The organism is Cupriavidus sp. HY129, assembly GCF_059492215.1.
This window is the reverse complement of sequence record NZ_CP083254.1, coordinates 1196390-1311732: the sequence shown is the minus strand read 5'-3', so window position 1 is coordinate 1311732 and position 115343 is coordinate 1196390. Positions and strand designations below refer to the sequence as shown.

General features: G+C 63.6%; 98 protein-coding genes and 3 tRNA genes (2 of these 101 running past the window's edge). 35 read left to right on the top strand and 66 right to left on the bottom strand.

The annotated features are described in order from the left end of the window. The 3 genes from K6G35_RS06065 to K6G35_RS06055 all read right to left on the bottom strand — a co-directional run. Positions 1-373, bottom strand: partial view of a hypothetical protein gene (locus K6G35_RS06065; RefSeq protein ID WP_008650454.1) — the 5' portion only. It extends 23 nt beyond the left edge of the window; 373 of the gene's 396 nt are visible here — the first part of the coding sequence; the start codon lies at positions 371-373; the stop codon falls past the left edge of the window. A 69-nt stretch (positions 374-442) separates the two neighbouring features. Further along, the gene (locus K6G35_RS06060; RefSeq protein WP_186425289.1) at positions 443-685 is read right to left on the bottom strand and encodes a hypothetical protein; all 243 of its coding nucleotides are present in this window, start codon (positions 683-685) and stop codon (positions 443-445) included. 57 nt (positions 686-742) lie between these two features. Beyond that, positions 743-1246 carry a hypothetical protein gene (locus tag K6G35_RS06055; protein ID WP_495676208.1) on the bottom strand — a complete coding sequence of 168 codons (504 nt, stop codon included), beginning with the start codon at positions 1244-1246 and terminating at the stop codon, positions 743-745. Positions 1247-1393: 147 nt separating this feature from the next. Here K6G35_RS06055 and K6G35_RS06050 point away from each other — a divergent pair, with 147 nt between their 5' ends. Continuing rightward, the gene (locus K6G35_RS06050) at positions 1394-1654 is read left to right on the top strand and encodes a hypothetical protein (protein ID WP_008650459.1); all 261 of its coding nucleotides are present in this window, start codon (positions 1394-1396) and stop codon (positions 1652-1654) included. 28 nt (positions 1655-1682) lie between these two features. Here K6G35_RS06050 and eno read toward each other — a convergent pair whose 3' ends face one another. Continuing rightward, positions 1683-2960: a phosphopyruvate hydratase gene (gene eno, locus K6G35_RS06045; protein WP_495676207.1), complete on the bottom strand. Its 1278-nt coding sequence runs from the start codon at positions 2958-2960 to the stop codon at positions 1683-1685. A gap of 119 nt (positions 2961-3079) precedes the next feature. Between eno and K6G35_RS06040 the strand changes: the two genes are divergently transcribed. Then, entirely contained in the window at positions 3080-3979 is a 900-nt protein-coding gene (locus K6G35_RS06040; RefSeq protein ID WP_186425288.1) for a LysR substrate-binding domain-containing protein, read from the top strand. Here the strand turns inward: K6G35_RS06040 and K6G35_RS06035 are convergent. Continuing rightward, positions 3900-5414 (bottom strand): sensor histidine kinase, encoded by a 1515-nt coding sequence (locus tag K6G35_RS06035; RefSeq protein ID WP_495676206.1) that lies wholly within the window; start codon positions 5412-5414, stop codon positions 3900-3902. The genes K6G35_RS06040 and K6G35_RS06035 overlap by 80 nt on opposite strands. Then, on the bottom strand, positions 5411-6154 hold the full coding sequence (locus K6G35_RS06030) for a response regulator transcription factor (protein WP_008650465.1): 744 nt from the start codon (positions 6152-6154) through the stop codon (positions 5411-5413). The genes K6G35_RS06035 and K6G35_RS06030 overlap by 4 nt, the downstream gene beginning before the upstream one ends. Before the next feature lie 151 nt (positions 6155-6305). Here K6G35_RS06030 and msrB point away from each other — a divergent pair, with 151 nt between their 5' ends. Genes msrB through msrA form a run of 3 tightly spaced genes read left to right on the top strand, consistent with a single transcriptional unit; the run spans position 6306 to position 9407 of the window. Next, positions 6306-6821 (top strand): peptide-methionine (R)-S-oxide reductase MsrB, encoded by a 516-nt coding sequence (gene msrB / locus K6G35_RS06025; protein WP_008650467.1) that lies wholly within the window; start codon positions 6306-6308, stop codon positions 6819-6821. 36 nt (positions 6822-6857) lie between these two features. Then, on the top strand, positions 6858-8648 hold the full coding sequence (locus tag K6G35_RS06020; protein WP_008650468.1) for a cytochrome c biogenesis protein DipZ: 1791 nt from the start codon (positions 6858-6860) through the stop codon (positions 8646-8648). A gap of 27 nt (positions 8649-8675) precedes the next feature. After that, positions 8676-9407, top strand: coding sequence for a peptide-methionine (S)-S-oxide reductase MsrA (gene msrA, locus K6G35_RS06015; protein ID WP_186425284.1), 732 nt, complete (start codon positions 8676-8678; stop codon positions 9405-9407). A 416-nt stretch (positions 9408-9823) separates the two neighbouring features. Here the strand turns inward: msrA and K6G35_RS06010 are convergent. The 13 genes from K6G35_RS06010 to phaZc form a co-directional block, all read right to left on the bottom strand. Next, positions 9824-9900: transfer RNA gene (locus K6G35_RS06010), tRNA-Pro, on the bottom strand. A gap of 56 nt (positions 9901-9956) precedes the next feature. Beyond that, on the bottom strand, positions 9957-10391 hold the full coding sequence (locus K6G35_RS06005; RefSeq protein WP_495676205.1) for a MerR family transcriptional regulator: 435 nt from the start codon (positions 10389-10391) through the stop codon (positions 9957-9959). 179 nt (positions 10392-10570) lie between these two features. Continuing rightward, complete coding sequence (locus K6G35_RS06000) at positions 10571-10981, bottom strand: integration host factor subunit alpha (RefSeq protein WP_008650476.1); 411 nt, start codon at positions 10979-10981, stop codon at positions 10571-10573. 84 nt (positions 10982-11065) lie between these two features. Beyond that, the gene (gene pheT, locus K6G35_RS05995; protein WP_495676204.1) at positions 11066-13513 is read right to left on the bottom strand and encodes a phenylalanine--tRNA ligase subunit beta; all 2448 of its coding nucleotides are present in this window, start codon (positions 13511-13513) and stop codon (positions 11066-11068) included. Between the two features lie 77 nt (positions 13514-13590). Continuing rightward, on the bottom strand, positions 13591-14622 hold the full coding sequence (pheS, locus tag K6G35_RS05990) for a phenylalanine--tRNA ligase subunit alpha (RefSeq protein WP_008650479.1): 1032 nt from the start codon (positions 14620-14622) through the stop codon (positions 13591-13593). Between the two features lie 208 nt (positions 14623-14830). After that, positions 14831-15187, bottom strand: a complete 357-nt coding sequence (gene rplT / locus K6G35_RS05985) for a 50S ribosomal protein L20 (RefSeq protein ID WP_008650487.1) — start codon at positions 15185-15187, stop codon at positions 14831-14833. A gap of 28 nt (positions 15188-15215) precedes the next feature. Then, positions 15216-15413 (bottom strand): 50S ribosomal protein L35, encoded by a 198-nt coding sequence (gene rpmI / locus K6G35_RS05980; protein ID WP_006575466.1) that lies wholly within the window; start codon positions 15411-15413, stop codon positions 15216-15218. A 167-nt stretch (positions 15414-15580) separates the two neighbouring features. Further along, positions 15581-16102, bottom strand: a complete 522-nt coding sequence (gene infC / locus K6G35_RS05975) for a translation initiation factor IF-3 (RefSeq protein WP_080672715.1) — start codon at positions 16100-16102, stop codon at positions 15581-15583. 47 nt (positions 16103-16149) lie between these two features. Beyond that, the gene (gene thrS, locus K6G35_RS05970; RefSeq protein WP_035881872.1) at positions 16150-18057 is read right to left on the bottom strand and encodes a threonine--tRNA ligase; all 1908 of its coding nucleotides are present in this window, start codon (positions 18055-18057) and stop codon (positions 16150-16152) included. Positions 18058-18454: 397 nt separating this feature from the next. After that, positions 18455-18531: transfer RNA gene (locus K6G35_RS05965), tRNA-Val, on the bottom strand. Between the two features lie 21 nt (positions 18532-18552). Beyond that, a complete protein-coding gene (locus K6G35_RS05960; RefSeq protein WP_008650499.1) occupies positions 18553-20781 on the bottom strand; it encodes a RelA/SpoT family protein in 2229 nt (742 codons plus the stop codon). 16 nt (positions 20782-20797) lie between these two features. Further along, the gene (locus K6G35_RS05955; protein WP_008650501.1) at positions 20798-21160 is read right to left on the bottom strand and encodes a RidA family protein; all 363 of its coding nucleotides are present in this window, start codon (positions 21158-21160) and stop codon (positions 20798-20800) included. A 25-nt stretch (positions 21161-21185) separates the two neighbouring features. Then, a complete protein-coding gene (gene phaZc, locus K6G35_RS05950; RefSeq protein ID WP_035881871.1) occupies positions 21186-22067 on the bottom strand; it encodes a 3-hydroxybutyrate-oligomer hydrolase PhaZc in 882 nt (293 codons plus the stop codon). Between the two features lie 187 nt (positions 22068-22254). On the opposite strand from phaZc, the gene K6G35_RS05945 reads away from it, so the two are divergent. Continuing rightward, positions 22255-23031, top strand: coding sequence for a 3-hydroxybutyrate dehydrogenase (locus K6G35_RS05945; RefSeq protein ID WP_011515941.1), 777 nt, complete (start codon positions 22255-22257; stop codon positions 23029-23031). Positions 23032-23051: 20 nt separating this feature from the next. Then, positions 23052-23525 (top strand): DUF411 domain-containing protein, encoded by a 474-nt coding sequence (locus K6G35_RS05940; RefSeq protein WP_008650506.1) that lies wholly within the window; start codon positions 23052-23054, stop codon positions 23523-23525. Positions 23526-23659: 134 nt separating this feature from the next. Here the strand turns inward: K6G35_RS05940 and K6G35_RS05935 are convergent, their stop codons facing one another. Both K6G35_RS05935 and K6G35_RS05930 read right to left on the bottom strand, forming a co-directional pair. Next, positions 23660-24298, bottom strand: coding sequence for a CoA transferase subunit B (locus K6G35_RS05935; protein WP_008650507.1), 639 nt, complete (start codon positions 24296-24298; stop codon positions 23660-23662). Positions 24299-24309: 11 nt separating this feature from the next. Next, a complete protein-coding gene (locus tag K6G35_RS05930; RefSeq protein WP_008650509.1) occupies positions 24310-25008 on the bottom strand; it encodes a CoA transferase subunit A in 699 nt (232 codons plus the stop codon). 195 nt (positions 25009-25203) lie between these two features. On the opposite strand from K6G35_RS05930, the gene K6G35_RS05925 reads away from it, so the two are divergent. Continuing rightward, on the top strand, positions 25204-25749 hold the full coding sequence (locus K6G35_RS05925; protein WP_008650510.1) for a PAS and helix-turn-helix domain-containing protein: 546 nt from the start codon (positions 25204-25206) through the stop codon (positions 25747-25749). A gap of 59 nt (positions 25750-25808) precedes the next feature. Here the strand turns inward: K6G35_RS05925 and K6G35_RS05920 are convergent, their stop codons facing one another. From K6G35_RS05920 to K6G35_RS05900, 5 genes are all read right to left on the bottom strand, one after another. Then, entirely contained in the window at positions 25809-26210 is a 402-nt protein-coding gene (locus tag K6G35_RS05920) for an acyl-CoA thioesterase (RefSeq protein ID WP_035881870.1), read from the bottom strand. Next, on the bottom strand, positions 26207-27238 hold the full coding sequence (locus tag K6G35_RS05915) for a DctP family TRAP transporter solute-binding subunit (RefSeq protein WP_008650515.1): 1032 nt from the start codon (positions 27236-27238) through the stop codon (positions 26207-26209). Before K6G35_RS05915 ends, K6G35_RS05920 begins: the two co-directional genes overlap by 4 nt. A 34-nt stretch (positions 27239-27272) precedes the next feature. Beyond that, positions 27273-28577, bottom strand: a complete 1305-nt coding sequence (locus K6G35_RS05910) for a TRAP transporter large permease (RefSeq protein ID WP_008650516.1) — start codon at positions 28575-28577, stop codon at positions 27273-27275. Then, complete coding sequence (locus K6G35_RS05905; RefSeq protein ID WP_008650517.1) at positions 28574-29164, bottom strand: TRAP transporter small permease; 591 nt, start codon at positions 29162-29164, stop codon at positions 28574-28576. The genes K6G35_RS05910 and K6G35_RS05905 overlap by 4 nt, the downstream gene beginning before the upstream one ends. 178 nt (positions 29165-29342) lie before the next feature. Continuing rightward, positions 29343-30128, bottom strand: coding sequence for an SDR family oxidoreductase (locus K6G35_RS05900; RefSeq protein WP_008650518.1), 786 nt, complete (start codon positions 30126-30128; stop codon positions 29343-29345). Between the two features lie 331 nt (positions 30129-30459). On the opposite strand from K6G35_RS05900, the gene K6G35_RS05895 reads away from it, so the two are divergent. Continuing rightward, positions 30460-32145, top strand: coding sequence for an electron transfer flavoprotein-ubiquinone oxidoreductase (locus K6G35_RS05895; protein ID WP_008650519.1), 1686 nt, complete (start codon positions 30460-30462; stop codon positions 32143-32145). 108 nt (positions 32146-32253) lie between these two features. Here K6G35_RS05895 and torA read toward each other — a convergent pair whose 3' ends face one another. From torA to K6G35_RS05875, 4 genes are all read right to left on the bottom strand, one after another. Next, a complete protein-coding gene (torA, locus tag K6G35_RS05890) occupies positions 32254-34731 on the bottom strand; it encodes a trimethylamine-N-oxide reductase TorA (protein ID WP_495676203.1) in 2478 nt (825 codons plus the stop codon). Continuing rightward, a complete protein-coding gene (locus K6G35_RS05885) occupies positions 34721-35413 on the bottom strand; it encodes a TorD/DmsD family molecular chaperone (protein WP_008650521.1) in 693 nt (230 codons plus the stop codon). The genes torA and K6G35_RS05885 overlap by 11 nt, the downstream gene beginning before the upstream one ends. Continuing rightward, positions 35410-37008 carry a c-type cytochrome gene (locus tag K6G35_RS05880; RefSeq protein ID WP_040011227.1) on the bottom strand — a complete coding sequence of 533 codons (1599 nt, stop codon included), beginning with the start codon at positions 37006-37008 and terminating at the stop codon, positions 35410-35412. The genes K6G35_RS05885 and K6G35_RS05880 overlap by 4 nt, the downstream gene beginning before the upstream one ends. Positions 37009-37562: 554 nt before the next feature. Next, positions 37563-38465: a flagellar brake protein gene (locus K6G35_RS05875; protein ID WP_008650523.1), complete on the bottom strand. Its 903-nt coding sequence runs from the start codon at positions 38463-38465 to the stop codon at positions 37563-37565. Between the two features lie 304 nt (positions 38466-38769). Here K6G35_RS05875 and K6G35_RS05870 point away from each other — a divergent pair, with 304 nt between their 5' ends. Both K6G35_RS05870 and K6G35_RS05865 read left to right on the top strand, forming a co-directional pair. Then, entirely contained in the window at positions 38770-39471 is a 702-nt protein-coding gene (locus K6G35_RS05870; protein ID WP_017514319.1) for a FadR/GntR family transcriptional regulator, read from the top strand. A gap of 33 nt (positions 39472-39504) precedes the next feature. After that, on the top strand, positions 39505-40611 hold the full coding sequence (locus K6G35_RS05865) for an NAD(P)/FAD-dependent oxidoreductase (RefSeq protein WP_186425282.1): 1107 nt from the start codon (positions 39505-39507) through the stop codon (positions 40609-40611). Positions 40612-40693: 82 nt separating this feature from the next. Here K6G35_RS05865 and K6G35_RS05860 read toward each other — a convergent pair whose 3' ends face one another. The 5 genes from K6G35_RS05860 to K6G35_RS05840 form a co-directional block, all read right to left on the bottom strand. Then, positions 40694-41791, bottom strand: coding sequence for an MFS transporter (locus tag K6G35_RS05860; RefSeq protein ID WP_035881861.1), 1098 nt, complete (start codon positions 41789-41791; stop codon positions 40694-40696). 83 nt (positions 41792-41874) lie between these two features. Further along, positions 41875-42984 carry a chorismate synthase gene (aroC, locus tag K6G35_RS05855; RefSeq protein WP_008650527.1) on the bottom strand — a complete coding sequence of 370 codons (1110 nt, stop codon included), beginning with the start codon at positions 42982-42984 and terminating at the stop codon, positions 41875-41877. Between the two features lie 56 nt (positions 42985-43040). Continuing rightward, positions 43041-43814: a glutathione S-transferase family protein gene (locus tag K6G35_RS05850; RefSeq protein ID WP_008650528.1), complete on the bottom strand. Its 774-nt coding sequence runs from the start codon at positions 43812-43814 to the stop codon at positions 43041-43043. A 2-nt stretch (positions 43815-43816) separates the two neighbouring features. Continuing rightward, complete coding sequence (locus tag K6G35_RS05845; RefSeq protein WP_495676202.1) at positions 43817-45721, bottom strand: MFS transporter; 1905 nt, start codon at positions 45719-45721, stop codon at positions 43817-43819. 90 nt (positions 45722-45811) lie between these two features. Then, entirely contained in the window at positions 45812-46267 is a 456-nt protein-coding gene (locus K6G35_RS05840) for a CBS domain-containing protein (protein ID WP_008650530.1), read from the bottom strand. A 230-nt stretch (positions 46268-46497) separates the two neighbouring features. Between K6G35_RS05840 and K6G35_RS05835 the strand changes: the two genes are divergently transcribed. From K6G35_RS05835 to K6G35_RS05825, 3 genes are read left to right on the top strand one after another with little or no spacing between them, the layout of a single operon-like run. Next, positions 46498-47799 carry an O-acetylhomoserine aminocarboxypropyltransferase gene (locus K6G35_RS05835; RefSeq protein ID WP_008650532.1) on the top strand — a complete coding sequence of 434 codons (1302 nt, stop codon included), beginning with the start codon at positions 46498-46500 and terminating at the stop codon, positions 47797-47799. Further along, complete coding sequence (locus tag K6G35_RS05830) at positions 47799-48614, top strand: alpha/beta fold hydrolase (RefSeq protein WP_035881858.1); 816 nt, start codon at positions 47799-47801, stop codon at positions 48612-48614. The genes K6G35_RS05835 and K6G35_RS05830 overlap by 1 nt, the downstream gene beginning before the upstream one ends. A 33-nt stretch (positions 48615-48647) precedes the next feature. Then, positions 48648-48965, top strand: coding sequence for an Mpo1-like protein (locus K6G35_RS05825; RefSeq protein ID WP_008650535.1), 318 nt, complete (start codon positions 48648-48650; stop codon positions 48963-48965). 136 nt (positions 48966-49101) lie between these two features. Here the strand turns inward: K6G35_RS05825 and K6G35_RS05820 are convergent, their stop codons facing one another. Further along, the gene (locus tag K6G35_RS05820; RefSeq protein WP_008650536.1) at positions 49102-50445 is read right to left on the bottom strand and encodes a YihY family inner membrane protein; all 1344 of its coding nucleotides are present in this window, start codon (positions 50443-50445) and stop codon (positions 49102-49104) included. Positions 50446-50553: 108 nt separating this feature from the next. Here K6G35_RS05820 and wrbA point away from each other — a divergent pair, with 108 nt between their 5' ends. The 3 genes from wrbA to K6G35_RS05805 are packed head-to-tail and all read left to right on the top strand — an operon-like array spanning position 50554 to position 53038. Beyond that, complete coding sequence (gene wrbA, locus K6G35_RS05815) at positions 50554-51147, top strand: NAD(P)H:quinone oxidoreductase (protein WP_008650538.1); 594 nt, start codon at positions 50554-50556, stop codon at positions 51145-51147. After that, on the top strand, positions 51144-51608 hold the full coding sequence (locus K6G35_RS05810) for a DUF2069 domain-containing protein (RefSeq protein ID WP_495676201.1): 465 nt from the start codon (positions 51144-51146) through the stop codon (positions 51606-51608). Before wrbA ends, K6G35_RS05810 begins: the two co-directional genes overlap by 4 nt. A 5-nt stretch (positions 51609-51613) precedes the next feature. Further along, complete coding sequence (locus K6G35_RS05805) at positions 51614-53038, top strand: FAD-binding oxidoreductase (protein ID WP_008650544.1); 1425 nt, start codon at positions 51614-51616, stop codon at positions 53036-53038. 43 nt (positions 53039-53081) lie between these two features. Here K6G35_RS05805 and K6G35_RS05800 read toward each other — a convergent pair whose 3' ends face one another. From K6G35_RS05800 to K6G35_RS05775, 6 genes are all read right to left on the bottom strand, one after another. Then, positions 53082-53375, bottom strand: coding sequence for an ArsR family transcriptional regulator (locus K6G35_RS05800; protein WP_495676200.1), 294 nt, complete (start codon positions 53373-53375; stop codon positions 53082-53084). After that, positions 53372-54799, bottom strand: coding sequence for an aminotransferase-like domain-containing protein (locus tag K6G35_RS05795; protein ID WP_035881854.1), 1428 nt, complete (start codon positions 54797-54799; stop codon positions 53372-53374). Before K6G35_RS05795 ends, K6G35_RS05800 begins: the two co-directional genes overlap by 4 nt. A 55-nt stretch (positions 54800-54854) precedes the next feature. Continuing rightward, positions 54855-55715, bottom strand: a complete 861-nt coding sequence (gene fdhD, locus K6G35_RS05790; RefSeq protein ID WP_495676199.1) for a formate dehydrogenase accessory sulfurtransferase FdhD — start codon at positions 55713-55715, stop codon at positions 54855-54857. A gap of 14 nt (positions 55716-55729) precedes the next feature. Further along, positions 55730-58036: an FdhF/YdeP family oxidoreductase gene (locus K6G35_RS05785; RefSeq protein ID WP_495676198.1), complete on the bottom strand. Its 2307-nt coding sequence runs from the start codon at positions 58034-58036 to the stop codon at positions 55730-55732. Positions 58037-58198: 162 nt separating this feature from the next. After that, entirely contained in the window at positions 58199-59110 is a 912-nt protein-coding gene (locus tag K6G35_RS05780) for an amino acid ABC transporter substrate-binding protein (RefSeq protein ID WP_008650556.1), read from the bottom strand. A gap of 4 nt (positions 59111-59114) precedes the next feature. After that, on the bottom strand, positions 59115-60407 hold the full coding sequence (locus K6G35_RS05775) for a dicarboxylate/amino acid:cation symporter (RefSeq protein ID WP_008650557.1): 1293 nt from the start codon (positions 60405-60407) through the stop codon (positions 59115-59117). 459 nt (positions 60408-60866) lie between these two features. Here K6G35_RS05775 and K6G35_RS05770 point away from each other — a divergent pair, with 459 nt between their 5' ends. The 13 genes from K6G35_RS05770 (at position 60867) to K6G35_RS05710 (ending at position 79665) form a co-directional block, all read left to right on the top strand. Then, entirely contained in the window at positions 60867-64001 is a 3135-nt protein-coding gene (locus K6G35_RS05770) for a multidrug efflux RND transporter permease subunit (protein WP_495676197.1), read from the top strand. Positions 64002-64140: 139 nt separating this feature from the next. Beyond that, a complete protein-coding gene (locus K6G35_RS05765; protein WP_011515907.1) occupies positions 64141-64641 on the top strand; it encodes a sigma-70 family RNA polymerase sigma factor in 501 nt (166 codons plus the stop codon). A 96-nt stretch (positions 64642-64737) separates the two neighbouring features. After that, complete coding sequence (locus K6G35_RS05760) at positions 64738-65754, top strand: FecR family protein (RefSeq protein WP_495676196.1); 1017 nt, start codon at positions 64738-64740, stop codon at positions 65752-65754. Between the two features lie 164 nt (positions 65755-65918). Continuing rightward, the gene (locus K6G35_RS05755) at positions 65919-68366 is read left to right on the top strand and encodes a TonB-dependent receptor (RefSeq protein ID WP_495676195.1); all 2448 of its coding nucleotides are present in this window, start codon (positions 65919-65921) and stop codon (positions 68364-68366) included. Positions 68367-68464: 98 nt separating this feature from the next. Beyond that, positions 68465-69490: a 2,3-diaminopropionate biosynthesis protein SbnA gene (gene sbnA / locus K6G35_RS05750; protein WP_495676194.1), complete on the top strand. Its 1026-nt coding sequence runs from the start codon at positions 68465-68467 to the stop codon at positions 69488-69490. After that, on the top strand, positions 69487-70554 hold the full coding sequence (sbnB, locus tag K6G35_RS05745) for a 2,3-diaminopropionate biosynthesis protein SbnB (protein ID WP_035881844.1): 1068 nt from the start codon (positions 69487-69489) through the stop codon (positions 70552-70554). The genes sbnA and sbnB overlap by 4 nt, the downstream gene beginning before the upstream one ends. After that, positions 70551-72320 (top strand): IucA/IucC family protein, encoded by a 1770-nt coding sequence (locus tag K6G35_RS05740; protein ID WP_495676193.1) that lies wholly within the window; start codon positions 70551-70553, stop codon positions 72318-72320. Before sbnB ends, K6G35_RS05740 begins: the two co-directional genes overlap by 4 nt. Positions 72321-72322: 2 nt before the next feature. After that, positions 72323-73510 carry an MFS transporter gene (locus K6G35_RS05735; protein WP_495676192.1) on the top strand — a complete coding sequence of 396 codons (1188 nt, stop codon included), beginning with the start codon at positions 72323-72325 and terminating at the stop codon, positions 73508-73510. Next, positions 73497-75323, top strand: a complete 1827-nt coding sequence (locus K6G35_RS05730) for an IucA/IucC family protein (RefSeq protein WP_495676191.1) — start codon at positions 73497-73499, stop codon at positions 75321-75323. The genes K6G35_RS05735 and K6G35_RS05730 overlap by 14 nt, the downstream gene beginning before the upstream one ends. A 5-nt stretch (positions 75324-75328) precedes the next feature. After that, positions 75329-77158: an IucA/IucC family protein gene (locus tag K6G35_RS05725; protein WP_495676190.1), complete on the top strand. Its 1830-nt coding sequence runs from the start codon at positions 75329-75331 to the stop codon at positions 77156-77158. Then, positions 77146-77910: an HpcH/HpaI aldolase family protein gene (locus K6G35_RS05720; protein WP_495676189.1), complete on the top strand. Its 765-nt coding sequence runs from the start codon at positions 77146-77148 to the stop codon at positions 77908-77910. The genes K6G35_RS05725 and K6G35_RS05720 overlap by 13 nt, the downstream gene beginning before the upstream one ends. 38 nt (positions 77911-77948) lie before the next feature. Next, positions 77949-79142: a type III PLP-dependent enzyme gene (locus K6G35_RS05715; RefSeq protein WP_495676188.1), complete on the top strand. Its 1194-nt coding sequence runs from the start codon at positions 77949-77951 to the stop codon at positions 79140-79142. A gap of 154 nt (positions 79143-79296) precedes the next feature. Then, the gene (locus tag K6G35_RS05710) at positions 79297-79665 is read left to right on the top strand and encodes a SpoIIAA family protein (protein ID WP_017514851.1); all 369 of its coding nucleotides are present in this window, start codon (positions 79297-79299) and stop codon (positions 79663-79665) included. 58 nt (positions 79666-79723) lie between these two features. Here K6G35_RS05710 and K6G35_RS05705 read toward each other — a convergent pair whose 3' ends face one another. From K6G35_RS05705 to K6G35_RS05690, 4 genes are all read right to left on the bottom strand, one after another. After that, positions 79724-81940: a TonB-dependent receptor gene (locus tag K6G35_RS05705; protein WP_495676187.1), complete on the bottom strand. Its 2217-nt coding sequence runs from the start codon at positions 81938-81940 to the stop codon at positions 79724-79726. 105 nt (positions 81941-82045) lie between these two features. Then, positions 82046-82408: a DUF3325 domain-containing protein gene (locus K6G35_RS05700; RefSeq protein WP_495676186.1), complete on the bottom strand. Its 363-nt coding sequence runs from the start codon at positions 82406-82408 to the stop codon at positions 82046-82048. Next, positions 82405-84033 carry a PepSY-associated TM helix domain-containing protein gene (locus K6G35_RS05695; RefSeq protein ID WP_495676185.1) on the bottom strand — a complete coding sequence of 543 codons (1629 nt, stop codon included), beginning with the start codon at positions 84031-84033 and terminating at the stop codon, positions 82405-82407. The genes K6G35_RS05700 and K6G35_RS05695 overlap by 4 nt, the downstream gene beginning before the upstream one ends. Beyond that, complete coding sequence (locus K6G35_RS05690; protein ID WP_008650580.1) at positions 84033-84332, bottom strand: DUF3649 domain-containing protein; 300 nt, start codon at positions 84330-84332, stop codon at positions 84033-84035. Before K6G35_RS05690 ends, K6G35_RS05695 begins: the two co-directional genes overlap by 1 nt. A gap of 359 nt (positions 84333-84691) precedes the next feature. Between K6G35_RS05690 and K6G35_RS05685 the strand changes: the two genes are divergently transcribed. Further along, positions 84692-86878, top strand: coding sequence for a TonB-dependent siderophore receptor (locus K6G35_RS05685; RefSeq protein WP_495676184.1), 2187 nt, complete (start codon positions 84692-84694; stop codon positions 86876-86878). 65 nt (positions 86879-86943) lie between these two features. Here the strand turns inward: K6G35_RS05685 and K6G35_RS05680 are convergent, their stop codons facing one another. The 6 genes from K6G35_RS05680 to zigA are packed head-to-tail and all read right to left on the bottom strand — an operon-like array spanning position 86944 to position 93158. Continuing rightward, positions 86944-88341, bottom strand: coding sequence for a dihydroorotase (locus K6G35_RS05680; protein WP_495676183.1), 1398 nt, complete (start codon positions 88339-88341; stop codon positions 86944-86946). A 50-nt stretch (positions 88342-88391) separates the two neighbouring features. After that, on the bottom strand, positions 88392-88952 hold the full coding sequence (locus K6G35_RS05675; RefSeq protein ID WP_008650594.1) for a gamma carbonic anhydrase family protein: 561 nt from the start codon (positions 88950-88952) through the stop codon (positions 88392-88394). After that, positions 88949-89533 (bottom strand): 6-pyruvoyl trahydropterin synthase family protein, encoded by a 585-nt coding sequence (locus K6G35_RS05670; protein ID WP_495676182.1) that lies wholly within the window; start codon positions 89531-89533, stop codon positions 88949-88951. Before K6G35_RS05670 ends, K6G35_RS05675 begins: the two co-directional genes overlap by 4 nt. Before the next feature lie 26 nt (positions 89534-89559). Then, on the bottom strand, positions 89560-90978 hold the full coding sequence (gene cysS, locus K6G35_RS05665; protein WP_495676181.1) for a cysteine--tRNA ligase: 1419 nt from the start codon (positions 90976-90978) through the stop codon (positions 89560-89562). Next, on the bottom strand, positions 90975-91904 hold the full coding sequence (folE2, locus tag K6G35_RS05660; protein ID WP_495676180.1) for a GTP cyclohydrolase FolE2: 930 nt from the start codon (positions 91902-91904) through the stop codon (positions 90975-90977). The genes cysS and folE2 overlap by 4 nt, the downstream gene beginning before the upstream one ends. Before the next feature lie 60 nt (positions 91905-91964). Further along, positions 91965-93158 carry a zinc metallochaperone GTPase ZigA gene (gene zigA, locus K6G35_RS05655; protein WP_035881818.1) on the bottom strand — a complete coding sequence of 398 codons (1194 nt, stop codon included), beginning with the start codon at positions 93156-93158 and terminating at the stop codon, positions 91965-91967. 357 nt (positions 93159-93515) lie between these two features. Between zigA and K6G35_RS05650 the strand changes: the two genes are divergently transcribed. Next, the gene (locus tag K6G35_RS05650) at positions 93516-93812 is read left to right on the top strand and encodes a hypothetical protein (protein WP_040011230.1); all 297 of its coding nucleotides are present in this window, start codon (positions 93516-93518) and stop codon (positions 93810-93812) included. A 168-nt stretch (positions 93813-93980) separates the two neighbouring features. Here K6G35_RS05650 and K6G35_RS05645 read toward each other — a convergent pair whose 3' ends face one another. From K6G35_RS05645 to K6G35_RS05620, 6 genes are all read right to left on the bottom strand, one after another. After that, positions 93981-95135, bottom strand: a complete 1155-nt coding sequence (locus K6G35_RS05645; RefSeq protein WP_035881817.1) for a porin — start codon at positions 95133-95135, stop codon at positions 93981-93983. Positions 95136-95297: 162 nt separating this feature from the next. Continuing rightward, entirely contained in the window at positions 95298-96272 is a 975-nt protein-coding gene (locus tag K6G35_RS05640) for a Bug family tripartite tricarboxylate transporter substrate binding protein (protein WP_234818977.1), read from the bottom strand. Positions 96273-96320: 48 nt separating this feature from the next. After that, positions 96321-98636 (bottom strand): arylsulfatase, encoded by a 2316-nt coding sequence (locus tag K6G35_RS05635; protein ID WP_008644572.1) that lies wholly within the window; start codon positions 98634-98636, stop codon positions 96321-96323. A 26-nt stretch (positions 98637-98662) separates the two neighbouring features. After that, positions 98663-100276, bottom strand: coding sequence for a GMC family oxidoreductase (locus K6G35_RS05630; RefSeq protein ID WP_286880998.1), 1614 nt, complete (start codon positions 100274-100276; stop codon positions 98663-98665). 3 nt (positions 100277-100279) lie between these two features. Then, the gene (locus tag K6G35_RS05625; RefSeq protein WP_008644568.1) at positions 100280-100873 is read right to left on the bottom strand and encodes a thiamine pyrophosphate-dependent enzyme; all 594 of its coding nucleotides are present in this window, start codon (positions 100871-100873) and stop codon (positions 100280-100282) included. An 8-nt stretch (positions 100874-100881) separates the two neighbouring features. After that, a complete protein-coding gene (locus tag K6G35_RS05620; RefSeq protein WP_008644566.1) occupies positions 100882-101412 on the bottom strand; it encodes a thiamine pyrophosphate-binding protein in 531 nt (176 codons plus the stop codon). Positions 101413-101620: 208 nt separating this feature from the next. Here K6G35_RS05620 and K6G35_RS05615 point away from each other — a divergent pair, with 208 nt between their 5' ends. Then, entirely contained in the window at positions 101621-102199 is a 579-nt protein-coding gene (locus K6G35_RS05615) for a Crp/Fnr family transcriptional regulator (protein WP_008644564.1), read from the top strand. Between the two features lie 192 nt (positions 102200-102391). Here K6G35_RS05615 and K6G35_RS05610 read toward each other — a convergent pair whose 3' ends face one another. The 5 genes from K6G35_RS05610 to K6G35_RS05590 form a co-directional block, all read right to left on the bottom strand. After that, positions 102392-103498 carry a BamA/TamA family outer membrane protein gene (locus K6G35_RS05610; RefSeq protein ID WP_008644562.1) on the bottom strand — a complete coding sequence of 369 codons (1107 nt, stop codon included), beginning with the start codon at positions 103496-103498 and terminating at the stop codon, positions 102392-102394. Between the two features lie 334 nt (positions 103499-103832). Beyond that, complete coding sequence (locus tag K6G35_RS05605; RefSeq protein WP_008644561.1) at positions 103833-104993, bottom strand: BamA/TamA family outer membrane protein; 1161 nt, start codon at positions 104991-104993, stop codon at positions 103833-103835. A 9-nt stretch (positions 104994-105002) separates the two neighbouring features. Next, positions 105003-106052 (bottom strand): hypothetical protein, encoded by a 1050-nt coding sequence (locus K6G35_RS05600; RefSeq protein ID WP_495676179.1) that lies wholly within the window; start codon positions 106050-106052, stop codon positions 105003-105005. A 227-nt stretch (positions 106053-106279) separates the two neighbouring features. Then, on the bottom strand, positions 106280-107308 hold the full coding sequence (adhP, locus tag K6G35_RS05595) for an alcohol dehydrogenase AdhP (RefSeq protein WP_008644559.1): 1029 nt from the start codon (positions 107306-107308) through the stop codon (positions 106280-106282). A 146-nt stretch (positions 107309-107454) separates the two neighbouring features. Next, a complete protein-coding gene (locus tag K6G35_RS05590) occupies positions 107455-108960 on the bottom strand; it encodes a DASS family sodium-coupled anion symporter (protein WP_035881811.1) in 1506 nt (501 codons plus the stop codon). Positions 108961-109345: 385 nt separating this feature from the next. Between K6G35_RS05590 and K6G35_RS05585 the strand changes: the two genes are divergently transcribed. Together K6G35_RS05585 and K6G35_RS05580 are read left to right on the top strand one after the other, a co-directional pair. After that, entirely contained in the window at positions 109346-111334 is a 1989-nt protein-coding gene (locus K6G35_RS05585) for a sensor domain-containing diguanylate cyclase (protein WP_495676178.1), read from the top strand. Positions 111335-111569: 235 nt separating this feature from the next. Further along, on the top strand, positions 111570-113162 hold the full coding sequence (locus K6G35_RS05580; protein WP_495676177.1) for an EAL domain-containing protein: 1593 nt from the start codon (positions 111570-111572) through the stop codon (positions 113160-113162). A 431-nt stretch (positions 113163-113593) separates the two neighbouring features. On the opposite strand, the gene K6G35_RS05575 is transcribed toward K6G35_RS05580, so the two are convergent. The 3 genes from K6G35_RS05575 to tilS form a co-directional block, all read right to left on the bottom strand. After that, positions 113594-113687: transfer RNA gene (locus K6G35_RS05575), tRNA-Ser, on the bottom strand. Between the two features lie 132 nt (positions 113688-113819). Further along, positions 113820-115070 (bottom strand): aspartate kinase, encoded by a 1251-nt coding sequence (locus K6G35_RS05570; protein WP_008644554.1) that lies wholly within the window; start codon positions 115068-115070, stop codon positions 113820-113822. 178 nt (positions 115071-115248) lie between these two features. Further along, positions 115249-115343 carry the final stretch of a tRNA lysidine(34) synthetase TilS gene (tilS, locus tag K6G35_RS05565; RefSeq protein ID WP_495676176.1) on the bottom strand. 1405 nt of this gene lie beyond the right edge of the window, so only the last 95 of its 1500 coding nucleotides appear in the window; the start codon falls outside the window, past its right edge — the gene reads right to left on this strand; it ends in the stop codon at positions 115249-115251.

Here is a 115343-nt window from a genome sequence, read left to right as displayed (position 1 = left end):
CGATGACGTCGTCATCGTCCATGTCGCGCAGCGGCGCCAGGTCGTCGTCATCGGAAAGGTCATCCGGTTCGCCGCCCCGCGCGCGAAACTCCAGGCCGAGTCGCAGGAACAGGTCGAACGCGTCCGCCAGCAGATGCTTCTGCCGTGGCAGCAGGCTGGCGTAGGGCATGTCGTAGATCGACTGGTGCGTGCCGCGCGCACCCTTGAGCCCGCGATCGCGCGCAATGTCGGACAGCAGAGCTGCAAAGCCCGACAGGTCCTGCGCCGCGAGCGCGGTATTGAGCACACGCGCGATGACTTGCGGCGATGCGGCCGCCCAGCCGATGACCTCGGCGTTGGATGCGGAATCGTGGGATAGGTCGCTGATTTCCATGGCTGTCTTAACGGCCCCGTGCACGCTGGCTTGAGCCGCAACCGCCACGTTCCCCCTTAGGAGGGGAAGTCAGCTTCGCCGGCGCGGCTGCGTGGCGCGCTTCGCCTCGACGCTGGACGACGGCGTCTTCGCGACATGCTCGCGCGGAATCTGCTTGTAGGTGACGGCGCCATCGCGCCCTTGATTGGCCTTCAGGTGGTTACGCGCGCCGCAGAGCGGGCAGCGAAAAAGCGGGCCCTGCCCCTCGTTGTGGATCTCCACCTCGTCGGGCGCCCAGCGCGCACCGCAAGACTGGTTGTGGCAAAAAAACATTGTCGACTCCGGAAATTGCGGCGAATCGTAACATGCGGCCCCGCCAGCGGCGGCGGCCTAGCCGTTGTTCTGGACCCAGTGCCTCGCCCATGCGCCTGCCGCCATGCGAGCTTCGGCGGCCGTGGGGTACGTGGCAGGCGGCCCTCCCGCCTCCTGTACCACCGCGCCGGCTTCCCAGATATCGCACCACGCCTTGTATCGCTCCCTGCCCAGCGCCTGCCAGAACAGGTGCACGACAAACCCGCGGTATTCGAACATGTCTGAGCCGCTATCCGGCGAGATGGACGCCCGCGCCATCGCGCGGGGGTCCTGCGCCGTGGCTGCGTCATCGTCATCGGCAACCTGCCGCGCGCGGCGCATCCCTAGCGCGGCGCACAGGCTGGCAGCCAGCGCGCCAGCCAGAAGTCCCGCCGCGAACCAGCAGATCCTGCTCGTGAACTGCGCATCGCGCTGCAACATCGGCACCTCCGTCTGCGGACGGAGGTCCGGAGCTTCGTTGCGTTTCAGGTTACACCAATGCAACGTCGAAGCCAGCCCCGTGTCGCGCACGCGGTCCGCCATGAAAATCAGAATCCGGCACGTGCAATGGGCGGACAAGGTGGATATACTGTACATCCATACAGTATCGGAAATCTCCGAAACGTCTCCGAAACGTCTCCGAAACGTCTCCGAAACATCCCCGAACCATCACCTCTCCGCCGCCCTGCCATGCCCGCCTATCAGCCTGCCTCGATCCTGCTGGAAGCCCACTACTTCGGCGACGATGCCGAGATGCTGCGCCTGCCTTGCGCGAGCGTCACGGTGCAGAGCGGCGCAATTCTCGTCGATGGCGTTGAGATCCGGCATCTGCACGCGCTGCGCTGGACGCCGGACTACCTGTCGTTCAGCGATGGCGGCGACCACCATCGCTACCCGGTCAGCCGTCCCGCCGTGATCGGGCCACAGGCCGCACGCTTCGCGCTGCTCTAGTGCTCTAGTGCTCTAGTGCTCTAGTGCTCTAGCGGCGCCGCAGCAACGCGCCCGCGTACTCGGCACGCGACCCAAGCTCGCGCTCGATGCGCAGCAGGCGATTGTACTTGGCGGTGCGATCCGCGCGCGACATCGACCCCGTCTTGATCTGCCCGCATCGCAGCGCCACGGCAAGGTCGGCGATCGTCACATCCTCGGTTTCACCCGAGCGATGCGACATCACGGCCGAATACCCGTAACCATGGGCCACGCGAACCGTCTCGCGCATCTCGCTCAGCGTACCAATCTGGTTGGCCTTGACCAGAATGGCGTTGGCCATGCCCTGCTCCACCCCCTGCCTCAGCAAGGTCGGATGCGTGCAGAACACGTCGTCGCCAACAAGCTGGCACCGCTTGCCGAGCTGCCGCGTCAGCAATTTCCAGCCCATCGCATCGTCTTCCGCCATGCCATCCTCGATCGAAACAATCGGATAGCGGTCCGCGAGGCGTACCAGATAGGCCACCTGCTCCTCGCGCGAGCGCTCGACGCCCTCGCCCTGATAGACATAGCTGCCGTTGACATATAGCTCGCTGGCGGCGGGGTCGATGGCCAGCGCGATGTCGTCGCCGGGGCGATAGCCTGCCTTGGCGATGGCTGCGACCAGAATGTCCAACGCCTCCTCGGCAGCGTGAAATTCCGGCGCGAAGCCACCCTCATCGCCCACGTTGGTGGTGTAGCCGGCAGCCTTCAGCATGCCGCGTAGCGTATGGAAAACTTCCGAGCCGGCACGTACCGCCTCAGTAAAGGTTGGTGCCCCGGCAGGCACGATCATGAATTCCTGAAAATCGAGCGCATTGTCGGCATGGGCTCCGCCATTGATCACGTTGATCAGCGGCACGGGCAGCAACGAAGCACGCTCTCCGCCAAGATAGGCGAACAGCGGCAGACCGTTCGACACCGCAGCCGCGTGAGCCACGGCCAGGGACACGCCGAGCAACGCGTTGGCGCCGAGCCGACGCTTATCCGGGGTGCCGTCGAGGTCGATCATGATCGTGTCGATCTCGGGTTGGTCACCGGCATCGCGCCCGAGTAGTGCCTCACGCAACTCGGTGTTGACGGCCTGAACCGCCCGCGACACGCCACGCCCCAGATAGCGTCGCCGATCGGCATCGCGCAACTCCACAGCCTCGCGCGCGCCGGTCGATGCCCCCGACGGCACAATGGCTCGGCCGACCGCGCCGTCGTCGAGCACGACCTCCACCTCCACCGTCGGATTACCCCGACTATCGAGCACTTCCAGTCCCCGGATCTCAGCCACCTGGCTCATTCGCGCACTCCTTTTGTGAGAAAAATGAAGATGCGTCGATCCTAAAAGGCTTTCACCAAGCTGAATATCGCGTTATTTTCCTCAATTCGTCATTTTTTCTCACACAGCAGGAGCATACGGTGCGAACCCTGCCCCCAATGTCAACCTTGCGCGCGTTCGAGGCCACGGCCCGTACGGGCTCCGTGACCCGCGCCGCCGAAGAGCTATTTCGCACGCACGGCGCAGTCAGTCGGCAGTTGCGCCAATTGCAGGAGCACGCGGGCGTGGAGCTATTCGAGCGCGAGGGGACCGGTCTGCGCCTGAACGAGCACGGCCAGGCGCTCTATGAGGTGGTACGCACGGCGCTGGACCAGCTCGAACAAGGTTACGGTCGTCTGCTCGATCAGGCGCGCGGGCCTACGCTGCACGTGGCATGTAGCGCAACCTTCGCGATGCGCTGGCTGGTACCCGAACTGGTCGACTTCTATCGGCTGCGACCCGATATCCGTATTCGGCTCTCGATGACATCGGCGCGCGAGATCCGCACCGAAGGCGCAGATGTGGTGATTGCCTGGGACCTGTCGTCATACCCCGCCGCCGAACGACAACGCGCGATCCAGCTGGCGCCGGTCGCCTTCGGCCCGGTCTGCGCACCCGCCTATGCGCCGGAAGTGGCCACCGGCGCGCGCATCACGCACGATTTCACATCGAGCGCGTGGGACCAGTGGGAAGCGCTGACTGGTCACCACATCGCACCCGGCGCCGGGCTGACGTTTCCGCACACGCATCTGTGCATCCAGGCCGCCCTGTCGGGGCTGGGCGTGGCGCTGATCGAGCAACGGCTGATCCAGGCGGAACTGGCGGCAGGCACCCTCGTGGCGCCCTATGGATTCACCGCATTTGGCGGCGGCCTGATGGCGGTCCCGGCCACCCGCGACGTGCCGGCCGATGCCGATGTGTTTATCGCGTGGCTGCAGCGTCGGCTATTGCCGCCGGTCGACTCTCGCGCCCCGCGACGGGCAGGACAAACCGGAGCGTAGTGCCCACAGGCCCTTCCACCAGCCGCGCCTGACTGCCGTTCAACTGGAGCATTCGCTGCACGATCAGCAGGCCGAGCCCGCCGCCCCGGTGCGCGCCGCCCGACGGAAACGGCCGCTGGAACAACGACTCGCGCAAGGCCGGCGGAATCCCCGGCCCCGTATCGCTAACCGTCACCGCCACGCTGCCATTCTGGCTGGTCAGGTCGACTTCGACAGTGCCGCCCGCCGGTGTATGGCGAATCGCGTTGTCGAGCAGGTTCGTCAGCACGCGCTCGATCATGCCTAGATCGGCGGTGACGGCAGGCAGCACAGGCGGCACGCCGGCGCGCAATTGCAGATGTTTGGCCTCGGCCGGCAGGGCGAATTTTTCGAGCACGTCCTGTGTCAGGTCGACGATCGAGAATGTCTCGGGCATCGCCTGGACCATGCCGTGTTCGAGCCGCGCCAGTTCGAACAGCGACTGCGCCAGCCCGCCCACCTTGGCGCTCTGCGCCAGCGCGATGGCAAGGTAGCGCTGGCGTTCCTCGGCACTGAGCTTGTCCGCCTTCAGCGAGAGCGTTTCCAGATACCCGTGCAGCGACGTCAGCGGTGTGCGCAGGTCGTGCGAGATATTGGCCACCATCTCGCGCCGCTCCTGATCCTGCTGCTTGAGCGCGCGCCATTGCGTCTCGATCCGGTCGGCCATCTGACGGAACGCCGTGCGTAGCGCGGCGATCTCGTCGCGCTGCATCGGTTCTTGTATCCGGTCGGCAGCTCCGGCACCCGGGATGCCTGAACCCCGCGAATCGCCGGCATCGCCCGAATCAAATTGCCGGATCTCGATCGTCAGGCGTCGCAGCGGGCGCGTGATCAGGCCGAAAGCCACCAGACCCGCCACGAGCCCGAGCGCGGCCACCAACGCCATCGACCAGAGCGTGGCCCGCATGACCGCGTCGCGCGATGCCAGCGCGGCCAGCTTGTCATGCGCCTCGCCCTGCAGCACCACGTAGATGTAGCCGCCCTGCCGTAGCGGCGCCGCGCTGAACACTTTCCGGCCGCTGTCGCTGCGTGGGTCATCGCCAAAGATCGGCAGCGCCCCACCGTCGATCAGCTTCTTCACCGGCGCCAGGTTCACGTGATCGCGCACCAGGTGCCCGGCCGGCGCATCGTGCCCGCGAATGCGCCCCTGATCGTCGAGCAGATAGACCTCAACGCTCGGATTCACGACCATCAACTGCCCGAAGAGCTGGCGCAATGCCTGCGGCGCGATGGCGCTCTGATCCTCCAGCAGCGCATTGCGCGCGATGTATGCGGCGAGCCCGCGCGATATGTCCTGGACCACCTCTTTCTCATGCATCGCGTTGGCCCGCACCTGCAGCCAGGCGGAGGCCCCGCAGCAGGCCAGCAACAACGCGGCGAAGACGGCGGACAGCCGTTGTGTCAGGGACAGGTTCACGATGCTTCCCCTTTGTCCTGCGTGGCGTCGGCTTGCGGATCGGCCACGAACCGATAGCCGCGCCGCCACACCGTCAGGATGCGCTTCGGCTGCGCCGGATCGACCTCGATCTTGGTGCGCAGCCGGTTGATATGCGTGTTCACCGTGTGCTCGTAGCCCTCGTGCTGGTAGCCCCACACCGCGTTGAGCAAATCCATGCGTGAGAACACCTTGTCCGGATGGCGCGCGAAGTAGTACAGCAGGTCGAACTCGCGCGGGGTCAGGTCGAGACGCTTGCCGTCGACAGCGGCCTCTCGCGCGAGAGGATCAATGGCCAGTCCGGCCAGCTCCAGACTTCCGGCATCGGCCCGCACGTCGCGCGCCATTGCCTCCACCCGGCGCAGCAGCGCCTTGACGCGCGCCACCAGTTCCAGCACCGAGAACGGCTTGGCCAGATAGTCATCGGCACCGAGTTCGAGCCCCAGGATGCGATGCACCTCGCTGGAACGCGCGCTGGTGATGATGATCGGCGTGTAGCGCGTCATCGCCCGGGCCCGGCGGCAGATCTCGAGACCATCCACGCCGGGCAGCATCAGGTCCAGCACCAGCGCATCCCAACCGCCCTGCTCCAGCAGGCGCAGCCCCTCGGCGCCATCGGCGCTATGCACGACTTCGTAGCGCTCGTCGCGCAGGTGCATGGCCAGCACGTTGGCGATACCGACATCGTCTTCGACCAGCAGGATGCGTTTGGCGTGTTCCATGGTGCGGCGGCTTGGCCCTCGGTTCTGAACTGGCTCTATTGTGCAGAAATCCGCCATTCCAGTTATCACGAATTGTTTAAGGTTTGGCGAGGACTCCGCCATGGATGGTTGCCTACCATGCGTTCAACCCATCCCGAACACGGAGACCACCATGCGCATCACCAGACGCTTTCTGCTTTCGGGCGGCTCGCTGACCGCTACGCTTGCCGTCGTCGGCGGCTGGCGGCTGCTGGCCACCGGCAATGCCAACGCCGCCGGAGCCGGCGCCCAATCCTTCGAAGTCACATTGAGCGACGAGGCGTGGCGCCAGAAGCTGACGCCGGCCCAGTACACGGTACTGCGCCACGAAGGCACCGAGCGCCCGTTCAGCAGCCCGCTCAATGATGAGCATCGCAAGGGCGTTTTCTCGTGCGCGGGCTGCCAGCTCGACCTGTTCTCGTCGTCGACCAAGTTCGACAGCGGCACTGGCTGGCCGAGCTTCTGGGCGCCGCTGGCCAACGCGGTGGGCACCACCGAGGACCGCACGTTCGGCATGGCGCGCACGGCAGTGCATTGCCGCCGTTGCGGCGGCCACCTTGGCCACGTGTTCGACGACGGCCCCAAGCCTACGGGACTGCGCTACTGCATGAATGGCGTAGCCATGACGTTCCGCCCCGTATCCGCCTGACCAGGCCCATCGCAGACCCATCGCGGACCCATTGCCATGCTGCTACTGATCCTCTCCTACCTGGGCGGCGCGCTCACGATCCTGAGCCCCTGCATCCTGCCCGTACTACCGTTCGTGTTCGCGCGCGCCGATCAACCATTCGTGCGCAGCGGCTTGCCTCTGCTGGCCGGCATGGGCCTCACCTTCGCCGGCGTGGCCACGCTCGCCGCGGTCGGTGGCGGCTGGGTCGCTCAAGCCAACCAGTATGGCCGCTGGCTCGCCATCGCCCTACTGGCCGTGTTCGGACTGACGCTGCTGCTGCCCCGGCTTGCCGAACGCCTGATGCGGCCGCTGGTGAATGCGGGCAGCCGGCTGTCGAACTTCGCGCAGGCCGACGGCAAACCCGCCAGCCCCGCATCGTCGTTCCTGCTCGGCATTGCCACCGGCCTGCTGTGGGCGCCATGCGCGGGCCCGATCCTCGGTCTCGTGCTGACCGGCGCCGCCCTTCAGGGGGCAAGCCTGGGCACCACGCTGCTGCTGTTGGCCTACGCCGCAGGCGCGGCCACATCGCTGGCGGTGGCCCTGTTGATCGGCGGACGCGTATTCGCAGCGATGAAGCGTTCGCTCGACGCTGGCGAATGGGTTCGTCGCGGGATCGGCGTGGCGATGCTGGCCGGCGTCGCGGCAATCGCGCTTGGACTCGACACAGGCATCCTGACACGCGTCTCGACCGTGGCCACCGGCGGCCTGGAGCAGCGCCTGGTCGACGCACTGGGACACAAGGACCGTAGCGGCGGCGCGATGATGGCCGCCACCAGCGTGCCAGCAGAAGGCGGAGCCATGATGATGCGAGCCGTCGACCGTCCCGCCACACTGCCAGTGGAAGGCCAGTTCCCCGGCCTCAATGGCGCGGTGGAATGGCTCAACTCGCCGCCGCTGACTGCGGAAGCGCTACGCGGCAAGGTCGTGCTGGTCGATTTCTGGACGTACTCGTGCATCAACTGCCTGCGCACGCTGCCCTACGTAAAGGCCTGGGCGGAGAAATACCGGGATCAGGGCCTGGTCGTCATCGGCGTCCATGCCCCCGAGTTCGCGTTCGAACGCAATATCGACAACGTCCGCAAGGCCACGAAGGATCTCGGCGTGACCTACCCGGTGGCCATCGACAACAACTACGCGATCTGGCGCGCGTTCAACAACAACTACTGGCCGGCGCATTACTTCATCGACGCCCAGGGGCGCGTGCGCTTCCATCATTTCGGCGAAGGCGAATACGAGAAATCGGAAGCCGTGATCCGGCAACTGCTGGCTGAAGCGGGCCACGCGGACGTGACGAAGGTGGCAATGACCGCGGACAACGCCATGCACGGCGTGGAGATGCCCGCCGATGCCAGCGCGCTGCGTTCGCAGGAGACCTATGTGGGCTACGCCCGTGCCGAGAACTTCGCGTCTCCGGGTGGCGCCCGGCCGGATCAATCCAAGGAATACGCCGCGCCGGCCCGCCCCACGCTCAATGAGTGGGGCCTGGCGGGCAACTGGAAGGTTGGCGAGGAACAGGCAACGCTGGAACAGGCCAGCGGGAAGATCGTTTATCGCTTCCACGCCCGCGACCTGCACCTGGTGCTCGGCCCAGCCCCGGACGGCAAGCCAGTGCGCTTCCGCGTGACGATCGACGGCAAGGCGCCAGGCGCATCGCACGGCACCGATGTCGCCGCGGATGGCAGCGGGACCGTCACCGGACAGCGCCTGTATCAACTCGTACGCCAGCAAGGCGACGTCGCCGATCGCACGTTCGCCATCGAGTTCCTCGACCCCGGCGTGCAGGCCTATGCGTTCACGTTCGGCTGATCTACGCTACTTTCAAGGAGTCTGACCATGGATGCCATGACGACACTGCAACGCTGGACCCGCCCCACCACGCTGAAGCTCGCAAGCTTGGCCATGCTGATGGTGGCGGCCGCAATGTGGGAGCTACCCGCGATCTCGGCCGAGGCCGCCGTGAAGATCCCCGCGCCGGCCGTCGACGAAAGAGCCGGCACGAGCCATACCGAGACCGCCGTGTTCGCCGGTGGATGTTTCTGGGGCGTGCAAGGCGTGTTCCAACATGTCCGCGGCGTTACACGGGTAACGTCCGGTTACTCCGGCGGCTCGGCCAGCAACGCGCAATACGAGATGGTGGGCAGCGGCACGACCGGACACGCGGAGTCGGTCGAAATCCGCTACGACCCCAGCCAGATCAGCTACGGCAAGCTGCTGCAGATCTTCTTCTCGGTCGCGCACAATCCCACGCAACTGAACTATCAGGGGCCCGATCACGGCACGCAGTACCGCTCGGCGATCTTCCCGCGCTCGCCTGTGCAACGCTCGATTGCCGAGGCGTATATCGCCCAGCTCGACACGTCGAAAGCGTACCGCGCGCCGATCGTCACGCGCGTCGAGGATTACAAGGGGTTCTTTCCGGCCGAGAACTATCACCAGGATTTTCTCGTCAAGAATCCGAGCTATCCGTATATCGTCATCAATGACCTGCCGAAGATCGGCAATCTGAAAACGATGTTCCCGGACGTGTATCGGAATGATGCGGTGCTGGTATCGAAGGGAGGTTGAAGCGATCGGTGAGAGATGGCGCCAGGGTCAACCCAGCACCTTGACCGCCATCGTCAGAAACCAGCCCGCAGCCAGGCAGGCCCCCACCCATCCAAAACCAATCAGAAATATGTCTCGCCAGTTCATCCGTTCCTACTCCGGCAGCGCAAGCTGCCGTGTCGATGCAATGGGGAAAGGCTAGTCGATGACCGGGTCAGAACCTATGTCCGAAATGTAAGGAAGGATTGCAACGTGCTGTGCTTTATTTCGGACAGCGCTACAAAAGGAAAGAGGAGTTCCTACCCGCATTCTTGCCGCTCGAACTCACAACGCGAGTGCCGGCTACGGAGCCTCAGATTCCAAACCTGCCATTTGTGCGACCGGCGGGACCAAAAGACAAAAGGCCTGACAGGAAACCTGTCAGGCCTTTTATTTTCTGGTCGGGGCGAGAGGATTTGAACCTCCGACCACCTGCACCCCATGCAGGTACGCTACCAGGCTGCGCTACGCCCCGAAGAAGCGAGAGTATATCACCGTCAATTCGACGATGGCTAGTAGTTCAAAGCCAATTTATTGGTGCCGTGCGATCTCTTTCAATTGCGCCAGCAGGTGCTGCACTTCGACCAGGTCGTTGCGCAGCGAATTCAGGTCGACAGAAAGCACTGGTGCCTCCTCGACGGCAACCTGAAACTCACTGGGCTCGGCGCCCACCGCGACGCCAGCGCCGTGATGGCGCCCTTCGTCGAGCCGGTTGCGCGCGCCGTTGATCGTGAAACCTTGCTCGTACAGCAGATCGCGAATCCGGCGAATCAGCAGGACTTCGTGATGCTGGTAGTAACGGCGATTGCCGCGTCGCTTCACGGGCTTGAGCTGGGTGAATTCTTGTTCCCAGTAGCGCAGCACATGCGGCTTGACGGCGCAGAGCTCGCTGACCTCACCGATGGTGAAGTAGCGTTTTGCGGGAATCGGCGGCAGCGCGACGCGCTCGCTGGATTTTTCCGTCATGCGTTGGGTAGTCTGATGTCAGGCCGTGAACCAGAGCCGGTTGGCTCGGTTGGACGCGAACTGCGCGCGGCATTGCAGGATACAGACTGCAATCGCCGCGGGCAATCACCCGGTTGCGCGTCGTTACAGATGTGTGGCTGCCGCGACGATACTGCCCGTGCGGCATGTGCCCTCGCGCGTCAGGCCTCCAGACCTGCGCGCTCCTCCACCTGTGCCTTGAGCTTTTGGCTGGCGTGGAACGTCACCACACGGCGCGCCGTGATCGGGATGATCTCTCCCGTCTTGGGGTTGCGGCCGGGACGTTGCGCCTTGTCGCGCAACTGGAAGTTGCCGAAGCCTGACAGCTTGACGCTGTCACCGCGCTCCAACGCTTCTCGAATCACGTCGAAGAACGCTTCGACCATGTCTTTCGATTCGCGCTTGTTCAGGCCAACCTGATCGAACAGCATCTCTGCAAGTTCGGCTTTGGTCAGGGTTGGCACCTCGGCGGCACGGGCTTCCGGCGATGCATCGTCGAGGGAGGCAGCGTGCCGGTCGCTTGCATCGCCCAGGTCTGCAGCATTCATGGAAATCGTGTCTCGATCGTTCATCCTAGATCGCTCTGTAAAATCTGCCGCGATCCGCCCGGGGGCTGTGCCCGGGCGCTCCAATTGAAGGTGGACTGCCTGATTCGCTTAAGCGCGCAGGCGGGCTTCGAAGCCTGCCGTCAGCGCGTCGATCATGCAGCGCACCGCACTGTCGACTGTCTCGTCCTGGAGGGTCGACCCAGTATCTTGCAACGTTACGCGGAACGCAAGGCTTTTCTCGTCAGCGCCAATGGCCGTCGACGCGGCCTTCGGCCGGAACTCGTCGAACAGTACAAGGCTCTGGACGAAATGGCCGAAGCCACCCTTGTCCAGCGCCGCGCGCATGGCGTCCAGCATGTCTTGCGCACGCAGCGACTGCTTCACGACCACAGCCAGATCGCGCACTGCGGCCGGGAACTTCGAGATCTCCGTGTACACCGGCAGACCTACATTGCGCAGCGCGTCGAGTTCGAGTTCGAACAGCACCGGCGCCTGCGTCAGCTCGTACTTCTGCAGCCAGCGAGGATGGAGTTCACCTACCACGCCGACAGCCTTGCCGTCGACGATCACGCGCGCGGCGCGACCCGGGTGCAGCGCGGGATGCGCCACTGGTTCGAAGCGCGGCACGCGCGGGTGGAACAGCGCTTCCACATCGCCCTTGATGTCGAAGAAATCGACCGGACGCGTGGCCACGCCCCACTGCTCCTCGAATGCCGGGCCGTAGGCGATACCGGCGGCCATCATCGGCTGATGGTAGCCGGCAACGGTCAGGCCGCCGTCGGCTACCTTCGGATCGCGGTGGAACACGCGGCCCACCTCGAACAGCCGCACGCGCGAGGCCTTGCGGTTAAGGTTGTAGCGAACCTTGTCGAGCAAACCACCGATCATCGTGGAGCGCATCACGGCCAGTTGGCTCGCAATCGGATTCAGCAGCCGGATCGGGTTGTTGTTGTCCGCGAAGTCCTGCTCCCACTGCTCTTCCACGAAGGCGAAATTGATCACCTCGTTGAAGTCGCGCGCGGCCAGCGCGTGGCGCACCACGTGTTGCGAGCGGCGGCCTTCGTTGGTCGGACGCATTTCGCTTTCGGCCACAGGCGGGCGGGCCGGGATACGCTCGAAACCATAGATACGCGCGACTTCCTCGATCAGGTCTTCCTCGATCTCGATGTCGAAGCGATAGCTCGGCGGCGTGACTTCGAACACTTCGCCTTCGTCGCCTTGCGAGCGCGTGAACGACAGGTTCAGGCGCTGGAAGACGTCAGCAATCTCCGCCGACGACAGTTCGATACCCAGCACGCGTTCGGCACGCGCCACGCGCAGCTTCACGGGCTGGCGCTGCGGCACATTGACGGTCTGGTCGTCCACCGGGCCGGCCTGACCACCGCAGATGTCGAGAATCAGCGCGGTGATGCGTTCGATATGCTCGACCGTGGTGGCGTAGTCCACGCCACGCTCGAAACGATGCGCGGCATCGGTCGAGAAGTTGTAGCGGCGCGCGCGGCCCTGGATGGCATTGGGCCACCAGAACGCGGCTTCCAGGTAGATATTGGTCGTGTCGAGCGAAACGGCAGTGCTGTCGCCGCCCATGATGCCGGCCAGGCTCTCGATCTCCTTGTCGTCGGCAATCACGCCCACCTGCTCGTCCACCTCGACGGTATTGCCGTTGAGCAGCTTGAGCTGTTCGCCCTTGCGGCCCCAGCGCACATCCAGGCCGCCGTGGATCTTGTCCAGATCGAACACATGCGACGGACGGCCTAGCTCGAGCATCACGTAGTTCGAGATGTCGACCAGCGCCGAGATACTGCGCTGCCCCGAGCGCTCCAGACGCTGCACCATCCATGCTGGCGTGGCCGCGCGTGCGTTTACGCCACGGATGACCCGGCCCGAGAAACGGCCGCACAGGTCCGGCGAGGAGATCTTGACCGGCAGCTTGTCCTGGATCGTCACGGCTACTGGCGACATGTCCGGCAGCGTCAGCGCGGCGCCGGTCAGCGCCGACACTTCGCGCGCAACACCATGGATCGACAGGCAGTCGGCCTTGTTCGGCGTCAGCTTGATCGTGAAGACCTGATCATCGAGATCAAGGTACTGGCGAATGTCCTGACCCACCGGCGCGTCGTCCGGCAGGACCAGCAGACCACCGTGATCTTCGGACAGCTTCAGTTCGCGTGCGGAGCACAACATGCCGAAGCTATCCACGCCGCGCAGCTTGCCGACCTTGATCTCGAACGGCTTGCCGCCCTCTTCACCCGGCGGCAGCACGGCGCCGACCAGCGCGCACGGCACGACGATGCCGGGCTTGACGTTAGGCGCGCCGCAAACGATCTGCAGCGTTTCGCCGGTGCCGGCATCCACCTGGCACACGTTCAGGCGGTCGGCGTTGGGATGGCGTTCAGTGGCCAGCACGCGGGCCACCACGATCTTCGTGAACGGCGGCGCAACGGGGCCCACTTCTTCCACTTCGAGCCCGGCCATGGTCAGGCTGTGCGACAGCGCGTCGGTGGAGATCTTTTCAGGGTTGGCGAACGTGCGAAGCCAGGATTCCGAGAATTGCATGGCGCTTCTGATCCGGTAGGTATTCTGAGTTGTCTGGGACGTTGGAGCTGCGTTATTGCTTCGGGCGGTACGCCATATCAGGCGAACTGGCGCAGGAAGCGCACATCGCCTTCGAAGAACAGTCGCAGGTCATTGATGCCATAGCGCAGCATCGTCAGGCGCTCGAGGCCGGAGCCGAACGCAAAGCCGATGTAGCGCTCGGGATCGAGGCCCATATTGCGCAGCACGTTGGGGTGCACCTGGCCCGAGCCGGAGATTTCCAGCCACTTGCCGTTGCCGAACGCCATGTCGATTTCAGCCGACGGCTCGGTGAACGGGAAGTACGACGGACGGAAGCGCACCTGGATATCGTCGCGCTCGAAGAACTTACGCAGGAAATCGGTGTAGACGCCCTTCAGGTCGGCGAAGCTCACGTTGTCGCCAATCCACAGGCCTTCCACCTGATTGAACATCGGCGAGTGCGTGGCATCACTATCCACGCGGTACGTGCGACCCGGGCAGATCACCTTGATCGGCGGCATGGCGCGACCGGCGTACTTCTCGACGTGCATGCGCGCGTAACGCACCTGCATCGGGCTGGTGTGGGTACGCAGCAGCAGGAGCTTGTCGTCGCTGTCGCGGCCGTCCACATAGAACGTGTCCTGCATCGAGCGCGCCGGATGGTTGTCCGGGTTGTTCAGCGCGGTGAAGTTCATCCAGTCGGTTTCGATTTCAGGGCCGTCGGCCACGTCGAAACCGATCGAGCCGAAGATCTGCTCGACACGCTCCCAGGTACGCATCACCGGATGCACGCTGCCACGCGCAACAGAGCGGCCGGGCAGCGTCACATCGATAGCTTCCGCGGCCAGACGCGCGTTCATCAGCGCATCGGCCAGTGCCTGACGGCGGGCCTGCAGCGCGGCTTCCACCTGCTGCTTGACCTGGTTGATACGCGCACCTTCGGTCTTGCGTGTTTCCGGGTCCAGCTTGCCGAGGCCCTTGAGCAGCTCGGTCAGCGCACCGGTCTTACCCAGGAAGCGGGCCTTTTCGTTTTCCAGCGTGGCGTTGTCGTTGGCGGCGGCGAAAGCAGCCTGGGCGTCGGCGACGACTTGATCCAGATCCAGGGACATGGCAGCAATACGTAGACAAATACGTGGAAAGGTTGACACTGCACGCGGCAATGCGCGTGCGGCGCATCTATTTCGAATGCCGTCTCGGATCGCTCCGATCGACACGACATTCGAAATAAAAACGGGGCTCGGTGAGGAGCCCCGTTTCAGCAGACCTTGCGGTCGGTGCTTGCCCGAAAGCGCGGTCTAGGCGCTTCCGCAGCCGGCATCAGGCAACGGTGGCTTTCACCTGGTTGACGATGGCGGCAAAGGCAGGCTTGTCGTGGATAGCCATGTCCGACAGCACCTTGCGGTCCAGTTCAATCGAAGCCTTCTTCAGGCCGTTCATGAACACGCTGTAGGTCATGCCATGCTCACGCGTAGCAGCGTTGATACGTGCAATCCAGAGAGCGCGGAACACGCGCTTCTTGTTGCGACGATCGCGGTAGGCGTACTGGCCAGCACGCATGACCGCCTGCTTGGCGATACGATAGACATTATTACGACGGCCGCGGTAACCCTTGGCAGCGTCGATGACTTTCTTGTGACGGGCCCGTGCAGTAACCCCACGCTTGACTCGAGGCATATAAAACTCCTTTCGTTATCGTTTGAGGTTATGCGTAAGGCATCATTGCGCGAACGGACTTCAGGTTCGTCTCATGGACGTCCTGGGTGCCGCGCAGTTGACGCTTGTTCTTGGTGGTCTTCTTGGTCAGGATGTGACGCTTGAAGGCCTGGCCGCGCTTGAACGAACCGTTCGGACGCGCAGTAAAGCGCTTGGAGGCGCTTTTCTTGGTCTTCATCTTAGGCATGAAAAACTCCAGCTCTATGACATGCATACAGGTGGACGGCTGACGCCATCACTTGCAAAACCCGTATCCACTTGTTTTTGTACGCAGCGCACGAAGCGCCGCGCACAGTTTCCGCACAGGACGACGCTGGGATGCACATGGCACCCCAGCCGCCGCCCGCGCAAGAATTACTTCTTCTTCTTGGGGGCCAGCACCATCACCATCTGGCGACCTTCCATCTTCGGCATCTGCTCGACCTGACCCAGTTCCTCCAGGTCAGCCTTCAGACGCTCGAGCACGCGCGCGCCGATTTCCTGGTGGGCCATTTCACGGCCACGGAAGCGCAACGTGATCTTGGTCTTGTCGCCCTCTTCCAGGAAGCGTCGCAAATTGCGCAGCTTGACGTTGTAATCGCCATCATCCGTGCCAGGACGGAATTTCACTTCCTTGACCTGGATGATTTTCTGCTTGAGCTTGGCCTCGTGGGCGCGCTTGGCTTCCTCGTACTTGAACTTGCCGTAGTCCATGATGCGGGCCACGGGCGGAGTCGCGTTGGGCGCGATCTCCACGAGATCCAAGTCCTTGTCCTCGGCCAGGCGCAGTGCGTCCATGAATTTGACGATGCCGAGCTGCTCGTTATCAACCCCTACCAGGCGCAACTCAGGCGCGCTGATTTCCCGGTTGATACGGTGACCTTTGTCTGTAGCGATGTTCCGTTACCTCAAGAAGACAAAAAAACAAGCCGTGCTCGACACCCTCAGGCTTTGCTGGAAACGTCCTGTTGCAGACGCTCCACAAACGCGGAAACAGGCATAACACCCAGATCCACGTTGCCACGGGCACGCACGGCCACTTGATTGGCATCCCGCTCCTTGTCGCCAATTACCAGCAGGTAAGGGATCTTCTGGAGGGAATGCTCGCGAATTTTATACGTAATTTTCTCGTTACGCAAATCCGCCTTGGCCCTAAACCCTTGTTTTTGCAAGAGTTGCACAACGCTTTCAGCATATTCCGACTGGGATTCGGCGATATTCATCACCACTACCTGCTCCGGAGCCAGCCAGGCGGGCAGCGCACCCGCGTGGTTTTCCAGCAAGATACCCAGGAAGCGCTCGAACGAACCAAGGATCGCGCGGTGCAGCATGACCGGGCGCTTCCGGGAATTGTCCTCGGAAACGTACTCGGCGCCCAGACGCTCCGGCAGCACCAGATCGAGCTGCAGCGTGCCGCACTGCCACGAACGGCCGATTGCATCCTTGATGTGGTACTCGACCTTTGGGCCGTAGAAAGCACCCTCGCCGGGCAGTTCTTCCCACTCCACGCCGCAGGCGCGCAGCGCCAGGCGCAGGCCATCCTCGGCGTGATCCCAGACCGCATCCGAGCCCGCGCGCTTTTCCGGGCGCAGCGACAGCTTCACCGCGACATCCTTGAAGCCAAAGTCGTCATAGATCGAGAACGCGAGTTCGTTGAAGGCCTTGGCCTCCTCGACGATCTGCTCTTCCGTGCAGAAGATATGTGCATCATCCTGCACAAAGCCTCGCACGCGCATCAGCCCGTGCAGCGCCCCCGAAGGCTCGTTGCGATGGCACGCACCGAACTCGGCAAGTCGCAGCGGCAGGTCGCGGTACGAGCGCAGGCCATGGTTGAAGATCTGCACATGGCCCGGGCAGTTCATCGGCTTGATCGCGTAATCGCGCTTCTCCGACTCCGTGACGAACATGTTCTCTTTATAGTTGTCCCAGTGGCCGGAACGCTCCCAGAGCGAACGATCCATCACCTGCGGCGTGCGCACTTCCTCGTAGCCGGCCTGACCCAGACGGCCGCGCATGTACTGCTCGACGGCCTGCCACACCTGCCAGCCCTTCGGGTGCCAGAACACCATGCCAGGCGCCTCTTCCTGCAGATGGAACAGGTCAAGCGTCTTGCCCAGGCGACGGTGATCGCGCTTCTCAGCCTCCTCCAGCATGTGCAGGTAGGCGTCCTGGTCTTCCTTCTTCGCCCAGGCCGTACCGTAGATACGCTGGAGCATCTCGTTGTTGGAGTCGCCGCGCCAGTAGGCACCGGCCACCTTCATCAACTTGAAGACCTTGAGCTTGCCCGTGGACGGTACGTGCGGGCCACGGCACAGGTCGACGAAGCTGCCTTCGCGATAGAGGCCAATCTCCTGATCCGCGGGAATCGACGCAATGATCTCGGCCTTGTACTTCTCGCCCATCGACTCGAACAGGGCCACCGCCTCATCGCGATTCCACACCTCGCGCGACACCTTCTCGTCCTTGCGGGCAAGTTCCGTCATCTTCTTTTCGATGGCGGCGAGGTCTTCCGGCGTGAAGGGACGCTTGTACGAGAAGTCGTAGTAGAAGCCGTTGTCAATGACCGGACCGATCGTGACCTGCGCGTCGGGATACAGCTCCTTGACGGCGTAGGCCAGCAAGTGGGCCGTCGAGTGACGAATCACGTCGACGCCATCTGCATCCTTGTCCGTGACGATGGACAGCGATGCATCCTGGTCGATCCGGAAGCTCGTATCGACCATGCGACCATCGACCTTGCCGGCGAGCGCTGCTTTGGCCAGTCCGGAGCCAATGCTCTGCGCCACTTCGGCCACCGTGACGGGGCCGGGATACTCACGACGGGAACCGTCTGGCAGCGTGATTACGATCATCTTGCACCTCTCGAGGATTCCGCTGCACCGGCCTTCAGGCGATGTGGCGAGCGGAGCATAGCTTCTTTTGTGGCGCCGGCCCATCCAATCGCCTCAACGGCTATCGGACACGACCAGCAACGAATCTTTCTGGCTGCCTCACGGCGAGCGACGAGGCAGCTTACAGGATGCTGGAAAACGACAGACGAAAAAAAACGCGGCCAAGGCCGCGTTTTTCTGTGTTTCCCCGTATCACACACTACGGGTCGAAGGCGCACCTCGACTACTGTCGCTAACCAGCGGTAGTAGTTCGAGTTGTCTTGCTCATGATGCGTTTCCGTTCCTTGGAAGGTTGTTCGGATCTGCCAGCGCCAGCCTTCGATTGCCGACGGGTGCTACGTTTTTACTGCATGTTCGTTGGTAGGCTCGATTGGACTCGAACCAACGACCCCCACCATGTCAAGGTGGTGCTCTAACCAGCTGAGCTACGAGCCTAGCGAAGCTGCAAGTATAACCTTATTTTCGTTTCGCGTGCAACACCCCCTGCACTTCTTCGATCAGGGAAATCGCACGCTGGAGTTGCGTGGCCTCGGCAACCTCCGCCGTGAACTGCATTCGAGCAACACCCTTGCTCGACAGCGTCTTCACACCCGTGACGTTGATCTTCTCGCGCGAAAGCACTTCGGAAATATCGCGCAGCAAGCCCTGCCGGTCGATCGCCTCCACCTGGATGTCCACGGGATACACGGCATCGCTGCGCTTGCCCCATTCCGTCTGAATCACTCGCTCAGGGTCGCGCGTCGCCAGTTGCTGGAACGTGTGGCAGTTGCGTCGATGGATTGACACACCCCGACCACGAGTCACGAAGCCAACGATATCGTCCGGCGGCGCCGGCTTGCAGCAGCGAGACATTTGCGTCATCAGCGAATCGACGCCCACCACGAGCACGCCACTCTTGGCGCCGCGCGCCACGCTGGTGGCGCGACTCTTCTTGGTAACGGCCTCTTCCTCGCTGAACTGCGGCTGCACCTCCCCGTCCGGATGCCGTAGCGCCTGCTCCACGTGGCGCAGGCTGAACTCTTCCTTCGCCACCGCCGCGAACAGATCATCCGGTGTCTTGAAGTTGAGTCGGGTGGCGAGATCGTCGAGATTGACCGCCGTCTTGCCCTCGCGCTGCAACGTCTTTTCGATCAGGGCACGCCCTTGGGCAATCGTCTCCTGAGAGTCGAGCGCATTGAACCATGCCCGCACCTTGGCACGTGCGCGGCTGCTGGCCAGGTAGCCCAGCTCGGGGTTCAGCCAGTCGCGCGAAGGCCCACCCTGCTTGACCGCCACGATCTCCACGGTCTGCCCGTTCTTGAGCGGCGTGTTGAGCGGCACCATCGCGCCATCGACACGCGCACCGCGGCAACGATGGCCGAGGTCACTATGCAGGTAGTAGGCAAAATCCACCGGCGTGGCGCCCTGAGGCAACGCCACCACGCGCGCCTGCGGCGTCAGCACATAGATGTGGTCGTCGATTGCCGCGTGCTTGAGCTGCTCCCACGGCGAATCCTCGTGCGTGACCGTGTGATCGGCGTCATCCTTCCACGCCAGCAGTTGCCGCAGCCACGCGATTTTCTCGTCGTAGCTGTTGTCCGCGGTGAACTGACCGCTATAACCCCTGCCACCCGCTTCCTTGTAGCGCCAGTGCGCCGCCACGCCGTACTCGGCGAAGTGGTGCATCTCGTGCGTACGGATCTGCACCTCGAACGCTCGGCCATCGTCGCCGATCACCACCGTGTGCAGGGATTTGTAGCCATTCGCCTTCGGCCGCGAAATGTAGTCGTCGAACTCGCGCGGAATCGGTTGCCAGATGTGGTGCACGATACCGAGCACCGTATAGCAGTCCTTGATGTCGTCGACAATCACGCGGAAGGCGCGCACGTCGTAGAGATCGGCAAAATCGAGCGCCTTGCCCCGCATCTTCTTCCAGATGCTGTAGATGTGCTTGGGTCGCCCGGTCACTTCGGCGCGAATGCCCGCCGCCGCCAGTTCGGACTGCAGCCGCGCGATCGCCTGCGAGATATAGCCCTCCCGCTCGATGCGCTTTTCGTCGAGCAGCTTGGCGATGCGCTTGTAGGTCTCGGGCTGCTCGAAGCGGAAGGCCAGATCCTCGAGCTCCCACTTCATTTGCCAGATACCCAGCCGGTTCGCCAGCGGCGCATAGATATCGAGCGTTTCGCGCGCCACGCCCGGCAGCGGCTGGCTCTTGGTCTGCGCCAGCCAGCGCAACGTCTGCAGACGCGAAGCCAGCCGCACCAGCACCACGCGGATGTCCTGCGCGAAGGCCAGCAGCATCTTGCGCAGCGCCTCAACTTGCTCCTGCCGCGCCGCCGCCTGCGACTTCGACGTTTCGGCGGTCTCGGCCTGCGTGGCGATCGCGCCAATCCGCAACAGTTGCCGCACGCCCTTCACCAGCCGCGCCACGTCCTCGCCGAAGCGTTCCTCGATGTGCGCCTCGACGCCGGGCACGAACGCCACCATCGGGAACAGGCACGCCGCCGCACGCGCGGCATCGTCTACGCGCAGGCCATCCAGGATACGCAGCATCCCCTCGGCATGAGACAGCACGGTCTCGCCGGTGGGCAGTGTCGTGGGTTTCTCGCCGTCGGCCTTCTCGCGCACATACGCGAGCGCGCGCTCGACGAGCCCGGCGTCGGGCACGCCCGCGGTCTGACCCGTCAGCTCCGTCGATGTCACCATGTCTTACCGCCCCGCATCAGTTGAGCGCGGCCGTCACCACCACTTCGATCAGGTAGTCGGGATTGGCCAGCGCCGCCTGGACGGTGGCCCGCGGCGGCGTATTGCCTTGCGCCACCCACTCGTCCCACACCTCGTTCATCTCGCCAATGCGCGTGATGTCCGTCAGGAAGATCTGGCACATCAGGATGCGCGTCTTGTCGCTGCCGGCTTCGGCCAGCAGGCGGTCGATATGGCCCAGCACCTCGCGCGTCTGGCCGCGCAGGTCGGCCTTGGGGTCGACCTCGGGCACCTGGCCGGCCAGATAGACCACGCCGTTGTAGACCGCGTATTCGGACAGGCGCTTGCCCACGTGGGCGCGCTTCAGGGTGTTGGTGCTCATGACAGTTTTCGTTCAGTATCGGGGCTCAAGACCCCAGGAAAAATTGACGGGCGATGGCGATCTGCGCCGGATCGACAAACGTCGGAGCATGACCCACATCGGGAATCTCCACGCTCGACACCTGCTTGCCGCGTGCCACCATCTCGGCCAGGATCTCGCGCATCAGCAGATCGGACTGCGCGCCGCGCACCACCAGCGTCGGCCCTTGAATGGCCTCGAACATCGCCCACAGCGCGGCCTCACCAGCCTGCATCGCCTCCGGCGTCGCGTCCTTGAACGGCACGGCCAGCGCCGGGTCGTAATGCAATCCCCATTCGAGCCCCTCGGCGCCCTGCATCGGTTTCAGGATCGCGCCATTCAGCTCGCGCCACTGCTCGGGAGTATGACGGCCAAATGAGGCGCTAATCGTCTGCAGATAGGCCAGCCCTTCCTCGAACGTCTTGAAGCGCACCGGCAAACCCAGATACGCACCAATCCGTTCCATCGATTGCGCGGTGATGCGCGGACCCACATCGTTGAGCAGCAGCTTGCGCACCGGCGACTTGGCCAGCCCGGCCAGCCCGATGCCGATCAGCCCGCCCATCGACGTGCCGAACCAGTCCACCTGTTCGACGTTCAGTCGCGCGATCAGCGTAACCATATCGGACACGTATTGCGGCAACACGTAGCCCCGCGGGTCGGCCAGCCAGTCGGAGCGGCCACGGCCCACCACGTCCGGGCACACCACACGGTACTCGTCGCTCAGCGAACGTGCCAGCGCGTCGAAATCACGTCCGGTACGGGTCAGGCCGTGCACGCACACCAGCACTCGCTGATTCGCGGGATCTCCCCACTCGTGATAGGCCATGCGATGCAGGCCGGATGCGCTGATGCACTGTACGAAGCCGAGGCGCGGACTGGAAGACATCTGGACTCCCTGCAATCTCGCGCCAAAGGCATGATGACGCGAAAGGTTAAGCGATATGACTACTTCGGAAAGTACGACGGTCGAACCGGGCGGTTGAACCAAATTGCGGGCTTTTGGCCAAAGCAGGATTGTACGCTCAGCGAGTACAATGCCACAGCACATCCTGACTCGCCCAACGGAGGCATCCATGCTCAAAGGCAAGACGGCACTGGTCACTGGATCGACCAGCGGTATCGGACTCGGCATCGCCCAGGCGCTGGCCGCGCAAGGTGCCAATATCATCGTCAACGGATTCGGTGACGTGGACGGCGCAAAGGCGGAGATCGCCAAATCCGGCAGCGGCATTCAGGTGGGCTACCATGGCGCCGACATGAGCAAGGCCGCCGAGATCGAGGACATGATGCGCTATGCCGAGAAGGACTTCGGCGGTGTGGACATCCTGGTCAACAACGCAGGCATCCAGTTCGTGGCAAAGATCGAGGAATTTCCGGTCGATCGCTGGGACGCGATCATCGCCATCAATCTCACCTCCGCATTCCACACTACCCGCCTGGCGCTGCCCTCGATGAAGGCGAAGAACTGGGGTCGGGTCATCAATATCGCCTCGACCCACGGTCTCGTGGCATCGGCGGAAAAGTCGGCCTACGTGGCCGCGAAACACGGCATCGTCGGCTTCACCAAGGTCACCGCGCTCGAAACGGCGCAGACCGGCGTCACGGCCAACGCCATCTGCCCGGGCTGGGTGCTGACGCCACTGGTACAGAAACAGGTGGAAGCCCGCGCCCAGAAGGAAGGGATTCCGGTCGAGCAAGCCAAGCGTGAACTGGTGATCGAGAAGCAGCCTTCCGGCCAGTTCGTCACGCCCGAGGAACTCGGCGCGCTGGCGGTGTTCCTGTCGAGCGAAGCCGCGCGTCAGGTGCGCGGCGCGATCTGGAACATGGACGGTGGCTGGGTGGCCCAATAAGAGAACGAGGAGTGCAGTAAATGGCAGACCGACGTAACTTCCTGCGCATCCTTGGCGCCAGTTCGCTGACGCTGGCGCCGGTGTTGGCCATGGCGCAGTCGCCGAAGCTGTTGGCCATTGACGTCTACAAGAGCCCGACTTGCGGCTGCTGCGAGGACTGGGTCAAGCATCTGCGCGCCAACGGCTTTACGGTGACCACGCACGATGTCGAGGACACTGGCGTCTATCGCACCAAGTACGGGATTCCGGACCGCTTCGGCTCGTGCCACACCGGCGTCATCGCCGGCTACGGTATCGAGGGCCATGTGCCGGCAGCCGACATCAAGAAGCTGCTGGCCAGCAAGCCGCAGGCCGCAGGATTGGCCGTGCCGGGAATGCCGGCAGGATCTCCGGGCATGGAATATGGTTCACGCAAGGACCCGTTCGACGTGCTGCTGGTGAAAGCCAATGGCGCGGCGTCGGTCTTCTCGAGCTACAACAAGGCGAAGTCCTGAGGCTCGGCGAGCCAGGATCGGCGAACGGAAACCCTCACCAGGCAAAAAAAGCCCCCGCCGGCATAAACCGGCGGGGGCTTTTTCCTACTGGCTACTGTGCTTTGGCCACGGTACCAGGCGGCCAAATCAGCGGCTCAGATCAGCTTCGCGCCCGTCTTCGCCTGCACTTCCTCCCGGCTCACGCCCGGAGCTGTTTCCACCAGCTTCAGGCCTTCCGGCGTCACGTCCATCACGGCCAGGTCGGTGATGATGCGATTCACCACACCCACGCCGGTCAGCGGCAGATTGCACGCCTCAAGGATCTTGATGTCCTCGGTGCCATCCTTCTTCTTGGCGGTATGTTCCATCAGCACCACCACGCGACCCACGCCGGCCACGAGGTCCATCGCGCCGCCCATGCCCTTGACCATCTTGCCCGGGATCATCCAGTTGGCCAGGTCGCCGCGCTGGCTGACCTGCATGGCGCCCAGGATGGCCAGGTTGATCTTGCCGCCGCGAATCATCGCAAACGAATCGGCCGACGAGAAGATCGACGAACCGGGCAGCGTCGTCACCGTCTGCTTGCCGGCGTTGATCATGTCGGCGTCCACTTCTTCCTCGGTCGGGAACGGACCGATGCCCAGCAGGCCGTTTTCCGACTGCAGCCACACTTCCATGCCTTCCGGCACGTGGTTGGCCACCAGCGTCGGCAGGCCGATACCGAGATTCACATAGAAACCGTCCTGCAGTTCCCGGGCCGCGCGCGCGGCCATTTCATCACGTGTCCATGCCATGATCTGTCTCCTTACTTGGCACGCACGGTGCGCTGTTCGATGCGTTTTTCGGGGTTCGTGTTCAGCACGATGCGGTGCACGAAGATGCCCGGCAGGTGGACGTCGTCCGGATCGATCTCACCGGTTTCAACGATCTCTTCCACCTCGACCACCGTGATCTTTCCGGCCATTGCGCAAACCGGGTTGAAGTTGCGGGCGGTGCGGCGGAAGACCAGATTACCTGCCTTGTCAGCCTTCTTGGCCTTGACCAGCGCCACGTCCGCCGTCAGCGAACGCTCCATCACGTATTGCTGGCCGTCGAACTCGCGGATTTCCTTGCCATCTGCGACGATCGTGCCCACGCCGGTCTTGGTGAAGAATGCCGGGATGCCCGATCCGCCGGCGCGCAGCTTCTCGGCCAGCGTGCCCTGCGGCGTGAATTCGAGTTCGAGTTCGCCAGCCAGGTACTGGCGCTCGAACTCCTTGTTCTCGCCCACGTAGGACGAGATCATCTTGCGGATCTGCCGCGTGGCAAGCAGCAGGCCGAGGCCAAAACCATCGACGCCGGCATTGTTGGAGATGCAGGTAAGCTGCTTGGCGCCGCTATCGCGCAGTGCCGCGATCAGCGCTTCGGGGATGCCGCACAGACCAAAACCGCCCACGGCGATCGTCTGGCCGTCGCGCACGACGCCCGCGAGCGCCTCAGCAGCGCTGGCGTAGACCTTGTTCATTGTTTGCTCCTTCCTCGGTAGTCCCGCGCGGATGGTTCGAAGCCTTCCGACGACGTTCTTGGTCCGCCACATGGCCAACCGGCCACATGCGGAATCTGTAACGGTACAATCAGCGGTCAGGCCCCGCCGTTGCCGCCCCAAAGCATACGTCAACGCATACCGCCAACGCCATTACGTAAAAGTACATAAGGGATAATGCCGTCCATCGACTACCAGACCGCTTTTCAGCTTGCGCCCGTCGGGCTGGTGCTGTCGCGCGCCCGCATGATCGAGGATTGCAATGACGAGGTTTGCCGGATCTTCGGCACCACGCGCGACGCCCTGGTCGGCGAGTCCTTCCAGGTGCTCTACCCCACTGCCGACGAGTTCGAGCGCACCGGCGCGCGGATCGTGCCGATCATGAATGCAAAGGGGATGTACTCGGACGAGCGGATCATGAAGCGCGCCAACGGGGAGCTGTTCTGGTGCCATGTCACCGGCCGCGCGCTGGACCGGCAGGATCCACTCGGCAGCGGCATCTGGACGTTCGAGGATCTATCCCAGAAGCGGCCCGTAACAGCCGAGCTGACCGCGCGGGAGCGCGATATTGCCGCGCAGCTGGTCGAGGGCAAGACCAGCAAGCAGATCGGCAAGCTGCTGGCGATCAGCCCGCGCACGGTGGACATCTACCGGGCACGTCTGATGAAGAAATATGGAGCGCATACGGCGGTGGATCTGGTCCAACGCCTTGTCAATCACTGAGGATGCGCCCTCTCTCCCGCAAGACGGGAGAGAGGACCTGCCGATTGCGGACTTGAAGCCTACGCCTCGATCAGGCGACGGATTTCGTCCGGAACCGGGACCGACTTCTCCGCCGTGTAGTCGCACCACACCACCTTCGCGCCACCTTCCGCCCAGATCACGTCAGGCAGATCGGTCCGGATAATCTCCGTCCACGTTTCGAAACTCGTGCGACCGAGCTTGCCTGCGTACACGCGGCATTCGATGTCGCCGGGGTGACGAAGCTGCTTCAGGAACGTCATGCTGGCGTTGATGATGACCGGCCCATGGCCGCTGGCGTCCTTGCCGCTACGGCCCAGCGAGGCGAACCACTCGAGCCGCGCCTGTTCCATGTAGCGGAAGTAGACGGTGTTGTTGACATGACCCATGGCGTCCATGTCACCCCACCGCATCGGCATCACGAAGGTGAAGACGTGTTTCATCGGCGATTGGCGATGGACGCTTCGGCCTTGGTCACCAGATCGGCGCCAATCTGCTTCTTCCACTTGTCGTAGACCTTGGCGGTGGCCTTGCGGAAGGCATCATGCTCGGCCGGCGTCAGGCTGGTCACCTTCACGCCGTGCTGCTCCATGTCTTTCCATGCCGGTGCGCCCGCCTCGTTCAGCCCCTTGCGGGCCAGCGCAATTTCCTGCTTGCCGGCGTCGATGGCGGCCTGCTTGACGATCTCGCGGTCAGCCGGCGTCCAGCTTTCCCAGATCTGCTTGTTGACCACGAAGATCAGCGGGTCGGCCACGTAGCCCCAGGTCGTCACGAACTTCTGGCCCACCGTGTAGAGCTTGGCAGCCGCGAACACGCTCTGCGGGTTCTCCTGGCCATCCACGGCGCCGGAGGCCATGGCCGGCTGCGCATCGGCCCAGCTCATCTGCGTGGGGTTGGCGCCCAGCGCGTTGAACGTCTCGATGTACAACGGCGAGCCCACCACACGCAGCTTCAGACCCTTGAGGTCCTCCGGCTTGCGGATCTCGTGCTTCGAGTTCGAGACTTCACGGAAACCGTTCTCGCCCCAGGCCAGCGGCACCACGCCCGCCTTCTCCAGCGTGGCGAAGATCGACTTGCCCACATCGCCCTGGGTCAACGAGTCCAGCGCCTTGTAGTCGGGCATCAGGAACGGCAGCGAGAACAGGTTCAGTTCCTTGACCTGCGGGGACCAGTTGATGGTGGAGCCCACGGCCATGTCGATCACACCCTGGCGAATCGCCGAGAACTCGCGCGTCTGGTCACCAGCCACCAGCGAGGTGCCCGGATACAGCTTGATGTTGATGCGGCCATTGGTGCGCTGACGCACCATGTCTGCCCAGATCTCGCCGCCCTTGCCCCACGGGAATGCGGGGCCGAGCACCAGCGACATCTTGTATTCGGACTTGTAGGTCTGCGCCATCGCACCGGCCGGCGCAAGCGCGGCGGCGGCGATCGAAGCGGCAACGGACAGCATCAGGGCACGGCGTTTCATCCGGGAATCTCCTCTTTTCGTTTTCTCGTTCATATCAATAGCCCAGGTAGTCGGGCAGCCAGGTGGCCAGCGGCGGATAGGCCAGCACCATCAGCATGGCGACGAACATCGCCAGCAGCATCCAGATCACCCATGGCACGGTCTCTTCCATGCGCACGCGCGCGATGCGGCACGACACCATCAGGTTGACGGCCAGCGGCGGGGTGAACTGACCCAGCGCCACCTTGAGCGTAAGCACCACGCCAAACCATACCGGATTCCAGTGGAACGCGGTGGCGATGGGCAGCAGCAGCGGCACGAAGATCAGGAAGATCGAGATGCCGTCCAGGAACATGCCGACGGTCATCAGCAGCAGCACGATCAGCGCCAGCACGCCGTACTCGCCCAGTCCCGAATGCGCAATGGCATTGGCCAGCGGGTCGATCACGCCGAGCGTGGACAGCGCATAGGCGAAGATGCCGGCTAGCGCCACGACCAGCAGGATCACCGCCGATGTCTCGGCCGCCTCCTGGAAAATCGTGAACAGGTCGCGCACGCCGATGCTGCGATAGATCACCATGCCGACGAACAGCCCGTAGACCACGGCCACGACGGCGGCCTCGGTTGGCGTGAACCAGCCCGCGCGCATGCCACCCAGGATCAGGAACGGCGCCACCAGGCCCCATGCGGCCTCGCGCAGGCTCTTCCAGAACGGCGGGCGCGGCAAGCCGGCCTCGATATGCCCCATGTTGTGCTTGCGCGCCAGCCAGACGGCCGGAACGATCAACGCCACACCGGCCAGGATGCCCGGGATCATGCCGGCGGCAAACAGCGCGGGCACCGATGCGCCCGGCACCAGCACGCTGTAGATAATGAACGCCACTGACGGCGGAATCAGGATGTCCGTAGCCGCCGCCGCGCCAACCACCGCGGCGCTGTAGGAGCCCGGATAGCCCGCACGCGACATCGCCGCGATCATCACGCCCCCTACCGCTGCCGCGTTCGCGGGACCAGAGCCCGAGATGCCACCCAGGAACATCGCCACCAGAATAGCCACCAGCGGCAACATGCCCGGACCACGGCCCACGATCGCGATGGCGAACGTGACCAGTCGCTGCGCCACGCCGGAACGGTCGAAGATCGAACCGACCAGCACGAACATTGGAATGGCCAGCAGCGGGTACTTGGCAAGACCGGCATAGAAGTTCTGCGGCACGGCCAGCAGGCCGAACATCTGCGTATCGAGGTTCGACAGGCCGATGGCGATCAGACCGCCCAGCCCCAGCGACACGCCAATTGGCACGCCCAGCAGCATCAGGCCAATGAAAACCGCGAACAGAATGATGGCGATCAGCGTCATTGCGCACGCTCCCCATCGTTCATCAGGGCACGCAGCGCCCGGACATTGCGCAGGGCCAGAGCCAGCGCCCGCAGCGTTATCGCCATCGACAGAACAGGCAGCCAGACCGAGTACCACCAGCTCGGCACGCCGATGCCCGGCGATGTCTCACCGAACGTGTACTCGTCCCACGTGATCCGCACACCCAGCACGGCGAGGGCCAGGAACATGACCGCGACGGCCAGCGCCGAAACGATAGCCAGCCGCTTCTGCCGCGCGGCACTGCCACGCTCGAAGAAGAATTCGATACGGATATTGCGATCGCGCGCCACGGCGGCGCTGCCGGCCACCAGCGCCAGCACGATCATCAGGAAGACCGAGAACTCCTCGGTCCAGGCAAACGATTCGTCGGTGAAGTAGCGGACCACCACGTTAGCGAACGTGATGATTACCAACAGCCCCATCACGATCACGCCGATCCAGTCCTCGATACGCGGTGAAACCCGGAATTCGCTGTCCCGCGCTTCGTCGGCGGCTTCGGGAATGATCACCGAATCGACGACATGCTGCGGCACGGCGTCGCGCCGTGCCTGATTGTCTTGCTCCATCCTCCCCGGCCTCCGGTCCGGTCCCGAGGCGCTAACAAAACGATTCTGGCACCGTGGTACGGGCGCCATGGTCTCGCCGCGCCACCTTCCCTGCCCAGAACCGCTTCGCTTCGTTCTGTTAACGCCCCGGGGTGATTCTTATTTGGTTATTTATTCTTCTCGGTCCAATCCGGGAGGATCAGACCATGCCATCGTCGGCCGTGACCACCGCACCATTGATAAAGCGCGAGGCATCGGACGCCAGCAGCAGCAACAGGCCATCGAGGTCTTCGGGTTGGCCCAGGCGCTTGCGCGGCAGCATCTGGATCAGCTTCTGCCCCGCGTCGGTGTCCCAGTGGTGGTGGTTGATCTCGGTGTCGATATAGCCTGGGCAGATCGCGTTGGTATTGATACCGTGCCGCGCCCATTCCAGCGCCATCGCCTTGGTCATATGGACCACGGCTGCCTTGCTCATGCAGTAGACACCGATCTGCGACAGTACCTTGAGACCGGCCACAGACGCAATATTGACGATTCGCGCCTGGGGCAGCGGATTGCCCAGTTTTTCGGCGCCCTTGGCCCGCGCGATCATGCGCTTGGCCACTTCCTGGGCGACAAAGAACGCGCCACGCGTATTGGTATCGAAGACGAAATCGAAGTCGTCAGCGGTTACGTCGGTCAACTTCTGCGTGGTGGAAACGCCCGAATTGTTGACCAGGATGTCGATCGCGCCAGCCTCGGTTTCGGCGTGCGCCACGGCCGCCCGGATACTGTCCGGATCGGTCACGTCGAGCTGCACCACGTGCGCGCTGCCGCCGTCTGCCTCAATCGAGGCACGTAGCTCCTTGAGCCGTTCCACTCGGCGCGAAGCCAGTACCACCTTGGCCCCGGCGGCCGCCAGAACATTGGAAAAACGCGTGCCCAGGCCGCTTGACGCGCCGGTCACCAGCGCGACCTTGCCTTCCAGATTAATCGACAGACCCATAGTTACCTCGGTGTTTGGGGGGCGCCCGGCCCAGCCGGACGTGCGGCGCCGACGTTACATAGGCTGGCGGCCGCAGCTTACCAAAAAAAAGAACGGTCGTTCAAAAAAATATCTTGCCTGAGGGTGTCGAGTCCCGGACAATGCCGGAGATTCTAAGAACTTGGTCCCCAAAGCGAAAGGGGGAAATGCGGGAGACTTCGCAAAGCCCCGCAAATCCCTGCCAGTTTCTTGGAGCCCGATCACCGCATTCCCACAAACCGCAGCACCCGCACGACGGACTGCGACCCATGCGGCAGTATTGCCGCCCAGAAGAAACAGAGGGTAAGAGACAATGGATCAGCAACAGCTCGTCGAGCAGTTCGGCCCGCGAGAAGCCATGGAGTACGACGTCGTCATCGTTGGCGGCGGACCTGCAGGCCTCGCCACGGCTATTCGCCTGAAGCAACTGGCGCAAGAAAAAGGCGGCGACGTCAATGTCTGTGTGCTGGAGAAAGGCTCGGAGCCTGGCGCTCACATCCTGTCCGGCGCGATCATGGATCCGCGCGCGCTTACTGAACTGATCCCGAACTGGAAGGAACTCGGCGCGCCGCTGAACCAGCCGGTAACGGAAGACAAGTTCCTGTTCCTGAACGAATCCGGCTCCAAGGGCACCCCGCCGGCGCTGCTGCCAGAGTGCTTCCACAACCACGGCAACTACATCGTCAGCCTGTCGAACTTCGTTCGCTGGATGGGCCAGCAAGCCGAGGCGCTGGGCGTAGAAATTTTCCCGGGCTTCCCGGCCGCCGAAGTCCTGTACAACGAGGACGGCTCGGTCAAGGGCGTGGCCACGGGCAACATGGGTATCAGCAAGGAAGGCGAGCCCACCGAGAACTTCCAGCTCGGCATGGAGCTCCACGCCAAGTACACGATCTTCGCCGAGGGCGCGCGTGGCCACCTGGGCAAGCAGATCATCGCCAAGTACAAGCTCGACGCCGGCAAGGACCCGCAAAGCTACGGCATCGGCCTGAAAGAACTGTGGGAAATCGATCCGGCCAAGCATAAGCCCGGTCTGGTGGTGCACACGGCCGGCTGGCCGCTCGACCCCGCAACTTACGGCGGCTCGTTCCTCTATCACATGGAGGACAACAAGGTCGCAGTGGGCTTCGTGGTTGGCCTGGACTACACGAACCCGTGGCTGTCGCCGTTCGAGGAATTCCAGCGCTTCAAGACGCACCCGGAAATCCGCGCTTACTTTGAAGGCGGCAAGCGTATCGGCTATGGCGCCCGCGCGATCACCGCCGGCGGCCTGCTGTCGCTGCCGAAGACCGTGTTCCCGGGTGGCGCACTGGTGGGTTGCGACGCCGGCTACCTGAACGCCTCGCGTATCAAGGGCAGCCACGCTGCGATCAAGACTGGCATGCTGGCCGCCGAGGCCGCCTACGACGCGCTGCAGGGCGGCCGTCAGCACGACGAACTGACCGCCTACCCCGCCGCGTTCGAATCGAGCTGGCTCCACAAGGAACTGCTGCAAGCGAAGAACTTCAAGCAGTGGTTCAAGAAGGGCCGCACCACCGCCACGCTGATGACCGGTATCGAGCAATGGCTGCTGCCGAAGCTTGGCATCCGCAACCCGCCCTGGACCCTCCACCGCGAAAAGCCGGACCACGTGTACCTGAAGCCGGCCGCCGAGTGCGAGAAGATCGTCTATCCGAAGCCGGACGGCAAGCTCACGTTCGATCGTCTGTCGTCGGTGTTCATCAGCAACACGAACCACGAAGAAAACCAGCCCGCGCACCTGACGCTCAAGGACGCGAGCGTGCCGGTGAACATCAACTGGGAAAAGTACGCCGGCCCCGAGTCGCGCTACTGCCCGGCTGGCGTGTACGAGTTCGTGCAGAACGATGACGGCAAGGAGCGCCTGCAGATCAACGCGCAGAACTGCGTGCACTGCAAGACTTGCGACATCAAGGACCCGACGCAGAACATCGTGTGGGTCACGCCGGAAGGTGGCGGCGGCCCGAACTACGTGGGCATGTAAGACGCCTGCCGCCCGAGACAAGATCAGGCGGCATTGCACGGCAAGGAAAACGCCGGCCATTGGCCGGCGTTTTCTATTGGGCGAACCTTCTTTTGGGCGAACCGCGACTCAGGCGTCACCCCCACGCGGCGCCTTGAACACCTCGACGGCAGGTGCCGGTCCCCGGTACTTCTCGACGTCGGCCATGGCCGTGTGTCCGCAATTGCCTTGCGCCAGCTTCGAGGTACCGATGCCAGTCGTCAGGTTGTTGACGTCGCCATATCGGCACAGCGTCCCGGGCTTGCCTGGCTCTGCAGGGTCGTACCACCCGCCTTCGCACACGCGGATAACGCCACGGCGTATGTCATCAGTTAGCCTGACGCCTACCAGCATCTGCCCGCGATCATTGAACACACGTACGATGTCGCCATCGGCAATCCCACGGGTCTTGGCATCTTCCGGATGCATCAGGCACGGCTCGCGTCCCTTGATGGCATAGCTCCCGCGCAGCACCGTGCCGCACAACTGCGAATGCAGGCGACTTCTGGGGTGGCTGCTGTCGACGTGCAACGGATACCTGGTCGTGGGTCCACCCAGCCGTTCCAGCGGCTCCATCCAGGTGGGATGAGGCGGGCAATCGTCGTATTTCATGCGTGCGATGTTCGACGAGTAGATCTCGATCCGTCCCGAGGGCGTGCCGAGCGCGTTGAGCAGCGGGTCATCGCGGAACTCCTTGTGCCGGATGTAACCCTTCGCCTCCTCGCCGATCGGGAACGCCAGCGGCTTGTTGCTGTTCCAGAACACCTCGAACACCGGAATTTCCATGCGCTTACCGCGTGCCTGAACGCGCGCCGCTTCGTAGAACGTTCGAATCCAGGCCATGTCGTCGCGCCCCTCGGTGAACGCCTTGCCGGTACCCATCCGCTCGCAGATCGCCGCGAAAATGTCGTAGTCGTCGCGCGCTTCGAACAATGGGGCCACCACCTTGCGCATCGCCAGGATGTGGCTCATCGAGTAGTCGCCAATACCTTCGATGTCATTGCGCTCGTAGCTCGTCGTGCACGGAAGCACGATGTCCGCATGACGCGCGGTGGCTGTCCACTGGAAGTCCTGCACGATGAACGTATCGAGCTTGCGCCACGCCTTGATCATCCGGTTGCGATCCTGATGATGCATGAACGGATTGCCACCGACCCAGTAGGCCAACCGGATGTCAGGGTACTTCGAGCGCTTGCCGTTGAAGTCGTACGGCTTGCCGGGATTCTCGAGCATCTCGACGATGCGCGAGACCGGTATCGTCTCCGTCCCGCCCGCTTCGAGCCACTCCGATCCCGGCGGCGGCTTCGCACCGCCGACGATACCCGGCAGCACTGGCCCGGTAGCCGTGGGGCTGCCGCCATTGGCATAGTGATAGGTGAAGCCATAGCCCCCACCGGGCAATCCGATCTGCCCCAGCATCGACGCCAGCGTCACCAGCATCCAGTGTGACTGCTCGCCATGATGCTGGCGCTGAATGGACCACCCTGCCGCCAGCATCGTGCGCTTCGAAGCGAATCGACGCGCGAGATCGCGGATCGTCTCCGCAGGTATCTCGCAGATGCTCGCCGCCCACTCCGCATTCTTGGCCACGCCATCGGACTCCCCCGTCAGATAGGGAACGAATCGATCGAAGCCGGTGGTATAGCGGGCCAGGAACTTCGCATCGTGCAGCTTTTCCGTGTACAGCGTATGCGCGATCCCGAGCATCATCGCGACATCGGTATGCGGGCGCGGCGCCAGCCATTCGGCATCGAAATAGCGACAGGTGTCCGTTCGCACCGGATCAATGCAGATCACCTTTACGCCCTTGCTCTTCAATGCTTCCATGCCAGGATAGGCGCCATGGTCAGGCACCTGCCAGCCGATCTGGTTCGTGACCATCGGATCGGCCGCCCAGAAGACCATCAGTTCCGTATGCTCGGCCAGCACCGGCCACGCGGTAGGTTGCTCGTAGACGTCGATCGATCCCACCACGTAAGGCAGGATCACCTGTGCCGCGCCGGTCGAGTAGTCCCCGCTGCGACTGACGAATCCGCCGTTGACGGTCAGCGCGCGTGCCAGCAACGTCTGGCAATTGTGCAGTTTGCCGGGACTCTTCCAGCCATAGGAGCCACCGAAGATCGAGGTCGGGCCGTGTTTCTTTCGCACACGCACCAGCTCCGCAGCCACGAGATCGAGCGCCTTCTCCCAACTGACCCGAACGAAATCGCCCTTGCCGCGCCCTTCGGGATCGGCGCCGGGCCCCCGTTCAAGCCAGGCCCGGCGCACCATCGGATGGCGGATGCGCGTCGGTGAGTACATCGAGTCCAGCACACCGGGCAGTTGATGCGATGGCTTCGGGTCCTTCTCCCACGGCCGGACGCCCGTTACCCGGCCATCGTCCACACGCATGTAGAACGCCCCCCAGTGCGATCCAGTCAGGACCTCGCGACTGCCCGCCGTCGCCGCCCGCGCACCCGACGCCAGTAGCGTGGCCCCAGTGGAACCTAACGCACCCGCGGCCAGCGCGCCCTGGATAAAGCGCCGGCGAGACATGTTCGTGTCCGACTTCCCAAATTCATTCGACATGGTGACTCCCGTCTTGTCCATCGATCACGGAGACGAGGTGGGGCTGACCATCGGGCCCCGGCGCCTCCAGCAGATTCAGATTGCCCAGCAGCCGCGCCAGCCCGCCATAGAAACCGTCCGGGTCCAGCGCGATACATTCGTCGATCAATGCCGGCATCCAGCCTGCCAGCCGCGCCCGCATCAAACCCTCGCCGGTGAGGTGACCCTTGCGCAACAGCGCCGCAAGGAGCGCGAGTTCGATCGATATATGGTCAGAGGCTTCGCGCGTGGCGCCGAGGCCCATCCTGAATTGCCGCAGCAGCGCATCCATCTCGCCTGCGGCGCGGCCGTACAGCCTCGGCTGCACCGGCACCTCGCAGTCGGCAACTGCATAGGTACTCTCATAAAGTGATACGGCAGGATTGCCGCAAACGCCTTCGAACAACCGCGTGTAGCTGACGGACAAATCCGCAGCCACGGTGTCCGCTGGCTTGCAAGGGTCCAGCGCCCTGCGAATCTGGAGCATGGCGGCATGACTCGACCATTCCGCCGCAATGGCGCCGAGAACCGCGCAACCCTCCGGCGAGCGCAATCGCGCGATCTGGTTCCCGGTCGGTGGCGCCACCAGCAAGCCCGCAATCCATTCGAGCACCAGCGTCACCGTCACGTCCGGGATTCCGCTCTCTTCCGTGGCACTCGTCATGGATGGCTACCCTTCGACGACGTACCGACGTCCTTCGAGTGATACTGCAGCCACGACAGCAGCAACCGGTACTCGGCATCGTCCAGCGACGTGTAGCGCTTCATGGCGCCGAGCGTCCCGATCCATTGGTTCGCGAGGAAATCCTCGCTGTGCGGCAGTGCGTGGCACGTGGCGCAAGACGCGCGATACGTTTCATCGCTGTGATGCCAGAGTTGTGCGAGATCCGCCGACAATCCCTTCTGAGCGATCCATACCTCCAGACTGACCTGATGCCACTGCTGGCCCGTATGCTCGTCCTCGATCGACGACAAACGCTTCACCCTGGCAATCGCCTCGGGCGACAGCACGGCCTGCAGGATCCGTTGCCCCTGGAGCGCGTAGACCGCGCTGTCCGAGCCATCGAGTTGCCAGCCGTCGACGCGTACCCGCATCCGGCCCCCGTCTCTCGACAGGACGGCAACCTTTGTGGCGCCAAGCAGCTTGCCATCCTCGGCCGTGCCGCTCGCCTCCAGCGTGAACGGCGCGGGAGAAACGACGTAGAGCGCATCGCTCTTGCCGATCACATCGGGCGATGCCAACAGCGCAGCCAGTTTCGAGGGCCCCGCCGCCGCATGGGCAGCCGGGAGCATGATCACCTCTGCCGTGCGGTTCGGCTTCGGCGCACCAGCGTTCGGTGCTTCGACGGCCGGCACAGACTTCAGGTACTCGGCCATCGCCAGTCGATCCTCGTGCGAAAGCCGCGCGGTGTTCTCGATGACCTCTTTCATGTCGCCGCCAGCCTTCATGCCGATCGGGCCGACACCGTCTTCAAGATAGCGCGCGATATCGTGCACGGACCAGTACCCGATGCCCGTCTCATCGGGCGTGATATTTGGGATGTATCCAGTGCCTTCGGGATTGGGACCCCCGGAGAAACGTTTCGAGAATGGCACGGCACCCGCCACGTTGCGCGGAGAGTGGCATTCCACGCAATGGCCCACGCCTTCCACCAGATACCTGCCGCGCCGCCAGAGTTCACTCTTGTCCGCCGCAACCTCCGGCAACGGTTTGCCATCGAGGAAAGCCAGCCGCCACAGGCCGACGCCGCGCCGCATCGAAAACGGGAATCTGAGTTCGTGATCGGGTATCGTGCCGGCCACCGGCTGCAGCGACTGCATGTAGGCGAACAGGTCGCGCAGGTCATTGGCCGTCATGCGTTGGTACGACGTATAGGGGAAGGCCGGATAGGCATTGCCCTTGCCAGGGATGACCCCCTCCCGCATGGCCATGATGAACTGCTCCAGCTTCCATTGGCCGATACCGTCGTTCGGATGCGACGAGATATTCGGCATGTGGAACGTGCCGAACGCGGTCTCGAGCGAACGTCCGCCGCCGAGCAGCGTATCGTCGCCCTTGCCTACCGACGCGTGGCATGTCGCGCAGTCGCCAGCGACGAACATGACACGTCCGTTTTTCAAGTCGGGGGGAGATGCGTCAGGCAGGTCACGTGACGCGTGCAGCAATCTCCAGGTGGTGGGAGCGGTAAGCGCGAGGAAGACAACGATGCCAATCGCCACGATTGCCGTGACGACGCGCAGGGACCATTTGCTTTTCATGTTTGACGACCTCTGTTGGGGAAACCCAAGTCGTCCATCACGCTACGCTTGCGAAAACGTGCGTGAATTGATGCTCGACAATCGAGCGTTAACGATGGCAGTTTGGTACAGACTCGATTCGCGATCCGCTAACAGGCCGCACTGTCGAGCGGCGCCCGGACAGCGTTATGGTTTGTTCGGCGGTCGATTCCACGGTGCCGCCTTAACAACGCCGACTACCTGAAGTCGAACCCCACGCTCAAGAATGCATGGAGGCCGACGGCACCTGATGTGCCTTGTGCCCATGCCACGGGCTGCCATATCGAAGTCGTTGGTACTACGCCGCGCCCGCTTGTTCAAGGCCTGTTCAAGGCCAGGTCGGGTCCAGGCGGGATGTCGACGCCCACCAGTGACGGCAATGCGCCGACACCAGCCCACAGTCTCGGCCGATGACGCGGATGGCACGGCGACGGCTACCGCCACGTCGCCATCCATCGTGCCATGCACCGGCGGCTGCAGGGTTCACTAGCCAAAGTACGCGCGTGCATTGCAGCGCGTCTCGATTCAGAACCGCGTCAAACCGGCATGCAGGTGGTGGCCAGCAACTGCTCGTAGATGAAGCATTGCAGCAGCGTCAACTCGCGCTCCCCCAGCGCATCGAATGCCACGCCGAAGGCCGGGAATTCGTCATCGTCCTGCGAAGCCGCGCTGCGCACCGTGCCGTCGATGATCACTTCGGCATCGAGCGAAGCCGTCTTCAGACGAAAGCGCAGACGCACCTTCTGACCCACGGCAGGGGCCAGGGAGGATGTCTGCACAAGTGCCCCGCCGGTGCTGAGATCGGACAGCACGCCCAGCCGCGCCATCCCTTGGCTCATACGATCATCCATGCCGGCATTGGACGGCTGACCATCCTCGTCCGCGCCTTCGGTCAGATACGCCGCCAATCGCGTAGGCACACGCGCCGCACGCCGCACGGGCATCTGCTCGGTCTGCGCCGGCGCCGACAGCACCAGATACCGGAACGGGCTGCGGCAGACCGCCGTGATCGTCGAGGTGAAGCTGTGGATGGCCTGGCCCGAGAAGCCGCGTAGCAGCAAGGGCTCGCCGGCCTGCAGCATCAGGTCCCGCCCCCCGAGTGTTGGCCACGTGATGAACAATCCCTGATCGACAAACCCGATCAGGCGGCTGGCGGCGGCGCGCGACTTCTCGCCTGGCGTCTTCACGTGCAGCAGCGTGCCAACCTGCAAGCCGAGCGGGCCAGCGGAGAGGCGCGAAGCGGTTTGCACCTCGGGTTCGTTGCCGGCTTCGGGTATGTCATCTGGCCGGCAGACCTGTCCGTGGCGGAAGACCAGGGCCAGGTCGCGGGCGTCGGGAATGATGCTGCCGCTGTCGAGCATCAGGTTGCCCTGCTCGTCGAGCAGCGACCAGGGTAATGGCTGCCCCACTGGCAGGTCCTGGGGAGATAGCAGAATCATGGTGTGAACGCGGCTCCATGAGATGCGCCGGGACCGGACGAGCGGAAATGCGGCGCGATGCATGTATGAAAGGCGGCCGTGCCAAACCGATGGACTCCCGGCCCTTGAAGGCTGCTATCGGCCAATGTGACGAAACCTTGACCCTTCCGAGCGCACGCGCCCCGGCAGACAGCACACCTCAGTTAGCGGGCGATCATCGGCCACCTGTAGCGCACGGGCAGCTTGACGCTTGACGCGGCTCAATCATCGCTGCAGAATCAGCCACTTGCGCAAAGCTGTCTGACAGCCTGACATATCAATTCCAATGAATCGTCTCTCCCGCCCCGCCTCCCTTGCCAGCCGCATCGCCCAGGCGCTGCGCGACGATATCGCCGCCGGACGCTTTGCCGCTGGCGCCCGGTTGCCGGCCGAGGCCACGCTGGCGGAGACGTTCGATGTAAGCCGGCCGATCGTGCGCGAAGCCATCGCCCTGCTGAAGGCCGACGGGATACTGGTCACCCGCAAGGGGTCCGGCGCCTATGTCTCCGAGACACCGGGCGGGCAAGTCTGGCGCGTAGCCAGCGCCCCGGACGGCGGCCCGACGCTGGTTCAGCTATTCGAATTACGACGCGTAGTGGAAACCGCATGCGCCGAAATGGCGGCCGCGCGCCGCACCGATGCCGATCTGGTCGCGATCCGTGCCGCACTGGCCACGATGAAGACCCACGCCACAGACTTCCCGAGCGCGGCCGCCGCCGACATTGCGTTCCACCACGCAATTGCCCAAGCCGCCCACAACCCCTGCTTTACCGGGCTAACGGATTTCGTCAGCCAGCAATTGCTCGTGGCGCGCCAGCACGCCTGGGAGAACAGCGCCCGCCTCGGCGCATTGCATGGCACACCACGCGCTGCCGACGCAGAGCATGCAGCCCTGGTCGAGGCCATCGCGGCCGGCGACCCCTCGGCGGCCCGCGCGGCGGCCACCGCCCACCTGTCCGCCGCCGCTGCGCGGATGGGCCTCGACTGAACAACAGATATCAGAGCAACAAGGAGCAGAGAGATGGAACAAGTAGATTGCGTCGTGATCGGCGCTGGCGTGGTCGGTCTGGCCGTTGCGCGCGCGCTGGCGTTGCAGGGCCGCGAGGTCATCATTCTCGAGGCCGAGAACGCGTTCGGCACGATTACGAGCGCGCGCAACAGCGAGGTGATCCACGCCGGCATCTACTATCCCGCGGGGTCGCTCAAGGCCGAACTGTGCGTGCGCGGCAAGGCGATGCTCTACGACTACTGCGCCAGCCACCATGTCGCCCATCAGCGCTGCGGCAAGCTGATCGTGGCCACCAGCACCGCCCAGGTGGCCACGCTGGAAGGCATCCGCGCCAAGGCCGCCGCCAACGGCGTGCATGACATGCAACTGCTGACGCGCGACGAAGCGCGGGCGATGGAACCCCAGCTCGAATGCGAAGCCGCCCTGCTCTCACCTTCCACCGGCATCATCGACAGCCACGGCCTGATGACCGCGCTGCTTGGCGATGCCGAGCGGGCCGGCGCGATGCTGGCCGTGCAGTCGCCGGTGCTGTCGGGCGCGGTGACGCCGGACGGCATCCGGCTCGAGGTCGGTAGCGATGATGGATCGACCGTGCTGCTCGCCCGCACGGTCGTCAATTCGGCGGGGCTGACCGCGCCGGATCTGGCACGCCGCATCGACGGCATTCCGCCCGAACATATCCCGCCGCAGTACTACGCCAAGGGCTGCTATTTCACGCTCGCCGGCCGCGCCCCGTTCTCGCGGCTGATCTATCCGGTGCCCGAAGCAGCCGGGTTGGGCGTGCATCTGACGCTAGACATGGGGGGGCAGGCACGCTTCGGCCCCAACGTGCGCTGGATCGACGAGATCGAATACAGCGTGCCGCCGCACGATGCAGACAGCTTCTACGACGAAGTCCGCCGCTACTGGCCCGGCCTGACCGACGGCGCGCTGCAGCCGGGTTATGCCGGCATCCGGCCGAAGATCAGCGGCCCGACGGAAGTTGCGGCCGATTTCCGGATCGACGGGCCTCTGACGCATGGCGTGCCGGGGCTGGTGAACCTGTTCGGCATCGAGTCGCCCGGGCTGACATCGTCGCTGGCGATCGCGGAACGCGTGGCAGGGTTGCTGGAGAACTGATGGTTTGCACCCCTATTCCGCGCGCGGTGTAGAGACCGGAGAGGGGTGCGTGTAGTGCCGGACATCCGTCAGATCGACAATCTCAGGCCCGTTCGGCCTCCCCACGAAAACTCATCGCGGCGCATCCCGCGCCAATCAGCGCCGCCAGCGCCGCCAGCCCGAACGTGTGCATCGGCGCGAGCGTCTTCCACGTCCAGCCCATCGCCAGACCGCCGAGCGTGCCGCCGACGCCATAGGAAATCCCGGTGTACAGCGCCTGCCCCCGACCCTGCAACGGGCCAGCGAACCAGCGCTGCAGGCGCTTGAGGCTGGCACTGTGGTGCGCGCCAAAGGTGGCTGCGTGCAGGATCTGCACTAGCGCCATCAGCCAGGCGTACTGCGCGAAGTAGCCGGTCAGGCCGAAACGCAGCGCGGCCAGCACGAATGTGCCAGCCAGAATTGTGCGCAGCGCCAGCGCGCCGAACAGCTTGCCCTGATAGAAGAAGAACACGATCTCGGCCACCACGCCGATGGTCCACATCACGCCAATCGCGAACTTGCTGTAGCCAAGCTGTTCCAGATAGAGCGAGTAGAAGACGTAAAGCGCCGCGTGAGCGAACATCATCAGGAAGGCCGATGCCAGGAACCAGGCCACATCGGGCCGCAGCAGCAGCGGCAGCGCCGGTGGGGGTGTCGCGCGCGGGCCCTCGTCGGGCGCGTCGCGCATGCCGAAGACCACCAGCGCGAACAGCGCCAGCATCGTGCTGGCCAGCCACGGAAACGCCGGCATGCCGAAGCGCTCAAACAGCGCGCCGCCCGTCAGCACCGCGGCGATAAAGCCGATCGAGCCGAACATCCGCACACGCCCATAGCGATGGTCGAACGCACCGTGGCGGCGCAGCGTCGAGATCGTCAGCGCGTCGCCCAGCGGCGACATGGCGCTCGTGATCAGGTTGAGCCCGATCATCATCGCCATCATGCCGCCGTAGCTCTGGATACCGGGCACGGTCAGGAACGCCAGCAATGCCGTGACCGCGGCCAGCCGCAACAGCTTCACGCGTGTGTGCATCACGTCCGAGAGCCAGCCCCACAGATACGGGCCCACGATGCGGGATAGCTGGAAACAGGCCATCAGCACGCCGATTTGCACCGGCGAATAGCCCCGGTCGGCGAAAAACAGGCTGACGTACGGCGATATCACGCCGACGTAGCCGTAATAGCCGAGATAGAAGAGTCCGAAACGGAAATAGGTCCCCGGGTCGATCGACCCGGAAACGCGGGTGCTCAGGATTTGCCCGGTGCTTGCGCCGGGATGCGCGGGGTGTCGACGCGGACGTCACCGCATTGGGCGCGATGCCGCAATGCGTGGTCCATCAGCACCAGCGCGAGCATGGCTTCGGCGATCGGTGTGGCGCGGATGCCGACGCACGGGTCGTGGCGGCCGAACGTTTCCACGCTGGCCGGGCTGCCAGCCTTGTCGATCGACTCACGTGCGGTACGGATGCTCGACGTCGGCTTGATCGCCAGCGATACCTTGATGTCCTGTCCCGTGGAAATCCCGCCGAGCACGCCACCCGAGTTATTCGTGCGGAACCCCTCCGGCGTCAGTTCGTCGCCATGCACGGTGCCGCGCTGGGACACGCTGTCGAAGCCAGCGCCGATCTCGACGCCCTTGACCGCGTTGATGCCCATCATTGCATGCGCGATATCGGCGTCGAGCTTGTCGAACAGCGGCTCGCCCAGACCCACCGGCACATGGCTGGCCACCACTTCGATACGCGCGCCGACGGAGTCGCCATCGCGGCGCAACGCATCCATGTAGGTTTCCAATTCGGGAACGATATCGGCGTTCGCGGCGAAGAACGGGTTCTCCGGCACGTATTTCCAGTCGGAGAACGGCACTTCGACCTCACCGAGCTGCGACATGTAGCCACGAATCTCGGTGCCGTACTGCTCATTCAGCCATTTCTTAGCGATTGCCGCGGCGGCCACCACGGGCGCGGTCAGGCGCGCCGACGAGCGGCCACCACCGCGATAGTCGCGGATACCGTACTTGTGCCAGTAGGTGTAGTCGGCATGGCCGGGGCGGAACGTCTCGACGATGTTGCCGTAGTCCTTGCTGCGCTGGTCGGTGTTGCGGATCAGCAGGCAGATTGGCGTGCCCGTGGTCTTGCCTTCGAATACGCCGGACAGGATCTCCACCTGGTCCGCTTCCTGGCGCTGCGTCACGTGGCGCGACGTGCCGGGCTTGCGGCGGTCCAGATCGATCTGGATATCGGCTTCGGTCAGCGACATCCCCGGCGGGCAGCCATCCACTACCGCGCCGATGGCCGGCCCGTGCGATTCGCCGAACGTGGTAACTGTGAAAAGCAGGCCGAGAGTATTGCCAGACATGATCGAAACCGCACAGGAATTGGGGACGGCCTACATTGTACGGCTATTTTGCAGGGCTATTGCTGCCCGAAAGCCGCCTCGGGCCGGCCTGCCGTGGCGGCGGAGGCTGGCGCGAAGACCCCGCTACCCTGGAAATCGGGGTAGTACCGGGCCCGCATCCGGGCCATATAGGCAATCAGGTTCGGATGTGACTCGGCCGCGGCGCGAATCGGCGTCTCGAATACCGGGGACAGCAGGCTGGCCGCGAATGCGAACAGCGTGGCGTCCGCGCCGCATGGGTTGTTTCCCATCAGGTAGGGCTTGTCACCAAGGATGTCGGTGATCGCCTTGATGCCCTGCACCGCCATCGCCGTCATGTCCTGCTCGCTATGCCGGCCAAGGCCCTGCGCCCAGAGCATCTGCCGCACCTTGCGGCGTACCAGCACCTTGACCAGGCCTCGCAACGGCCCCGGCACGACGTTGAAGAACTGCGCCGGACCGCGCTCGAAGTTGTCACGCTCCAGCCAGCGCACACGCGCCACCGCCCAATAGAGGTTGTCCTCCATGAGCTTTTCCACGGCCCAGGCGGTGCCCCGCTCGGCCGGGCTCAGTCCTTCGTCGAAATCGACGTGGTACGTCTTCTCGATATGCCAGCGGATCAGCGTCGAGTCCGCGACGATCCGGCCCATGTCGTCCAGGTACGGCAACTTGCCCTTGGGCGCGCGCCGCAGGTTGCCGCGCGCGGTCTGGTACGGCAGGCCAGCCATCTTCAGCAGCAACTCGGCCTTCATGACGAACGGGCTCGCATCGGGCAGGCCGAACGACGGGCCGAACGTGAAGAGCGTGATCATGGCTATTTCCAGTCGCCGCGCAGCGCGAGCACCATTTGTTGAAGACTTTCCGGCGTGGCCGCTTCGGGCGGCACCGGCTCACCAACCACCAGTTCCAGCTTGCTCAGGATGCCGCGCCGGAACGGACGGGTCATCGCCGGCGCGCCCTTGCGCGAGAAGAAGCTGCCCCAGAGCCCGCGCAACGCCATTGGCACCACCGGCACCGGCGTTCGCTCAATGATCTGGCGCACACCGCTCTTGAACGGATTGACGTCGCCAGTGGCTGTGATCTTGCCTTCGGGGAAGATGCAGACGAGGTCGCCATCGGCCAGCGCGGCCGCCACGGTGTCGTAGGCGCGCGCCAGCATCTCCGGGTTTTCATGCGCGGGTGCGATCGGAATCGCCTTGGCCTGCCGGAAGAACCACGACAGCAACGGCACCTTGAAGATGTTGTGGTCCATCACGAAGCGCACCGGCCGGGGGCTGGCCGCCATCAGCACCACCGCATCGGCAAAGCTGACATGGTTGCAGACCAGCACCGCCGCCCCCTCCTCCGGGATGCGTTCGGCGTTGATGCGGCGCAGGCGGTAAATCGTATGCACCAGCACCCAGGCGATGAAACGCAGCAGAAACTCCGGCACTAGCGTGTAGATGTAGATCGCCACCACGGCGTTGAGCAGCCCCACCACCAGGAACAGTTGCGGAATGGTGTAGCCGGCCTGGGTCATGTACACGCCCAGCAGCGAGGCGCCGATCATGAAGAAGCTGTTCAGGATGTTGTTGGCCGCGATGATCCGCGCGCGGTGCGTGGGCGCGGACCGGCTCTGGATCAGCGCATAGAGCGGCACGCTGTAGAAGCCGCCGAACATCGCCACGCCGAACAGATCCACCAGCACACGCCAGGTACCCGGCTGAGCCAGGAAGCCGGGGATACCGTTCAGCGAGGCGCCGGCGGCGAGCCCGTTCGACGCCAGGTACAGATCGACGGCGAACACCGTCATGCCGATCGAGCCAAACGGCACCAGGCCAATCTCCACGTGACGCCCGGACAGCCGCTCGCACAGCAGCGACCCGGTGCCGATCCCGATCGAGAATACGGCCAGCAGCAGCGTCACCACGTTCTGATCGCCGCCCAGCACGTCCTTGGCGAAGCTGAAGAACGAGGTCAGGAATGTCGCCCCGAGGAACCAGAGCCACGAAATGCCGAGCAGGCTCAGGAACACCACGCGACGCTCGCGCGCGAGCATGAGGTTGCGCCAGGTCTCGGTGAACGGGTTCCAGTTGATGCGGAGGTCCGGCTGCGGAGCGGGCGACAGGGGGACGCCCTGCGACACCGCCCGCCCCGCCACGGCGATAGCCACACAGGCGATACCGACGTACAGCGGACCGATCACGGTGCCATCGCCGCGCGCGATGCCGGCCATCTCGCCGCCAAGCAGCGTGCCGAACAGAATGGCCACGAACGTGCCCATTTCCACCAGACCGTTGCCGCCGACCAGTTCGGTCTGGTCCAGATGCTGCGGCAGATAGGCGAATTTGACCGGGCCGAACAGGGTCGAATGCAGCCCCATCAGGAACGTGCCGAGGTACAGCAGTGTGGCGCTGTGCAGGTAGAAGCCGGCCAGCCCGACCAGCATGATCGCGATCTCCAGCGACTTGACCAGCCGGATCAGCTTCGATTTTTCGATCTTGTCGGCAATCTGGCCACTCGTGGCGGAGAACAGCACGAACGGCGCGATGAAGATCGCCGAAATCAGGAATGCCGCGCTGTGGGGGTCGACACCCTCGAACAACGTGGCATGGTAGGTAACCAGGGACGTGAAAGCGACCTTGAAGACGTTGTCGTTCATCGCCCCAAGGAACTGCGTCCAGAAGAACGGCGCAAACCGGCGCGCGCCAAGCAGGCGAAACTGGCTTTGTTGGCTCATGAGCAGCGTTTCTTATTGACCCCGGTTACCCGCCGGGGCATCAGGCCGCCGCCATCATACCTGCAAGGGGCGCCAGGACTGCCGAGGGGATCAGCCGGCGCGCTCTTCCTTCTCTTCGGGCCAATCGCGGATATAGGCCTTGAGCATCTTGTTCTCGAAGCTCTGCTCTTCCACCACGGATTTGGCTACGTCGTAGAACGAGATCACGCCCATCAGTGTGCGATTGTCGAGTACTGGCAGGTAACGGGTGTGGCGCTCCAGCATCATGCGGCGCACTTCGTTGACATCGGTCTCGGGGGTGCAGGTCAGCGGCGCGTCGTCCATGAGCTTGCGGATGCTGTGGGTGCCCAGCGTGCCGTTGTTGGCGGCCATTGTCTCGATGATCTCGCGGAAGGTCAGCATCCCGACGAGATCGCCGTATTCCATCACCACCAGCGAGCCAATGTCGTGCTCGGCCATCGCCTGGACGGCCTGCATCAGTGGCGTATCCGGCGTGACGGTAAAGAGCGTGTTGCCCTTGAGTTGCAGGATATCGCTGACTTTCATGATGGTGTCTCCGCTGCTTTGCGTATTGCCGTGCCTGATGGTATTCAGGCTGGTTTCGTGAGGGGCGCGCCCGATGGTCGATCCTAGCCCAAACCGCCGTCTCAAGTAAAGCGAGCGCGGCTTCCAGCGCCCGTCCCGCCGTGGATTCCCGGGTTACGCATGTGGCGTATGGTGCTACGATGCCGGACGGAGACAACTACCCATGGCTCGGCAAACCGAGCCCTTTCACCATGTCCGGTACCCGCTTTGACACGCTGGCCCTGCACGCCGGCGCCGCGCCCGACCCCACCACCGGGGCCCGCGCCACACCGATCCATCTGACCACATCCTTCGTATTCCGCGACAGCGAGCACGCCGCATCGCTGTTCAATATGGAACGCGCCGGACACGTCTATTCGCGCATCAGCAACCCCACGGTCGCCGTGTTCGAGGAGCGCGTGGCCGCGCTGGAGAACGGCGCGGGCGCCATCGCCACTGCCTCGGGCCAGGCCGCCCTGCACCTGGCCGTGGCCACACTGATGGGCGCGGGCGCCCATATCGTGGCGTCCACCGCGCTCTATGGCGGGTCCCACAACCTGCTGCACTACACGCTGCGCCGCTTCGGCATCGAGACCACCTTCGTCAATCCGCGCGACATCGACGCCTGGCGCGCCGCGATCCGCCCCGAGACGAAGCTGCTCTTCGGTGAAACACTGGGCAACCCCGGCCTGGACGTGCTCGACATCGCCACCGTGGCCCAGATCGGCCAGGAACACGGCATTCCGCTGCTGGTGGACTCGACGTTCACCACGCCCTACCTGCTGCGCCCGTTCGACCACGGCGCCGGGCTGCTCTACCACTCGGCCACCAAGTTCCTGGGCGGCCATGGCACGACGATCGGCGGCGTGCTTTCAGAAGGCGGCACGTTCGATTTCGAAGCCTCCGGCCGCTTCCCGGAACTGTCCGAGCCGTACGAGGGCTTCCACAACATGGTGTTCACCGAGGAAAGCACGGTAGCGCCATTTCTGCTGCGCGCGCGGCGCGAGGGCCTGCGCGACTTCGGCGCCTGCATGAATCCGATGGCTGCCTGGCAGCTCCTGCAGGGCATCGAGACACTGCCGCTGCGCATGAGCCGCCACGTCGACAACACGCGGCGCGTGGTGCAGTTCCTGGCCAGCCACCCGATGGTCGAGTCGGTAGCCTATCCGGAGCTCGAATCGCACCCGGACTACGAACTGGCCAAGCGCCTGCTGCCGCGCGGCTGCGGCGCGGTGTTCAGCTTCAACCTCAAGGCCGACCGCACCGCCGGCCAGCGCTTCATCGAAAGCCTGTCGCTGTTCTCGCACCTGGCCAACGTGGGCGATGCACGCTCACTGGTGATCCATCCGGCGTCCACCACCCACTTCCGCATGGACGCCGCAGCGCTGCGCGCGGCCGGCATCGGCGAAGGCACAATCCGCCTGTCGATCGGCCTGGAGGATCCGGACGACCTGATCGACGACCTGAAACGCGGCCTCAAGGCCGCCGAGAAGGCCATGGGAGGGAAAGCCTGATGGAACTGAACCTCTCCGGCCACAAGGCCTACGCCTACACCGGCGGCAAGCCGTTCGACCCCGCCCTGCCCTGCGCCGTCTTCGTGCACGGCGCGCAGAACGATCACAGCGTCTGGGGGCTGCAGACGCGCTGGTTCGCCAATCACGGTTTCTCGGTGCTGGCCGTCGACCTGCCCGGCCACAATCGCAGCGAAGGCGCGCCGCTGACGTCGGTCGAGGAATTGGCCGACTGGGTGATGGCGCTGGTCGCGGCAGCCGGCGTGAAGGCGCCGGCACTGGTGTTCGGCCACAGCATGGGCTCCCTGATCGCGCTCGAATGCGCGGCGCGGCACCCCCAGGCGGTGCGCGCGATCGGCCTGCTGGCCACCGCCTATCCGATGAAGGTGTCCGACGCCCTGCTCGACGCCGCCCTGAACCGCGAGGGCGATGCCATCGCGATGGTCAACCAGTGGTCGATCTCTAGCCTTGCCAGCAAGCCCTCCTCCCCCGGCCCGGGCGCGTGGATGCACGGCGGCAGCCAGCGCCTGATGGAGCGGATCTCGGCGCGCAATCCCGGGGCACATGTGTTCCATACCGACTTCTCGGCGTGCAACGGCTACGCGCATGGCGAGGAAGCCGCAGCGGCGGTGGCATGTCCCGCCCTGTTCGTGGTGGGCACCAAGGACATGATGACGTCGCCCAAGGCGGCCCAGGCCCTGGCCAGCAAGATGAAGAACGCCAGGATCGTCACGGTGCCGAGCGGACACGCCATGATGGGAGAAAAGCCCGACGAGGTGCTGGACGCCCTGGCGGGATTCGCGAAGACCGCCCGCTAGGAAACACCAAAAAGAAGAAAACAGGAGACTGCCATGGCCCAGGCCCACACCAAGGAGTTCGCCAGCTTTGCCGATTTCTACCCGTTCTACCTGAACGAGCACCGGAACCGCACCTGCCGCCGCCTGCATTTCGTCGGGTCGACGGTCGCGCTGGCCTGCCTGGTGACGCTACTGGTCACCGGCAATGCGTGGTGGCTACTGGCGGCCCTGGTGTCAGGCTATGCGTTTGCCTGGGTCGGGCACTTCGGCTTCGAGAAGAACCGCCCGGCCACGTTCAAGCATCCGTTCTACAGCCTGATGGGCGACTGGGTCATGTACGCGGACATCCTGCGCGGCAAGATCAGGTTCTGAACGGCTGTCCTGCCACCCAAAAACGGAAGCCGTATAGGGATGAAGCGCAGCCGTTCTGGCTTGACGCGGGGCGCAAACAGTACCGGTGGTACGGCAAGGCCCCGCAACGACGCCAGAAACAATCTGAAACGGTTTCCTAGACCTGCCCGTGCCAGCCCGGCGGGACAACTTCCACCACCTTGCGATCGCGGCGGCCCGTTTCCTCGTTCGCGGCCGCCCCGGCCGTCTGCTGGCGGAACACCGCGTCCAGCGTCTGCTCGAGTTGCGGATTCTCCAGGATCGACCGCAATGCCTCCGCCCCCTGCATCTGTTGGGCCAGCGCGGTGCGCGGCAGGCGCGCCATGTTCAGCACCAGCCTGTCGTGCAGCGTGCGTAGCGTGACCTGCGACGGATCGCAGAGCAACGCCCAGTGTGCCTGCCCCCGATCCTGCTGAAGCTTGCCCACCAGATGCATGGCCTTGAGCTTGGTCAGCAGGCCGGAGAGATAGTCGGCCTCCATCCGCAGCTTGCGACCCATATCCAGTTCGCCGACGGTACGCGGCACCTCGTCCCGCGCGCGGTACAGCAGATACAGGATGCCAAGGGCATCGAAGAACTCACTGCCCGCGAACGTCCGCCGACGCCAGTGTCCCTCGCGGATCACCGGCAGATTGGCCGCGATCGTCGCGCCGAGCAGCGTCACCAGCCAGCTCACGTACATCCACAGCAGGAACAGCGGCAGCACGGCGAAGGTGCCATATACGGCTGTGTAGGTGGGGATATGGGTGATGAAGTAGCCAAAGCCGCGCTTGGCGACTTCAAAGGCGACAGCCGCCACGATGCCGGCGACGATCGCATCGCGCCACTCCACGTAGGCATAGGGCACCGCCATGTAAAGGAAGGCAAAGGCGAGCGCGGAGAGCAGCACCGGCACCAGGCTGATCACGACCCCGACGCCGAACGGCAGGTTGCCGACGTAGCCCATCGAGACCGACATCAGGTACGAGCTGACGGACAGGCTCGCGCCGATCAGCACCGGCCCGAGCGTCAGCACGGCCCAGAACACCAGCACCCGTTGCGCGAATGGCCGGCGCCGCCTGACGCGCCAGATCGCATTGAGCGCGTCCTCGACGGTCAGCATCGTCAGCACGGACGTCACCATCAGCCCAGCCAGGCCCAATGCCGTCAGGCCACGCGCGCTGCGGGAGAACTGTCCGATATAACGCGACACCGAGTCGCTGACATTGCCGCCCGGAATCAGGTTCTGGAACAGGAACATCTCGATCTGGCCACGGAAATCCCGGAACACCGGAAACGCGGCCAGCAGCGCGAAGGCAACGGTCAGCACCGGCACCACCGCCAGCACGGTCGTGAACGTCAGGCTGGCCGATACCTGGGGCAGGCGGTCCTCGCCGGCGCGGCGCAACGCATAGCGGGCAAGTGCACGCACTTTCTGCAGGTTCCACTCCCTGCGCAGGCGGGCGATGCGTACAGCGGTCATGCGGGGGCTTTCTCCTCGATCGGATGATCCTCAATGGGATGATGGCAAACTCACGCAAATATAATACGCGCAATGCACTTGCGCCGACCGCGCCCCGCCAAACCATCCATGACCGACATTCTCGTCCTTTACTACAGCCGTCACGGCGCCACCCGCAAGCTCGCCGAACTGATCGCCCGCGGTATCGACAGCGTGCCCGGCGCCCAATCCCGCCTGCGCACCGTCCCGCCGGTTTCCACGGTCTGCGAGGCCACCGCGCCGGACATCCCGCCCGAAGGCGCCCCGTATGCCGAACTGCGCGACCTCGAGGAATGCGCCGGACTGGCGCTGGGCAGCCCGACGCGCTTCGGCAACATGGCCGCGCCGATGAAGTACTTTCTCGACGGCACCGTCGCCCAGTGGCTCTCCGGCGCGCTGACTGGCAAGCCGGCCTGCGTGTTCACGTCGACGGGCAGCCTGCACGGCGGCCAGGAGACCACACTGCTCTCGATGATGCTGCCGCTGCTGCACCACGGCATGTTGATCGTCGGCCTGCCCTACGCCGAGTCCGGCCTGATGACGACCACGGCAGGCGGCACGCCGTATGGCCCGAGCCATTACGCCCACGTGGACAATCACGGCCCGATCACCGAGCAGGAAGCATCGCTCGCCACCGCGATGGGCCGCCGCCTGGCGGAAACCGCATTGAAGCTGGCGCGATGAACTCACCGGACATCCATCGGGACGGCTCGCCCGACGCCCTGCACAACCCGGCGCTCTGGCGCCTGAGCCTGGCCAGCCTGATCGCCCTGATGCTGCTCTGCATCGCATGGGAGTGGTTCCTGGCGCCGTTGCGTCCGGGCGGTTCCTGGCTGGTCTTGAAATTCGTGCTGCTGCTGCCGGTGCTGCGCGGTGTGCTCGCACGCAACCGCTATACGATGCAGTGGTCGTCGATGCTGATCCTGCTCTACTTCACCGAGGGCATCGTCCGCGCGACCAGCGACCGGGCCCCCTCTTCCTGGCTGGCCTGGGGCGAGGTAGCGCTGACGCTGCTGTTCTTCTCCAGCACGATCCTCTACCTGCGCCCCTTCAAACGGCGCGCCAAGGCATTGGCCAAAACAGCGACCAAGACGGCAACCAAAACGGCAACCAAAACGGCAACCAAAACGCAATCCAACCACTGACTGCCATGCACTCCGATTCCTTCCTCGATCTTTGCCGCGCAGCCATCGGTTCGCAGAACGTGCTGACCGACCCGGCCGACAAGGCCCCCTACCTGACCGACTGGCGCCACCGTTACACCGGCGACGCGCTGGCCGTGCTGCGTCCCGGCTCGACCGAGGAAGTCGCGGCGGTGATGCGTGCCTGCCATGCGCACAAGCTGGCCGTGGTGCCTCAGGGCGGCAACACGGGCCTGTGCGGCGGCGCCACCCCCGAGCCCGGCGATGCCGCCGCGCGTGGCACGGTGGTGCTGTCCCTGCAGCGCATGAACCGCGTGCGGCAGGTCGACCCGCTCAATAACACGATCACCGTCGAGGCCGGCGTGATCCTGCAGCAATTGCAGGAGGTCGCGCAGACACACGGCCGGCTGTTCCCGCTCTCGCTGGCGGCCGAAGGCAGCTGCACGATCGGCGGCAACCTGTCGACCAACGCGGGCGGCACGGCCGTGCTGCGCTACGGCAACACGCGCGAACTCTGTCTGGGGCTCGAGGTCGTGAACATCAAGGGCGAGGTCTGGGACGGCCTGCGCGGCCTGCGCAAGGACAATACCGGCTATGACCTGCGCGACCTGTTCATCGGCGCCGAAGGCACGCTCGGTATCATCACCGCGGCGGTCATGAAACTGTTTCCGGCGCCGCGCGCACGGGTCACCGCGCTGGCCGCCGTTGAAAGCCCACGCGCCGCGCTGGCGCTGCTGGCCATCGCGCAGTCGCACGCGGGCGCCATGCTGACCGGTTTCGAGCTGATGTCCGCGATGTGCATGGATCTGGTGACGAAGCACTACCCGCAGTTGCGCTACCCGTTCACCGCCCATCATCCGCAACTCGTTCTGCTGGAACTGTCCGACAGCGAGAGCGAGGAACACGCGCGGACGATCTTCGAAAAGATGATGGAGGTCGCGTTCGAAGCCGGCGTGGTCAAGGATGCCGTGGTAGCCGAATCGGTACAGCAGTCACGCGATTTCTGGAACCTGCGCGAACACATTCCGCTGGCGCAGGTCGAGGAAGGCAAGAACATCAAGCACGATATCGCCGTGCCGATCTCGCGCGTGGCGGACTTCATCGAGACCACCGACACGCTGCTGCAAGACGCCTTCCCCGGCGCGCGCATGGTCACGTTCGGCCATCTTGGCGATGGCAACCTGCACTACAACGTGTCACCGCCGGTCGGCGTGGATCATGACCAGTTCCTGTCGCATCAGGATGCGATCAACCTGATCGTCCACAACAGCGTGCACGTCCACAACGGCTCGATCTCGGCGGAACACGGTCTTGGCCAGCTCAAGCGCGAAGAGAACCGCCGCTACAAGAGCGAGGTGGAGCTGACGATGATGCGGGCCATCAAGCAGGCGCTGGATCCGCAAGGCTTGATGAACCCCGGAAAGGTGGTTTGAGAGTTCGGGCGGGGCATGGCAACCACATGCCCCACATGCCCCGTCAATGCGGCATCCGCCCGTCATCCCCCTCGAACAACTGCCCGCACAACGCCTCGCCCTCCTCCGTCAGCCGCGCCGAGCCCCGGCCATCCTCTTCCAGCGTCATCACCGCCAGTCCCGCGTCGGCCAGTTGCGTCAGGATCCGCCTCAGCACGCTCATCTGCGCCTCGGCCCGCTTGCTGAGCCGCGCCAGCGACAGGTCGCCGCCGGCTTCCCGTGCATGTTCCCAAAGCGCGCGCAGGATCGCTTCCAGCACCGGGTCGATGCCCTCCTGTTCGTTCACGTCATCGCTCATATTGCCTCCCGCGCCTGCAATGTCGCCACCAGTTTGCCGAGCGTGACGACGGCCGCTTCCATGTCTGGCGTCCACGCGCTGCTGTAGTTGAGTCGGATGCAGTTGGCATAGGTCGGCACCGGCGAGAAGATGTGGCCGGGTGCCACCGTGATGCGTCGCTCCAGCGCCGCGTGATAGAGGGCCATCGCGTCCACCTCCTCCGGCAACTCCACCCACAGCACATACCCGCCAGCAGGGCGCGATACGCGCGTGCCCGGCGGAAAGAAGCGACGCACCGCCGCCGCCATGATGTTGGCCTGCTGCGCATAGGCTTTGCGCACGCGCCGCAGATGGAAGTCGTAGCCGTCCTTGCGCAGGAATTCGGCGATGGCCAATTGCGGAATCGTCGAGGTGGTCAGCGTGTTCAGGAACTTGAGCCGCTCCACCCTCTCCCGGTACCGTCCCGGCAGCGCCCAGCCGATGCGGTACGCATTGGTCAACGTCTTCGAGAACGACGAGCAATGCAGCACGATGCCGGCCCGATCGTAGGACTTGAGCGAGGTCGGATGCACGTCGCCGTAGAACAGCTCGCCATAGACGTCGTTCTCGATCACCGGGATATCGCGCGCCGTCAGCAATTCCACCAGCGCCTGCTTGCGATCGTCCGGCATCTGGAAGCCAAGCGGATTCTGGAAATTCGGCATCACCATGCACGCGGCCACGGGGCGTTCGTCGAGCAGCTTCGCCAGCGCCTGCACGTCGATGCCCTCCACGGGATCGGTCGCCACTTCCACGGCACGCATCCCCAGCCGCTCGATCGCGTGCAGCATCGCGTAGTACGTTGGCGATTCCACGGCAATGGTGTCGCCCGGCTTTGCCACGGCCTGCAGGCACAGGTTGATGGCCTCGGTGGCGCCGATCGTAACGATCACTTCGTTCGGATCGACGGCCAGCCCGTTCTCCAGGTAGCGGCGCGTGATCTGGCGAATCAGTGGCGGCGCGCCCGGCGGCAGGTCGTCGAGCACGCTCCACGTGTCGTAGCGCTTGGCGATGGCATTGGCGTACTGCGTGATGCGCTGCCACGGATAGAGCCGGGGGTCGGGATATGGCGAGCCGAGCGGCACCGCGTCATCGACACGGATCGAGCGCAGCGTCGACAGCACGAGCGCGCTCACATCCACCGCCGAAGGGCGAGCCGCGGGTCGGGTCGGCAGCAGGTCGATCGGTGGCTCGCCGGGCCGGGCACGCACGAAGTAGCCCGATTGCGGCCGGCTCTCCAGGATGCCGCGTGATTCCAGCAGCAGATACGCGCGCACGACCGTGGTGATGCTCAGGCGATGATGCTGCGCCGCCTGCCGCACCGAGGGGATCTTCTCGCCCGGAAGCAATACGCCTTGCTGGACCAGCGCCTCGATATCGGCCGCAAGTTTTTCGTAGAGAGTCACACCGCCAACCTTTCGCCAGTAATTTCCGATCTGGCTGGCGGTGCCCGGTCGGGCGTCAGCCCGGTACCGCCAGCGGCTCAGATCGTAATACGAAACCCTCGTTCTCTGCTGGCGCCGTGTACTCGACGAAACCGTCCTTGCGGCAGAAACTCAGCAGACGCAGGCCGGCCTGCGCGGCAATGCGGATAGCCAGCGACGTCGGCGCGGAGATCGTAGCCAGCATCTGGATGCGCATTCGCGCGGCCTTGCGCACGAGTTCATAGCTGGCGCGGCTGGATAGCAGGACAAAGCCATCGCCGAACGTCGTGCGGGTGCGGGCCAGATGGCCGATCAGCTTGTCCAGCGCATTGTGGCGACCCACGTCCTCGAACACGGCAACGACGTTGCCCTGCGCGTCGCACCATGCAGCCGCGTGAACGCCTCCGGTGGCGGCCATCAACACCTGCCGCGCCTGCAATGCGTCGGTGGCGTGACGGAGCATCGCAGGCGTCGGTTCAATCCGTCGCGCAGGCACGCCAACCGGCGTCGGCTCCAGATCGAGCAGCGCCAGGCTTTCGGTTCCGCACACGCCACAGCCAGTACGTCCGGCCAGCGTGCGCCGGTGCGCGCGCAGCGCCATGAACGAACGCTGGCCGATCTCGATACGCACCTCGATGCCGTCGCAGCCCGGCGCGATCTCGATGTCGCGGATCTCGGCAACGCTGTCGACGATCCCCTCGGTCAGCGAGAAGCCAATCGCGAACGCTTCCAGATCGAGCGGCGTGGCCATCATCACGGCGTGCGAGATGCCGTTGTAGACCAGCGCGACCGGCACTTCTTCCGCCACGTCATCGATCTCGGGAACGGTGTGGCCACCGGTGTGGCGCAGAATCTCGCGCTCGACGTAGCCGGCCTGCCCATACTCGTCTTCCACCATGCTCCTGCCTCCGGTCAGCCCGCGCGCCGCAGCAGCACAGGAATCGATTTCGACGTCGGGGTGCCGGATCGGTCGCCGATGCTCTCCAGCGGCACCAGTGGATTGGTCTCCGGATAGTACGCACCCAGGCAACCCTCGGGGATGTCGTAATCGACCAGACGGAAATCCTGCACATGGCGCGTCACGCCGTCTTCCCAGACGCTCGTGATATCGACGTGCTCGCCTTCCGCGAAGCCCAGCCGGGCGCGGTCCGCGGGATGGATGAACACCACGCGGCGCAGCCCGTACACGCCACGATAGCGATCGTCGAGTCCGTAGATGGTGGTGTTGTACTGGTCGTGCGAACGCGTGGTCATCATGACCATCATGTCGTCGCCGTAGCGGGCGCGGGCGCGCTTGATCGGCGTGTCCTTGTCGATGGCATGCACCAGGAACTGGGCCTTGCCCGACGCGGTCTTCCAGACCCGGTTGCGCGATGCCGGGGTCAGATGAAAGCCACCCGGATGCGCCACGCGCTCGTTGAAGCGCTCGAAGCCCGGAATCACCTTTTCAATCGCGTCGCGGATGCGTGCATAGTCCTGCGCGTACCAGCGCCAGTCGACCTTGTCCGAGCCGAGCGTGGCGTCGGCCATGCGCGCCACGATGGCGGTCTCCGACAGCAGGTGCGGCGATGCCGGCTTGTTCATGCCGTACGAGAGATGGACCATGCACACCGAGTCCTCGACCGTCACACCCTGCGGCACGCCGTTCTGCTCGTCGATCTCGGTGCGGCCCAGCGTCGGCAGCAACAGCGAATCCTTCCCGATCACCAGATGGCTGCGGTTGAGCTTGGTGGCGATATTGACCGTGAGATCGCACTGGCGCAGCGCCTCCCACGTGCGGGGCGTATCGGGTGTGGCGATCGAGAAATTCCCGCCCAGACCCACGAACACCTTGACCTTGCCGGCCAGCATCGCGTTGATCGCGGCCACCACGTCCTGCCCGTGGGCGCGCGGCGGCTTGAAATCGAACGTGGCGCCAAGGCGGTCCAGGAAGGCGTCGTCAGGCTGCTCCTCGATGCCCATCGTACGGTCGCCCTGCACGTTCGAGTGGCCGCGCACCGGCATCAGGCCCGCGCCGGGCCGGCCGATGTTCCCACGCAGCATCATCACGTTCGACAGCAACTGGATCGTGCGCACTGAATCCTTGTGCTGTGTCAGTCCCATGCCCCAGCAGGCAATCGTGCGTTCGCTGTGGACATAGACGTCGGCCAACGCATCGATGTCCGCGCGCGTCACGCCGGACTCCGCGACGATATCGGCCCAGCTCTCGGCGCGCAGATCCGTAGCGAAGGCATCGAAATCGGCGGTGTGCTCGCGGATGAAATCCACGTCCACCACACGCTTGCCGCCCGTGGCAACGGCCGCGTCGTCGAGTTCGATCACACGCTTGCCCAGGCCCTTGAGCAGCGCGAAGTCACCGGCCAGCTTCGGACGAACGAACATCGTGGCGATCTTCGTGCTGCCGCCGGTAAGCATCTCGCTGACGTGCTGCGGACTCGTGAAGCGCTGCAGGCCGCGCTCCTTGAGCGGGTTGATCGAGACGATCGTGGCGCCGCGCTTCGCCGCATCGCGCAACTCGTTGAGCATGCGCGGATGGTTGGTAGCGGGATTCTGGCCGAACACCATGATCGTGTCGGCAAGCTGGAAGTCATCGAGCACCACCGTGGCCTTGCCCACGCCCACCGTCACCGGCAGGCCACGGCTAGTGGCCTCGTGGCACATGTTCGAGCAATCCGGGAAGTTGTTCGTCCCGTACATCCGCACGAACAACTGGAACAGGAAGGCCGCCTCGTTGCTGGCACGGCCCGAGGTGTAGAACGTGGCGCGGTCGGGGTCGTCCAGCCGGCGCAGATGATCGGCGATCAGGCGGAATGCCTCGTCCCAGTCCACCGGCACGTACTTGTCGGTGGCGGCGTCATAGCGCACCGGGTGCGTCAGGCGACCATGCTGCTCGAGCTCGTAGTCGGACTGCCGCATCAGCTCGGTGACCGTGTACTGCGCAAAGAACGCGTTGGTCACGCGCTTGCTGGTGGCCTCGGCCGCCACGGCCTTGACGCCGTTCTCGCAGAATTCGAAGGTCGACGCGTGCTGGCGGTCCGGCCAGGCGCAGCCTGGACAGTCGAAGCCGTCCGGCTGGTTCTGTTTGAACAGCGTCTTGTACTTGCCGCCGGCAACCTTCTCCTTGACGAGGTTGATGGCGACCTGCTTGAGCGCGCCCCAGCCGGCGGCCGGGTGCGTATAGGGGGCAACATGGCCCTTTTCGGGCGTTGGGGTAGTCATCGGGGGGCGACTTTTGCTGCAATGCACGAGAGACTAGGCCCTCGATGTGACGCCCGTGACGTACAGAATTACCCCGCCAGGAAGAGTACAGTTTGCGCCATCGCGGCGCACCAATCCGGAACTGTGCTTGTCAACGCCGCATAAGTGCGCAAATGCGCATATCTATTCTGGCCGTTCCGGCGTGGCGTCGATGATGCCCTCCAGCTCCGCGCTCATCGGAATGCCCAGCCGCTCGCCGGTCGGCAACTTGTTCATGAACCATTGCTTGTAGAGCCGCTCCATGTCGCCCGAGGTGATCACGTCGCGCACGGCCTTGCCCACCAGCGTCGCGAACTGCGGATCGTTCTTGCGCAGCATGATCCCGTACGGGTCATACGAAATGAAGTCGCGCGTGATGATGAACTTCTTGCCGGCGCCGTAATGGGCCAGAAAGCCATACAGCAGCACATCGTCGCCAGCGTAGGCATCGGCGCCGCCCCGACTCAACACCGCGAATGCGTCGGCATGGTCGCGCACGCGGATCAGGTTGATGTTCAGGTCGAAGCGCTTCGACAACTGCGCGACGGCCTGCTCGTTGGTCGTGCCCGCCGTGACCACCACGGTCTTGCCCTTCAGGTCGCGGAACGACTTGATCGGTGACGCGCGCGGCACCATCAGCTTGGTGCCAGCGATAAAGATCACCGGGGAGAACGCCACGGTCTGCATGCGCTCGGCATTGCGCGTGGTCGATCCGCATTCGAGATCGATCCTGCCCGAGGTAATCGCCTCGAAACGGTTTTCCGACGTCACCGGCACCCACTTCACGGCCAGCTCGCGGCCCACCTCCTCGCTTGCGGCCTGCACGATGTCCGTGCAGATGTCGATCGAGTAGCCGATAGGCCGGCTGGCCTGGTTCAGGTACGAAAACGGCAGCGACGACTCGCGATAGCCGATCACCAGCGTGCCGGTGTCCCTGGCTTTCTTGAGCGTGCCGCTCAACACGGTGGCGTCCTGGGCCACGGCCAGCGTCGCGCCAAACGTCGCGACCAGCCCCAGCCACAGTGCGGCCAGCATTCCCGGCAAGCGCGCCGCCATGATGTCAGGCCTCCGCCGTGCTCGCATCGTCCGCAGCGATCGCGCTCTCGGTCTCGGCAACCGGCCCGGACGACAACTGCCCTTCCCACTTGGCCACCACGGCGGCGGCGATCGAATTGCCGACCGCGTTGGTCGCCGACCTGCCCATGTCGAGGAACTGGTCCACGCCCATGATCAGCAGCAAACCCGCCTCCGGAATGCCGAACTGGTTCAGCGTGGCGGCGATCACCACCAGCGAGGCGCGCGGCACGCCGGCCATTCCCTTCGAAGTCAGCATCAGCAGCAGCAGCATCGTGATCTGCGTGCCCAGCGGCAGGTGGATGTCATACGCCTGCGCAATGAACAGCACCGCGAACGTGCAGTACATCATCGAGCCGTCAAGGTTGAACGAATAGCCGAGCGGCAGCACGAAGCTCGAAATCTTGCGATCGACGCCGAAACGGTCGAGCGAATCGAGCAGCTTCGGATAGGCCGCTTCGGAGCTCGCCGTCGAAAACGAAATCAGGAACGGCTCGCGGATGAGCCGGATCAGTGTGAAGACGCGGCTACCGAGGAAAATGTAGCCGGCCAGCGCCAGCAGCGCCCAGAGCACAAACAGCGACAGGTAGAAGCTGCCCATGAACTTGGCGAAGGTCACCAGGATGCCGAGCCCCTGCGTGGTCACCGTCGACGCAATCGCCGCGAACACGGCGATCGGTGCCAGCCACATCACCGCGCCGGTGATCTTGAGCATGATCTGCGCGAGGTCGTCGATCACGCCGGCCATGCGTGCGCCACGTTCGCCGAGCATCGAGATTGCGGTGCCGAAGAAGATCGAGAACACCACGATCTGCAGGATCTCGTTGTTCGCCATCGCCTCGCCCACCGATCTGGGCACCAGATGGGTGACGAAGTCCTTCAGCGTGAAGGCGTTGGTCTTGAGGTTGGTCGCAGAGCCCACGTCGGGCAACGGCAGGCCGATGTTGTGGCCCGGCGCCAGCATCGTCGCCATGATCAGGCCAAGGGTCAGCGACACCAGCGACGCGGTAATGAACCACGCCATCGCCTTGCCGCCCACCCGTCCCACGGTGCCCGCATCCCCCATATGGGCGATGCCGATCACCAGGGTAGAGAACACGAGTGGCGCGATGATCATCTTGATCAGCCGCAGGAACACATCCGTGATGAGCGAGATGTACCCGGCCACTTCCTTGGCCACCTTCGGGTCGGGAAACGCGATGTAGCACGCATAGCCAACGGCGGCACCCAGGATCATCGCAATCAGAATCCAGGTCGTGATATGGGACTTCGTGCTCATGACATCTCCTTTGGGGGGGGCGGCCATCCGGATGTCCTGCGTGTCCTGCGTGTCCTGCGTGTCATACGTGCCGTGCCAGCCTGCATGTCCTGCGTCTGCGCCAGCACTCTAGGTAACGATAGGACGTGCTGGTGCAATTCCGCAAACCCGGAAAACACCTGCGCGTCCCGATGACCCATCGCGCGTCATGGCTCGATTGCGACGCCCATGCGCCATGTATATAATCCGCCACACTCGCCCCCGCATCCATCTTTGCCGGAGCGTCATACCGACAAGCGCGCGCAGCGCCACCCGGCTGAGCCACCGGGCCGCGCGGACCGTGCCCCCGGGCCTTGCCGGCCCGCGTGCCGCCTATTTCTTCCGGCGGCCGATTTACATACCTACCTAACCCACGCCGAACCTCGGTGCGCCGCCGCATAGGCGGAGCAATGACCCGGCGTCAGCAGTCGCACGTCATACATGGCGCAATTCTTTCTTCGCCGACCCGCCTTCGCGTGGGTGCTGGCAATCCTGACCATGATTGCAGGGCTCGTTGCCCTGAAGAACATTCCGGTGGCCCAGTACCCGGCGGTGGCCCCACCGACGGTCATCCTCTACGCCGACTACCCGGGCGCCACCGCGCGCACCGTGGAAGACCGCGTCACGGCCGTGCTCGAACAGCAGATGCATGGGATACCTGGGCTGCTCTATATCGATTCGAGCAGCGAGGCCGGCACGGCCACGGTCACCATCGGCTTCCGGCAAGGCACCGATCCGCAACTCGCGCAGGTGAACGTGCGCAACCGCGTGTCCCAGGCCGAGCCGCTGCTGCCCGAGGTGGTGCGGCGCGGCGGGGTCTATGTCGATCAGGCCAGCGCCAGCCCGTTCATGTACGTGTCGCTGATCTCGAAGACCGGCACGATGTCCGAGACCGCGCTGGCCGACTATGCCGCCGGCACGGTCCTGCCCATGCTGCGGCGGCTGCCCGGCATCGGCAAGGTGGAGGCGTACAGCGCCGAGTACGCGCTGCGCGTCTGGTTCAATCCCGACCAGCTCAATGCCTATGGCCTGACCACGGCCGATGTGGAAGCCGCGATTCGCGCGCGCAACGGCAGCGTCACGCCGGGCCAGCTTGGCGGCGCGCCATCGAAGCCCGGGCAGTCCTACCAGGCGGTCGTGCGTCCGCCTGCGCCCCTGGCCGACCCCGAAGCGTTCGGCCGCATTGTGCTGCGCTCGGCCGCCGATGGTTCCGCCGTGTTGTTGCGCGACGTGGCGCGCGTGGAGATGGCCGCTGCCGACTATCGCTACAGCTCCACGCTCAATGGCCGCGAGGCCGCCTCGATGGGCCTGAAGCTCGCGGACGGCGCCAACGTACTGGCCACTTCGCGCACGGTCCGGGACGCGCTCGACGAGACCGCCAAGGCCTTTCCGGCTGGCGTGGCGTATGACATCTCGTACGACACCGCGCACTTCGTGCAGAGCTCGATTTCGCGCGTGTTGATGACGCTGGCCGAGGCCACGGTGCTGGTGTTCCTGATCCTGTACCTGTTCCTCGGCAACCTGCGGGCCACGCTGATCCCGTGCATCGTCGTGCCGGTTTCGCTGCTCGGCACGGTGGCATGTCTTTACGCATTCGGGCTGTCGCTGAACGTGATCACGCTGTTCGGCGTGGTGCTGGCCATCGGCATCCTGGTGGACGATGCGATCGTTGTGGTCGAAAACGTCGAGCGGATCATGCGCGAGGAAGGCGTCGATGCCTTTACCGCCGCGTCGCGTTCGATGCGCGAGGTCTCGGGCGCGCTGCTCGCGGTGACGCTGGTGCTCTGCGCCGTGTTCGTACCGATGGCTTTCCTGGGCAGCGCCGTGGGGGTGATCTATCGCCACTTCGCCATGACGCTGGCCATCTCGATCGCGTTCTCGCTGTTCTTCGCGCTGTCGCTGGCGCCCGCGATGTGCGCCTCGCTGCTGCGCCACGGCGCCCAGCCCGCGCGCGGTCCACTAGCGTGGTTCGAGCATCGCTTCACCGCGTTCACCACGCGCTATGCCGGCTGGGTGCAGCGGCTTCAGCAACGCCGCCTGCGGTGGCTTGCGGTCTATCTGGCCATGGCCGCGGTCTGCGCGATCGGGCTCTGGCAACTGCCTAGCGGCTTTCTGCCCGAGGAGGACACTGGTGAACTCGTGATCGACGTGGAACTGCCGCCGGGCAGCACCCAGGCGCAGACTCGGGAGACCATCGCGCAACTGGAGCAGTGGATGAAACAGCAGCGCTTTCCGGTCAAGACGTCGTTCGCGCTGTTCGGCTGGAACAGCGGCGGCTCTGGCGAGCAACGCGCCAGCGTGTTCCTGTCGCTCGACGACTGGAAGCTGCGTGGGCGCGAGAACGCGGCGGACGTCGTGCTGGCACGGCTGACCAAGGGCCTCGAGGAATGGCCCGGACGCGGCGATGCCCAGCTCTACCCGTACAACGGCACGGCGCTGCCGGAACTGGGCAGCACCAGCGGGCTGGACATGCGGCTCGTCACGCGACTGGAAGGCGGACGTCCGAGCCTCTATGCCGCGCGCGACAAGCTGATCGAACGCGCCAAGGCGGACCCCGTGTTCGCCGAAGTCCGCGCCACGGCGGGCCAGCCCGTGCCCGCGCTCGACCTGGCGATCGACTACCGCAAGGCCGAGAGCTTCGGCGTCGATACCGAGGCGATCCACCACGCGCTGGCGGCCACGCTCGGCTCCCGCTACATCGACGAAGTGGCCCGTGACGGTCGCGTGCGGCGCGTGATCCTGCAGGCGGATGCGCCGTTCCGAATGCAGCCGGAAGATCTGGCACGCCTGCACGTGCGCAACGCGCAGGGCCAGATGGTGTCGCTCGGTGCGTTCGCCACACTGGAATGGGGCAACGGCGAGGCCACGCTCGAACGCTACAACGGCTTGATCTCGGTACGCATCAATGCCGACGTGGCGCCGGGCACCAGTACCGGAACCGCGATGACGCGGCTCGAATCGCTGGTGCGCGAACTCGGCCCCGACTACGAGGTGCGCTGGAGCGGCCGCGCGTTCGAGCAGCAGCAAAGCGGCACGCAGGCGCCGTGGCTGTTCGCGCTGTCGATGCTGTTCATCTTCCTGTGCCTGGTGGCGTTGTACGAAAGCTGGACGCTGCCGCTGGCGGTACTGGCAATCGTGCCGGCCGGTCTGGTCGGCGCCGCGTCGGCCGTCTGGCTGCGGGGGCTGCCCAACGATGTCTACTTCAAGGTCGGTGTGATCGTGATCATGGGGCTCGCGGCCAAGAACGCGATTCTCGTGGTCGAGTACGCCGAGCAACTGCGGCGCGATGGACTGGAGCGCGTGCAGGCCGCCACCCAGGCGGCACGACAGCGGCTGCGTCCGGTGGTGATGACCTCGCTCGCGTTCATCCTTGGCGTGGTGCCGCTGGCGATCAGCACCGGCCCCGGCGCCGGCGCCCAACGCGCAGTGGGCACGGGCGTGCTGGGCGGCATGCTCGGCGCGACGATCCTCGGCACGCTGGTCATCCCGCTGCTCTATGCCTGGATCGCCCGCTGGTCGAAAGTGCGCGCCACCACCGAACCCGACAAGGCGCCGGCCTCTGAACCCGGCGCCTGAAAGCGCCGCACAAGCCACAGCCGCCACACCCGCGACGTGCAGCCACACATTGCATGTCGCGGTTGACGCCTTCATCACCTACAAATGATAATAGGTCGCATTTGCATCAAAACGCTTACTCTTAGCTGACACTCCATCCATGGCCTCGACGCGCCTGCGTGCCCTCGGTCTGTACGTGCACTACCAGGAGCTGGTCGGTACCTGGACGCGCAGGCTCAGCAATCGGCACGAGGCCGAGGACCTGTCGCAAGAAGCCATGCTGCGCGTGCTGGAGGCCCGGGTGACGCCCGAGCAGCCACGCGCCTATCTGCACCAGACCGCCCGTAATATCGCGATCGACACCTTCCGCAAACGAGACGGGCACGAGCACCTGCCGCTTGACAGCATCGAGTCGATTCACGCACCCTCCGGGAATCCCGAGGCAGACCTGCATGCCGTGCAGGTGGTCGCGGGGCTGGAGCGCGCGCTGGCCGAACTGCCCTTGAAGTGCCGCCAGGTCTTTATCTGGCAGCGGCTGGACGGGTGCTCCCAGCAGGAAATCGCCGAGCGGCTGAATATCTCGAAGAACATGGTCGAGAAATACATGATTCGCGCGATGCGACACCTGCGCGACCAACTGGGCCAACTCTCACCTCACTAGAACGATCTTGTCGATGCCTGCCCCCTATCCGTCTGGCGGCGTCTGCTCCCCCCCAAGCAGCCCATGCAGCGGTCTTGCGCCCCGGTCGAAAATCCGATGAGCCAATCCGTCGACGTCCGCGAAGCCGCGGCGCGCTGGTTCTCGCGCAATCAGGCCCCGGCGCTCAGCCCGGCCGAGCAACAGGCATTTGCCGCCTGGCTGGCGGCCAGCGCCGACCATCGCGCCGAATACGCGGCGCTCGAACGCGTCTGGCAAGCCGCGGCAGCCATCGATCCGGACAGGCTACGCAAGCTGGCCATGGATGAAAGCGCCTGCCCGGCACCCCCGCTATCGCCCCCACCCTCACGCCGGGCATCGCCCGGCTGGCGCCCCGCCCTGCTCGGGCTGTGCGCGGCACTGGCCATCGGCATTGGCTGGATCGGCTGGCAGCATGACGCGGTGGTTGCCACCAACGGTGAATACCAGACCGCACCGGGCGAACGCAGGACGCTGACGCTCGACGACGGATCGCGCATCGAACTCAATACCCGCTCGCGCCTGGAAATTCACTACAGCGCCGGCACCCGTCGCGTGACCTTGCGCGAAGGTGAGGCGATGTTCGAGGTGTCGCACGACGCCGCGCGCCCGTTCGTGGTTGATGCGGGCATGGGCACCGTTACCGTGACCGGCACCCGTTTCGACGTCCGGCGTGACACATCGGGCGTGGACGTATCGGTCGAATCCGGTTCGGTAAACGTCAGAGGCAGCGCGAAAGACGGCATGAAAGGCAACGCCAGCCGGACACCCGACACGCGCCTGTCCGCAGGGCTCGGCGCGCGCATCGCCAGCGACGGTACCGTGACCGGCGCGGCCTCGATCGACGTGCCCGGCGTCCTGGCCTGGCGTGAAGGCAAGCTCGTCTTCAACGACGCACCGCTTTCGGCCGTGGCGGCCGAAGTCTCCCGCTATCGGCAGCAGCCGGTGCGTGTGGCAGATGCCGCGACGGGCAGCCTGCGCGTCAGCAGCGTGTTCAGTGCCGACGACACGTCGGGCCTGCTGGCCGCGTTGCCGCAGATGCTGCCGGTGGGCGTGCGTAACCTGCCAGACGGCAGCACCGAAATTTTTTCGCACTAGGCATTCAGGTTTTTCTTCCGGATTTCGTCTTCCTACCGATAGCCAGCAAAGCCGCGGCTGTCGTGTTCTGAAGTAATCCAAGAAAACCTGACGTGACACATTCAAATTCGACTACGGGGAACCGGGCCGGCGCCGCCGCCCGAGATTTGGGACGGCGTGGGTCCATGGCCGCGCTTGCGGCCGCCGTCCTGATGAGCATGGCCGTGGCACCCGCCACTGCCCAGACCCCGCGCGGTGACGTGCCAATCCACATCGAGGCACAGCCGCTGGCCGATGCCCTGCTGCAACTCGGCCGCCAGACATCGCTGCAACTGTATTTCCCGCCCGAACTGGTGGCGGGCAAACGGGCGCCGGCCGTGAACGGCACGATGCGTCCAGAAGCCGCGCTGGACTCGCTGCTCAAGGGCAGCGGCATCCAGTACCAGCGCAGCGGCAACCAGGGCTTCGTGCTGCGGCCGGTTTCCGCGGCACCGGCCGCAGCACCGGCGATGGCATCCGACACGCTCCACGCCACGGCCCAGCCCACCACCGTGCTGGCCGCGGTGGAGGTCACCGCGTCGCGGACATCGAGCGATCTGGTCCGCCCGACGCGTCAATCGACGGTGCTGGAACGCACCGAACTCGAGGAACTGAAAACGGGCTCGGACAGCCTGGCCACAGTGCTGTCCAAGGTGATCCCCGGCATGGCCGACTCCAGCCACACGGTGACAGACTTCGGCCAGACATTGCGCGGGCGCGGCATGCTGGTGCTGCTCGACGGCATTCCGCTGAACACCAATCGCGACTCCGCACGCAACCTGGCCAATATCGATCCGGCGCTGGTGGAACGCGTGGAGGTGCTGCGAGGCAGTAGCGCGATCTACGGCGGCGGCGCCACGGGCGGTATCGTCTCGATCACCACCCGGCCGGCTGGCGGCGAGCCCAAGGCCGATACCACGGTGACGATGTCCACCCCGCTTTCCCGACTGCGCGCGGACGGCCTGAGCGCCAACGTGCAGCAGCACTTCTCGGGCAGCAGCGGGATGCTCGACTATGCGTTCGACCTTGGCGCGCGCCATATCGGCAATTCGTATGACGCAAAGGGCCAGCGCATTGCGCCAGAGCCGAGCCAGGGCGATCTGTTCGACTCGAACAACTACAACGTCGGCGGCAAGCTCGGCCTGCGCTTCGCGCCCGACCAGCGCATCCAGCTAGCCTTCAGCCATTTTGACGCCAAGCAGGACACGCGCTGGGCATCGGATCCGAGCGTGGCCAAACTGCCGCCGGGCAGCGTGCCCGCACGCGCGCTCGATGGGCTGCAACTTGCCGACCAGAACCAGATCCGCAACACGCTCGTCAATCTCGAATACGAACACCGCGACCTGCTCGGCAGCCAGTTGTCGGCGCAGTTCTACTACCGGAACTACTACAGCCGCTTCACGCCGTTCGACGCCCGCGCCGTGCCCGTGCGCGGCGCCAACGTCGACCAGGCAATGCAGGATTCCGAGGTCTTCGGCAGCCGCCTGACCATCAAGACGCCGCTCGGCGCGGACAAGCGCACCCGCGTGATCTGGGGCATGGACTTCGAGCAGGAGACCAGCGACATGCCCATCGACATCTTCGACCCGAAGGCGTATGACGCCAGCGGCGGCCGGATCTTCAACAAGATCGGCACGCTGACCTACATGCCGCCGATCACCACGCGCAGCATCGGCGGCTTTGCCCAGTTGCAGCACAAGTTCAACGAGCAGTGGTCGACCGAGGGCGGCCTGCGCTACCAGTACGCGCGGGCGAGCTTCAGCGACTTCGTGCCGCTTTCGCAATCGCGGGTGACCAATCCCGCCACCGTCAGCGGCGGCGCGGTCGACTACAGCGCCGTGCTCGGCAATATCGGCGTGGCCTACAAGCCGGTGAAGGACCACGAGTTCTATGCCGCGTTCAGTCAGGGTTTCAACCTGCCCGATATCGGCCTGCAGGTGCGCAATGCGCGCGCGGGTTTCGATATCGGCTCGTCCGACCTGCAGCCGGTCAAGACCAACAACTACGAACTGGGCTGGCGTGGCGCGTTCGGCAACACGCTCGGCTCGCTGGCGATCTTCTACACCACGTCGGACCTCGGCGACGTGCAGAGCTTCAACAACGGCCTGATCCTGACCCGCACCGCGGAAAAGATCTATGGCGTGGAAGCATCGGCCGACTATCTGTCCACCGACGAACGCTGGGGCGCGGGTGGCACCTTCACTTGGATGCAGGGCCGAGAAACCCCGCAAGGCCGTGATAGCCAACAGATGACCGGCTACCGCATCCCGCCACTCAAGCTGACCGGCTACGTGCAATTCCGCCCCGTGCCGCGATGGAACAACCGGCTGCAAGCCACATTCTTCGCCGGGTACGACTACCGGCTGAACGGCGTGACGAGCTTCGGCCGCCGCGACGTGAGCAGCTACACCACGCTCGATCTGATCAGCAGCTATCAGGTCACGAAGAAGGACACGGTCACTGTTGGCATCCAGAACCTGTTGAACCGCTACTACTACCCGCTCTACAGCCAGCTTCTGCGCAACAGCAACAACACAAGCCATCTCCCGGCGGCCGGCATCACGCTTACCGCCACCTACCAGCACCGCTGGTAACGGCGTGACAAGGCTTTTCGGGCCTTGTCACGGCCGAAATTAGTAACGATTCTCATTGCCATGTACTACAGCGCCCTATCAGCAAGGAGATTTGCACCATGGTCTGCAACAGCATCATCGAGAGTATCGGCAACACGCCACTGGTCCAGCTACGCCGCCTCTTCGGCCGCGCGGACGCGGAGGTCTTCGCCAAGCTGGAACTGCTCAATCCGGCCGGCAGCGTCAAGGACCGGCCCGCGCGCTACATCGTGGAGAAAGGCCTGGCCGAAGGGACGATCGGGCCGCACTGCCATATCATCGAAAGCTCGTCGGGCAACCTCGCCATCGCCCTGGCGATGATCTGCGGCCTCAAGGGGCTGCGCTTCACGGCGGTGGTCGATCCCAAGATCTCGCCGACCAACCTGAAGATCCTGCGTTGCTACGGCGCGGGCATCGAGCAGGTGACCGCGAAGGACAGCCAGGGCGGATACCTGGAAACGCGTATCGAGCGGGTGCGTCAGATGCTGCGCGAACAGCGCGATGCGATCTGGATCAACCAGTACGCCAATCCGCTCAACTGGGAAAGCCACTACTACGGCGAGGCCGCCGAGATATTGGCGCAGCTTGCCCAGCCGGCCGATGTGCTGGTGCTGGGCGTCAGCACGTCCGGCACCGTGCATGGTATTGCGCGACGGCTGCGCAAGGCGTGGCCGTCGATGCGCGTGGTAGGCGTCGACGCAGTCGGTTCCGTGCTGTTCGGCCAACCGTCGCAAGCGCGCGAGCTGCCGGGCATTGGCGCCAGCCGCGTGCCGGAATTGCTGTGCCGGGACGAGATCAACGAAGTGATCCATATCGACGACTACACCGCCGCCACGGCGTGCCGGCGCCTGCTGGCGCGCGAAGGCATCTTCGCGGGGGGATCTTCCGGCGCGGTCGTCGCTGCCATCGAGCAGGTCCTGCACGCCACGCCGGTCAGCCATCGACCGCTGCGCATTCTCACCCTGTTCCCAGATCGCGGCGAACGCTATCTGGACACCGTTTATGACGACGCCTGGCTCGCACGCATCGCCGCGCGTCGCGCCGTGCCGAACCTCGCCGCCCTTCCCACCGTTGCCTCATTGATCCCCGCCGGAGTGTCCGCATGACCAACTCGCCCACGCTCTCATCCACCGCCTCTCCCTCTGCATCGGCCCCCTCCCAGACCAAGCCCGAAATACGCTACCTGAGCCGCGACGACCTGATCGCGCTGGGCGCGGACCACTCCGACGCCTTCGTACAAGCCATTGCCGAAGGCCTCGCCATCCACGCGCGCGGCGAGCATGTGCAGCCGCTCAAGCCCTATCTGCGCTGGTCCGGCGCCGACCATATCGCCGACCGCATCATCGCGATGCCCTGCTACATCGGCGGCGACGACCCGATCGCCGGCATCAAATGGATCGGCAGCCGCCAGCACAACCCCGCGCGATTCGGTCTGGAGCGCGCCAGCGCGGTGATCGTGCTCAACGACGCCACCACCAACTACCCCGTGGCGATCATGGAAGGCGGCCTGATCAGCGGCATGCGCACCGCCGCCATCACGGCGGTGGCCACGCGGCATCTGGCGCGTAGCGGCTTCACCGATGTCGCCTGCATCGGCTGCGGCCCGATCGCCCAGATGCAGATGCAGACGCTCCTCGAGCAATTCCCGCAGATCCGCGCCGTGCACCTGTTCGATCTCTCGCGCGACGCCATGCATGTGATGCGGTCGATGCTCGGCAGCCGCTTTCCCGCCGTGGGCTGGGAACTGTGCGGCAGTGCCGAACTGGCCGTGCGCGCCGCCGACGTGGTGGTGACCTGCACGGTCACCGATACGCCGTACCTCGAACACGCCTGGCTCAAGACCGGCGCCTTCGTCTGCAACGTATCGATCATGGACGTGCACAAGGATGTCTACGAGAAGGTCGACAAGGTGATCGTCGACGACTGGGACCAATCCAACCGCGAAAAGAAGATCATCAACCAGCTCGTGCTCGAAGGCCGCTTCAGCCGCGAGCAGTTGCACGCGGAACTGGGCGAGATCGTGATCGGCCGGAAGCCCGGCCGCGAGCGCGACGACGAGATCATCCTGCTCAATCCGATGGGCATGGCGCTCGACGACATGGTCTGCGCGCGCCACTTCTACCACCTGGCGCTGGAACGAAACGCCGGCACGCGCCTGCCGCTGCTATGAGTGGCGGCTTCCACGAACGCCTGCTGGTGCAGGACCTGATCGACGCGCTGTGGCTGGAAGACCTCCACGGATTCCGCAACCACGCGCGTATCGTGGATCACGACGCGGACCAAGGCGCGTCGCTCGTCATCGCCCTTGGTCGGACGGGAGAGCTTCATGCATGCGGGCGACGCCTGCTCGGCATTCGCCCGTTGGCCGTGCAGGATGCCACGTTGACGCTGCGGCGCGATGGCGCCGAGACCACGGTCGATGGTACGGACGCATTGGCGGCACTACAGGGCGCCGACTGGTGGCCGCACTGCAGCGAGCGTTTGCGCGCGCTGTTCGAACTGGCTCGCGCCCAATCCGCCCACACATTCGACCACGAGGACGCCATCGTGGAGAAAGCGCGCGCCGCCCCCGATGTGCTGATGCATTGGGAAGCACTGACTTGCCTCCGTGACCGGCCCTTCCACCCCCTCGCACGCGCCAAGGGTTGGGGGAACAAGGCGCGCCCCGACACGCCCGGTTATCACACCGAAACGGGCCAACCGCTGCAGTTGCGATGGGTGGCCCTACCGCGCAATCAGGTGCGCGGCAGCGCACGCGTGCCGGAGACCGGACAACCCATCGCCAAAGCCTTGTTGAACCCTCACGCCTTCGAGCGGCTGCACACTTGGGCGGAGACTGCCCGGACCGATGCCTCGCACCTCTGGTTCCCGATGCATCCGTGGCAGCGGCATCATCTGTCCGGCATGTCGTGGATTGATCTGGGCAGCCACGGCGATGCGTGGCCCACGGCTTCGCTTCGTTCGATGGCCGTCCCGGACTCATCGGAGCCATATTCCCTGCACGTAAAGCTTTCGCTCAGCGTGCAAGCCCTGGGCGCAACGCGAACACTGCCACCCCGGTATCTCCACAACGGCGTGCAGGCACAGACATGCCTCGCCCGGCTACAGGCACGTGATGCGTGGCTGGACCAGTACCTGTTCCTGTGCGACGAGCAGGACTGGTGGTCCTTGCGTCAGCACGACGTCCTGACGCGCGAGCCCGGCGAACTGGCTTGCCTGTTGCGCCGCTATCCCGCGCCAGAGCAACTGCCACCCGGTAGCTGGCTGATGCCGATGGCAGCCTGCGCCGCTGTCACCAGCGGCGGCGAACTCCCCGCGTTGCGTGCGCTGGGTGCCAGCGATTCTCAACAGGCATGGGACTGGTTCCGGCGCATCTCCCACCTGTTGCTGGAAGCTGGCCTGCGTTGCTTCGCGCACGGCGTCATGCCCGAGTTGCATGGCCAGAACGTGCTGCTGGTGATCGCCCCGACGGAAAGCGGTCCTGGCCTGCACGGTCTCGTGCTGCGCGATCACGACACGTTGCGCATCTGCCCGGCGTTGATGGCCGACGCTGGTGTGCCGGCACCCGACTATGCCATTGATCGCTCCACGCCCAACACGCTGATCCTGGACGCGCCCGATGCCTTGCTTGCTTACCTGCAGACGCTAGGCATTTGCGTGAACCTGTTCGCAATGGCGGTGGCCATTGCCGACGCGTACGAGGCAGACGAGAACACCGGCTGGCGCATCGTGCGTGAACGGATCGACGCACTGCTACGCGAAGGCGTCATCGCCAGACCTCACGTTGCGGCCATCGTCCGGAATGCCCTGCTGGAAGCCGACACGTGGCCGTTCAAGCAAGTGCTCGCGCCATTGCTCGCCCGGGAAACGATCGGCACGGGAATGCCCAGCGCGATGGGCCGCCTGCCGAATCCGCTGCGCCAGCCAGAGCCATAGTCATGCGTCCCAATCGCCCCCAAACGCTGACGGTACTGCTGGCCACACAGGTGGTGGTCACCACGGGATTAATGACGCTCGTGCCGATTCTGCCGCTCTACCTGCACGCCATGCCGGGCGCCCATGGCACCGACTGGAGCAGCGTCGCGCTGGCCGCGCCTGCGGTCGGGGCGCTCGCGGTGGCGCCGTTCACCGGCATCTGGTGCGATCGCGTCGGTCATCGCCCGGTCTTGCTGGTGTCACTGGTCGTCTTCACGGTCAGCGTGCTGATCCTGGCCACTTCGCAGCATGTCACCGGATTCATCGTCGGCCGGGTGCTGCAAGGCGCCAGCGCCATCGGCGTGATGCTGACCGCATGCATCGGACACGTAAGCGCACCCGCCTCGCGCAACCGGGCGTTTGGCCTTCAGGAGTCGGCGGTGGCGGCCGGCGCATTGCTGGGCCCGGTGCTCGGCGGCGTGCTGCAGGATGTCTGGTCACCACGCCCGATGCTGTTTGCGGTGGCAGCGCTCAATGCCCTGCTGACGTTGGCGCTGTCGACCCTGTTGCGCGACATGCCGACTCACACCGCGCCAGCACTTTCCACCGGCAAGCGCAAGCCCATCCGCGATGTGCTGATGCTGCGCCGCTGGCTGGCCGCCGCCTGTCTGTCGCAGGCGGGTGCATTCGCGCTCGTCAACGTGTTCGTGCTCTATCTGCAGCAGCGCGCGCCGCACGATGCGCTGCTAGCCAGCAAAGCGGGCACGCTCCACGCGCTCGGCTGGCTAGCGGCGATGCTCGCCAGCCCCTGGTGGGGCGCGCGCAATGATCGCGTGGCGTCCGGGCGGCATTTTCTCCTTGCCGCGTCCGGATGCGCGGCGGCCATTGCACTGCTGCCGCTGGCCACCACGCTCTGGCAGATCGCGCTGCTCCGCGTGATTCACGGCGCGCTGTTTGCCGCACTGGCGCTGTCCGTGCTCGCACATTGCCATCGGGTGCTTCCCGCAGCGCTGCACGGCACCGCGACGGGCGTGGCGCGTAGCGCAATGACGGCCGGCCAACTCGTCGGACCGCTGGCCGTGATGATCAGTCTGCCGCTCGGTGGCCCGAACGCCGCGCTCTGGGTGACGGCCGCCATGTTCGTCGTATCTGCCCTGCTGGTCCTGCCAGGCCGTTCTCCTTCATTCGCCCCTGTCCATGATGCGAGGTGACACCGTGTCAATACTCTCAGTCGAACCTGCAGTCTCCGTGCTGCACGCCAAACGTGTTTTCTCCGCGACAACCCCTTCGGTCGATCCGGTGGAGCGGCGCCTGATCGAACAGTTTTTCAACACTTACTGCCGCGAAAGCGGCATCCACGATCCCTGCGGCCACGCTCACCTGCCAGCCGGTCATTCTGTTCCCGCCGCGCTCGACCCAACATTGTCGATATGGCAGGCGTCAGGCCTCCGTACTGCCGTGATCGCACTACCCCACGCCGATGGCAACCACCGATGGCTCGCGGCCGCGCTCGACTACGTGTCGCCGATCGGATACCACCGGGTCGCACACGCCGCAATGCTCGGCCCCGAGGATGGCCAGCCCACGCCACTGGTCCAGGCCGAGGCCCTCGTCGACGCCATCGTCGATGCGCTGGCCGCCAGCTTCCCTGCTGCCGCCACGGACGAATGGCCCGTGCGTTTTGCCGCGCTGATGCGCAACGGTGCGCAGAAGGCCCGGCTCTATCACGCCGATGCGCCCGCACCTTCCGCGCCGTCGACCTTCATCGCCGCCGAGCAGCGGTTGCGCTTCGGCCATGTCTTCCATGGAACATCGAAGGCATCCGAAGGATTCACGCACGATGACCTGCGCCGATACGCGCCCGAGTTCGGCACCGCGTTTCCGCTGCACTACCTGGCGGTCGCCAACGAACACTTCGCATCCCACAGCTCCAATAACGGACCGTTGCCGATCGACCCGGAGGTCATGACGTTCGCTGCGCCCTTGCTGCGCGACGGCGAGTATCGGCTGCTGCCCTGCCACCCCTGGCAAGCTCGACACTTGCTGCAGCAACCCGCCATCCGCGCGCTGATCGCGCGTGGCGCGCTGCTGTCGCTCGGACAACGGGGTGAACTCGCCTGGCCAACGTCCTCGGTACGTACCGTATGGCTGCCACGCCAGCGCCTGTTCCTGAAGCTCGCGATCGATGTGCGGATCACCAATTTCGTCCGCAACAATCCTCCCGAGCACGTGCTGCGTGCGCTCGATGCGAGTCGCGCCATCGCGCGAGTACCGGCATCGGTCCGGGTCAACGATCGCTTCACGGTACTGACCGAGCTTGGTGGCGCGGTGCTGGACATCGATGACCCCGGACTCCGTGCCAGTACCGCGGTGATCTATCGTCAGGGCCTGCCCGAGCGACATGGCGATACCGCCCAGGTGCTGGCGACCGTGCTCGAAGACCCACCACACGGCACGAGTCTGCTTGCGGCCCACTTGCGCCAGGCGCTAGGCGCATCACCAGCCGTGAAAGACGTCAGCCGCTGGTGGGCGCGCTATCTGGAAGTCACCCTGCTGCCGCTGACGCGCCTGTTCGGCGACTATGGCATCAGCCTCGAAGCGCATCTGCAGAACAGCATGGTTGCCTTCCACGAAGGCTGGCCCGCGCACGGCTATGTGCGTGACATGGAGGGCGTCAGCATCAGCCGGGACCGGTATCCCTGGGCGGGCGACCTCGACGGCAGCCCGGCGCTCTACGACGACGCCGCGGCGTTGCACCGCTTTGCCTATTACGTGATGGTGAACCACATCGGCCATTGCATCGCGTGCATCGCCCGTACCGGCCATTGCAGCGAGGAAACGCTGTGGCAACAGACTGCCCGCGCCCTGCATGACGACGGCCCCACTGCCCGAACGGTACTGGCACAGCTCGCAGCCATGCCCACGCTGCCCGCCAAGGCCAATCTGCTGAGCTGCTTCGGACGGCATGGCGAAACGCCGGCCTGGGTAGCCATCGACAACCCACTTCATCACCCGCACGCGTAACCGCCATGCAGATCGACGATTATCAAGCCCTGATCCAGAGCGATCACTATCGCCGTGCCACGCAACGCGTGATCCGCCAACTCATGGAGGCGCTGCTGTTCGAGGACGTGTTTCGCGACGTCCACTGGACCGCCGGGTCCGTCACGCTCCCAGCCGTTGCAGCCGATGGCCAACCGGTGCGGTACCGCTGCGCGGTCAGGCGCATCGATGCGTTCGGCCGCATCCGTCTGGACAACGTGATACGCGCACACGGTGGCGACGAGACGGCGGCGGACGATGTATCGCGCCTGCTGCACGAACTCGCCGGCCAGTTCGACGCCGATCCCCAGCGCATTCAGCAGTTCGCGATGGAACTGCTATCCACGCAAATCAAGGATGCGCACTCGCACCACGCGAACGGCGCCAGCGGCCAACTGCTGCGCGACGCCGACTACGACACCGTCGAGGCACGCCTGACTGGCGCGCATCCCTACCACCCGTCCTACAAGTCGCGCCTTGGCTTCACGATGATCGACAACGCGCGTTTCGCCCCGGAATGCGCCTCGGCGGTACATCCCGTGCTGCTGGCCGCGCGACGGGATCGTTGCCGCGCGTCGGCCAGCGCCACCGTGCCCGGGCAGAACGCTGGCGCCCTGCTGAGTGATGCCGCGCGTCAGCGCTTTGACACAGCGCTGGCCCGATACGGCGTGGACCCGGCGGACTACCTGCCACTACCAATCCACCCGTGGCAATGGGAGGAGGTTGCCGCGCCGACGTTCCACGCCGCCTTCGCGCAAGGCGATCTGATCGCCATCGGCACACTGCCCGAGCGCTACCTGCCCCAGCAATCGATTCGTACGCTGGCCAGTCTGGATCACCCCGGAGCGCCATCGCTGAAACTGGCCATGAACATGGTGAACACGTCGACGTCGCGCGTGCTGGCGCCGCATACCGTCTGCAACGCCGCGCCGCTGAGCGACTGGCTGGCCTGCCTGGTGGCAAGCACGACGTGGACACCCCCGATTGCCGCGCCGATCCTGTTGCGCGAGGTGGCGGGCGTCAGCTACATGCCGGCGGCACCCGCTCAGGGACAGTACGGCGCGTTGTCGTGCATCTGGCGCGAGAGCATCCACGGCCATCTCACCCCAGACGAGCGCGCGCTACCGATGACCGCCCTGGCCCACCTCGACAGCGATGGCGAGCCCCTGCTTGCGCCTTGGCTCGATCGGTATGGTGCCGCCATATGGGTGCGCCGGCTGATCGAACGCGCATGGCTGCCGGTGCTGCACCTGCTGTGGGTTCATGGAATCGCCCTGGAATCCCACGCGCAGAACATGCTGCTGATCCACGTGGATGGCCTGCCCGAGCGCGTCGCGCTCAAGGACTTCCACGACGGCGTGCGTTTCTCGCGCCAATGGCTGTCGACGGAGCCGCCCGCGCTGACAGTACCGCCGCCCGAACACGCGCTGGTCAATCCGAACTCATTCATCGAGACCGACGATGCCGACGAACTGCGCGACTTCACCTGCGACGCCCTGTTCTTCGTCAATCTGGCCGAGTTCGGCGCGATGCTGGCCGACCACGGCTATCTGGAAGAACCCGCGTTCTGGCGCATCGTCGCCGGCGTGATCCGCGACTACCAGGCCGATCATCCGGATCTGGCCGAACAGTTCGCGCGCTTCGACTGCTTTGCGCCGACCATGGCCATCGAGCTACTGGCAAGCCGCCGCTTTCTGCCAGAAGTCCGCCTGCGCACACGCGACGCGCCGAACCCGCTCGCGAGCGCGCTCGCATCGACGCGCGCAACCAGCCTTACAACGGACCACGCACCGACGGAGGCATCGTGCAATCGTTGAAGGAGCGCTTGCTCACGCCAGGCAGAGAACCGATCGTCGGCCTGTTCTGCTCGACGCCGACGCCGCTCACAGTGGAACTGATCGCCGCCGCTGGCTACGACTTCGCAGTGATCGATCTGGAGCACACGCTAATCGATGGCGCATTGCTTGGCGCGATGCTGCTGGCGGCGCGTGCCAGTGGCATCGCTCCGCTGGTGCGCGTGGCAGCGTTGCATCAGGTGGCACCGGCGCTGGACGCTGGCGCGCAAGGGATCGTCTTCCCGCGCATCACCAGTGCGGCGCAGGCAAACGAAGCGGTGGCATGCTGCCACCACACCTGCGGCATCCCGACAGGCAAGCGCGGTCTCAATGCCACCTGGCACAGCGGCTACGGCCGGGACGATCTGCGCGAAGCCACCGAGGACGCCGCACGGCACACGCTCGTGGTGGCAATGATCGAAGACGCCGCGGGCTTGCGCAACGCCGATGACATCGCGGCGCAACCGGGCGTGGACGTTCTGCTCGAAGGTGCGGCCGATCTCTCCCAGTCGCTGGGCGTGCCGTGGCAAACCCTCCATCCGCACGTGCGCGACGCCGTGGATACGATCGCCGCCGCCGCGCTGCGTCATGACAAACACTTCTGCGCCCTGCCCCGCACACCCGATGACGCCGTCGCATGGCGTGCACGGGGCACGCGGATGATGGTGCTTGGCGACGATCGCGGCATCGCCCGCCGCGCGATGGCCGCCCACCGGCAGGCGTGCATTGTCTAGCAACATGAGGACATAAGCTGCCTCGAACAGGAACAACCATGGATCTGACACACGTTACCCGCTACATCGCCGAGCGGGATACTCGCGAGCCGGTCTGCGCCTATCTCTACGATCTCGACGATCTGCGCCTGCGCACGACACGCTTGCGGGCGGCACTGCCGGAGCAATGCGCACTGTATTACGCCGTGAAGGCCAACAGCGACGCGCCTGTCCTTCGGACCCTGCTGGGTGTAGCCGATGGTTTCGAAGTGGCCTCGTTCGGCGAGATCGAGCGCGTGCGCAGCGTCAATGCCGAGGTACCCATTGCGTTCGGCGGCCCGGGCAAGACCGATGCCGAGCTCGAAGGCGCGCTGCGTCTTGGCGTCGGCCTGATTCACGTGGAAAGCGCGCTGCAGCTAAGTCGACTGGATGCCGTAGCAAGACGGCAAGGCCGCTGCGCCGATGTGCTGCTTCGCGCGAACCCCGCCTACGGTCTGCCCGGCGCCACGCTCCAGATGGGCGGCAGTGCCACGCAGTTCGGCATCGACGAGGCCCTGCTACCCGATGTGCTGGCGCTATCCCGCACGATGCCCAATGTGCGCGTGGTTGGCCTGCATGTGCACGCCGGCTCAAACAGTCTCGATGCCGACACCCATCTGGCCCTGATCGGCCACCATATCGCGCTGGCCAAGCGCCTGCGCGACCTGCACGGCCTGACACTCGAGTGGCTGAACGTCGGGGGTGGCATCGGTATCGACTATCAGAATCCGGAGCGCCACTTCGACTGGGACCGCTTCTGCCATGGACTGGCCGCCCTGCTGCACGAGACCGCGCCGAACACGAGCATCGTCTTCGAGTGCGGACGGTTCATCAGCGCGGGCTGTGGCTGCTATGTTGCCGAGGTCATCGACCTGAAACGGAACCACGACAAATGGTTCGCCGTGCTGCGCGGTGGCACGCACCACTTCCGGCTGCCCGTGTCATGGCAGCACAACCATCCGTTCCAGGTGCTGCCGAATGACCAATGGGACTATCCGTTTCCGAGGCCCGTGGTTGAGCGGCTGCCGGTGACGCTGTGTGGCGAACTCTGTACACCGAAGGATGTGCTGGCGCGCGAGGTGCCGGTGGAACGGCTGCGGGTCGGGGATCGCATCGCGTTCACGATGGCGGGCGCGTACGGCTGGCATATCTCGCACCACGACTTCCTGAGCCATCCGCACCCCGAGCGCGTGTTCATCGGCGGTCAACCTTGATCCTACCGGGACGAATCGAAAGGAATGCTTGCCCCGGGGGCTAGCCCGATATACGGTGAAATCGGACGGTCCGGTGGTGTGTCGTGCTCACCGGCCGTTCCGGTAACGATCGGGAGCGCGTGCCACGGCGCGCCGTTCCGCAAGGAGAACAACCATGATGGAAATTCTGGACGGCTTTCCCGCCAACGTCGTCGCAGTGCACGGCAACGGCAAGCTGACGCGGGATGACTACGAGAAGGTGCTGATTCCCGCCATCGATGCGGTGCTGACCGGCCGCGAGAAGGTGCGCCTCTACTACGAGCTGGGGCCCGACTTCACGATAACGAGCATGGAGCCCGGCGCCCTGTGGGACGATTTCAAGCTCGGCGTGTCGCACTACCTGAAATGGGAATCCGTTGCGCTGGTCACCGACCATGACTGGGTCCGGCACTCGATCAATGTGTTCCGGTTCCTGGTGCCCGGGCAAATCCGCACGTTCACAATGAGCCAGTCCCGCGAAGCCCGCGAGTGGATCGTCGGGTAGATGCCCCGGCCGTTGTCATGCCGGGTGGCACATCGCCGCCCGGCATGACGAGGCACGCTTAGTAGTCCACGGTCATGGACAGCTTGAACGTGCGAGGTTGACCAACCACCAGATAGCCGCCATACGACGAGGCCCAGTAATCCTTGTCCGCAAGGTTTTCCACCGACGCACGCATCGTGTAGCGCATCTGCGCGGCCTTGAACGTGTATCGCGCGCCCAGATCGAAACGGTTCCAGGACGGCAGGCTGATCGTGTTGGTCGCATTGGCTTGCTGGCTGCCGGTCTGGATGTATCGACCCGAGACGGTCAGCCCCGGCACGAAAGACAGGTCGTATTCGGCACTCGCCGTCAGCGTGTAGTTCGGCACGCCAATCGCTTCCTTGCCCTCGGTCGCGGCATTGCCGGTGTTCGACATCTTCGTATCGATATAGCCGATGCCGCCCAGCAGACGGAGCCCGCGTACCGGCTCGCCGAACACGCTCCACTCGACGCCACGGTTGCGCTGCTCGCCGGCCACCGAGAATACGTTCCCCTGCGTAATGCCGTTGGGTTGCTTGATCTGGAAGAACGCAAGCGTTGTGCCGTACTTGCCCGCATCGTACTTGACGCCGGCCTCATCCTGCTTCGACTTGATCGGCGGGAATACGTCGTTCCGGTTCGTGGCGCTCGACGGCGGCGTCGGCCCGGCGGCCAGTCCCTCGATGTGGTTGTAGAACACCGACAGGTTCTGGAGCGGCTTGATCACGATACCGAACATGGGCGACGTTGCCGAGTCGCCATATGGGGTGACCACGTTGGTGCCGTAGGCGTAGCCGCGCGTGTTGATCACTTGGTGCCGCACGCCTGCCGTAAGCAGCACGCGGTCGTCCAGGAACGACATCGTGTCAGCCACCGACACGCCGTTCAGGTTCGTTCGGCCAGTCACCTGCGGATCGGCCATGCTGCTGCCCGAATATGCCGTGGCTGGACGCGCAACGACAGGGGCATCGTAAAGGTTGGTCGCGTACGTGCGGGACATTTCGTAGGCCGACCGTTTCTCCTGCTCCAGTCCGGACCACCCCAGATTCACGCTGTGCTTGACGGGACCCGTCACGAAGCGACCCCGAATCCCAACCTCTCCGGTGGTTGTGTCCTGTTTGAACGGCACGCTGAGCCGCTGCGAGGTGCCGAAACCGTCGTTACCGACGGTGGCACCGCCGTAGTTGCCGAACTCGTTGCTGTGGTGCATGCCGAACGCCGCGTACGCCGTCCAGTCCTTCGCAAAGTCGTACTCGGCGCGAATCGTCCCCCACGTATCCTCGAGCATCGAGTTCGTCCAGGGTTGCGCGAAATTCGAACTCGCCGACGGCACGGGCGGCAGGGCCGTCGTTCCCGAGGCCAGCTGGATCGTGCTTCTTCCCTGATTCACCGTCTGCTTCTGATAGCCAAAATCGGCATTGACGCGAAACGCCTCGCCCTGGTAATCCAGCCCGAGCGTCAGCAGGCGTTGCTGACGGTTCTCCGCATCGACCGGCGTATCACCTCCACGCGCCATCGCGTTGACCCGCACCCCAAACTCCTTGGCGTTGCCAAAGCGGCGGCCGACATCGACTGCGCCGCCCACTTGGGCGTCACTGGTGTAGTCGATCGTTGCCTGCGTGATCGGTGCCACCGTGGCGTACTTCGGGACGAGGTTGATGCCCCCGCCAATGCCGGTACCGGTTGGCGATACACCGTTGAGGAACGCGCTGGCACCGCGGAAGGTTTCCACCCGATCGACCGCCTCCGCAGCCACGAGCTGACGCGGCGCGATGCCGAACAGGCCGTTCCAGCCCAGGTCGTCGCCTGTCAGCTGGAAACCGCGCACCATGTACGTCTCGGAGAAATTGCCGAAGCCATAGCTGGTGCGGATAAAGGGATCGTCAGCCAGCACGCCGGCAATACTGCGTGCCTGCTGATTCTGGATGGCCTGCGACGTGTACGTCGTCATGCTGAACGGCACATCCATGAAGTCCTGATTGCCAAGCACGCCAAGCCGGCCACCGCGTGCGACCTGCCCGCCCGCATAGGACGGCGGCAACTGATCGGGCGTTGCGTCGCCGTGCACGGTCACGGCGGGCAACGTCGCCGCGGCTTGCGGCGCGCCCGACGATTGGGATGGCTGCGCATCTGCCTGTGCCAGCGCCACGGACGGCAATACGCCGGCTGCCGCCAGCGCCACGACCAGATGGCGCAGGTAAATCGGGGATGGCCGCAAGGCACGCGGTTGAACACTACGCTCTACAGCAAGAGACAAGATAAGACTCCAAAAGGAAATAACCCCCTTGCGCCACGGCCCGATCCAGAAGCCATGAGGGCAAGGCATAACCCGTGTCCGCGAATGTTTTTTCCCACCCGTTCGCTACTGAGAGCGGATCAATGCGAGGGCAGTGGTAACGCCAATGCCGATCGCCACGTGTGCAAGACGTGGCGTGGCACGAGGCGCCCAGGTGAATGCGCTGATCGCAGTCAGCGCACCGATTGTCAGAAGGCCAGTCCAGTAGATGACGCCGAAAGCCCAGCCCTCGGCGAGCACACATGCAGCCAGCGCCGCCAGTAGCGCCAGCGTGCCGAGCACGCGCAGCCGCGCGACACGCGCGGGGGACGGCGCGCTGCCGCGCCCGAACATGTCGGCGTGATGGCGCTCGATGGCCTGGGCTAGCCACGTAAGGCCGCCCACGGCAAAGGCAAGGCCGGCGACACTCGCGGCTGGCTCGACGCTCATGGCGACACCTCCGCCGCGCCGTGCCTGGCGGCAGGGACTGCGCGTTTTCCGGGGCGCCGTTTGCCAAGCATCCATGCGGCGGCACCGATACCAATGCCGATGGCAAGCACGGTCAGATCGAAGCCGGCGACGGCAATCGGGCCGTGGCGCAGCGTCACCCCGAGGTGCGAGGTAGTGGTGAAGGCGTTGAGCACAGGGAGTCCCGCAAACAACCCCGCTCCGGTCCACAGCAGCACGCGCCACATCTCCCGCGTGGGTTTCCATTGCGCCAGCAGCGCCGCCACCGCCCAGGCGCCGAAGAAGGCCTGGACCTCCATGCCGGAACGCTGGGACATGTCGGCCGGAAGCAGCCGATTCGCCCAGAAGTAGGCAGTGAAGGCAATCGGCAAACCCGCGATGACACCGAGATTGAGGGCCTCGACGAGCCGCAGCCCGAACGGCACGCGCCCGGTGGCGGCGATATGCTTTGCATGGCTCTGGCGCGTCTTGACCGCCCATAGCAACGCGCCAGTGGCCACCATCAGCGCGCCGGCCAGCCCGGAGACAAAGAACAGCGCACGCAGTAATGGCGGCGCGAAATGCGCCACGTGCAAGCCGACCATCGTGCTGCGTGTGGCGCTGGCCGCGGCCACGCTTTCGCCAAGCGCGGACTGAACGGCACCAGTGGTGCCCGAAAACACCATGACCGGCAGCGTGGTGCCGATATCGCGGCTCTCCGCACGCGTCAGGGAGACGGTGGCATTGGCATTGTTGGGCTGCTCCACCGCTATCCGCTGCGGCGGCGTGCCATGCCAGCGCGCCATGGCCTGCTCCACCATCGGCGCGATCGGCGCCAGTGCCGCTGCTTCGTTCGCCGCTTTGACGCGCGGCGCGCGAGCCGCGAGTTCGGCCGTGAACGCCTTCTCGTCGCCCTTGTAGACAGCCTGGATGCCCCACGGCATGTACACGAACAGGAGCGTCACCAGGCCCGTATAGGTGATCATCAGGTGGAATGGCAGCGCCAGTACCGCCAGGGCGTTGTGCGCATCGAGCCAGGAGCGGGGGCCCTTGCGCGGACGGAACGTGAAAAAATCCGTGAAGATGCGCCGATGCGTGATCACGCCGCTGATGATCGCCACGAGCATGAACATCGCGCAGATGCCCACGATCCAGCGTGCCTGGACCGCGGGCATGTAGTGCAAGTCGAAATGCAGCCGATAGAGGAATTCGCCACCACGCGTATCGCGCGCGCCGGGAATCGGCATACCCGTGCGGGCATCGAGCGTGCGTGATTCGAGGCGCGCGCGATTGCCCTTGCCGGCATCAGCCGGGCCGGGCTTGCGCAACCAGAATACGGAGATCGCGGGACGCCGGGCGTCCGGCAGATTGATGAACCAGCGCTCGGCGCCAGGCGCCTCGCGTTGCAGGTATGCGTAGGCACGCTGCGCGACATCAGCGGCGGATACGTCTCCATCCGACGACGCGTGCAGCTCCGGCTTCATCCATAGCGAGATCTCGTCCTTGACGTAGCTTGCCGTGCCGCCGCAGAACACCAGGAACAGGACCCAGCACACCAACAGCCCCGACCACGTATGCAGCCAGGCCATCGACTGCCTCAACCCCTGCCCCTTCTTCAGTTCAGCCATCACGCACCGCGCAAGATCAACCACCCGGCGGCCATCAACACGCCAGGCACACACAACCCGACCCAGGCGCGCCAGGCGGTACTGGCCACGAACACCCAGATGACGGCCAACGCAAACCAGAGGAACGACATCAACGTGGCCGTCATCACGGCTTCCGACCGGGTGACATTCGTCCACCGCACCAGTGCCAGCGACAGGCAGCCAGTACAAAGTGCCGCCACCGCATAACCACCAACAACGGCGGCAATCACCCGCGAGCCGATTGCCACGCGATATCCAACCGACACACGCTGTTTCATGATTCGACGACTTCCACTCAGGCCCGACAAACACAAACGCATATGATAATGGTTTGCATTACGGATTTGAGCAGGAAGCGATGAACGACGGCTGTACGTCGGATAAGACATTGGCAGACATGTTGCTTTCTCGACGAATCGGTGCCGCGTATGGGGCAAAAAGATAGCTACAGCGCTCTTTTGTGGCCGATCGGATGCCTCTCTCCTGGCAACGACCCGAACATCGCCCCTCGTTTGACCCTCATCTGAACATCGTAATAAATGCAAATCATTTGCATTCGTATTAGTATTCCGGTCAAATTCAGCCGCATCCGGGTGCGGAGCCACGCACCAGAACAACAACAATCCAGGAAGTCTGTATGTCCATGCTTGATTCACTCGACAGGCACGCGAGCTTGCGCGCGCGTAATTCGACGCGCTCGGCGCGCCCGCTGCCGATCCTGTCGCCGGTAGCCATTGCCGCGCTGAGCTTCAGCCTTTCGCAGCCAGCGCAGGCACAGTCGCAGGACACAGCCGACGCGACCATGTTGCCGGCGGCTACCGTGGTGGCGGACCGCTCCGGGGAGGCCGTCAAAGTGGAACGGGTCAATAGCGGCGCGCTGGGCGACCGCAAGCCCGTGGATACGCCCTTCTCCGTGGTGGCCGTATCGGGCGACGAGATCCAGCAACGCCTGGCGCAGACGGCCAACGACGTGTTCAAGTACGACCCGGCCGTGTCGGTGCTGGGCGATAACGCGCGGACCGAGAACTCCTACTTCGCCGTGCGCGGCATGCGCGTGGACATGCTCAATGGCACCAAGGTGGATGGGCAGAACTTCGTCACGTGGGATGCCGACATGCCACTCGAGCCATTCGAACAGGTGGAACTGCTCAAGGGGCTGTCAGGCTTCATGTACGGCTTCGGCTCACCCGGCGGCATCATCAACTATGTGGTGAAACGTCCGACGGACAAGCCATTGCGAGAAGTCACGGTCGGCTACCAGGCCAACAGCGTCTGGAGCGAGAAGGTCGACCTCGGCGGTCGCTTCGGCGTGGATGACCGCTTCGGCTATCGGATCAATGCGGTCAACGAGGATGGCAACACCAACGAGCCAAACGTGCATGTGCGGCGCCAGGCCTTCTCGCTGGCCACGGATTTCCGCATCACCCCGGACCTCACATGGAATGCCGACGTCATGTACTGGAAGCGCAAGTCGCAGGGCACGATCTTCGGCCTGTCGTTCGCGTCGGACCTGTCCATTCCGCCCGCCAGCAGCGTGGCCCGGAATCTGGCACAGCCGTGGTCGTCGCACGAGACCGACACGCTTACCGTAGGCACCGGCGTGGACTACCGCATCAACGATGCCTGGCAGGCCAGCTTCAAGTATCGATTTGCGCGCCAGAACCGGCTTAACGCCGACAGCTTCCTGTACGTTACCAATAGTGCCGGGGATTTCTCCGACACTAACTACCGCTGGAAGACCGCCTACTACTACCAGGCGTACGACGCAATGGTGCAGGGCAAGTTCGAGACGGGTGCGATCAAGCACGATATCGTTGCCGGCATTGGCTACCTCTCGCAGGTGCGCGAACTCGACAACGGTCTTGGCGGCAATGGCATCCCCATGGGCACCAGCAATCTGTATAACCCGGTGCCGCTGCCCGAGCAGCCGGGCGTGGGCAAGGACTACATCCCGTACCGCGACTACAGGATTCAGCAGAAATCGGTCTACCTGAGCGACACAATCCAGTTCACGCCACGTTTTTCGGTACTGGCCGGCGTGCGCTACAACGACTTCACGCAGGACAACTACGATCCGTCGCAAGTCAAAACCTCGCACTACAGCGCCAATCCGTTCACCCCGACCGTTGCGCTGATGTACAAAACCGACGACTTCTCCACGGCGTATTTCAGCTACGTGGAGTCGCTGGAGCAGGGAGGATCGGCGGGCGTCACCAATGTCAACGCCGGGCAGACCTTTGGTCCACTCAAGAGCCGGCAATATGAACTGGGATTCAAGACCGACCGCGACAAGTGGGGCGCCAACGTCGCGCTGTTCCGCGTTGAAAAGGGCTACGAGTACACCAACTCGGCCAACTACTTCGTGCAGGACGGCAGCCAGCGTTTCACCGGCCTGGACACAAGCGGCTGGTTACGCGTAGCACGCGATGTACGGCTGATGGGTGGTGTGTTGTGGCTCGACACGAAGACCTCTGGCGTCGACGACCCCCTGGTCAATGGCAAGCGCGTGTTCGCCACGCCGAACTACATCGTGACGGGCCGCATCGAGTACGACACCCCGTTCGCCCCCGGCCTGACGCTGTGGACCGGCGCCAAGGTAACCGGCGATATGTATGTCAATTCGGCCAACACGCAGCACATACCTTCATACACCACCGCCGATGTCGGCGCGCGCTACACCACGCGCATGGCTGGCAAGACGCTGACGGTGCGCGCTGTGGTCAACAATGTGTTTGGACGCCGGTACTGGACGACCACGTATGACGGCTTTGTCCTGCCAGCGTCAACACGCACGTTCCTGGCGAACGCATCGCTGCAGTTCTGACGGACACGCGCACCATCAGCAGGCATTGGCTGCCCCGACCCGACCTGGCCCCCTGCCACCTGATCTCAGATGTCGGCTGGCACTCGTGGTGGCGCTTCAAGGAAGCGCAACGGTCGACCCAGAGGTGTCGTCCCGACGAGCGCTTCGTCCCGCACGACGATGTGGCCACGCACCACGGTATGGATCGGCCAGCCCGTAACGCCGATGCCGTCATAGGGCGTCCATCCGCTGACACTCGCGATCCAGTCGTTGCGGATGGTCCTGCGAGCCTCCAGATCGACCAGCGTCAAGTCGGCGTCGTAGCCAAGCGCGATACGGCCCTTCCCTTCGACACCGAAGATCCGGGCCGGTCCGGCGCTTGTCAGGTCGACGAATCGCTGAAGGCTCAATTGACCACGATGCACATGATTCAGCATCACCGGCACCAGTGTCTGCACACCGGTCATGCCGCTGGGCGAAGCTGGATATGGACGACTCTTTTCCTCAAGCGTGTGAGGCGCATGGTCACTACCGATGACATCGACGACGCCCTCGCGAATCGCTTGCCATAGGGCGTCCCGGTGGCGACGTTCACGCACCGGAGGATTCATTTGTGCCAGCGTCCCCAGGCGCTCGTAGCATTCTGGCGCCTCCAGGGTCAGGTGGTGCGGCGTCACTTCAACTGTCACGCGATCCTTCCGATCCGATAGGAAGGCAATCTCTTCGGCAGTCGAAACATGCAGGATATGAAGGCGCCGCCCAGTATCCCCGGCAAGCGTCACGATGCGCTGCGTGGCCAGCAATGCGCTGCTGGCGTCGCGCCAGACCGGGTGCTGGCGCACGTCGCCGCTCGACTCGGCGATGACCTTGCGGTCGCGCAGGCGGGCCTCATCCTCAGCATGCACGGCCATCCTGCGGCGGCCGTGCGCCAGGATCCGACATAGCACCTCGTTTTCATCCGCCAGCAGGTCGCCAAACGAGCTGCCCATGAAGACCTTCACGCCAGCACAGCCAGGCAGACTCTCCAGGTACTCCAGATGCTCGGCATTTACGGACGACCCGCCGATGTAGAACGCGTGGTCGCACCACGCTCGTCCCCGTGCCGCATCAAGCTTCGCCTGGAGATCCTCTGCACGCAATGTGAGCGGTTGCGTGTTCGGCATCTCGAATACCGCCGTGACGCCGCCTAGCACCGCACCGCGCGTGCCGGCCTCCAACGTTTCCTTGTGCGTCAAGCCGGGCTCGCGGAAATGCACCTGACTATCGATAACGCCCGGCAGTACGTGCAGACCCTTCGCGTCGAGCGTGGCATCGGCCGTCCATGAGTGCTGCAGGTCTCCAAGCGCCACGATGCGACCGGCCGCACATGCGACATCGGCGCGCTCGACACCGTTGGGGGTGACGAGGGTGCCGCCAATCACCAGCAGGTCCGCATGGCGGCGCGCCGATGACCGCCCAACTCCGGTGAATGTTCCATCCATCATGCTGTGCCCTCCATGATTGTGCGTGGCAGCGTAGGAGCAACCGACATGTTTCAGAACTCGTTCTGGATGGCTTTGTATCCGCGCACCAACGCGTTGTTGGTCAGTGCGACGTCTTCGGAAAACTCGCTGGCGTCGACGGACACCTTGGGGAGTGTGGCAAGGTCTGTGGATCGTCCAATGCGCATCGTCGACGGAACATGGAAGCCGGCCGGCAGATGGCAGCCATCGACCACGGCGTTGAATCGCACCACGCAGCCGTCTTCCACGACGCAGTCGAATAGCACGCTATTGAATCCGATGAACACCCCATTACCGACCCGGCACGGACCGTGAACGATGGCACGATGCGCGATCGAGGTGCGTTCCCCGATCGATACCCGCGCGCCAGACTTGGAATGGATGACGACGCCGTCTTGTATGTTGGAATGCGCGCCAATCAGGATCGGCTCAAGCTGGCCATTGGCATCTACCTCGTCGGCACGAATCACCGCGTAGGGACCGATAAATACGTTCTCCGCAACAACCACCTTGCCGCACAGGACGGCCGTCGGGTCAACGAAGGCGCTCGGGTGAATCTGCGGCAGATCGCCGCTCGGGTTCTTTCTGATCATGTAGCGGATTCCTGGCGTGCTAATCCGCACGCGCGTTTTAACCGTTCGAACAACGCCGGGTCGCACCATTGCGCCGTGATGGCGGGCGCGAAGACGATGGATTCAAGCTCGATGCGCCCCATGCGGGGATTCTCGGCGTCCTCACGGAAACACTGCGCATAGCCGGTCTCCGTTTCATGGACGATGACGGAGTGCAATCGCACGTCTCCCTCGCCATTGCGCAAGGCGGTCGTGGCTAGCACCGCATCCACCAGCCGGAAGAACAACCTTGAGAATTGTTCGGCGCTTGGCGACACCGGTATCAACACCCAACGCTCTGAATGCTGGCGCATGGATGCCAGATACGCTGGGTCGTCGCCGGTCCATAGCGTGACCGCATGGTCGAAGGCGTCGATCAGCGTAAACGCGCCGCCCTTGAGCAGGCCGAAGTCATAGACCATCTGTCCATGGTCGAGTGAGTGTGCCTCCAGCAGTAACTCGATCTTGTACGAATGCCCGTGGATGGAATGCGAGCAGCGCCTCGTGCTGCATCCGCGCACGATATGGGCGTTCTCGAAGCGGAAGAGCTTGCGAATCAGCATGCCTTCGTCACGTGCGCCCGCCGCCCTTATGCTGGAGTTCCATCGACAAGGGTCCAGGTACTCCCATTGGCCGTGTCGTGAACCAGGACACCGGCCGCGCCAAGTTCCTCACGCAGTGCGTCTGCCCGTGCGAAGTCGCGGCGCTTGCGGGCCTGCTCGCGCTCCGCGACCAGATGGTCGATCCGTGCCGCGTCCGCAGCAGTGGCGAGACCATGGATGTCTGCTGGCCCGGCCAGTGCCTGGAGCGCGGAGTTTGGATCCTGCTGGAACAATCCGAGCAACCGTCCCGACGCCGTCACCCGCGCCTTGGCCACGGATCGGCCGGCATCGGTACCTGCCTTTTCCAGCTCGGCGAGCAACACGTGGAGTCGCGCCAGCGCACCCGGAATGTTCAGGTCATTGTTGAGGGCCGCGATTACCTCCTCGTCAGGCTCTTCGCCGGGCGAGATCTCGATGTGTTCAACTGTCTTCAGCCCCCGGTAGAAGCGCGACAGGGTCTGGCGCGCCGTCAGCAGGCGCTGCGCGTTCCAGTCGAGCGGATGCCGGTAATGCGCCGAAAGCAACGCCAGTCGTATCGCCTCCCCCGGCGCCTGCCCCAGCAGATCGCGCAGCAGCAGAACGTTGCCGAGCGACTTGGACATCTTCTGGCCGTCCACGGTAACGAAGCTGTTGTGAACCCAGGTGCGGCAGTACAACTCGCCATTCGCGCAAGTGCCCTGGGCAATCTCATTCTCGTGATGCGGGAATATCAGATCCTGGCCGCCCCCGTGGATGTCGATCGTGCTTCCCAGGTGTTGCCCGATCATGGCTGAGCATTCGATATGCCAACCTGGTCGCCCGCGTCCCCACGGACTCGGCCAACCCGGAAGCTCGGCAGTGGACGGCTTCCAGAGGACAAAGTCCAGCGGATCGCGCTTGTATGGTGCGACCTCGACGCGTGCGCCGGCGAGCATGTCCTCAGGCCGGCGACCCGAAAGCTGGCCATACGCGGGAAAGGACGGCACGTGAAACAGGACATGATCCTGTTCGACATAGGCATTCCCGTTTGCGATCAGCCGCCGTATCAAGGCAATGATCGCGGGGATGTGCTCGGTGACGCGCGGCTCCAGGTCAGGAATCAACACGCCCAGCGCCCGCATGTCCTCGTGGTAGGCATCGATGTAGCGCGCAGTAACGGTGCCGATAGGCACGCCCTCCGCCGCCGCGCTCGCGTTGATCTTGTCATCCACATCGGTGAAGTTGCGAGCGTAGACCACTTCTGCGTATTGCTCGCGCAGTAGCCGCGCCAGCACGTCGAAGACAACAGCCGGTCTGGCATTGCCAATATGCGCGAAGTTGTAGACCGTTGGCCCGCAGACATACATCGCGACGCGGCCCGGCTGCCCGGTCCGCAAGGGCTCCTTCTTGCGGGTCAGCGAGTTGTAGAGGCTGAGCGCGGAAGTCATGCGGCCACCTCCCGTGCATGCTTCGCCTGCAACGGCGCCGCCCAAGCCACCGCATCATGAGGATGGAGACTCTCAAGGTGCCGAACGTGAACCCTGGGATTCGCGAAACGTCCGTCCAGCGCGACCTGAATGCGGCGCGCAGCGTCTTCAACGAACATGAGATTCTGGCCATTCAGCGCGGCGAATGCCTGCTCATCGGCACGCTTGACGGCAGTCTGTAGTGGCGTGCCAAGCGCGCGCTCGATGTGGTCGATCAGGTCGAGAAGCTCCAGGTTTGGCGAATCGACGGCAATATCCACAGTGATCGACGCCTCGCTACGCTGGCTGTGTGGCGTCGCCAGCGTGCCGTGTTGCCGCAACCAGGCCGAGACTTCGGCGACGTCGACATGACGCTTATGTGCGAACGCCTTCGCAAACCCTCGCTCTACCAGTTGCCGGGTCAATGCCGCGGAGCACGGACAAGTCGACGAGTAGCCTGCCGTTACCCGAGCCGTCAGCGCAAAGACATTGCCAACCAGCGATGCGTCCAGCCGTACCGGATACGACTTCCATCCTGCAATGCCTTCCGTGACCAATGCGGGGCGACGGACTAGCAGATCAAAACGCAGGCGTAGCCGCGCGCCGCCTGTCTCGCAATCGCGATGACTGTCCACCACCGCTTCAAGCAATTGCCGTATGCGGATGGGCGAAAGACCCGCGCCATCGTCCGGCGCATCCAGCAGCGCGTACAGGCGAGACATATGGATCCCCTTGACCCTGGGCGCGGGCAGGTCGACATGAATGTCCGCGCGGGCGTGCAACTGACGCCGATAGCCAGGCTCGACAAGCCTGATTGGCAGGTCGATGCCCTGCATGCCGACCCACTCCAGCGGGGTGAAGGTCGGGGAGACTTCGGTCAAGGAAACGTCGGGAAGGGCTGCGCTCATGCTTTCGTTCGGATTGGGAAGGCATCCCCAATGTCCTAGGCGCATGGGGAGCCCCAAGTGTCAGGGCCAGTCAGGAAAGGGGTTGTGCCAGGTGGTCCACGCATCAGGACCCTGCGCCATCTCGTCGTCCGTCAACAGGCAGGCGTCCAGACATCTACGAAGTTCGAACTCGTCCATGTCGACACCAATCAACACGATCTCCTGACGCGCATCGCCGACGCTGTCGTCCCATTTGGCGCGAATCAAGGCAACGGACTCCGGGTCGTCCGGCCAGCGCTCGGGCGGCACCGCGGCCCACCAGTAACCGGCCGGACCGTGCCTGGCAACGGCGCCAGCCTGAGACCAGGTTCCCGCGAGCGTCGGATGGCTTGCCAGCCAGAAGAACCCCTTTGACCGCACCACACCCGGCCATTCGGCCGCGACAAACGCGTGGAAGCGTTGAGGATGAAATGGTCGACGGGCGCCGTAGACGAAGCTGCGAATGCCGTATTCCTCGGTCTCAGGCACGTGCTTGCCGCGCATTTCCTGTAACCAGCCGGGCGCTTTCGATGCTTCCTCGAAATCGAACAAACCTGTGTCGAGCACCCGATCGAGAGGCACCCGGCCAAACTCGGCGATCTCGATACGTGCCCTGGGGTTGAGCGCGCGCAGAATGGCCAGGAGGCGCTCGCGGTCCGCGTCGACGATCAGATCGACCTTGTTCAAGACCAGCACATCGCAGAATTCGACCTGATCGATCAGGAGGTCCACGACGGTGCGCGCATCCTTCTCGCCCAGTGACTCGCCGCGCGATTGCAGACTGTCGCGCGAACCGTAGTCGCGGAGGAAATTGAAGGCGTCGACCACCGTGACCATGGTGTCCAGATGGGCAACCTCATTGAGACTACGGCCATCTTCGCCTTCGAACGTAAAGGTCTCCGCCACCGGCAAGGGCTCCGAGATCCCGGTCGATTCGATAACCAGTTGGTCGAATCGCCCTTCCCTCGCCAGCCGGTCGACTTCCAGCAGCAGATCTTCGCGCAGCGTGCAGCAGATGCACCCATTGCTCATCTCGACCAATGTCTCTTCCGTCCGCGAAAGATTGGCGCCGCCATCCCGGACAAGCGCGGCATCGATGTTGACGTCGGACATGTCGTTGACGATCACCGCGACGCGACGACCCTCACGGTTATGGAGGATGTGATTAAGCAAGGTGGTCTTGCCCGCGCCGAGGAAGCCCGAGAGCACGGTGACAGGAAGCTTGGCTGGAAGCATGGGGAATTGGCTTGCCCGCAAGGCATCCTGCCAGGTGCGGGCGATCGGTTAATGCAACATTGTTGCAAACAGATCTTAAATGCAACCTTGTTGCATTTCAAGCCAAATTTTCAAAGCCCCCAAAGCGACGAGTGCGGCAACACCAACAGCGCCGTCGGCGGGGCCAGCTTGTAGCGATCGAAGTCGACATGCGGGCCCTGCTGTCTCCCTCTATCTGCCGCCTCCATCTATCTGCGTTGCCTGAATGCAACTTGGGCTGATGTCCCGTACTGCCAGGCGATCTGCCACGGCATCGTGGCACGAAATGCGAAGACCGAGGCATCAGATGTCAACTGCATGGGGAAAAAGGACTGCAGCATGGATCCTCCCGTCATCGCTCAAGTATCCGAAGTGGGTAACTCCATTCTTCAGCGCAGAATCATTGGTCTGATGGCAGCGGGCCATCGCCTCGTTACGGTGCGATCACCGATTACCCTGCATGTTGTGCACGTTGCCGTGATGACCCCAGAGAACGCCTCCATCATCGATCGCATCCCACTCTGGCGAGCCAAGCGGCTCATCCACGCAGGCGCGATCGTTCCAGACACCGGCAACCTCGATTCAGCAAATGAGTTGCTGCTGTCGAGAACCGCAAATCGAGATCGATTTGGCTAGTTCGGGTGCTGCCTGGCCCCTCGCTCGGCCAAGAGGCGACACGCGGCGGTGTGGCCCGCGAAGGCCGGTTCCAACTGCGAACGGACATTGCGCCGGAAATCTGCACTGATGGAAGCACAGACTCCCGGCAAGGACCCAGGCATTGACCTGGCTCATCGCCAAAAATGCCTAAAAGACATGCCGCATGCCCATTGACACGCCAAGCTGTCCACTTGAGCTTGGCGTCTTGTAGTAGACCTGAGAGGTAGCGGGTGAATAGCCGATGGATTGGCCATTCGGCAAGTACGTGATGTTGTCCCAGTTCAGCGAGGCATTGCGGGCGTACATGACACCAAGGAAGACGTCGGTGCGCTTTGAGAGGTTGTAATCCGCCAGCGCCAGATATTGCTGCAGGTTCTTCGGATTGGTATGCACACCGCCGATGGTGGCATCCTTGATATCGTCGTAGTAGTACGCCAGCGTCAGCTTGAGTGCGCCAGTCGCATACCAGTTGATACCAGCCCAGTACATGTTGTCCCGATGTGGCAGCAGCGATGGTGTGCCGGTCGACGGCGCCACTGAGTTCCCCCAGCGATATCCCGCGACCAGCTTCACTGGCCCGAGCATGTAGCTAGCTGCCACCGTGGCGCGCATGTCACGGCCGTAGTCGTTCGACGTCGAGTTGCCAGCGACTTGTGCCGTATTCAGTGTTTTCACTTCGTCGTACCCAAGCGCGACGCCGAATACATCGTTCAGATACGAAACACCCACACCGTAGGCCGACCCGGCGGCGAAGGTACCCGCGCGCTCTCCGAACGACCAATGCGCCGTGGCGGTGACCGGGCCGAACACCCCCTGATACTGCGCCATGTTGCTTTCCCGGAAATTTGGCCCGGAGATGCCTACCACCGGCTCGAACTCTGGCGCATAGGCCACCGGGGTGAAGCTGCCCATCGTCAGGAAGCTTGACGTGTACTGACGCCCGAACGTCAGCCTGCCATAGGTATTCTGCAACCCGACGAAGGCTTGGCGGCCGAACATCAGCCCGCCGCCAAGCTGGCCATTGTCGGTGTTGAACTGGTTCTCCAGGACGAACAGACTCTTGAAGCCACCGCCCAGGTCCTCCACCCCGCGCAGCCCAAACCGCGACTGTGCGATGCCGGAAGAATTCATCTGGAAGGTCGAACCACTACCCGGCGCGAGCACGCCACCAGAGGTGTTCTGCATCCGGTTCACGTACTGCAGACTCGTTGTCACCACGCCATACAACGTCACCGATGACTGTGCGTGCGCGAACGGGGCCATCGTTGCGGTGGCAAGCGTGGCAACCATCATCTTCTTCATAAGGTCTCTCCTCCTCTATTGTGGTTCTGGCTGTGCGTTGCTCGTGTCGTGCGGTTCGCAGACGAGCCTCGGCTCTTGCGGCCGATAGCTTGCGGACGAGCGATGCCCTCCGCCTACGGATCGTCGGCGGATGGACACGTGTATCGATGGGAATGTGATGCGCTATTGCTGGACGATGGTCCTTGCCACCGACTCCTCCGCGCGAACGGCGTCATTCAGTTCCGCGCGGAACTGGTCCGGGGAGCTACTGACGTCCGTCACCGACCCCAGGTTCTCCTGAATCGACTGAAATCCGGGGTCATGTGCCGCAGCCTGTATCGCAGCGAACAGTTTCCGTGTAATGGCCGGCGACGTGCCCGCGGGCAGCGCGAAGCCCCCCCACGAGGAGAAGCCATAGCGCGGCACACCAGCTTCGACGAAGGTCGGCGTACTGGCGAGTTGCGGCACTCGGGCGGGCGTGGTCACGGCGAGTGCCTTCAGGCTACCGGCCTTGATCTGCGGCAGCGCCGAGGAAAGCACCATGATGGAGAAGTCGATCTGCCCGCTACGCATCGCATTGATCGACTCCACGGCCCCCTTGTAAGGGACATGCAGGAACTCCAGCCCCGACACGCTCCGCTTCATGTACTCGACTGCCATGTGCGCAGGCGATCCGACACCGGCCGAGCCGTAACTCAGTGACCCAGGGTGTGCCTTGGCGGCACCGATCAGCTCCTGCAGGGTGTGGTACTTCGAGTTGGAGGGCACTACCGCAACAAATGCCGAGGTATTGACCTTGGCCACCGGCTGCAAAGCCTTGGACAGGTCAATCTTGTGGGTCATGGCCTCGACGGTCACCAGGCCCGACGTGATGTAAGCAACCGTGTAGCCATCGGGCGCGGCCGCGGCCGCAACCTGAGTGCCGAGCAAGGCGGAAGCTCCGGGCTTGTTATCGACGATTACCGGAACGCCCAGGTGCCTGCCCATGATCTCGGCAAGCTTGCGGACCGAGATGTCCGGACCGCCTCCGGCCGGGTACGGAACGATGATGCGAATGGCCTTGGTCGGCCAGTTTTCAGTTGCCCGTGCGCCAAACGGCAGCGTCAGCGCGGACAGGGCCAGCGCGAACATCACGCGGCGGCGGTGCGTCATAGGCATGTTGGTCTCCATTCTTGTTTTGGGCTTGCAGCGCGGAAGCATGGCTCGCTAGTCGATCTGTGCGAGGCGTTCGGGACGGTTCGCCAGACTGTCTACCGCCTGCTGTCCTGGTGTGAGCCGAACGAAGCGGATGCTTCCCGCATAGGGGAATGCACCGCGCGTGCCATAGCGGTCACTGACTTTCAGCCGACGATCGCAGCCCACGTCCAGGCCCTCACCCGTGAGTCTCACGATGGTTGGCGACATATCCAGATCACCGACCGGTGCACCGTCCAGGCTGATGACGCCGACACCTCGCCGCCCGCCCGTGGCCCGATGCGCCAGGGCCAGCACGTGGTCACCGGCGGACAGTCGCTGCCCGGCAAGTTCGGCCTGTCGTTGACCACCGTTGTAAACGATGTGAAGTTGGCCCTGCTGCACGAAGATGGTCAAACCGCCAAAGGAGTTCCCGAACGCAAGCAGCACCCCCTCCTGCCCGCTCTCATACGAGAAATTGCATTCGAGATCGTAGTCCCGGTCCGCAATCAGCGGCGACACGATAGCGGTCGGCACCGTCGATGTCCCGGAATAGAACGTCCTGGCACTCGCGTTTGCCTTCTCCAGGAACGGTGGCACAGAGAGCGCCCGACGGTTGTCCCGGTTGTCGAGCGGGTAGATGTAGTTGGCCTCGGCATCCGCTTCGAACTCCGCGATCAGCGCCGCCAGCAGTTCAGGATGCTCCTTGGCAACGTCTTCGCACTCGGTCGGATCGGCGGCAAGGTCGAACAGCATCCAGTTGTCCAGTTCGATGGCCGCACCTGGAGGCTGCAACGAAACAATCTTCCATTGCCCCCGGATATAGCCCCGATTGCCCTCCAGTTCATAGTGCTGGCGATCCCGCGCGGCGGGGTGTCCGGCCTCCGCCAGCATCTTGCGGAACGATCTCCCATTCATGCCGCCGGTGGGCAGACTGTTGAAGACCTCCGGGTAGCGGACGCCGGCCAGTTCGAGCAACGTCGGCAAGGTGTCGGTCACGTGAATCCATTGCCGGCGGATGGCGCCTGCGTCCGCAATGCCCCGTGGCCAGTGCATGACATATGGCACACGGATGCCGCCATTCATCGGTGTGCGCTTGTAGAAGCGAAATGGCGTGTTCGACGCGTTGCCCCAGCCGACCGGATAGGCCGCGTATGAATGCGCGCCACCGAGCTTGCCGTCTTGCATCATCGACTCTGCCAGCCCCTTAGGCTCGGCTCCCGAGACGCGCTTCTCGAAGATATTTGCCGCGCCTTGCGGCCCTCCGATTGACGAAGCGCCGTTGTCCGAGGTGATGATGAAGATGGTGTTATCGAGCATGCCCGCATCGCGCAGGAAGTCCGCCAGCCGCCCGACGTTCTGGTCGATGTTGTCAACCATCGCGGCATAAACTTCCATGTAGTGGGCATAGAGTCGGCGTGTGTCGGCATCCAACGTCTCCCAGGCGGGGATGTTGGGGCTTCGCTCCGATAGCTGCCAGTCTGCCGGGATCAGCCCGTCGGCGACCTGGCGCGCATGGCGTTCCTTCCGGGTCTGGTCCCAGCCCTGGTGATAGGCTCCCGCATAGCGTTGGATGTCCTCCGGCTTGGCCTGCAAGGGCACATGCGGGGCGTTGTGGGCAAGGTACAGGAAGAATGGCTTGTCCGGACTGGCACCCTGATGGTCCTTGAGCCAGTGGATTGCCTTGTCGGTCCAATCGTCGCTGCAGTAGTAACCCTCCGGATACTCTTCAACGTCGATGAAGCTATTGCCCTCGATCAGTTGCCCGGGAGCGAAATAGTTAGTCTCCGCCGCGAGGAAGCCATAGAAGCGATCGAAACCCCGCTGCAGCGGCCACGCATCGCGCGATCCCGACGGTGTCACGTTGTAGTCAGCGGTGTTGTGCCATTTGCCTACCGCATAGGTCGAGAAGCCGCGTTCCCGCAGCAACTCGGCCATGGTGGGCGCCTCCTTCGCAATCTCGCCGGCCTGATAGCCCGGATACCCGGGATTGTTGTGCGTCAGCCAGCCGCATCCCACCGCATGCGGGTTCTTGCCTGTCATCAGGGCCGCCCGCGCCGGCGTGCACATCGGCACCGTCGTGTAGTTGACGAAACGCAGCCCCGCCTGTGCGAGCCCGTCGATGTTGGGCGTCCGAATCTCGCTTCCATAGCAACCGAAATCCGAGAACCCAAGATCGTCGAGCAGCACCACCACGACGTTGGGCGTGCCCGGCAGCGCCTCACGCCGGGCTGGCCACCACGGCTCGGAGTCCTTCAGCGTCTTGCCGATCCGGCCCTTGAATGTTTGTCCCTGCATGGTCGTGCCCATTGATTGCTCGCCATGCGAGCGCGATTGATTGGTAGTCATCTCACGTACTCCGTCGACGCCCTGAGTCAGGTCGTCTTGCCAAGGATGAGGTCTGCAGCCTTCTCTCCAATCATGATGGAGGCGGCGTTGGTGTTCGACGAGGGCATGGTCGGCATGATCGAGGAATCCACCACGCGCAGATTGGCGACACCGTGAACCTTCAGGTCGGCGCCCACCACTGCCATGGGATCGTTGCCCATCTTGCATGTCCCGATCGGATGCCATGAGGTCTGCCCCGCCTTCCTGATGTAGGCCAGCAGTTCGTCGTCCGAGCGAATATCCGCACCGGGGCGCGTTTCGCGCTTGATGTAGCAAGCGAGCGCCGGCTGGCTGGCAATGCGCCGGGCCAGGCGAATGCCTTCAAGCATCACCGCCTTGTCGCTCTCCGCCGAGAAGTACGCGGGATCGATATGCGGCGCCGCGTGCGGGTCCACGCTGGCGATATGGAGACTGCCCCGGGATGCCGGCCGCAACTGGAAGAAGCCGATAGAGAAACCCGGATGCGCGTCCAGACCAAACCCCTTCGTGCGGGCATAGCGATCCATGCCACTCAGGTGGTGAAGCTGCACCTTGACCTGGGCACGCGTCTGCGCCGGTGCGGTCCGTGCCAGCGCGTGTACGGTGGCCGACGGTGTCGCCATCATGCCCTTGCGTGTAACCATGTAACGCGCGCCCATCCATAGCTGCCGGAGTGGGCTCGAAAGCGTATCGTTCAGCGTGATGCGCTTCGTGCATTCGTACGTGATCCGGCATTGCAGATGATCCGACAGATTTTCGCCGACGCCGGGCAGGTGATGCCGCGGTTGGATGCCATGCTCGCGCAGCAATTCCGCATTGCCGATCCCGGACAATTCGAGGATCTGCGGTGACTTGATCGGCCCGGCACTGAGGATGACCTCGCGGCTGGCATACGCCTTCCGGGTAACACCAGCCTGGACATACTCGACGCCGACCGCCTTCTTGCCATCGAAGAGAATGCGTGTCACCGTCGCCTCGACCTGCAGGTCGATCTTCGCATTCACCCGTCCATGCAGGTAGCCGATTGCGGTACTGCAACGTTGCCCATTGCGCGTGGAGAGTTGCAGATAGGAAACCCCCTCGTACTGCTCGCCGTTGTAGTCGGCATTTCGGGGGATGCCGCCGGCCTCGCACGCGTCGATGAAGCCCTCCGAAAGCTCATGACCCAGATGCGCCAGCGACGTCACGCCGATGGGTCCGCTACGCCCGCGATATGCGTCCGATCCAACCATGGTGGATTCCAGTCGCTTGAAATACGGCAGCAGTTCCGCGTGGCTCCATCCCGGATTGCCGAGCGCCGCCCAATGGTCGAACTCGGCAGGCTCCCCGCGGACGTAGATCATGCCGTTGACCGAACTCGAGCCGCCAGGCATGCGTCCGCGCGGCCAATAGATTTCCTGACCCTCCAGATGGCGTTGGCCCGCCGTTTTGAATGGCCATACGTAGCGCGGATTCAACAGTAACTTGGCGATACCGATGGGGACGCGCACCCAGAAGTCGCGCTCCCGGCTAGCACCCGCTTCGAGTAGCAGCACCTTGCCGGAGCCGCGCTCCGCGAGCCGGGTCGCAAGCGTCGCGCCTGAGGAACCGGCCCCGACGACGATGAAATCGAAGTTGCTCATCGCCTAGCGCTCCTGCAACCACGCCGCCAGCGCCACGGCTTCGGCACCCATTCTCGAGAACTGCCGGTCCGGCATCTCCGCCTGTGGATTCTCCGCGTCAAATCGTGGCGGCTCCTGCTCCACGCAGAGTTCATAGAATGCCGGCCCTTCCACGTCATGCATTTGGGCCACTACGTCCAGCAGGACAGCAACGCTATCGACGCGTACAACATGGCGATAGCCCGCCGCACGCGCCATGCCACAAAAATCCATGGTGTCTTCGCACGCAAGCTTCAGGTTCACACCGCCCGTGAACTGGCTGCCGTTGTGCACGACGAAGTGGGCAAACCGGCGCGGCTGCTGTCCTGCCACGGTCGCCAGGCTGCCAAGCTGCATCAGCAGACTCGCATCTCCATCCACCACGATCACCATGCGCTCGGGCTTCGCGAGGGCCAGGCCAAGGCCGAGACCAGACGCACCGCCCATCAACGGCACGGAGTTGATTCGCCCCGCGTTGACGCCCAGGGCATCGAACATATACATCGACCCCATGGTCGTCACCAGAACCGCGCCATCGCGCGCCGCTTCAATTGCTTTGCAAGCTTCGAGAATTCGCATGACAGGTCTCAGTTCCATCCAATGGGTGCACCCACGATCAAGGCCGCAGCACCGCGCTGGCTATGCGCCTGTTCGTATGCGGTTTGCACGCACGCCAGGTCTTCCGGTCGTTCGAGTCGCCAGTGCGGCACGGCCAGCGCGTCGAGCACCGGCTCCAGCAGCCGCACCATGTTGCGACGCGATTCCGCCGGGTTGGCGCCAAAGTTGGAGAACTCGCGGCCGAACTGGCCAACAAGGAAAACGGTGGGAATGCGTGCGTCGAGGGCTACCGCGCGAATGGTGTTGACGCAGGCATAGAGTCCCTGGTTCTGGACGGCGATGACCGGGCGTTTGCCACCGATGGTCAGTCCGGCGGCCGTGGTGACGGCCTGGTCCTCGTTGGCACAGATGACTTCCCGAATGCCATCGACTCCCGCACCGATACGGGCATGGAGCGCCCACTGAATCCAATCCGGCACGGTGACGAAGTGGTCGACGCCACTGCGTTCCAGCGCCGCAATAAACGCGGTAGCTGCAATGCTATGATTTTGTGTACTCACCTTTGCCTCGCTCTGTCGTTGTGATGCCCATTCTGGGTATGACGCGGCGCAGCAATCTGTCACGTTGACGACACAAAACCCATCCACCACATATCGGGCACTTGCCGAAGCTGTTTTGCGTCGTTCCGCGGTATTGGAGAGATGCTCAGCGCAGACCCTCGAGCGTTTTCTGGCAGCCGGCAGAATCGAGGTATGCCCTGATGGAGCGATGCTGACCACGCGCGGCAAGCCGATGGAGTCACTGATCGTCGTCTTGCGCGGCAGCCTGGAAGTTGGCGTGCAGACAAGCACAGGCAAGCGCTACGTAGTCCGCTTCATGGAACCGGGGCAGATACAAGGCGTGATCCCGATCCTGGATGGCAAGCACTCCATTCACGACACGCGGGCCCACGGCGAGAGCATTGTCCTGCTGGTACCAAAGAACACGTTCGCCGAGGCGTTGGCAAATGACACGGGCCTGGGACAATCGCTGCTGCAATTGTTCTGTGCCCGCTCCCGCTCACTCTATGACGGCGTGGCCGCGCATGCGCTCTCGCCCGCAAAGGCCCGGCTTGCACGCGCCTTGCTCTCGCTACTGCCGGCCTACGGCCTACCGCGCGGCAACACCGTCGCGCTATCCATCAAGCTCTCGCAAGATGAACTCGCTACCCTGGTCGGCGTGTCGCGACAGCGCCTCAACAAGGAGTTGAAGGAGTTCGAGAACGACAGCATTGTCTCGATCGCCTACTCGCAAATCGAGATCCTGGATCGTGATGCGCTGGTATCCATCGCATCGATGGATATGTGATGTGGGGGCTCGGCTATTTCGATACCGTGTGATGCCGAAGAATGGCGTCGGGCTATCGTGTCGGCATCCGCCACGTAGATAAAGAATTGCAAATCCTCTCCCGACATTCGCCGCTAGAGGAGTTCTCACCCCGCTCGCGTTACCTCCCGAGTCGAGTGTCACCATGCAATGTGCCCGGCCCCGTGATCACTCTCAATGCCAGGCGGTCCCCACCTGAACATATATGGCGTTCTGATCCTTGCTGTGCGCGACATCGAGGCCCATCGCAAGTCCAAGTCTTCTGGCTATCAGGTATCGGAAGCCCATCCCTACGCTGACCACGTTTTCCGCGTCCGAGAAAGATTGCCGGCCGTAAGCCTTGCCGAGTCCCGAAAATCCAAGGACAGACCATCGCGGCTGGATATCCCAACGCAATTCGACCTCCGTGGCAATGGCGTTGCGGTCCTGGTAACGCGCCTTCTTTACGCCACGAAGGTCAATATAGGGCTGGACAAAGAACGGTACGTCTCCTGTCGAGAAACGCGTGTCCGCTCTGAGTCCCAGGACGAATGCCTTACCAAGAGGTAGCCAAGTGTAGCCGCGCGCCGCATACATGTTGTAATTCTGTGTGCTGCCTATACCGTCGCGAGCGAATTGGGTTTCGATTTCGGCAAAGCTGCCGCGGTTAGGAAAGAAAATGTTGTCCCGAGAATCGTAGTCGATCACAAGGCTCGCCGCGCTGATACGCTGGTCCCGACCTTGACCGGTCACATCAGACGGGTTCTGTCCGAACTTGAAGGTCGCGTTGGCATCGAAAAAGATATAGCGTGGCCCAGCGAACCATCGGCTGTTTCCAATGCGGACCAGTAGCTGCTGGAAGAGTCCGATCCCATCCAGTTCATACGCACGCGCCTGATTTGCCACGCCGAAGTAATCCAGATTCGCATCGACTTTGGCGACACCACCAAGATAGCGGTATCTGTCGTTATCCCAGCTATGGAAGTGTGCGACCGCGCCTGCCCACGTACCGTTATCGGTGTAAGCACCCCCGAGCACCGTGATGTTCGGCGGCGCCCGCTCCTGCCCAAGCTCTTTCGCTCGTGTCTCGCTTTCCGCGAGGGACTCGGAGAAGAACAGGAGCCCGATACCGACACCGAATCCGACCGCCGGCTCGGTAATCACAAACGGGACGGGCAACGCACCCTTGTGTTCGAGTAGATAGTTGCTGAGATCAAACGCCCCGTCTTCCGGGTCGCGAAAGCTCGGCGAGCCCGATTGTGCACTCGCACAGATCGGGAGGAACGAGAGCAGCAAGGACATGGCTGCCAGCAGTAAGGAACTCCGCCTGAAAGCGACATCTCTCATACGCCCACCCAGATCCGTAGTTCGCTTCAATTCCCGCGTGTCTGCAACATGGAAATCCGATCGATTCCTTTCGTCTATTGGACCAAGGACCATTGCTGGCCGCGTGTGTGCCACCTACATGTTGCGGCCATGCCTCGCGCCTGACTGGAGGGCCCGTGATGAAGGACAGGCTCTATCGCCCCAGGTCCCGCTCAAGTGCTGAAGCAGCCATCGACAAGGCGTAGCCTGTCGGGGCGATGCCGCGCCCGAGAAATACGGCAGAAGTACGGCCGGCGCTAGCGTGACATCATCAGAACGCTTCGTTGATCTGAAAATAGACGCCCTTCGTGTTGCGGCCAACGCCGGCATCAAAGCGAACGTTCACGCGCGGCTTGAATTCGAAACGGTATCCGACACCAGCATTCGGCAACCAGTGCGCGGAAGTGAGCGCGCCCGGATTGGGAGCCACTGCCCCCGTACCGACCCAGAACACCATGCCCTGCCGCCCGACGATGTGCCATCTGTACTCCGCCTGGACGCCTGCCATGACCTTGTCCCGGAATTGGCCAAGAAAGTAGCCGCGCATGCGCTTGTTGTTACCGAGCGTTGCCATCATGTCCCACGGCACATCCCCAAAATTGAAGTTCCCGTAGAGATCGAACGCCAGCACATCGCGCTCGCGCATCCGGAAATACTTGTTGGCGGTGATCTCGAGATTCTCCATGTCAGTATCGCTGCCCAGTGCACGCCGATACACCGTGGCATTGGCCAGCAACGACTCGCCACGGTAGGGATTCGGGATGAAGTCGCGCGTGTCATAGGAGAAATGCGCGCTGATCCCGGAACTCAGCACGCGCGGACCGTGTGGATCCGTCGCCAGCGCGCTTTCCGCGCCACGCTCGAGTTTGGTGGCGTTGTCATACTGCAGGCTATATCCAGCCCCCATATAGACGTTCGGCGCGACCCGGAACAGGATCTTTGGCTGTAGCGCCACGGTTTGGCGCGTATAGGATTCCTTGTTGGCGCTGTCGATGGCGTTGTTGTAGCCGATACCCCAATATGCCGTCGGCATGTTGATGAGGTCCGCTTCGATTGTGACGCGGTAGCTATCGTCCGCGAAGAACGTATTGTTCTCGACCGATATGCCGTAAGCCCCCTTGACAGTGCCGAAGCCGCGGATCGACAGCGTGGAAAGCTGCGTCTCCGCCTCCGCACTCTTGGGCTTGTAGAGTCCGATCGCTGCCGCCCCGATTCCGAACCCCATCTCCGGGTTATAGAACGGCCCGGGCAGAACGCCCCAGTCGATGCCCTTGCTGACGTCCACCTCCTTGGACGCGCCGAGCTTGTTGAGAAGCCTGTCAATCCACCCTTGCTTCTCACTGTCGTCTGCTTGATTGACCTCGGCCGAGATGGCCGTAGCGCACCACAGGCCGATCACGAGTATGCAGGTGGTCTGTGGATGCGCGCGCATGAAGTCTTTCTAGAATCGGAAGAAGCCGGTCGCAATAATATTGTTCCGGTTGTATCCGTAACCGAACTCCATGATGAACCCCAGACTGCGGTTGACTGCCCAGCTCACGCCTGCCGATCCACTCCAGGCCCCGACCACACTCTGATTGATTTCGTAATTCAGCCGCGCTGTCTGGCCGCCAGCATCTTGGATCGGGACGTCAAAATGGCCAGTGATCTTGGCATGAGTCCTGAAATAGGTCACACCGACAAATGGCGTCAATAGGCCCAGACCTGGGCCAAGGCGAAAATTCCAGCCGATGCGTGGGCCAACGTTGATGGACTGCACAGGCGTCTCTGACATCGTAATGTCCGAAACGGTATAGGTTACGGGCAAGGAGAAAAAAAGCTGCTTGTACGTGCCAACCAGCGTAAAGCCACCACCGAAGGTGTGGCCGCTATAGTTCGCGAATTGCGTGGGCAGCTTGATGGGGTTGGAACACTCTGGACGAGGCCGACTGCCGCCGCATCCGATATTGATGCCGAAGAACTGCTGCAAGTCCGTCTTGGACGAGAACGAAATGTCGATCGCCCCATTCCCCTCGATGGTGCCGAGCATCCCATAGACGTTCAAGAACGGAAATATCCACGCCCCGAGCTGGAACTGGTTTGAGACGTTGTGAAGTTTGGATTGCTGAAACTGGACGAAATCCGCTGCGCGTAGAGGATTGCTCGCTGCGGAAACCGCGAGGTCGCTAAGCTGATACCGCTGGTATCCGTTGTAATAGGAATAGCCAATGTTGTATGGATTCGGAAGGTTGTAGCCTTTATCGATCACGCGCTGCGCAAAAAACGGTAGTGCTCTGTCCCACTCCTTCGGTGCCTCGGGCGCGGGCTCCGCAGTGCCTACCGGCCCGACAACGCCCCGATAGGGTCCAGATTCCGTGTCGGGGCTGGCCGTAGTCGCTCCGGCACCGCCATCGCTGCCTGCAGTCCAGGCGTGCGCCGCGAATGCACTGACGGCAAAAGCCAGGAAGACAAGGTAGCGAGGGAGCGCTCCGCGCAATACTGATCTGCCCATGTGACATTCCCGTCCGGTGGCCAACTCCGCGTTGCCTCTGCGTCCCCCGTGTGGGGTTCGATCGTGTAGCCCTTTGGAGCGGCCGAGCCGTTTGAGGCAGTGCTGGCGCTCATCCTGGTCTTCAGATGAACGTTGCACGCAGCACAAGACGTCGGGTGAATGGCGTCTGAAAGAACGACAGAACACGAAACCCGACGTCCCGGCACCAGTAGCGCGAGTGGTCTCTGTCAGCGGTTGAAGTCCAGCACGATGCGACCTTCGATCTGGCCGGCCTTCATGCGGTCGAAAATACTATTGATCGAGTCCAGTTTCTCCGTGGATACCGTGGCTTTCACCATACCGCTCGAGGCGAATTCGAGTGCTTCCTGCAGATCGCTACGCGTGCCGACAATGGAGCCACGGATAGTGATGGCCTTGAGCACCACGTCAAAGATCGGGGTGGGGAAGTCTCCCGGAGGCAGGCCGTTCAGCGAGATCGTGCCACCGCGCCGCACCATGCCGATGGCCTGCGAGAACGCCTGCGGCGAGACTGCGGTGACCAATACGCCGTGCGCACCGCCAATTTCCTTCTGCAAGAAGGCAGCAGGATCGGTAGTGCGAGCATTGATGGCAACTTCGGCACCGAGCTTGCGCGCGAATGCGAGCTTCGCGTCGTCAATGTCGACGGCGGCCACACGCAGGCCCATTGCCTTCGCATACTGTACGGCCACGTGGCCCAGACCGCCGATTCCAGAGATCACCACCCACTGCCCTGGTCGTGTGTCGGTGACCTTGAGACCCTTGTAGACCGTCACCCCAGCGCACAGGATCGGCGCGATTTCGATGAAGTCGACATTCTTCGGCAGCAGACCGACATAGTTCGGATCGGCCACCACGAACTCGCCGTAGCCACCGTTGACGGAGTAGCCGGTGTTCTGCTGCTTCTCGCACAGCGTTTCCCAGCCCTGGAGGCAGTGCTCGCAGTAACCGCAGGCGCTGTAGAGCCACGGCACGCCGACGCGATCCCCTTCCTTCACGCGTTTGACATTGGCACCAACTGCCGACACGAATCCCACGCCTTCATGGCCGGGAATGAATGGCAGCGACGGCTTGACCGGCCAGTCGCCCTGCGCCGCGTGCAGATCGGTGTGGCAGACACCGGACGCTTCGATCTTGACCTGGATCTGGCCAGGGCCAGGCTGCGGCACGGGCACCTCGTCGATCGTCAGAGGTGCGCCGAACGCGCGCACGACTGCGGCTTTCATCATGGCTGGCATTTGTGGCTCCTTCTACAGGTTGCGCGTCGTCAACACCGGAAAACACGCCATCGTCACGCGGCGTCGGACGCCAGAGTCATGTTATGAATCGGTATCCGGATGGTCCAGGACTGAACTCGGACTGTGGATCGAGACCGTGGTCCGGACTACCAGAACCCCAGAATCTTCCACCAGATACCTCCTACCACGGCGAAGATGACAAGTTCAAAGACACACATCACCGCGCCGACCCGCCACCATTGCCCCATCGTCACATACCCGCTGCCGAATATGATCGGCGATGTGCCGGTGGCGTAGTGGGTCAGCGTCATCATGATCGCCGAGCCGGCGGCCATCATCAGCATGAAAGGTGCGATGTAAGCCGACGGAATCAACTGCGCGCCCACTGTCAGAAAGGCCAGCATCATCGCGCTGATATGGGCAGTGGTACTTGCGAATAGGTAATGAGAAAACACGAACGCCAGCACCAATATGGCGGCAATCGAGAGCCAACCCATTCCACTGGCAGCAATGGCATCGCGCATATCGGCCGAGAACCATGCGATCACGCCAAGCTTGTTGAGCTGCTCCGCAAGCATTACCAGAGCGCCGAACCAGATCAGGGTGTCCCAGGCGCTCTTCTCCGATAACACATCGTCCCAGTCGATCGTGCCGGTAATGATCAACGCGAACAGGCCGAGAAAGGCGACCACCGTCGGGTCGAGCGTGAACGTCGGTCCCCAGATCATTGCCGGCACGTTGGCCCACAGAACCAGCATCATGGCGAAGACACCAATCATGACGCGCTCTTTGCCACCCAGGGGGCCCATGCGAGCCAGCTCGCCCCTGGCGTATTCGATCGCGTTGGGGGTCGCCTTCAGTTCGGGCGGACAGAGCACGAGAATGACAAGCGGCATCAGAAGCAGGCAGACCAGGCCGGGCAGCAGCATGCACAGCGCCCAGGTGGTCCAGCTCAGGTGAAGCGATTGGCCACTGGCCTTGGCCACGTAGTCGACGACCAGGGGGTTCGGCGCGGTGGCGGTCACAAACATGGCCGAAGTGATCGGGTTGGCGTGGTAGTTGACCAGTGCCAGATAGGTACCGACCTTTCCCTGTGTCCCGTTAGCCGGATCAGATTCGAAAGCGCCGGCAATCGACCGCATGATCGGGTGCACGATGCCGCCGCCGCGCGCGGTGTTGCTGGGCGTGAATGGCGCCAGCACCAGCTCGCAGATCGCCAGCCCGTAGCCGATGCCGACTGTCCGCTTGCCCAATAGCGCGATGAACATCAGGCCTATGCGACTACCCAGCCCGGTCTTCTTCAGGCCGCGCGAAATCAGGATGGCCACAACGATCAGCCAGATCAGCGGACTATCAAAGCTGCTCAGCGCATCGGCAATGGCGCCCTTGGACGAGTTCGAGGTCACTTGCGCCAGTGACACGATCACGATTGCCATCATCGCCATCACACCGATCGGCATCACCTTGAGAATGATGGCGACGATCGTGGTCAGAAAGATGGCGACCAGATCCCAAGCGTTGTCCTTCAAACCAGCCGGCGTCGGTGTGAGCAGCAGTGTGACAAGCACAACCGTGGTGATGATGGCCGGCGTCAGCCGAAAAGGCACCACGGACATGAAGTAGCGATATGTCGCGACGATCTTGGCGAACATCTCCGAACCTCCTCGAAAAGGACACGGCGAAATGAAGGCAGCCAAAGTCTCCGCGTCTGCCGACACGATCTTCTGACACGAACAGCTCTACCCGGCTGTGCCGCGCGCTTTCCATACTCAGAAAATCCTGATGGAAGGATTCCGCGAGCGGAAGTGAATCTTTTCGAAAATTGGATGAAAAAACTAAAAACCTGGAATCCTTCGGCCGTGATGCCGGGACGACGGCGGCCTACCGTCAGGGATCAGGCTCGCCCGACGAAAGGGGCGACGGTTCATCTTGCAGCGCCGGCTGCACACTATTTTGGAAGCGCCCCGCGTGGACATATGATTGATCGGGGCTCCGGCTGGTGAGCGTCAATATGCACGTGGGACCGAGCATCCACGCGTGCCGCAAGCAGCACCTTGCCTGCGTATGCTGACTTCGCACGACAAATCGCCTTTGGCATGGGGGAAGATCGGCCATGTCCAGGTGAATGAACAAGTCATTTCTGACCAATCAGTAGACGTTTCATCAGCGGGAATCATGGGCCATTCACAGAGTTCAGCTACTTACTGGTCGATGGATCGGCGCATGAAGAAGTCGTGGCTTCGGCGGGCGTTACCTATTCTGGCCCTGCTGGTGGCCATAGATATCCTGGTGAATGTATGGCAGTCCTACTATGACTTTCGTGCAATCAACGCCTTGGCCGCCCGGCTACTGGATGTGCAATCTTCCCTGATGGCCGGACGTATCGCAGATCAGTTTCGCGACGTAACTGCGTTAACGAGCGGAACGGAGCGCCTGCTCGATACGGGCACACTCACGGACGCCACACTTGTCAATCTCACCGAGGCTCTGGATAACCCATTGAGACGCGCGCTGATCGGGGTGTTCGATCCGCAGGGTGAGCATCTGCTTGCCAGTTCCCGTCCGGGCTTCATGAACGAAGTGCCGCCGCTTGACCAGATTTTGGCAAGCGTGCGAGCCAATCCGTCAAACGCCGTCATACTCCCCGTCGCGTGGGGCGAGCGTGGCGCGGTCGTGCTCGCCAAAGGGCATCAGAACCGGGCGATGAACCTAGATGCGGTGGTCGTCATCATCCTGACCTACGAACGCCTTGTGCTTGACGGCGTGAACCTGGCACCCGGCACCTCCGTTCTGCTATTGGATAGCGAACACCGCCTGGTGATGCGTGATCCGGAGCATCCGACACTAGCCGTTGGACAGGTCCTGCGCGAAGATCGCGGGCGGGCCGGACCAACAACCGCAACGCAATATGCTTCCTCGCAAATCGACGGTATCGAGCGTTTGGTGTCCACACGAAGCATTGCAACACGGCTGACCCCCGACCACTGGACGGTGGCGGTCGGATATTCGGTCAGCGATTTCCGGGAGGGCTTCTGGCGGAGCACTTACATCAATGCGGCCGGCGCCGCTGTCATGCTTCTCATGTTGGTAAGTGGCATTCTGCTGATCCTCCACGAGCGTCGTCTGCAGGATCGGGTCGAGAGGTTCGCGAGCATGGTGTCAACCATCGTCAAGAACATGCCGACGCCCGTTGCCGTAGTCGACCATGACACGGAACAGATCCTCCTGACTAACGAAGCCCTACTGGCGGACTTCGGCGCTGTGGCCGGAGCGGGGCAATCATTCTCCCGGCTCTTTGCGAACGCCGCAGACTGGTCGCAGGTATGTACGACCCGTATGGATGAAGCCATTCCCATGCTCACGCGCGACGGAACGCGATACATGCTGGTGCATTGTGCTCAGCTTGAGTTTGGAGGTGAATCAGTCGCGTCAAAAGCGGTACTTGTCACACTGGTCGACGTCAACAGCCAGCAACAGATGCTCAAGGAGTTGCGAACCCAAGCCGACCTCGATGCACTGACCGGGCTCGCCAACCGCCGCTATTTCGAAAACGCAGCCCAGAAGGCAGTCATGCACGCGCGCAAGCAAGGCAGTGCCTTGTCGATACTCGCGCTCGATCTTGATCTATTCAAGCGGGTGAATGATACCTACGGCCATGCCGCTGGCGATCGCGTTTTACAGGTGGTGGCGCGGCAATTCGAGGGCGCATTGCGTAGCACTGACCTTGGCGCGCGTATAGGCGGAGAAGAGTTCACCGCAATCCTGTTTGATACGGCACTGGGACAGGCGCAGGTGATCGCCGAGCGCATCCGCGCCGCCATCCAGAATACGCCGATCATTCTTGAGTCCGGAGAAGCAATCACGCAGACCGTGAGTATTGGCATCGCGGCGTACCGCGAAGGCGAATCCGACCTCGCGGCAGCGCAGGAACGGGCGGACGCCGCCCTCTACAGCGCCAAGGCAGCGGGGCGAAACCGCGTTCATGTGTATGTGCCCGAGACGTCTGCGCCCCAAGATGCCGGCTAGGTACGGAATGTCGGTTTGACCATCGCAAACTGCCGCCTGGCCTGGGTGGCTCTGGATACGCATGGGGTGCGGACGACAAATGTAGGCAGAGAGCCTCACCCAGGCATCACATTGCAGACGAAGCGCCTGAGACTATTCTTACTCTGATCCTCTGCTTTCCTGGCACTTGAAGGTGCGGCGCTCGCCCGCTTTTCAGCCGACCCTTGGCTCCCTTCCGTCCATCCTGGGGTACGAAATGATCAAGCGCATCACAGTTGTTTCGGCTTCGGTTGCCCTTGGGTGTCTCGCGACGGTCGTACCAGTCCTCACCAGCCTCTATGTCGCGAAAAAGGACGTCGAACGACGAGAGCGTGCCGAGATTAAGGACTTCGCCAAAAAGGCGATCATGCGCGCGGAAGTTGTCACGTCCCAGGCCTTTGCCGCCCTCAATGATCTTGACCAACAGCCGGGTGCGCCTTGCTCGCCCCCCAACCTCGAACACGCGGCACGCGTGATCTACAACTACCGGTACGTTCAGGATGCGGGTGCGTACGCCGATGGGCTGTACCTCTGCTCGCCACTGCTCGGCGACGTGCGCGCGAAGGACCTGACGTTGCCTCCCCCGGATTACCGGAGCAACGAGGGATATTCCATGTGGTTCAGGCGGAGGAGTCCGCTTAGCAACGAGCGCAATGACCTCCAGATCGGACGCAACGGCCGTTACGTCTCCATTGATCGCGGCTCCTACGTCGACCTGATCGACCCAGCCAAGCGCCCCATCGCGGCAATCCAAACCGCCACGGGAACGCTGATCGCCGTCTCGACCGGCGCCGACCCAGGCGACATGCTCAACGCCTGGAAGCAAAGTGGCAACGTGAAGAGTGACGAATGGAATTACGCCGTAGCCCAGTCTTCAACACGACAGATCGCCGTCGTTGTGAAATCGCCGCGCAGCAGTGTCGCCGGCAACTGGCCGAAGTTGCTGGCCGCATGGCTTTCCATTGGCGTCACTGCCGGCGCATTGCTTGGATGGCTTGCGTACAAACGCATCTCCTGGCAGTTCTCATTCCCGGCAACCCTTGAATGGGCCATTTCACGGCGCAAGATCGACGTTGTCTATCAGCCCATCGTCCGCATCGCCGACAACGAATGCGTAGGCGTCGAGGCGCTCACAAGGTGGACCCTTCACGGTCAGGCGATTTCACCCGAGGTATTTGTGCGAGTCGCCGAGGAGAATAACCTCATCCAGTTTTTGACAGACGTCGTCCTCGAGAAGACGATCGCGCAACTTGGCAAGATGCTCGTCGCGAATCCCACGTTCTATGTCTCGATCAATGTGAGCAGCGAGGATCTGCGCAGCGTACGCTTCCTTAACCTGCTCACGTCGTCGCTAGCCGGGACGGGCATCACCCGTCGGCAGATCCGAATCGAAGCGACGGAGCGCAGTTTCATGAATACCGATGAGACACGGGGTGTCATTGCCGCGTTCAGGGCAGCGGGCCATCCCATCTACATTGACGACTTTGGAACCGGCTACTCGAGTCTGTCCTATCTGCAATCCTTCGAGATTGACGTTCTGAAAATCGACAAGTCGTTCGTCGACACGATCGAGCAGGACACTGCCTCAAGTGTTGTCGCTCCGCACATTATCGCGATGGCTCATGACATGGGCTTGGAAATCGTCGCTGAAGGTGTGGAGTCGGCGGTTCAGGTCGCATGGCTCCTCGCAAGAGGCGTGCATTATGCGCAGGGCTGGTATTACGCCAAGCCGATGACGGCGGCCACACTCGCGACATGGCTCAGCAAAGCTCATGCGCCACGCCAGGCAGTCAGCCTGGCAACAACTTAGAAGACCGATGCGCATCGATGCCATTGGTATGACTCGGCGAGACAGCCAGGCGGCTAGAGAGCATTGCGCTGGACGTGTCACGGGCCTAAAGAACCTGGAGCGCAATCACTCTGAGCTGGTCGTCATAGGGTGTCCGTGACTCTTTGATTTGGACCCTCTCCTCAGCCGCGCCCCCGAAGCGCCCGGCGCCCGTCTCTCTCGCGCTCAGGATACCGCCGCAAGGGACTCGCTCAGAGATGGCGATTGAGTACGGGCCCGGTCCAATGGGCGGGCCGGGCAACGAGCGAAACGCGTGGGACTTTTAAGGGACCAGAGAGGGACGCGAAGGGGTGCAGCGAAGGACCACAACTACGGCCAGAGAATCGCACCCCAGAAAAAACAAAACCCCGGAAGACCGCGATCTTCCGGGGTTCGCCGCCAATACGATGTAGTGGCGGAGACGGAGGGATTCGAACCCTCGATCCAGGTTTTGGCCCGGATGCTCCCTTAGCAGGGGAGTGCCTTCGACCTCTCGGCCACGTCTCCCAAACTTGCGTTGTGCGAGGGAGCCGCACAACGAAGCGCGTATTCTAGCGAGGGTACCGCTACTGGTCAATGAAAATTCGATGACCCGCAGCAAAAAATGTCACGCCCCGCCAGAACGTTTTCAGTTCCGGATCACGCCTGATCCAGCTCGAACACCTTGTGCAGCGCGCGCACGGCGAGCTCCATGTACTTCTCGTCGATCAGCACCGAGATCTTGATTTCCGACGTGGAGATCATCTGGATGTTGATGCCCTCTTCCGACAGCGTGCGGAACATCTTGCTGGCGATGCCCACGTGCGAGCGCATACCCACGCCCACCACCGACACCTTCGACACCTTCGGGTCGCCCGACACGCTCTCGGCGCCAATATGGCCCTTCACGTTGTCGTTCAGGATCGTCAGCGCACGCTGGTAATCACCGCGCGGCACGGTGAACGTGAAGTCGGTCTTGCCGTCCACGGACTGGTTCTGGATGATCATGTCGACGTCGATGTTGGCGTCGGCGATCGGGCCCAGGATCTGGTAGGCGATGCCCGGCTTGTCCGGCACGCCAAGGACAGTGATCTTGGCTTCGTCACGGGCAAAGGCGATGCCGGAGATGACGGCTGCTTCCATTTCAGACTCTTCCTCAAAAGTAATCAGCGTGCCCGAATGCATTTCCTGTTCGAGCGGCATCAGGGGGTCGGTCAGCGACGACAGCACGCGCGTCTTCACGCGATATTTGCCGGCAAACTCCACCGAACGGATCTGCAGCACCTTCGAACCCAGGCTGGCCATTTCCAGCATTTCCTCGAAGGTGATCTGGTCCAGGCGGCGGGCGTCTTCGACCACGCGCGGATCGGTCGTATACACGCCATCCACGTCGGTATAGATCAGGCACTCGTCGGCTTCAATCGCCGCGGCAATGGCCACGGCCGAGGTATCGGAACCACCGCGACCCAGTGTCGTGATGTTGCCGTCGCCGTCAATGCCCTGGAAACCCGTGACCACGACCACCTTGCCGGCATCCAGGTCACCCAGGATGCGCTCGTCATCGATCGATTCGATGCGGGCCTTGGTGTAGGACGAGTCCGTCTTCACCGGCACCTGCCAGCCCGTGTAGCTGACCGCGTCGATGCCTTCGCCGTGCAGCGCGATGGCCAGCAGGGCCACGCTGGCCTGCTCGCCGGTCGACGCCAGCATATCGAGTTCACGCGGGTCCGGCTGCGCGGAGATTTCCTTGGCAAGGCCCAGCAGGCGATTGGTTTCGCCCGACATGGCCGAAGGCACCACGACAACGCGGTGACCGGCGCGGTGCCACTTGGCCACGCGCTTGGCGACATTCTTGATGCGTTCCGTAGAACCCATCGAAGTGCCGCCGTATTTGTGAACGATGAGAGCCATCTTCTTATCGACGCCAGCGATTGTGCAAAGCACATGAAATTACACGAAGAGTGGCTGCCCGTAAAGGCCAAAGGGGGTAAAACCGGCAAGAACATCGCAGATTTTGCATCATTTTCTTGTGAAAATAATTCACAAGCCGAAATGATACTGTCCCCATTTTTTGCCGGAAACCGGGAGATTAACCGCGCAGATCGGGCCGCGCGAGCCACTCCACGCGCCACCGCGGGGCATGTGGCGCATCGTTGGGCCAGCGACGATGCATGCCCAAACCAG

Bases quoted from the DNA above. Each gene is read 5' to 3' on its own strand.
- K6G35_RS05760 (WP_495676196.1), top strand. From the start codon at position 64,738: ATGAGCCAATCCGTCGACGTCCGCGAAGCCGCGGCGCGCTGGTTCTCG.
- K6G35_RS05630 (WP_286880998.1), bottom strand. From the start codon at position 100,276: ATGAGCAACTTCGATTTCATCGTCGTCGGGGCCGGTTCCTCAGGCGCG.
- K6G35_RS05710 (WP_017514851.1), top strand. From the start codon at position 79,297: ATGATGGAAATTCTGGACGGCTTTCCCGCCAACGTCGTCGCAGTGCAC.
- K6G35_RS05935 (WP_008650507.1), bottom strand. From the start codon at position 24,298: ATGGCATGGACACGTGATGAAATGGCCGCGCGCGCGGCCCGGGAACTG.
- K6G35_RS05865 (WP_186425282.1), top strand. From the start codon at position 39,505: ATGGAACAAGTAGATTGCGTCGTGATCGGCGCTGGCGTGGTCGGTCTG.
- K6G35_RS05715 (WP_495676188.1), top strand. From the start codon at position 77,949: ATGGATCTGACACACGTTACCCGCTACATCGCCGAGCGGGATACTCGC.
- zigA (WP_035881818.1), bottom strand. From the start codon at position 93,158: ATGCTTCCAGCCAAGCTTCCTGTCACCGTGCTCTCGGGCTTCCTCGGC.
- K6G35_RS05830 (WP_035881858.1), top strand. From the start codon at position 47,799: ATGGAACTGAACCTCTCCGGCCACAAGGCCTACGCCTACACCGGCGGC.
- cysS (WP_495676181.1), bottom strand. From the start codon at position 90,978: ATGACTTCCGCGCTCAGCCTCTACAACTCGCTGACCCGCAAGAAGGAG.
- K6G35_RS05875 (WP_008650523.1), bottom strand. From the start codon at position 38,465: ATGATTCTGCTATCTCCCCAGGACCTGCCAGTGGGGCAGCCATTACCC.
- fdhD (WP_495676199.1), bottom strand. From the start codon at position 55,715: ATGGTGGAAGACGAGTATGGGCAGGCCGGCTACGTCGAGCGCGAGATT.
- K6G35_RS05780 (WP_008650556.1), bottom strand. From the start codon at position 59,110: ATGGCGGCGCGCTTGCCGGGAATGCTGGCCGCACTGTGGCTGGGGCTG.
- K6G35_RS05960 (WP_008650499.1), bottom strand. From the start codon at position 20,781: ATGGTGACATCGACGGAGCTGACGGGTCAGACCGCGGGCGTGCCCGAC.
- K6G35_RS05905 (WP_008650517.1), bottom strand. From the start codon at position 29,164: ATGGAGCAAGACAATCAGGCACGGCGCGACGCCGTGCCGCAGCATGTC.
- K6G35_RS06060 (WP_186425289.1), bottom strand. From the start codon at position 685: ATGTTTTTTTGCCACAACCAGTCTTGCGGTGCGCGCTGGGCGCCCGAC.
- msrB (WP_008650467.1), top strand. From the start codon at position 6,306: ATGCGCATCACCAGACGCTTTCTGCTTTCGGGCGGCTCGCTGACCGCT.
- K6G35_RS05670 (WP_495676182.1), bottom strand. From the start codon at position 89,533: ATGCTGATTCGCAAGCTCTTCCGCTTCGAGAACGCCCATATCGTGCGC.
- K6G35_RS05645 (WP_035881817.1), bottom strand. From the start codon at position 95,135: ATGAAGAAGATGATGGTTGCCACGCTTGCCACCGCAACGATGGCCCCG.
- rplT (WP_008650487.1), bottom strand. From the start codon at position 15,187: ATGCCTCGAGTCAAGCGTGGGGTTACTGCACGGGCCCGTCACAAGAAA.
- K6G35_RS05945 (WP_011515941.1), top strand. From the start codon at position 22,255: ATGCTCAAAGGCAAGACGGCACTGGTCACTGGATCGACCAGCGGTATC.
- rpmI (WP_006575466.1), bottom strand. From the start codon at position 15,413: ATGCCTAAGATGAAGACCAAGAAAAGCGCCTCCAAGCGCTTTACTGCG.
- K6G35_RS05740 (WP_495676193.1), top strand. From the start codon at position 70,551: ATGAGTGGCGGCTTCCACGAACGCCTGCTGGTGCAGGACCTGATCGAC.
- K6G35_RS05700 (WP_495676186.1), bottom strand. From the start codon at position 82,408: ATGAGCGTCGAGCCAGCCGCGAGTGTCGCCGGCCTTGCCTTTGCCGTG.
- K6G35_RS05825 (WP_008650535.1), top strand. From the start codon at position 48,648: ATGGCCCAGGCCCACACCAAGGAGTTCGCCAGCTTTGCCGATTTCTAC.
- K6G35_RS05680 (WP_495676183.1), bottom strand. From the start codon at position 88,341: ATGATGGATGGAACATTCACCGGAGTTGGGCGGTCATCGGCGCGCCGC.
- K6G35_RS05570 (WP_008644554.1), bottom strand. From the start codon at position 115,070: ATGGCTCTCATCGTTCACAAATACGGCGGCACTTCGATGGGTTCTACG.
- K6G35_RS05910 (WP_008650516.1), bottom strand. From the start codon at position 28,577: ATGACGCTGATCGCCATCATTCTGTTCGCGGTTTTCATTGGCCTGATG.
- K6G35_RS05635 (WP_008644572.1), bottom strand. From the start codon at position 98,636: ATGACTACCAATCAATCGCGCTCGCATGGCGAGCAATCAATGGGCACG.
- K6G35_RS05725 (WP_495676190.1), top strand. From the start codon at position 75,329: ATGCAGATCGACGATTATCAAGCCCTGATCCAGAGCGATCACTATCGC.
- K6G35_RS05835 (WP_008650532.1), top strand. From the start codon at position 46,498: ATGTCCGGTACCCGCTTTGACACGCTGGCCCTGCACGCCGGCGCCGCG.
- K6G35_RS05810 (WP_495676201.1), top strand. From the start codon at position 51,144: ATGAACTCACCGGACATCCATCGGGACGGCTCGCCCGACGCCCTGCAC.
- K6G35_RS05730 (WP_495676191.1), top strand. From the start codon at position 73,497: ATGATGCGAGGTGACACCGTGTCAATACTCTCAGTCGAACCTGCAGTC.
- K6G35_RS05605 (WP_008644561.1), bottom strand. From the start codon at position 104,993: ATGCGCGCGCATCCACAGACCACCTGCATACTCGTGATCGGCCTGTGG.
- K6G35_RS05615 (WP_008644564.1), top strand. From the start codon at position 101,621: ATGCTGACCACGCGCGGCAAGCCGATGGAGTCACTGATCGTCGTCTTG.
- K6G35_RS05820 (WP_008650536.1), bottom strand. From the start codon at position 50,445: ATGACCGCTGTACGCATCGCCCGCCTGCGCAGGGAGTGGAACCTGCAG.
- K6G35_RS05955 (WP_008650501.1), bottom strand. From the start codon at position 21,160: ATGAGCACCAACACCCTGAAGCGCGCCCACGTGGGCAAGCGCCTGTCC.
- K6G35_RS05685 (WP_495676184.1), top strand. From the start codon at position 84,692: ATGTCCATGCTTGATTCACTCGACAGGCACGCGAGCTTGCGCGCGCGT.
- K6G35_RS06005 (WP_495676205.1), bottom strand. From the start codon at position 10,391: ATGACGGAAAAATCCAGCGAGCGCGTCGCGCTGCCGCCGATTCCCGCA.
- K6G35_RS05930 (WP_008650509.1), bottom strand. From the start codon at position 25,008: ATGAACAAGGTCTACGCCAGCGCTGCTGAGGCGCTCGCGGGCGTCGTG.
- thrS (WP_035881872.1), bottom strand. From the start codon at position 18,057: ATGATCGTAATCACGCTGCCAGACGGTTCCCGTCGTGAGTATCCCGGC.
- K6G35_RS05770 (WP_495676197.1), top strand. From the start codon at position 60,867: ATGGCGCAATTCTTTCTTCGCCGACCCGCCTTCGCGTGGGTGCTGGCA.
- K6G35_RS06020 (WP_008650468.1), top strand. From the start codon at position 6,858: ATGCTGCTACTGATCCTCTCCTACCTGGGCGGCGCGCTCACGATCCTG.
- K6G35_RS05840 (WP_008650530.1), bottom strand. From the start codon at position 46,267: ATGAAAGTCAGCGATATCCTGCAACTCAAGGGCAACACGCTCTTTACC.
- K6G35_RS05885 (WP_008650521.1), bottom strand. From the start codon at position 35,413: ATGACGAGTGCCACGGAAGAGAGCGGAATCCCGGACGTGACGGTGACG.
- K6G35_RS05915 (WP_008650515.1), bottom strand. From the start codon at position 27,238: ATGAAACGCCGTGCCCTGATGCTGTCCGTTGCCGCTTCGATCGCCGCC.
- K6G35_RS05650 (WP_040011230.1), top strand. From the start codon at position 93,516: ATGGATCCTCCCGTCATCGCTCAAGTATCCGAAGTGGGTAACTCCATT.
- pheS (WP_008650479.1), bottom strand. From the start codon at position 14,622: ATGTCCCTGGATCTGGATCAAGTCGTCGCCGACGCCCAGGCTGCTTTC.
- phaZc (WP_035881871.1), bottom strand. From the start codon at position 22,067: ATGTCTTCCAGTCCGCGCCTCGGCTTCGTACAGTGCATCAGCGCATCC.
- K6G35_RS05800 (WP_495676200.1), bottom strand. From the start codon at position 53,375: ATGAGCGATGACGTGAACGAACAGGAGGGCATCGACCCGGTGCTGGAA.
- K6G35_RS05785 (WP_495676198.1), bottom strand. From the start codon at position 58,036: ATGACTACCCCAACGCCCGAAAAGGGCCATGTTGCCCCCTATACGCAC.
- sbnB (WP_035881844.1), top strand. From the start codon at position 69,487: ATGACCAACTCGCCCACGCTCTCATCCACCGCCTCTCCCTCTGCATCG.
- K6G35_RS05765 (WP_011515907.1), top strand. From the start codon at position 64,141: ATGGCCTCGACGCGCCTGCGTGCCCTCGGTCTGTACGTGCACTACCAG.
- K6G35_RS05675 (WP_008650594.1), bottom strand. From the start codon at position 88,952: ATGATCAGAAAGAACCCGAGCGGCGATCTGCCGCAGATTCACCCGAGC.
- K6G35_RS06030 (WP_008650465.1), bottom strand. From the start codon at position 6,154: ATGGAACACGCCAAACGCATCCTGCTGGTCGAAGACGATGTCGGTATC.
- msrA (WP_186425284.1), top strand. From the start codon at position 8,676: ATGGATGCCATGACGACACTGCAACGCTGGACCCGCCCCACCACGCTG.
- K6G35_RS05610 (WP_008644562.1), bottom strand. From the start codon at position 103,498: ATGTCCTTGCTGCTCTCGTTCCTCCCGATCTGTGCGAGTGCACAATCG.
- K6G35_RS06050 (WP_008650459.1), top strand. From the start codon at position 1,394: ATGCCCGCCTATCAGCCTGCCTCGATCCTGCTGGAAGCCCACTACTTC.
- K6G35_RS05920 (WP_035881870.1), bottom strand. From the start codon at position 26,210: ATGAAACACGTCTTCACCTTCGTGATGCCGATGCGGTGGGGTGACATG.
- K6G35_RS05640 (WP_234818977.1), bottom strand. From the start codon at position 96,272: ATGCCTATGACGCACCGCCGCCGCGTGATGTTCGCGCTGGCCCTGTCC.
- pheT (WP_495676204.1), bottom strand. From the start codon at position 13,513: ATGCAATTCTCGGAATCCTGGCTTCGCACGTTCGCCAACCCTGAAAAG.
- eno (WP_495676207.1), bottom strand. From the start codon at position 2,960: ATGAGCCAGGTGGCTGAGATCCGGGGACTGGAAGTGCTCGATAGTCGG.
- aroC (WP_008650527.1), bottom strand. From the start codon at position 42,984: ATGTCTGGCAATACTCTCGGCCTGCTTTTCACAGTTACCACGTTCGGC.
- wrbA (WP_008650538.1), top strand. From the start codon at position 50,554: ATGACCGACATTCTCGTCCTTTACTACAGCCGTCACGGCGCCACCCGC.
- sbnA (WP_495676194.1), top strand. From the start codon at position 68,465: ATGGTCTGCAACAGCATCATCGAGAGTATCGGCAACACGCCACTGGTC.
- K6G35_RS05870 (WP_017514319.1), top strand. From the start codon at position 38,770: ATGAATCGTCTCTCCCGCCCCGCCTCCCTTGCCAGCCGCATCGCCCAG.
- K6G35_RS05625 (WP_008644568.1), bottom strand. From the start codon at position 100,873: ATGCGAATTCTCGAAGCTTGCAAAGCAATTGAAGCGGCGCGCGATGGC.
- K6G35_RS05845 (WP_495676202.1), bottom strand. From the start codon at position 45,721: ATGAGCCAACAAAGCCAGTTTCGCCTGCTTGGCGCGCGCCGGTTTGCG.
- K6G35_RS05900 (WP_008650518.1), bottom strand. From the start codon at position 30,128: ATGGGTCTGTCGATTAATCTGGAAGGCAAGGTCGCGCTGGTGACCGGC.
- K6G35_RS06000 (WP_008650476.1), bottom strand. From the start codon at position 10,981: ATGAACGATCGAGACACGATTTCCATGAATGCTGCAGACCTGGGCGAT.
- K6G35_RS06055 (WP_495676208.1), bottom strand. From the start codon at position 1,246: ATGGCGGACCGCGTGCGCGACACGGGGCTGGCTTCGACGTTGCATTGG.
- K6G35_RS05850 (WP_008650528.1), bottom strand. From the start codon at position 43,814: ATGATCACGCTCTTCACGTTCGGCCCGTCGTTCGGCCTGCCCGATGCG.
- K6G35_RS05880 (WP_040011227.1), bottom strand. From the start codon at position 37,008: ATGAAAAGCAAATGGTCCCTGCGCGTCGTCACGGCAATCGTGGCGATT.
- torA (WP_495676203.1), bottom strand. From the start codon at position 34,731: ATGTCGAATGAATTTGGGAAGTCGGACACGAACATGTCTCGCCGGCGC.
- adhP (WP_008644559.1), bottom strand. From the start codon at position 107,308: ATGCCAGCCATGATGAAAGCCGCAGTCGTGCGCGCGTTCGGCGCACCT.
- K6G35_RS05735 (WP_495676192.1), top strand. From the start codon at position 72,323: ATGCGTCCCAATCGCCCCCAAACGCTGACGGTACTGCTGGCCACACAG.
- K6G35_RS05805 (WP_008650544.1), top strand. From the start codon at position 51,614: ATGCACTCCGATTCCTTCCTCGATCTTTGCCGCGCAGCCATCGGTTCG.
- K6G35_RS05690 (WP_008650580.1), bottom strand. From the start codon at position 84,332: ATGAAACAGCGTGTGTCGGTTGGATATCGCGTGGCAATCGGCTCGCGG.
- K6G35_RS05695 (WP_495676185.1), bottom strand. From the start codon at position 84,033: ATGGCTGAACTGAAGAAGGGGCAGGGGTTGAGGCAGTCGATGGCCTGG.
- K6G35_RS05590 (WP_035881811.1), bottom strand. From the start codon at position 108,960: ATGTTCGCCAAGATCGTCGCGACATATCGCTACTTCATGTCCGTGGTG.
- K6G35_RS05775 (WP_008650557.1), bottom strand. From the start codon at position 60,407: ATGAGCACGAAGTCCCATATCACGACCTGGATTCTGATTGCGATGATC.
- K6G35_RS05600 (WP_495676179.1), bottom strand. From the start codon at position 106,052: ATGGGCAGATCAGTATTGCGCGGAGCGCTCCCTCGCTACCTTGTCTTC.
- K6G35_RS05755 (WP_495676195.1), top strand. From the start codon at position 65,919: ATGGCCGCGCTTGCGGCCGCCGTCCTGATGAGCATGGCCGTGGCACCC.
- K6G35_RS05940 (WP_008650506.1), top strand. From the start codon at position 23,052: ATGGCAGACCGACGTAACTTCCTGCGCATCCTTGGCGCCAGTTCGCTG.
- K6G35_RS05925 (WP_008650510.1), top strand. From the start codon at position 25,204: ATGCCGTCCATCGACTACCAGACCGCTTTTCAGCTTGCGCCCGTCGGG.
- K6G35_RS05580 (WP_495676177.1), top strand. From the start codon at position 111,570: ATGATCAAGCGCATCACAGTTGTTTCGGCTTCGGTTGCCCTTGGGTGT.
- folE2 (WP_495676180.1), bottom strand. From the start codon at position 91,904: ATGAGCGCAGCCCTTCCCGACGTTTCCTTGACCGAAGTCTCCCCGACC.
- K6G35_RS05895 (WP_008650519.1), top strand. From the start codon at position 30,460: ATGGATCAGCAACAGCTCGTCGAGCAGTTCGGCCCGCGAGAAGCCATG.